We start from the raw sequence: 115,343 nt of genomic DNA, 5'->3' as shown, positions 1-115,343 counted from the left end.
TGGCCGGACTCGAACCGGCAAGCCTCTCGGCACCGCATTTTGAGTGCGGCGTGTCTGCCATTCCACCACATCGGCGACTATATATCTCATCTGACTGATGTTCTTTCCCTCAAGAAAAAGGAGAGAACTGCAGGAGAGAACTTTTCAATCCCGTTTCGAGAAATCCAGCAATACCAGGCTTTAGCGGTTAAATTCTCGACTTACGAACTCGATTTTGAGTGGAATACCACAGGGAAGTTGGGCATAGACACTGCCTAAAATATCCCCTCGTTTTTGTGTTTTACGGCAGATGCTGTGCAACGGAGTGAGGCTTGCCAGGCCGTCAGCATAGCGGTAACGCTGCTTCAAATCTTTCACGAGACCAATAACGAACAAACCCTTACGATGAATTTCTTCGATTAATGGCGCCCGGGTAAACCAGGTATCCATGAGGACGTAATCGGCCTGCATCCCCGCATCGAGTGCATGGATCGTAAAACTTATCGCTGTTTTCTAACCGAACCCGTCCACTCTGCATCCACTGGCGGCAACTCATCTCCTGTAGTCAGATAAATCCGGTCCACCCGCAGCTGCGACTTTCTGGCCAGGATGGAGAACACATACGCTCCGGCAGCAAGCTGTTCAGAATGAGCAGCAGTCTGCGCCCAGCCTCATCCCCCAGCATCGTTTGTGTAAAGACATCCGAATTCATATGTTCAATCTTCCGCACATTGGTCACCTGGGCAAAGACTTCATATAATTCAGCTTACCGCACTGTTCTCTGTTTCGGACACATAAACCCTTACTGTGGCCTCTCTCTTCAACAATTCGTGCTTCAAGTGTTTATCCTCCTGTATCTGAATCTATATTGGTGACTCGAATATACAGCAATTCATAGCAATAATCTTTTAGTATATTGAGTTATATTTTCTGGAAGACGGCTACCATCATTTCGTGGTCAATGACGCCTTGTATGACATCATGATGTATGACGTCGCCTTATTCAAGCCCAATTCCTTTCACAGAACCGTATTTTCATCTATCTGGCAGATATCCTGAACCTCTTAATCGAGAGTAAAAGATCTCCCAGAGTTGAACATGTGCCTGCGGCATACGCAAACTTTGCCCCGATCCTGTCGTACATCAATCAGAACTATAACCGGATCAACAAAATAGAAGAAATCGCCGAAGAACGGGTATATTTCGCGTAGCGAGCATAAAGTAAAAAAACATAAGAAAGCTAAAAAAAACATAAGAAAATCGAATTTCTGTCCACGACTCTTCTCCTGCAAATACAAACCCTCAAAATATTGCAAAATATGATGCCGAAAAACAGTTCCACTTTTATTTTATAATGAATGCGTAGCGCTACAAAAAAAATGCAAGCGGTTGCAATCAATTATAAAATTAATTTGAGAAGGAGATTACCATGAGGAAAAAAAGTTTAATGATGTTACCCTTTGCAATTCTACTTTCATTATTGCTGGCAGGCATCTCCAGCGCAGAGGTAACTTCGAATTATGTGAACCCGCTTATGGGAGGTGCTGATCCTACAATTGCAAGGGCTGCAGACGGCTATTACTATTCAGCTTTTTCAAGCGATAATAATATCACCTTAAAAAGGCATGAAACCATTCTCGGTGTATCCACTGCAAAAAGCAAAATCGTTTGGAAGAAACCGGATAATTTCGGATATGTGTGGGGTCCATACGTATATAGGCTGAATGGCAAATGGTATCTGTATTTCTCTTCAGGTCCGGAGGTGAGCTTCGGATATGGACATCCAAGCTCCTACGTCCTGGAGAACTCATCGCCCGATCCTTTTGAAGGAACCTGGGAGCTTAAGGGAGAATCCGCCAATGCAGACAGCGATGGACAGGTTACGGTCAAGAAAGGACTTCTGAACACGCAGAGCTATGGTTTGGCATGCGGCGTTGTATCAATTAAAGGAGAAACATACTTCACCTATACAAAATACTACTATTACCCTGACCCAAATGATCCTGCAAAGACGAAATTTGACGAGAGCCCTACGATTGTCAAAATGAAGAACCCGTGGACATTGGAAGGTGCAGAAGCTACAGTGGCAAGGCCGCAATATGACTGGGAAAAGCATGGCGACAATATTAATGAAGGCGCTGCGGTCGTTGAAAGAAACGGTAAAATCTATTTTGCCTACTCGGCAAGCAGTTTTATGAATGATAACTATTCTGTAGGCGTATCCGTAGCTGATGCAGCCTCTGATGTGATGAATGCAAAGTCATGGGTGAAATATCCTGAGCCTGTCATGAAAAGATCGGATGAAAACAGTTCATATGGGCCGGGATCGCCCTTGTTCCTTAAGTCCGAAGACGACACCGAGGATTGGATTATGTATCATGGAATACCGACTCATGGACAAGGCGGCGGAAACAGAGGAATAAGAGCGCAGCGTATCTACTGGGATGATAATGATTTCATAAATCTCGGAATTCCTTCAAATCCCGGCACTGTCCTGAACAGACCCTCCGGAGAGGAAAAAAGCGAAATTTATGAAGCCGAGGATGCAAAGCTGGCAGGCGTTTCTAAAGTCATCGGAAAAAGTGGTTATGCTTCGGGTGGCGTATATGAAAAATACAGTAGCAGCAGCGCTAATGACTATGTAGAGTTTACAGTAAACACTAACGCTAAAGGAACCTACACCCTGGATTTCAGATACAATAATAATACGGCGAATGCTGTTAACATGAAATTAGGAGTCAATGGGGAGGCTGCCCGGGAGCTTTCCTTTGCCTCTAATGCAGGATTTGATGCAAACTTCGATATTCAATCAGCTTATAATATTAAGCTTAACGCCGGAAGCAATACGATCCGCCTTTCCGGCAAGAGCAATTTGGCTCTGGATGGCATGATTATCAAAAGAAGCAGCTTGTATGAGGCAGAAAATGCCGGGCTGTCCGGAAAGGCAAAGGTAGATACAGACCATCCGGGATATAGCGGAACCGGTTTTGTTGGAGGATTATGGGCTTCAAATTCTGCGGTTACCTTCAAGGTAAATGCTGCTAATGCAGGCAGCTATTCGGTTAAGATGGGCTACAGCTTAGGATTTAATGATGACAGGACCCTGAGTATGTATGTAAACGGGCAAAAAATTAAGCAGGTAGATTTCTTTAGCTTAAAAAGCTGGAACAGCTGGGCCGACCGCTATGACAATGTTTTCCTTAAAGAAGGGGAAAATACGATCATGTATAAATATGACGCTGGCGACACCGGCAATGTCAATCTGGACTATATAACAGTTACCGAAGCAACTACCTGGCATTATGGAGCAGAAGATGCAAAAACTACGGGCTCGAATGATGCTGCGGTCGTTTACGCAAAAGACGGCAATCTGGGGACCGGTTATGTAACCGGGCTGTCCAGAGCGAACTCATCCGTGGAGTTTTCTGTAAATGTTGAGAATGCGGCGTCTTATGATATGAAGCTGAGATATGCCAAAGAAGCTGCAGGTAAAACCTTAGGTTTGTATTTGAATGGCACTAAGATTAAAAATATCACCCTCCCGGCTACTGGCGGACTTACTGTCTGGAAAGAGCAGCTTGAGACTTTAAGTCTCACTGAGGGGAAAAACACGATCACTTATACAAATGAAGCAAATAATTCAGGCATTATAAATATTGACAGTATTCATCTTAACAAGCGGACTCCCTGGAGGTATCAGGCCGAAGAAGCAACCAGAGCAGGCAGCCTGAAGATTGCCAAAGATCATTTATGGTATGAAGGCAACGGATTTGTAGGCGGATTTGAGCAAAAAGGCGATTCGATCAAGTTTGAAGTAAATGTCCCCAATACGGCTGCCTATACCTCAACACTGCGGTATTCCGGCGCACAGAGTTCCAATATAACCATGACGATGTATGTTAACGGACAGAGAATAAAGCAAGTATCCCTGCCTCCGACAGCGAATTGGGATATGTGGACCAGCAGTACGGAGTCAGTAAACTTGAACGCCGGAAAAAATGTAATTGAATTCATCCGTGAACAAGGCGATACCGGAAGATTCAATATCGACAGTCTCACGATTGATAAGACCAGCGGCGGATTTATGAGTTCAATTGCCAAGAAAATCATTCCCGAAAAGATGGTTAAAATCCAGCCAAAGCACAGCGGAAAAGCACTGGATGTGGACAAAGTTTCAAGTAATCCGCTAGCGGTAATTAACCAATGGGCCAACGGCGACGGAAATAATCAGCTGTGGAGATTCTTGGATCTCGGTACAGGATACTACCAAATTCAGTCGGTTCAAAGCGGTCTTGTAATCGACATTCTTCCCGGTTCAGCCATACAGCAGCTCTGTCAGAATACAAAAGCTTCCGGGTCCATACCCGATACTCAGCAGTGGAAACTGGAAAAAGACGGTGACTACTATAAAATAATTAACAAAAGCAACAATAAAGTAATCACTGTAGAAGGAGCATCTAAGAGTGATGGCGCTGCAGTGAGATTAGCTGATGACCAGGCGAAAGATAATCAGCGTATGAAAATTGAAATTCGCAACCTCAGCAATAGTGAAATCAGCGCATTGACCGAGCTGGGGGGGCGCTATGATATAACGTTTGACGCGAGTGGCGGAAGTCCGGCGCAGACGGTTGTTCAGGCTGTGTACGGCGAACCGTTGACTGCTCCGGCTGTAACGAAGGAAGGCTATGAGCTGGAGGGCTGGTACAACGATGCTGCGAAATGGGATTTTGCCGCCCAAACGGTGCCTGGTGCATTGAAGCTGACTGCGAAATGGACTCTTCAGGCACCTGCGGTGCAGATTGTCAGTGAAGGCTCGCTGCGGGCGGGATCAGTCGGAGTGCTCCGCGCTGCTGGTAAAGGGACAGGAACGCTGGCCTACACCTGGTACGTGGACCAGGGAGAAGGCTACGGCGAGCCGGTCGGTTCAGGCGATATGCTGACGCTTCCGGAGTTGTCGGAAGCGATGAGCGGCTACCGGTACAAGGCCGTCGTGACGGGCGAAGGCGGCTTAACCGGAGAGCAGGAATATATCCTGCAGGTGCTTCCGGCAGATGCGGAATGGACCCCTCCGGCATTCGGGACCGATCTGCCGTCACAGCTTGAGACAGTGGCAGGTGAGCCGCTAACGCTGCTGGTTGAGCCGACGGGAGACGTTGAGTCTATCGGGTGGGAAGTGAAGCGAACCGCCGGCGGTGATTGGCTGCCGATCGCGAGTGTTACCGGTGCGGTATACCGCTTCACCCCGGGAGTGGAAGATGACGGAACGCAGTACCGTGTGGTGATGACCGGCAAAGCGGAGGTGAATTCGGAACGTATCACCGGAACAGAACTGGTGCTCAAGGTATATTCGGCGCATGAAATCCCTTCGGTTCAATCGTTCACGGCAACCGCAAATCCGGTAGTGGAAGGCGATTCAGTTACCTTTACCGTTGTAGCCAACTCGGTATACGGAGAGTTGAGCTACCGCTGGCTGAAGAATGATCTTGTACTGGACGGCGCCACTGGCAGCAGTATGACTGTCGGGAAAGCTGGGGCTTCGGATGCAGGAGCATACAAGGTGGAGGTCATGAATACCCGTATCATCGGGGAGCATACTTATGTGGATGCGGTCCATACAGAGACGATTGAGCTGACCGTCAACCATCAGCAGGTAACACCAACAGTTCCGCCGGTAACGCCAACGGATCCTCCGGTGACCCCGGCGGGTCCGCCGTCAACAACGGTGAATCCAACGGCAACGCCGCTGCCAACCGCAACGCCACGGCCTTCGGCTGCCGTCATTACAGCCGCCCAGCTGAGCGGTCCGGCGGCGAACGGGGTGGTTACTGTGCAGGTGGGGCAAGCGGCTGCGGTTGAGCTTCCGGCGAATGCCTGGGAGCTGCTGGGAACCCATTCACTGCGTGTGCAGGGAGACGGAATAGAGCTGGTGCTGGCGCCGGAATTGCTGAAGCTGCTGGCCGAAACCATGCCTGCTGCCGAGAGCAGCGGCGCAAAGATCCGGCTGAAGGCAGAATTGAAGGCGCTGGAAGAAGTGAAGCTGAAGACGGAAGCCGGTGTAGCGCTGAAAGGCAAGCTGATTGATTATGATCTGAGTCTGTCCGGCGCGGATGGAACGGTTCACCGTCTTACGGATTATCCGGTTCCGGTAGGCTTCAGCTGGCCGGCCGATGGACTTGATCCGAGGCTGCTTGGCCTGTACCGTGTGGGGAGTGACGGCACACTCACCTATCTTGGCGGTGCAGCTGAAGACGGCAGGTTGAAGGCGCTACTTGACGGCAGCGGCATGTACGCGCTGCTGGAGTATTCGAAGCAATTCAGTGATGTTCCTGTCACTCACTGGGCATTTGAAGCCTTGCGTGAGCTGTCTGCGAAGCATCTGATCAAGGGAATATCGGAGCAGGCTTATCAGCCCGGCCGGAATATTACCAGAGCTGAATTCGTGCAGCTGATGGCGAACACGCTGCAGCTAAGCGGCAGCGGCACCACTTCCTTCGCCGATGTCCCGGAAGGCGCCTGGTATCAGAACGCTCTCTCCGGCATGGTCCAGGCTGGTCTGATTACCGGAAGGACTCCGGAGTCCTTCCAGCCGAATGCAGAGATCAGCCGTGAAGAGATGACTGTCATTCTGATGCGGGCGTACCGACTCCAGCATGATGCCATTCCGGCCGCTCCGGCCAGCCCTTCCCTCAAGGATGCTGACAGCATCTCCGGCTGGGCAGCGGAACAAGTGGCTGCGGCAGCTTCGCTTGGCCTCGTGAAAGGGCGGGCCGACGGAACCTTCGCTCCCAAAGCTCCCGCCACCCGTGCAGAAGCTGCGCAGATCCTGCTGAATTATTTGAGATAAGCCTAACGCAGAAACGCTTATTACTGGTTCTGCAAGGCATAAATAAGGCGCTCCCCCTGGAACAGTGTCCGGGGGGAGCGCTTCTTGTATAGCCAAACCAGCAACCGAACAATGGCTTAAGATCACCCGGTAAGGAAGCTGCTCCATCCCTGGTAGCAGGCTTGAACAAAGTAATTCAATAGCAAACCGACCGTCACTTTGGTTCCTGTATCCACGTATTCGGTTTGTCCTGTCATAATTCTGCCGTGAAGCCAACCGCTCCAACGGGCCTTCCGATTGCGCAGACGCTCTCTGGCACGGATGAACTGATCGAGAAGTGGAAAATACGAAGCTTTGTGTGGAATTTATATTCTCCTTTGTGAAAAACCCGGCAAAATTCAAATAACCAGTCGCCGGAAATCTGCCGGCAACTGGTTATTTAATTTTCACTTAAACCTGGATGGAGCCTCTGTTTCTGGCATAAGTCACTTTACTGCACTTCGGATCAAGTGCGTCAGGGTTGTAATTTCCTGCGGATCACGTGTCGCCCCCAGGATGATCCAGCCGCTGCACTGGCCACGGGGCCCGACATAGACCACTTCACCATCTATCATTTTTTGCATCATGGAATTGGGTCTGGTTTTACAAGGCTCCAGAGCATACATACAGTCCCTGGTCGCCCGTTTGGCTACCAGAGAACGGGGATAGCATTGCAGGGAACGAATCACATAGGCCGCGGCATCTTGTCCTGCGTTCACCAGCATCTCGGCCGTCAACTCCCGGCCCCCGCCTGCGGCAGCACAATAGTCGCGGACCTGCGGCAGACCAGTAAGCCCCTCCACTGGCTCAGGAACGTATTGATAACAGCGGATCGGGTCCAGCCGGGTACCGGAATCGTAGACCGCTAACGGGTCTTCCTCCGGCGGGGCAGAATCGCGGAGCAGCATTTTCCCGGGAGAGACCGGCAGGACATAACTCCCTCCGCCCGACATAAAATCCCCCGCCAGCTGGATATGGTATCCGTCATCAACCGGTTGGGCGGTATGTGTTAAATTCCGCACCGTATCCTCCCGGAACAGCACAGTTGCCCCGTAATTTGTTACTATCCGGATTGTTTTATCATACACAGGCAATGTTCCATACCCTCTCACGGGAACGTTGCCCTCCAGGCAGATCTGCCGCTCATCCCAAATTAGCCGTACCGATTCCGGCAGCGCCGGGGAATAGGACCCTGTCCCGTGGACGGTTCTTGCCTCATCCGGGGTGCCGAAAATTTCAGGCCCTATGGCAGCCACAGCTGCATAGAAGCCTGAATCCCAGCCTGAATGCTCGTTATCCGACAGATTTACATGATCCGGATGCAGCAGATACCGCTCATCACGCTCCCAGCTGATCTTCTCAGAATCCAGCCTGATTTCTCCAATGTCCATCCCCCGCTCCAGAATCACGGTAAAGACAAGTCTGCCATTGGATATGGTCAACAGGTGCATTTGCAAGCCGAAGCGGTCTGTAACAAGCTTCAGGGTGACCGAACCGCCTCCCGGCAGCACCTGCGGAATGCCCGGCTGCAGCTGCGCCAGCGTCAATTCGGTTATCCGCTCATTGTTCATCCGGGCGGCCTCCCCATCCGGTGTGACCGGTTACGCCGATATGGCCCAGCAGAAACACAGGCTCAAGCTGTTCAAAGCTGGTGATGGTAAGATGAGCACAGGCAAGCAGCCCCCTGTCTCCGATGCCGACAACGCGCATGCCCGCCGTGATCGCCCCTTCTACACCGGCGGCCGCATCTTCAAAGACAAAGCATGCGGCCGGGGCCACACCCAGCAGCCTGGCTGCTTGCAGGAACACCTCCGGGTCCGGCTTTGCCTTGACAATGCTGTTCCCATCCACCACGACGTCAAACAGCGGCCTGATGTTCACTTTCTCCAGAATCAGAGGAGCGTTCTTGCTGGCCGAGGCAATCGCTGTTTGGATTCCGCATGAACGCAATAGTTCAAGAAAGTTGGTTACACCGGGCAATACATCAGCGGGCGTAAGGGTTGCAAGATACTCCTTGTACCACTCATTTTTCCGGGAAGTCAGCGCCTCCCTCCGCTCCGGCGTTACCTCCGTGATCCCGCCGGCCTGAAGCAGAAGATCAAGCGACTCCATGCGGCTGACACCCTTCAGCTGCTCATTCTCTCTTTCGCTGAAAGCGAATCCCAGCTCACCGGCAAGACGCTTCCAGGCTTTATAGTGAAATTTTGCCGTATCGACAATGACGCCGTCCAAATCAAAGATGGCTGCCTCAAATGGCTGTGCCTGCAATAGCGTTCCCTCCCTTCAGCTTGTGTACTTCATAAGCTCCCGGATTAACGGTTATCCGGTAGCGCTCCCCCCGCCAGGCAATCCGGAAACTCAGCTCCTCCCAGCCCTCAGGCAGACGGGGCTGCAGCTGAAGGGTCTCGCTCCACATCGCACTCGTCAAACCGGCAAACCCGTATACAATCAGCTGCCAGAGGCCGCCACAATTGGCGATGTGAATCCCCTCAGCGGCACCCTTTTTCTCCAAGGAGAGATCGATAGCCATCACCCGCTGCAGGAAATCTGCCGCAGCCTCCTTCTGATTCAGCCAGGAGGCCACAATGCCGTGAACCGCCGCCGACAAAGAAGAATCATGGGTCGTAATCGGCTCATAATAGGCATAGGCCGCCTTCAGCTGCTCCCGGGTGAATTCCTGCGGGAACAGCAGCATTAATTCCAGCACATCCGCCTGCTTTAATGCCTTGGAGCGATAATTGCGCTCCTGGGAAATGAAATGGCCGAACGGCCGGGACCTGTCGGTCCAGAGACTGGCAAAATCCACATCTGCATAGGAAGCGAAATCGTCGGATTGCGGAACAATTTCGGTCTGGCTGTCGTAAGGCAGCCTCAGCTTCTCCGCCGTGTGCCGGAAGAGCTCCCGTTCACCGGGACGAATATCCAGCCGCTCTGCCGCAGCCGCATAGCCGTCCGGATTACCGCCTTCCAGGTTGTCCATACAAGCAACGGTCTGCTCCAGACTGAATTTGACCATGCGGTTGGTGAAGGCATTGTTACGGGTAAAGGGCAAATATTCGTCCGGTCCCATTACGCCGAGCAGCTCTCCCACTCCCTCCCGGTTCCAATCCACCCGGTCACACCAATAACGGGCCGTCTCCACCAGAATATCAATACCGTAGCGCTCCAGAAATTCATTATCTCCTGTAGCTCTCACATAGTGGCATAGCGCATACACTATATCCGCTGTTATATGAATTTCGTGATCAGCATACTGCCAGTTGGCACATTGCTCTTCCCCGCTTAACGAGGACTCCCAGGCATACCGTGCTCCCCGGTATCCATAATTCCGCGCGTTGCGTCTGGCTCCATCTAGCGTATTATAGCGGAACAGAAGCAGATTGCGGGCGGCCTGCGGGTTGGTATGCAGGAAGAAGGGCAGCAGGTTAATCTCCGTATCCCAGAAATACCTGCCGAAATAGGCTTCGCCGGCATAACCCTTGGCACAGATTGCCACCCGTGCATCCTGCTCCCTATTGGAGCGGATCAGATGGTAGAGCGAAGCACGGACGCTTAATTGCGCCATATCGTCTCCTTTGATACGGATATCGGCCTCCTGCCACTTGCTTTTCCAGCTGTCAGCATGCCGGTTATACAGCTGCTCCCAGCCTAAATCGCGTGCGCGGCTGAGCTGCGTACACGCCCTGCTGCGCACCGTTCCTTCCTCCATGTCACGGTCCGTTGTCACCGCAGTCAGCTTGCTGACAGTTAACCGGTCCCCGGTCTGTAAGCTGCATTCCCCGCGAAGCGCAGCCGTCGTCCGGGTATTATCTGCCTGCCAGTTCATCACTTCAGAGACTTCCAGCGCAGACAGCATGAAGATTTGATTCCCCTCCTCTGTCAGGGTCTCGAGGGACAGGCTTCCTACTGTTTCTGCCGAGGGAACTATCCGGGCAAAATGATTCATTCCATTGGTGCGCACATCAGCCCGGAGGGTGGTCTTCACCTCCAGCCTGCCTTCGCCTGCCAGCACCGCCACCTGTACCCGCTGGATGCACAGATGGGTATCCGCCATACTGATATAGCGGCTATAGGTACATTGAAGCTGCATGCCCTCTGCCGTCTCCCAGATGAATGAACGCTGGAGGCTGCCATCCCGCAGATCCAGCCAGCGTCTGTAGCCGCTGATCCGGCAGCGGTCCATATCCAGAGTCTCGCCCGCCAACCGGAATTCAAGTCCCAGCACATAAGGAAGATTGATAATCTCTTCCTTCAGCAATGGATGCTGCCCGACAATGCCCGGGATGAAGGTTCCCTGCTTGGACTTGGGGTGCCGCGGCTTCTCCAGCGTGACGTTATCGGGAAAGCGCAGATATTCCTCATCCTGGGGCGCATCGCTGCACCCCTCCTCAAAGCTTCCACGGACATGCATGTAGCCGTTTCCCTGGGTAAACAGCCCCTCATAATGCTTATGCAGTCCAGCCTGATACCCGTTTTCTTTCAGGCACCACAGGTTTTCGTCATTCATCTGCAACCCCTCAATTTCTCCGGTATCTTTCCTTTGGTTATCATCCGGTTCATCATCCCTTGACCGCTCCCGCAGCAAGTCCGGATACAACCTGCTCCTGCAGCAGAATATAGACCAGAATACTCGGGATGATAACAACCATCGTGGCCGCGAACATGACGCCATAATCACTGGCAAACTGGCTTTTAAAATAATAAAGCGCAAGCGGCAGTGTGCGGCTCTGATTGCCCGTCGTCAGAATTATAGCGAATTGAAATTCATTCCAGCAGAGCAGAAACTGCATCACCCCCGCCGTGCCGAAGCCCGGCTTCGAGATGGGCAGAATAATCCGGAAGAAGGTCTGGATGAAGCTCGCACCATCCAGGTAAGCCGATTCCTCCATTTCCTTGGGAATCGTCAGGAAATAGCTGGATAGAATATAGAGCGAGACCGGCAAGCCAAAGCCGGTATACACGATAATAAGTCCAATCAGCTTGTCATACAGCCCGAGCGCGTTCACTGTCAAATATAACGGCTGCAGCATCGCAGCGCCGGGAATCAGCAGCGAAAGGGAGAACGCTCCCATCAGCAGCTTCTTGCCGCGGAATTGAAAGCGCGCCAGAACATAGCCAGCCATTCCGAGCAGAAGCAGATTCAATACGGTCCCAAAGATCCCCACAATTACACTGTTGATGTAGAACCGGGAAATCGGCGCTATTTTGAAGGCCATCGCGTAATTGGAGAAACGGAAGCTGCTTGGCCAGCCAAGCGAATTGCTCAGAATCTCGGCATTCGTCTTAAACGAAGCCAGCAGCACCCACAGGAACGGACCCAGCGATAACAGAACAATCAGGATTACAAATCCATACTTGAGTACACCCAAACCTTTTTTCAACATTCTCACCCCATCCGCTCCATTCAGTGTTGGGAGCTGCCTATTCTGAACAGATTTCGGCACAGCAGGACAAAGATCAAGCCAAAGCCGATTAGGAAGACGCCCACTGAATTGGAATAACCGAAGTTGTTGTCCATGAGTGCGGTCTTGTAAATATAAATAGGCAGGTTCATGGTTTCATTGCCGGGTCCGCCGCCTGTCGTCATCAAAATAATATCCATCTTCTGCAGCATGCTTGTTCCGGACAGAATCACGCAGGTGCCGATAATGTTGCGCAGCATGGGAATAACGATGTACAAATTGATCTTCAAGGTGCTGGCCCCGTCGATCCGCGCCGATTCATACAGACTTTCCGGAATGGCTGCGATCTCGGCCAGAATCAGGATGGTGACAACCGCCGCATAGGGCAGCCAGGTCATCGTGACTGAGAAGAAGGCCGTGGCATAATCCATGAACCAGTTCTGGGAGAAATCCGCATTCCCGAATAAGCGGGCAATACTGTTCACCGCACCGAAATCAGGATTGAGCATGCATAGGAACAGCATACCCACAGCTGCACCCGAGATAATGTTGGGAAACATGTAGACCGTCCGTGCAAACTTCCAGTAGAATTCCTTCATACTGAGAATAATCGCGAATATGGTGCCAATGGCAACGTGGATCGTAGACTGAAGCACAACCCAGATGCCCGTATTCAGTGCGCTTTGGCGAAAGTCGGCATCGTCAGTGAATAGTTGAATATAGTTAGTGAGACCGATAAACTTCGGGCTACGTCCGGCAGACCATTCCGTAAAGGATGTGCCGAACAGAATGACAAGTGAGACGGCATAGACAAGAATAAACAATGCTACAGTCGGCAACAGAAAAAGCGTGATATACCCTCTATTTTTCCTAACCATCCATATGGTCCTCCCCAATCCTCAGCTTACTGCTTTATTTATTTTTGCCCGTAATTTCCGTCAGCTCCTTGGCAATCTCTTCTGCCGTTGCCCGGCCCGCTACCAGCTTCGGATACAGGTTCTTCCAGGCATCCGTTACGTTCGGATAGACAATGGAGTCAAGGGTCCGGTAATGAAGCTGTGTCTTTTGCGCTACCGTGATCGATTCAACAATGATCGGATATTTCTGCTTAAGCGCGTCCGAAGGCTGAATTTCATTGGATACCGGCATTACATTGCCGTATTCAAGCGCAATCTTCTGTCCTTCAAGCCCTGTCTTGAAGCGGATGAATGTCTCAGCAGCTTCGCGGGTTTCCGGCGTTTTGGCGCCGATCATATAGCCAACCTCATAGGTGGAAATCAAGCTGTTGTTCGGATACGCGGCAACCCCAACTTTTTTATCGAATCCTTCGCTGCTCTTGGTCGGATCGCTGAAGTCTCCAATCATCCAGGGACCATTGGCAATCATAGCGGCCTTGCCCTGGCTAAAAGCGTTCGCTGCATTGGCATATCCCGCTCCAAGCGCATCCTTCGTCGTATACTTCTCCAGCAGCTCCTTCATCATGTTAAGCGCCTGAATCATTTCGGGCGTATTGAAATCAGTGGGGTGCAGTGTGTTCATGAACGATTTGCCGTTGTCCCCGTTAGTGCCGATCATGGCAGCAAGAATCAGATTGCTCGTCCAGGCATTCTCCCCGGTCATCAATGCGAGCGGAACAAAGCCCGCGGCCTTCAGCTTCTCATTGCTGCTCATGAATTCATCCCAAGTCTCCGCCGGCTTGATCCCTGCCTGCTCGAACATTTCTTTATTGTAAAAGTAACCGATGTTCTGCTTCTGATCGCTGATCGACCAGATCTTGCCGTCCCGTGTATTGGAAGCGAGGGCATCTTCTCCGATGGCTGCCTTCCATTCCGGGTCCTTGTCTAAATATTCATTGAAAGGGGTTGCAAGATTGCCTTTGATCAAAACGTCATTAATTCCGTCCTTGCCCATGACGACATCCGGAACATCCCCGGAGGCTGCCAGAATCTTGATCTTGTCAACATATGCGGCATCACTTGGAATTTCTTCAACCACAACCTCCACTTCATCGCCATACTTGGCATTAAACTGCTTGATCTGTTCTTCCTCCATCTTGGCTGACGCGTGCGTGCCGACCCGGAAGGTAAGATAAGAAATTTTCACCGGCGCTTTGGCCGCAGGCGCGGTATTCCCCGAGCCGGCTGTTTCGGCCGCCCCGCTGTTCTCTGTTGAATTCTCTGATCCGCATGCCGTAATGGACATGGTCAGCATCAGCATGCCTGCTAAGGTACAGCCCGCTTTGTACAAAGACTTTCGCACAATAAATCCCCCTTTAGAATGATGGCTTAAGGCAGGGCATAACCCTGTAGCCAATTACAGTTGTTTACAGCTCTCATTGTAGAACAAAGAAAAAGGGTAATGAATTCGTTTTTCCGCATGATCTTTTATAATATCTTGAGCAAATGAGGCAAGGCAGGGGGATAGGTGAAAGGGTTTTCAGATTTCTTTAACTCTTTGTCGTTTTCTTTACCATCTGGCCGGAAATGACCCTATTTCGTTCGGCTCCGCTATTCGCCACCATGAAATGATTATATAATGGCTGTACTACAGACTCATCAACAAGGAGCAACCAGCATGTCCAACCAGCATATCCGGAGGCGGTTCAGCCTTCGTCCAATACTCGGAGGTTTCCTCCGCATTCCGGTAAGAAATAAAATGGTCATTATTATCTTTCTGCTGATTCTTCTGCCGATGACGTTCGCCGGCTGCTACTTCTATTGGAACATCTCCCAGATTCTAACCAGGAATGCCAATGATAATCTGTCCCTGCTGATCCGCCAGACCAACGACAATATTGAGAAGTCCTTTCAAATTATTGACAATACCTCCCTGCATTTCCTCTCTACTAAAATGTTAAGAAACTGGTTAATCGACGATATGTCGCTGAGCGATGACTTCTACAAGAAATTCGTCAATAAAAGTGAAATGGAAGAGGACCTGAAGTACAGCCTTATGTTCAACAATGCTTGGAATATCAGCCTGCTGTCAACGGCCTATGTATTTTTTGATACCGATAACTATATATCCGTTCTAAAGTCACCGCCAAACATTGAACAGATTAACCGAAACAATCTCGCAGTCTATCAATCGGTTAACGGCAGAATGGTTCGCGGCAAGGAAGTTCTGACGCCCAGTCCCGGCGATCCTACCCTCTATTTCACTCGGGTGATGTCCAATATCAACCTTCCCGAGCAGCGCCTTGTACTGATCTTCGGTACGAATGAAGCAGATTTAGCGGAGGAGTATTCCGGGCTGCTCGAATTCCCGGGCGCTATGGCCTACATTATTGATAACCGTGGAGTCATCTATTCCAGTGCCGGTAAGCAGGAGTTAGGTTCTGTCGTTTCTCCAGATGTGCTCGCGCTGAGAGATCATACGGAAGTAAGTGAGGTCAAGCTTAATCAGGAGACTTATCTGGCTGCTTCCCGCAGCATCGGTACCACCGGGCTTACCTTCATTGCCGGCATTCCGAGGAAGCAGGTACTCGCCAAATTATCGGGGAGCATGCACAATTACATTTGGATGATCGCGCTGATTGCTTTCGTATCGCTTGCAGCAGGCGTGCTGTTATCATTACGCTTTACCCGGATCATCCGCGATCTGCTGCGGAGTATCCGTAAGGTCAAGAAAGGGGATTACAACACCAGGATGCCGGCCTTCAAAGATGTGGAGCTCAATCAGCTCAGTACCACCTTCAACAACATGACCGACGAGATTAACTATCTGATCAAGGAAGTTTACGAGAAGCATCTGCTGGTCAAAGAGTCGGAGATCAAATTTCTGCAGGCTCAGATGAATCCGCATTTTCTGTTCAATACGTTGATTACCATTGGCTACAAAGCAAAGCTGTCCAGAGATGAGACCGTTTACAAAATGGTAACATCCCTCACCGAGCTGCTGCAGGCAAGTATTTACTCGAGCAGTCTAGCCAAGATCTCGATTCGCCAGGAGCTGGATTTCATCAGATTTTATCTTTATCTGCAGAAGGAAAGGTTTGAGGACAAAATGGAGTACACGATCCAGATCGAGGATGAGGGCATACTGGATCTGCTGCTGCCCAAGCTGAGTGTCGAACCTCTGGTGGAAAATGCCGTAGTTCACGGCGTAGAAAAAAAGCTCGGCAAAGGAAGCATCCACATCCGCATTTACCGCCGGAACGATTCGGTCTATTTCGAGATCACGGATAATGGCAGCGGATTTGAGCATGTTCCCAAGAATTGGAGTAATTTCGAGAGCGACACCATGCGCAAACAGGGCCACAACAATATTGGCCTGATCAACACGCATAAACGGGTTAAGCTGCTCTACGGCGAGCCTTATGGAATTGATGTCGAGAGCGAGCTCGGCACAGGTGCCAAAGTCACCCTACACATACCGGCAGATCAGGGGGAACTATCACATGTATAAGGTCATGATTGTAGATGATGAGCCTGTTATCAAAAAAGGGCTGCAGTGCTTTATTGACTGGAGCGTGCTCCAATGCGAGGTCATTTGTGAGGCATCCAACGGGATGGAAGCTGTCGACATGCTGGGCTATTATGATGTCGATATCGTAGTCACGGATATCCGCATGCCGGGGATGGATGGTCTTGCTTTATCGGACCATGTGCACCGGCACTTTCCGCAAACGAAGGTTATCATTCTTACTGCCTTCGCCGACTTCTCCTATGCCCAAACGGCTATTCAATATGAAGTCGTCGATTTTGTAGTCAAGACCAATCCCACAGAGCAGATACCCCGGGCTATTGAAAAAGCGACACAGCTGCTGGACAAGGAACGGGAGCAGCAGCAGAAGGTAAAACAGCTGGAAAGCAAGATCAACGATCATCTGTCCGAAATCAGCGAAAAATTCCTCAAGGAAGCCGTCTATGGCTTGATTAGCGATGAAGCTGGTTTGTTCAGCCGTTCAAGCGAGCTGGGGCTGCAGTTAGAGGACTATTTCGCCGTCTATATGGAGGTTAAGGGTATACCCGGCCTCCCTGTAAATGTTGGTGCAAAGGCGAATGACCATCACCGGTTCCTGGCCTCCATCCGCCAATTCCTTGTCCTGGCCTTCGGGGACCGGCCCTCTTATATCATGAATATGGAAAAAAACACTCTTCTGGCTATTGTCTCCATGGGCAGTGGCAATGCCGCAATCTCCACCCAAGCCCTGCTCAAGATCAGCAATGAAATTCTCGCCTTGGCGGAGAACTTCAGGCAATACCATATCAATATCGGCATCAGCTTGCTGCACCGGAATATATTGACACTGTCAACGGCTTATCTGGAGGCTAGAGACGCGCTGCAGGGCAGCTTTTATAACGATAATTATGTAGCTGTTTATATGCCTCATACGAACCAGACACTCACTCCCGGAGCTCCTCCCCATCACGCCGCAGAGCAAATTGCCGAACATCTGCAACAAGGACAATGCGATCTGGCGATTCAGCAGCTGGATCAGTTACTTGATGGTTACAAGAGCATCAAAGAGCATATCGAGAATGTAAAGGTAGCATGTCTGCTTATCGGTTCCTACTGTTTCCGTTTGCTGAGCGTTAGCCAGCCCTTCGCACCGGAGATGGATGAAGGCCAATCCGCGGTTTACAAGCAAATCCAGGAGAGCAAGAGCATTCAGCTGTTAACAGACATCCTCAAGCGCTTGATTCGAAGCTGCTCAAGGGCAATGGCACTCAATGACAAACAGCCCAATTACATCGTTATAGAATGCCAGAAATATATAAGAGAGCATTACAACCAGAACCTGAATCTGCAGATTATTGCGGACCATATCCACATCAACAGCAGCTACCTCAGCCGCCTTTACAAAAAAGTAACCGGTGAGTCCATCATCGACGTGATCAACAAGTACCGGATTGAAAAGGCGAAGAAATTACTCCGGAATCCGGCGAGTAAAGTATACGAAGTCGGGGAAGCAGTAGGTATTGAGACACCTGCTTATTTCACTCATGTGTTCTCCAAATACACAGGGATGAGTCCCAAGGAATACAAGCTGAATTATTCACAGACTGAATTGGGATAAAGCCGCCGCTGCTCATTATCCTCTGCCTGCTTTCAGTCAATCACTGGTGCACCCGGTCTTATCGGTTAATTTCGCGGCCACGTAGGCATTCATAGCGACAGGAACTCATATATTTGGCCTCCCCGTTCTTGCTTTCGAGTCCTTTCACAATCTCTTTAGCCTCTGTCGATCCTATGTCTCTTAACAATACCACGATGTTAAAACACAAAATAAAAAACCCTTCCGAAGAAGAGTTTGTTTGAAGGTATAGTGCGGTCAAGAGGACTCGAACCTCCACGATATTGCTATCACTGGCACCTGAAGCCAGCGCGTCTGCCAATTCCGCCATGACCGCATATTCTATAAATGATCGTTTGTAACGACAAGATAGATCATACCACGCCTGCGATAAGACGTCAATATTTTTGTTTGAAATCTTTTTATACAGGTTTTTATGTATATTTATTGCAATTATACACCAAACCGATGTATAATGAGAACAAAGGTTCGCATACTATAAATGAGGTGATTTATAATGGCGACTACTAAGATAACCACTCCAACTACACCACATCCACATACCCGTGAGGAAGATATTACCAAAGACGAATTGTCCCTGGTCAGAAGCTACCTGCTGCTAACATTTATTCATAAAGTATTCGAACGTGATTGCCGGGTCATCGGCAAGAGCGGCCTGTTCAAGACTCCCCAGCTCTACATGGAGCTGGTATCCACTGCCACCAAGAAGACCTCCATCATGCTTCAGGAGGTTACCCGCGAGCTGGCCTCGCACAATCTGAAGATCACCACTGTGCGTCAGGATCAGCAGGGCGTGGAAGCCCAATATTCCTGCCGCGGTTATCAAGGCGAGAGCCGCATTCTCTGGCCCAGCTTCCGCAGAGAGATGATGCTGCGCATGCGCGCCTATCTGGGCCTCGCTACAGAGCTGTCAATCGTTACCCGTGAGGAGAGCCTGGAGCAGCTGGCATTATCCATCTGATCCCGCTCCACACGGCTTCCATGTATAACGAATAAACCAGCAAGCCTCCAAGGATTGGAGCTTGCTGGTTTATTCGTTTGTATGCAGCCTAATCTTGTATCCATCAAAGAGCGGAGCCATAAGAAAAATGGCGCTGGTAATGACAATGGAAGCCGGCTGGAATGTTAATCCAATAACCTTTGAGTGCTGCCTCTAGCTCTCTCTCGGATGGCTGATGATTGAGCAGCGGCACAAAAAGAGACGTATACTATAAGCCGTGCTCCATGCGGAACACGGCTTATAGTATCGCCTCAGGCGTACAACATCACTATTGCTTATGTTTAGAAAAAATGGGGATATTGCTTAGACATACTGTGCACCCGATCCAGTAAAGTATTGGAGTGCTCCATAACAACCTTGCGCATTCCTTCCACATCCCGCTTACGGGTTGCCGCAACCATCTTTACATGTTTATCAATATCGGATTGCTGCACCCCTTCCATCTTACCGTACAGCAAGCGGATACGATTATAATGGGAGGCTACCTCTTCAATAGTAAACCAGGAAAGCTCTTCTCCAGCCGTCTCAAAAATAAGCTGATGAAAACGGTTGTCCTTAAAATAGAATTCTCTGAAATACTTTTTATCCATATATTTTTTCTGTTTGTTGATCAATTCTTGCATGGTATCCGCTACAAGTTCGCTGCACTTGCGGATAAATCCATCCACCACGGCAGATTCGAGAGAAGTTCTAATAAACCACTCCTCACGAACTCTTTGCAGATCAATTTTGGATACTACTGTTTTTCGCTGAGGATATATTTCCACCAGTCCTGACTGTTGAAGGCGGACCACTGCTTCACGTACCGGTGTTCTGCTCACGCCATAGCGTTCGGAGAGCTTCTGCACGCTGACATCCATTCCGGGCTCCAAGGTCATATTCATGATGTCTTCTCTTATTTTATTGTAAGTTACATCATTTAATGAATTACTGTTATTAATAATCTTCAACGGGTTCCCTACACCTTCCTGAACTCACTCCTAGTACATCACGATATATTTTCTCCGCACTGGAAGAATCGTAGCTATAATACAAAAGAACATCCAGAATAAACGGCGAGTAGCTCAGTCTATTCAATTCCTGTGTAAATGCCATGGCTCCGATTTCACTCAAGGTACGTATTGTAGAATAATTCTTATAGCCGAGTAGACTCCATAACAGAATCTTCTCAGTCCGCGTATATATTTCCTGTTCAAACTGGTCTTCTACAAAATGAAAAATCTCGTGGCCAAGGATAGTATTCATTATAACAGCTTGCTGAAAAAGTTCAACTATGGCCGGTTCTTCCCCCTGAATCAGCTCCGCCGCCTTGCGTACGGGCTCTTCCATAATTTCAATTTTATCCGGTGGGGTATAGCAGGCGAACAGCACACGTTTTCCCGTCATGAGTGCATCCTGAAATTCAAGCTTCAGCTTCAGCTTTTGGGCGATCATACGAACATCTGTAGATCCATATTCAAGGATGATCTTCTGTGCATATTCTTTACCGCATGCTATAGCTTTGGCAATCATCTCTGTCTTTCTTTCAGGCAGAATGCGTTGGTTCAGAATATCCCTTGAGAAGGCGTACAATCCCCAAGCTTCATCGTCTACCTGCAACAAATTATGCGTCATATCTCCTAGCTTCATCTGCACCTGCATGCTGCCTCCATTCTTCATTCCTTTATACTATGAATGACACCATAAACCACCATTAGCTCTGCTTGATATTGGCGGCTACAACGATAACCTCCGTATCAGGTTCAAACGTTGAAATTTCGATATCCATCAACAGCTCTAGCTGTTCGAAATCGGATGCGGTAAAGTCCATGACACGGGCGCCGATACACAGATAATAATCCGGTCTGGCAATGAGTTCTGTCTGATAGACTGCCATAGCCTCCCACAGCTTTTTCACTGCATTCAGATATTCGCCTGCCGCCGTCTTGATGGCCATGGCACGGCCTCTTTGAACCTTAATGAACCCTTTGGTGTCAAGTATGCGGATGGCACCGGCTTCTCCTTCTTTTTCAACCTTTTCACCAAAGATATGGACATATCTGGTCTTTTCTATGAGCTTCGTCTGATCTGTTGAAATACGCATATCTTTCGCGGCCAGCTCCTGCAGCTCCTCTTCACTGCATTCCTTTAACAGCTCAGTGGTTTTCACTTCTGTGGAACCGGTAGCTATCGCTGTGACCTTAGAGGTTTGCGGATCGATATCAATATGGATTTCGATGCTTTCCGGCGTGGCTCCACTCTGAATGGCTTTATTCATAGCTTCCATTTTAAGTGCGCTGATCACTTCTTTGGAAGGTGACGGGATAATACGCTCCACAACATCCCTTACCATGGACAGAGCAACACCAATGGAAGAAATGACCTCTGCATTCTCAGGAATGCTATACTTCAAGCCCATTTTTTCTGAGAAATACACAATGAGCGAAGCCGCTCCGCCACCCACCCCAACTAAGGAGATCTGGTCTTTCTCCAATTTATATTTTTCGGCAAGGGATAGAATGATCGGTTCAATCTTCGCATACGCCTTTTCCATGATCTGTTTGGCAATGTCTTCAACGGTTGTACCACAATAATCGGCTAAAGCTTGCATAGCTCTTCTGGCGGCTTCCACATTACCATAGGAGAAATGCTCCGGCTTCACCAGTCCAAGCACGTTGGCTGCACAGGAATTCGTTAACGTCACACGTTCCCCGTTCTCCAGACGGATGGCCACATAATCTGCAGGATCCCCCGGCTTGGGCGAGAAGAATTCGACCTTTGCTCCCTTGATTTTGTCTGGGTCTGTAAATACCGAATAATCCAATCCGCCGATATGCGCAGATCTCGGTCCGACATCAACAACTCCACCTTTGTTCGCACGGATCATAGAACCTCCAGCGACACCAAGTACCCGCACATCCAGCGAATTGACATAGGTCGGGTGACCGCCAACGATAGAATAATCAATAGCCGGGCGGCCATTTTTGATCACACCGATATTGGTAGTGGTTCCCCCGACCTCGAAATACACACCATTAGAAGCTCTTAAATACATCAAAGACCCCATAACTGAGGCTGCCGGTCCGGAAAGCATGGTAAGTACAGGACGTTTCTTCATCTCACTGATTTCCATGACCCCGCCATCGCCTCTCATGATCATCAGAGGAACGTTGACGCCAGCTTCTCTTACAGACTGTTCGGTTGAATTGGCTGTGTCCAGCATTTTGGGAAGAATACTTGCATTGATCGCTGCAGTTCTTGTTCTCCGGGTCAGCCCGTACAATTTCGTAATATCGGACGCCATCGTGGTCGGAATGCTTTTTTTCTCAGCCTCTTTATAAACGATCTCCTCAGGTCTGCCATTATCTACGCCAAAAGCCATGGAAGGCACAATGACCTGCGCCCCCTGACGCTTGAGATCATCGATTACCTGCACCACGGATTCTTCAGACATTTTCTTAATGTTAATGAAGCTGTTAAAAATTTTGATCTCTTTACTGTTTCCCAGATCAATATTTTGCAATTTGGTTTGTCTTTTGGCTAGCCAGCCTTCCAGGCCACCCTTGGCCATGCCAATGACGCCAACCTGTGCGATATCGCCTTCAATCAGCGCATTTGTTGCTTGGGTCGTGCTATGTGCAACGAATACCACATCTTCCGGTTTGATGTTATTTTCCTTCAGACAATTCTGGAAACACTTCACAACGCCGGCGGCTACACCTCTCGCATGATCATGCGTAGTCTTTACGGAAGATTTCCCAATAATCTCATGTGTTTCGTTGTCAATTGCGACAGCTTTTGTATGTGTTCCCCCCACATCAATACCCATTCTAACCATTTTGCCCATAGTTTTTCTCCGTTTCTCTTCATTGAATTGTACTGAAGTTTGAATAACCGGCTCCTGACACAAGCGCAGCAGCCGGTTCTGTTATGCAATACCCGGAACTAAACCAAATTTCCGTACATTATAAATACAATGGCACAAAGAATAATCCCGATGATCCAGCCTGTTGGTATAGACATCTTCATGTATTCCTTGGCAGGAACCTTCGTATATCCAAAGCCCCAGGCAACCCAGGACTGGGTAACGTCCAAATGCTGTGGTGCTACTGTGGTAATTGCAAATAAAGGATACAAAAATTGTACGGGCCAAGCTGCTGTTGCTACAACCACTGCCAGAATGGCTGAACCAGATCCAACCAGGTTCATCGGCCCGCGGAAGAAGCCAAGCGGTGTCAGAACAGCAAATACGATACACAGTAATAACGCTGTCTGAGGCATCGCTCCGCCAAGCAGTGTTTTGAAATAGGGCGAAGCATAAGTTGCTGCATTATTAAACATGGCCAGGGCTAGCAGAAATCCTATCATGGGTGCCACATCGATGGCCCCGTCTGAAAACTGTTTCGACAACATTCTGCAAACGCTTGCAAATCCGCCCTTTAATTTACCGCAGGTCACTAAGGCAAACAAGGCTGCAAATATAAATCCAAAAATAATAGGAAGCTTGAACACAACCACTCCAATTACCGGCAGGATGATTGAAATCCAGGAGATTGCAGGTGCATCTACCGTAGTTCCGGCATCAGGTGTTGCAGCCCAGGCACGAGATATCTTCTTGTTCATTGAAAGGTTAGCCACAATCAGGACAACGATCAGTGAAACAGCCATTGCGATTATGCCGAATTTGAAGTATGTATTATAATCGTAGCTGGCATAGCTTTCGTTCGCAGTAGCAAAAAAAGCCTGATATTGCGTAAAGTTAACAATGTTCCCGAAGATCCCGGCCATAATCGAGCCCATGAAGGAGAACAATGCAATCGGTGACGGAATACCCAGCGACAGCATGATCGGCAAGACGATTACAGCAATGGAGATTACCGGACCGATACCGGTCATGGATGTGAATATTACAGCGGTAACTATGCATAACAGTGACATGGTGATTCTTGGTTTGTCTCCCCCAAGCTCTACAACCTTGCGGATTAATGTGGCAGCAATTCCTGTGTCGATCAATACTCTTCCGAAGAATGCACCGAAGAAAATGTTAACCAGAATCGCTTTGCCGTAGTTTTCCGGCCCTGTCTGGAACACATTGGTCAGAACATCAATTACCGATTTCCCTTCCATAACCGAGGTTGGAGAAATGGAATTACCAATCAGGGCAATAGATGTCCAAAGTACCGACATGACAAAAAAGCCCACCATAAGGTTATACCCCTTGATGCAATACCACACCAATCCAAAAAATGATAAGACCATAATGAAACCGATTACAACATTAGCCACATCCACAAAATAACCTCCTGTAATAGGATAAAAGACATAACATGCTAGCATGCTATATAGCCTTACTGACATGTTAGTTATCTCGGGAAAATATTAACATGTTGGTTGCTCAGGCGTCAATATAAATCTGCACTTTGCTTCACTCCCCTTATGAAGATTACATAATGGAAACGGCTGCGCCGTCCTTAAAGAAGCATATGCTTCCGTAGCAGCGTTACTACTTACCGCTTTCAGGTATCTTTTTCAGCGAGAGATATAAGGATAATTTATAGCACCAAGCATATACATTCCTATATTTCAACGAAAAAACCAGCAAGGCTCCAAGAGTTAGGGCTTGCTGGTTTCTTTATTTGCAAGGGGAGAATACTCCCCATAGACTTAAGTTGAGAACTGTCTTGACCTTCTTGCCTTTCCTCTACAAGTCCTCCGGTTGCGGTCTTGGCTCGCTGAAGGGCTGGAACAGGTAATTCCGGTCCAGCTTGACCACCCGTTTGTTCGGACGGCGGACCATCACCTGAGTCTCATCCCAGGCCAGCACGATCCCTTTGATATCATTGCTCTCCAAGCCGTCACGCACGACGCGGATTCGCTCGCCAGAGATACGGTATTCATTCAATTGCTCATCGCTGATCATCTTTCCATCCTCCTGTCTTGCTGTAGCTTGTCTATGATTCTTCTGAAAAAAGAGACCCGGATGATCACTCATCAGGGTCCCTCATGTAAACCAAAACCAGGCTTGCCAGTCTGTTCAGGCTCCTATATCAGCGCTTCATTCTTCTCAAACCAGAAGTCAAGAACTTTAGCGGACATCACTCGTTGTTCCAGATACTCCACTTGATTCGTAGTGAAGTGTTCTCTCCATTCGAAGGAAAGTTCTTCACACAGGCTCTTAATCGTCAGGAGTTCTGACCAAGCCACATAGCGTTTGTACCAAAAGAATTGAGGATGTTCAATCATATAGGGATACAGATCATCAAATTCCGTGTGTTTGCAATCCAGCGCACGTTCGAAATGATCCTTCGCCTGGGTTAATTTATCAATGAAAAATTGCTCTGTCACTGGTTCTTTCCCCATTGTGACGCCTCCTCTCCTATGTCTAACTTTTATTATAAAGGAAAACTCATAGGGTGAAAAGCTGTTGTTTGAAAAATAGGCAGGAGTTTTATTTCCAGCCCGGACTAATCTTCAAAAACAACAGTTCCGTCATTAAGCGATTTGATACGCACCAGCGACTCCAGACGGATGCCTTGCTCCCGGATCGTCCGGGCCCCTGCCTGGAAGCTTTTTTCGACAACCACACCAAGTCCGACCAGCTCTGCCCCGGAGCGCTGGATGATCTTGATCAGCCCGCGTGCAGCATCCCCGTTGGCGATAATATCATCGATGAAGAGGACTTTGTCCTCCGGAGAAATAAATTGCCGTGAGATCATAATGTCGGTAACAATTCCTTTGGTAAAAGACGGTACCCGTTCACATAAAGCATCGGGGTCGGCGAGCAGCGTTTTTTTGCGGCGGGCAAATACAAGGGGCACCTTCAATTCATAAGCGGTGGCAAATGCCACGGCAATGCCCGAGGACTCTACGGTTACTACGCGTGTAATTCCGCTTTCGGCAAATCTCCCGGCAAACTCCCGTCCCATTTCCATCGTCAGCATCGGGTCCACCTGATGATTCAGCAGCGCATCCAGCTTCAACACCTGATCGGAAACCACTACACCTTCCTCCAAAATCCGCTGTTTCAATACTTCCATAACTTTGAACCTCCAATACCCTTTATAATCGCGAGACCTCTACCAGAATAATAACAGGCATTAAGCCCTCCTGCGGAAGTCATGTCCTTCTGTTCATCATCATAACCTGTACTATATGGACTACACAAGGACATCCTTAGGATGCACCCACTTCAAGGAGGGAGAACCATGAGATCCAAGGTCCGCACATTGCAGATTGCTTTCACTTATATAGGAACCGTGGTAGGAGCCGGATTCGCTACCGGCCAGGAGATTCTGAAGTTCTTCACCAGATACGGCCACTGGGCCGTGCTGACGATCATGCTCTCCACGGCTCTGTTCATCTGGCTTGGCACCAAAATGATGATCATCGCCCGGCGGATTGAGGCCGAATCCTATGAAGACTTCAACCGCCATCTGTTCGGCGATCAGGTTGGCAGCACAATCAGTCTGTTCACCATGGTCATTCTGATCGGTGTAAACAGCATTATGCTTGCAGGCGCAGGAGCCATCTTCGAAGAGAATCTGGGCATGCATTACCAGACTGGGCTGCTGCTGACCATTCTGGGCTCCTATTTCCTGCTGAAGCGCGGCATCTCCGGCATTCTACAGATGAACAGCATCGTGGTGCCGTTAATGCTTACGCTGTCTCTTGTGATTATTTTTAATACACTGCATGTTCCCGGAGCCGAACGGTTCCTGTTCCTGCAGACTGACCGCTCCTGGTTCGGCGCATGGATGTCACCTCTGCTCTATACCGCCTTCAACCTGGGCATGGCCCAGGCCGTGCTTGTGCCGATGGCCCGCCACACGAATGATGAGCGGGCGCTGGTGCGGGGCGGCATTCTCGGCGGGGTGGGTATTGGCTTCATGCTGCTTGCCGCACATTTTGCGATGAGCTCGCAGATGCCCCAGATCCTGCAGTTCGAAATTCCGATGGGCAGCATCGCCTTCCGGCTCGGTACTGTAGTGCAGACCATCTATCTGCTGCTGATCTTCCTGGAAATCTTCAGCACTTTCGTGGCGGATATCTATGGAGTAGAGACGCAGGTTAAGCAGCGGCTGTCCATCGCTCCAGCCTTGATCACACCGCTGCTGATGCTGATCTGCTACCTGCTGAGCCAGTTCGGCTTCAGCTCCCTGCTCTCCATCTTCTATCCGGTCTTCGGAGCCTTATCGCTAGTCTGGGCCGTCATGCTGCTGCGTGTTCCCTGGTCACCGCCGCCGCGCAGCGGTTCTTCCAACACTCCCGGCGGCACCGGCACAGGGATCACGATCATCTCCGTCAAACCGGCCACGCGAATTACACGTAAGTAGAAACGGCTTTGCCGTCCTTTTTAAGAGAGCCTACGCTTAAGAAGCAGCGATACTCCGTATCGCTTTCAGGTACCGTTTCAGAGGGACTTATCTGCAGCACCCGAAGTCAGCTTTTGGTTCCCGGATGGTACTGCAGATATGTTTTTTTGAGTTCATTGGCTACCCGGGTCAGAGAATATTGACTCTTCGCCTTGTCCCAGGCTGACCTCGACAGCTCGTAGCGGTAAGCCGGGTCGGAAATCACCTTCTCCAGGGCATCGGCAAGCGCCTGTTCATCATCTGGATTGACCAGCAGGCCGTTCACGCCGTCTTCAATCTGCTCGGGAATCCCGCCCACATTGGTGCCCACAAGCGCCAGACAGCTGAGCGCAGCCTCCGCAAATACCGAACCGAACGCCTCCGCACGCGAAGGCAGCACGAAAATATCAAAGAAAGGCATAAATTCCTCAGGATGAAGCGTGTAACCATAAAAAATGGTTTCATTATAAATGCCCAGCCCCTGAGCCAGCCCCTCCAGCTCGGCACGTGAAGGCCCATCCCCGATAATATGCAGCACATAATCATGGCCGCGCCGCTTCAGCTCCGCACAGGCCTTGAACAGGGTATCGATCCCTTTGGCCGGAACAAGCCGGGTTACCGTCACCAGCTGCGGAATATCATTGTCATGCGGGACAGGCTTAAATCTTTTCTCATCAAAACCGTTTGGAATGACATCAATCCGCGTCGGGTCGGCAATGTACGGCGTTAAATAATCAGCAAAGGCGCGCGACACCGTCATCAAGCGGTCACTAATATGTTCCAGCTCACGGTACATTGACACCAGGAACTGGTGCTCCAGTCCGCCTTCTTCGATCACCCCGTTCAGAATCAGCTCCCGCTCATAGCTGGAGTGAAGCGTTTGAATCAGTGGTGTATCGGGATAGATTTTTTTCATCGCCAGGCCGGCAATCGGATGATGGGCGTGGATCAGGTCATAGCTTTTGCTCATCCGCAGCTTGGTCCACCAAATATAATCACGGTACGTCTGAATGTATTTTTGCACAACCGCACTTTCACCATACACGGTCCAGTCAAAGGTTTCGAAGCTGATCTCTTCCCGGCCTTTGCCGCGGATGCGTTTGGGCAGCCAGAACAGATCCATCTCCCAGCGGCTGGAACGGAATCTCTCCTGAAGATAAGGGATCATGGAAGATACGCCACCGGGCTGCTCCGGCGGGAAGAAGAGCGCTTGCAGCAAGTTCATAAGGTACATCCCCTTTGCTATTGCCCTGATTACGGTAAATTCCGGCAATTATGATATAGTAGTGTGTATGTAAATTTATTGATACGTTTAATCCCGTACTTTGATTTTATCGGTATCCATCTGAAACGGCAACCAAGAACCTAACAAAAAGGAGAATGACCATGAAGGAAGAAATTTTGCCTTCCGCTTACATAAGCAGGGTAAGAGAAATGCTGGGAGAGGAGGCCGAGGCTTTTCTCAGCAGCTACTCACTTCCCAGGACGCAGGGGCTACGGATGAACAGTCTCAAAAGCAGCTCGGAATCCGGGAAGTCCGCCGCTGCGCTTGCGGTCACCCTGTTCGGTCTGGAGCCTGTCTCCTGGTGCAGGGACGGCTATTATTATGAAGAGCCTGCCCGGCCGGGCAAACACCCCTATCATCATGCCGGACTATATTATATTCAGGAACCGTCGGCAATGTCCGCTGCAGAGCTGCTGGCCCCGTTGCCCGGCGAGACTGTACTCGATCTGGCGGCGGCACCCGGGGGCAAAACCACCCATCTCGCCTCCTTAATGAAGGGGGAGGGACTGCTGGTCTCCAATGAGATCCATCCCGAACGGGCCAAGATACTGGCCGAGAACGTCGAGCGGCTTGGCTTGACGCACACGCTGGTTACCAGCGCCGCTCCGGCAGAGCTTGCGCTGCGCTTCCCGGCCATGTTTGACCGGATTATGCTGGACGCTCCCTGCTCCGGTGAGGGCATGTTCCGCAAAGACCCCGCAGCAGTCCGCGAGTGGTCGCCCGCGCATGTGGAGATGTGCGCGGCCAGACAATGGGACATCCTTCAGGAAGCCTATACGATGCTGAAGCCAGGCGGGAGCCTCGCTTACTCCACCTGCACCTTCAACCGCGAGGAGAATGAGCAGACGATAGCCAGGCTTATCGAGCACTACCCGGACCTTACGCTGATTACCACCAAGCGGCTATGGCCGCATCTGCAGAGAGGCGAAGGGCATTTCGTAGCCCTGCTGCGCAAGCAGGGGGATGCTGATCAAGCAGTGCTGCCGGTCCAAGCAGCCAAGGGGAAGAAGCGGGGAAACGGCAGCGCCGGCGGCCCGAAGCAGAGTGCCGCCTTAAATGAAGCGTTCCGCCAGTTCCAGGTCTGGGCGGAAGCCGAGCTGCCGGGATTTGGCAGCCAGGGCGTGCCGCTGCTCTTCGGCGAATCACTCTACCTGCTGCCCCTCGCCTTCGGCGTGACCCCCGGCCTGCATGCCAGAATACTGGACGGGCTGCGGGTCCCGCGCGCCGGACTGCATGTGGCCCAGCTGAAGAAGAACCGGGTGGAGCCAGCTCATGCACTGGCTATGGCCTTGCAGCGCGGACAGGCAGCCCGCTCCTATGACATACCAAAGGACGGGCCGGAGATCCGCGCTTGGCTGCGCGGAGAGAGCCTCCCTGTTCCGTCATCGCTGCATGGCTGGACGCTGGTTACTGTAGACGGCCTACCCGTGAGCTGGGGCAAGGCCAGCTCAGGCCAGTTGAAGAATCATCTGCCTAAAGGGCTGCGCAGCCTCAGCTGAATACCCAATTCCATGGACAATGGGTACTTGAACCAGTTCATCTGCTCCTCCCCGGCATAAGATATCATTATCCCCAAGCCCTGCGGCTAAAACGGCCGCGGCAGCGGGAACTAGACATGAGCTAAGGGAGGAATAACACATGGGTGGAGTTGCAGGAGGTTTCACTTCGACCGGAGCGATTTTGGTGCTTTTCATTCTGCTGGTCATCATTTCCCGTTCGCTGTTCGTTTAATTGTAGCCGCGAGTCCGGGTGCAGAGCAGCAATAAACAATTAGCGGCTGCGCCGTCCTCTCAGAGGGCGGTGCGGCCGCTTTCTGTATAGAGCTGACTGATCAGGCCCTATTTCAATCCCACATAACATCTCCAGCTCTTGTTCTGATGAATCTCCACTGCACGGAAGCCGGCATCCAGAAACAGCTGCTTCACCTGCTGATCCTCTGTGTGATTGTTCATATGATAATTAATCTTATAGATTTCAGCTGCAATCAGCAGCGTACCACCTTTGCCGAGTACACGGTAAATTTCCTTCACATCTCCAGGCAAATCCGGCCAGAAATAGTGTGTCTGTACAGCGGTCACCGTCCCGAACTTTTCTGATTCAAACGGCAGCGCAGACACCTCTCCTCTGCACACGGTCACTCTTCCCGACTGTACCTCTTCCTTGTTCCTAAGAATCGAGGTCTCCACCGCCTGCTGGGAATAATCCACACCGTAAACGTCGCTCCTTGCTGTCATCTTAGTTAATCTATGTATGTTCTCACCGCCGCCGCAGCCAATATCCAGTACAGGGGAGTTCTCGCGAATTACAATCTTGTTGAACGCCCAGGTTGTAATCGCGGAGTGCGCCCGGTTCATAATCCGAATCATTACTCTGCCCACGAACCCTCTCGGATTCTTGCCTTGGGCAATCAGCTTATCCAATAACACCACGCTGGTTCATCCTCTCTGAAATGCTGAAATCATCGTTTCATAGATTCATCACGGTAGTTGCTATTTAAAAAAAACCTTCAGCCGCTCCCCAATCAGGTTGTGCTGAAGGCCTATTAGACTATGTTTCGGTTACAGTATGTTGCTTGCTATCCGCAGCCTATGCCAAACAGTATTTCAGCAGCGCATCGCGGACACCGTGCTGATTGTTCGTTCCGGTAATGGCATCGGCCGCAGCTTTGACCTCCACCGGAGAGTTGTCCATCGCCACACCCAGGCCAGCGTAGGTCAGCATCGAGATATCATTGTAATAATTGCCGATCGACAGCACCTCGTGCCTAGGAATCTCCAACTGGTTCGCCAGATTCATCAGCGCGTTGCCTTTGGAGGAGTCCGGGTGCATCAGGTCAACGAAGAATTCACCGCTGCGCAGAATGTTGAACTGCCGGGTCCACGTGCCCCACTCCTGCTGGGCCTCATCCAGAATGTCCGGCTTCGAGAACACCGTAAATTTCACTACCGGCTCACGGAAATCCTCCCAGGCCGGCAGAGACGCAGGCATAATGCGGAAATGCTCGTACATATAATTGGCTTCCTCGGTCAGATGCTCCACATTGTCCACATACATATCAAACGCCGTATTCACATCGAAATGAATCCCCCGCTCACGGCAATAGGAAATATAAGGATCAAGCCCGCGGGCATCCATACCATATTGATGCAGCACCTTGCGGTCTTCCACACGTACAGTCGCCGCCCCATTGTGGCCCAGCACATAGCCGGATAATCCCATCTCCTGCATAAAAGGAATCGAATTCTGGGGGCTGCGCCCGGTGCATAATACGATCAGGCCGCCAAGCCGGGTCACCTCGGCTACGGCCTGCTTATTCTCTTCGCTTAACTGATGGTCATCATCCAGCAGGGTTCCATCTACATCCAAGGCTATCAGTTTGTATTTCATACTCCACCATCCTTGTCTTTCTGTTTCTCTCTATAGAACGTGAACTTAAGAATGTTACTTTTCATTCTTAAGTTCATCTTATATATGATCATATTGTACCGGAAACGGATTAACGTTGTTCCCGGTTTGGATTAAATTATTCGTCGACGCCAGCTCCCAGCAGCCGCAGTTCTGCTGCCGTCAGCTCCCGGTAAGCTCCCGGAGCCAGCTGCTCATCCAGCTTCAGCTCGCCCATGGATACCCGCTTCAGGGCAACCACCTTCTTGCCTACCGCCTGAAACATCCGTTTGACCTGATGGAACTTCCCTTCCGTAATGACCAGTGAAATATACGAAATCACCTGTCTGCCGCGTTCCCGGCTCCTAATGGTCAGCTGGGCGGGAAGCGTGACATAGCCGTCCTCCAGCTCCACGCCAGCGGCAAAAGCAGCCACATCCGCTGCATCCACCTCCCCTTCCACTGTCGCCTCATAGGTCTTCGGAACATGCTTGCGCGGGGAGAGCAGCTCATGTGCCAGCTTGCCATCATTGGTCAGCAGCAGCAGCCCAACCGTGTCCTTGTCGAGCCGGCCCACCGGGAACGGTTCGAACACGGCGTACTCCGGCTTCAGCAGATCGACCACGGTCCGGTCCCGCTTGTCCTCGGTCGCGGACAGCACTCCGGGGGGCTTGTTCATCATCAGGTAGATATACTCGCGGTAGACCCTGGCGACCCCGCCTACCTCCAGCTTGTCGTGGTACGGGTCGACGTGAAAGCCGCTGTCCTTGACGATTACACCGTTCACCGTGATCAAACCTTGTTTGGCCTGCTTGCGAATCTCACTGCGCGAGCCCGCCCCCAGATGGGACAGCACCTTGTCCAGCCGCTGCTTCTTGGCGGCTGGTTTAGTCTTATCTGCAGAACTCATAGCTTAAGTCCACCTCCAGCCTGCGGGATATTCATTCTTCAGTATGCCGTCCTGCCATTTGCCCCATCCGGCACTGAAGCCGTCGATACAGACCAGCACATAACCTTTCAGCGAACTTCCCGGCTTCATCTCAAGACGTTCCTGGGGAATCGTCAGAGTCTCTCCCTTGAGGTACGAGACGGCTTCATTGCTTAAGCTGGACAAAGAGACACTCCGGCAGCTCTCGCCAGGGTGAAGCGCGGTAGCCAGCGGATGGCCGGGGATGAAGCGGCCGCTGCGTACATGCCCCATATACCAGCCGGGCCGGACCGTCTTCAGCCCGTCCAGCCGCTCACGGGGAAGCGGGGAGAGATACAGATGGTCGCCGTACCACACAGGGTACCCCTCGGGAGCTTCACCAAGCTGTGCTTGGATGAACTCACTGTAAGCCGCCAGCGCAGCTTCTTCCCCGCCGCCTTGCGGGTGGCGCCCGCCTGAGGCAGCGGTCTTGCCGGAAGCGCGGCCACCCTTGCTCCGGCCTTGGGCCGCTTTCAGCACGGCCTGCTTGCCGGAGCCCCTGTCCGCCGAATGCGCACGCTTCTTCGGCATGGCGGCCAGCGTGTCTGCGTCCCCGTCTGCCTCCGGCTCGGCAGCAAGCGCGCTGCCGTCATGCTGCAGCACGGCCAGGAAATGGCCTTCGCCCTTCAGCTTGTGCGGCCACAATCGCGCCGTACCGTTCAGCTCCCCGTAGCCGGAGGCGAACGAGCCTGTACCGCCGACCGGCACCACCGCAAACTGCGGATGGGTGCTTAAGAATTCGCGGATAATCTCCTCATTCTCCTCCTCCGCGAAGGTGCAGGTCGAATAGACCATACGCCCGCCCGGTGACAGCGCCGTCGCTGCCGTGTCCAGAATCTCCCGCTGCATCGCAGCATATTTGGCCGGAGTTCCCGGCTCCCACTGCTTGACCATATCCTCATCCTTGCGGAACATGCCCTCTCCCGAGCAAGGCGCATCAATCAGGATTTTGTCAAAAAATCCAGGAAAAGCCCCCGCTATCCGCGCCGGACTTTCATTCAGCACAATTCCGTTGCGCACGCCGTACAGCTCCAGGTTCTTGGCAAGCGCTTTGGTGCGCTCCGCATGCAGATCATTGGTGACCAACAGCCCCTGCCCCTGCAGCTTGGCGGCAATCTGTGTGGACTTGCCTCCAGGCGCGGCACATAAATCCAGCACACGTTCGCCTGGCTGAACATCAAGCTGCTCCACCGGTGCCATCGCGCTCGGCTCCTGTATGTAATATAAGCCCGCATGATAATACGGATGTTTGCCGGGTCTTGTCCCTTCTTCCGTGTAGAACCCGGTAGGGCACCAAGCAATCGGTTCAAGTACAAACGGCGATAACTCCAGCAGGCGTTCGACGGCAACCTTCAGGGTGTTGACGCGGATGCCAGCGTAAGGCGTCTCTTGATAGGTAGCCGCAAATTGTTCATATTCCGGTCCCAGCATATCCTTCATGCGCTGCATGAAGGTGCCGGGGAGCTGTACTGCCATGATGTGTCCCCCTGCTTATGGTATAAAGATTAGACTGCTTGAATGGCATCAGGAACACCCCTGCGGGTGCCCCTGATCGGCAATGCTGTTTATTTGGATCGATGAGCTGATGGACGCTGCGGCCCGCGGCGCTGCGGCACGTTCGGTACAATGATCGAAGCAGCCTCCGCGGCTTCAACCCGCAGCTGCGGATCGACAAGCTCAATATTCAGATCATAGTAGTCAAAAGGCTGTACGTGATAGCGCTCCAGCCGACGCGTATATTCTCCGGCCTCTTCAGCCAATCTGGCCAGGTTGATGCCGAGCGTCACCGCCGGATACCCCTGCAGAACAGCGGAAGAATGCTGCAGCATCATCGTACCTCCACGCACATTATGATTGCGGAAATGATACAGGCCTACCGCAACCTGCAGCAATGCTTTGTATAGGGGATCGCGTTCCTTGGCCAGCCACAGCTCTTCCAGTACCTCATGGCATTCAAAATAATCTCTGTCACGGTTGAAATAAACCAGGTAAGCCAGGTACAGCGGTTCATAGGCCATCCGGCAGGTTGCCCTTCTTGGCTTCGGAGAGCAGACTGCGCACATGATCCAGCAGCCCCTTCATGGCATCCATATCCTGGACCTGCCATATTTCGTTGAAGCGCTCCTGAGCATCTATGGCTTCATTGACCAGATGGTAGAAATACAGCTGGTGGATCGCTTTCAGCAGTTGGGTGGTCGTGTTGGAATTCTCCTCGAACGTCTTCTGCGCCTCCAGAATCTCATCGCGGATGCTGGACATTTCGCTGTCCAGGATCGAGGCGGCTTCGGCTGCCGTCTTGAGCCGCACACGCATTTCATCCGGAAGGCTCTCCCGGTATTTATAATTCAGCGAATGCTCGATGGTTGCCCAGAAATTCATTGCCAGCGTGCGGATCTGAATCTCAGCCAGCACAATCTTCTGGCCCAGCGCCGTCTGCACCGGATATTTGATAATCATATGGAAGCTGCGGTAGCCGCTTTCCTTATAATTGGTGATATAGTCCTTCTCATACAACACTTCAAGATCCTGACGGTGGCGAATAAATTCAGCCACTCTGCGGATATCCTCCACGAACTGGCACATGATGCGAATTCCGGCGATATCCTCAATTCCTGTTTCGAGATCCTCCATCTTGACACTGAGCCGCTTGGCCTTCTCCAGAATGCTGGAGAGCCGTTTCACACGCCCGGTTACGAACTCTATCGGAGTATATTCTTCTCTTTTTTTCAATTCCGAACGCATGGTTTTGAATTTTACCTTCAGTTCCTCCACCGTTTGTTCATATGGCAGCAAAAAAGTTGCCCAGTCCCTGACGTCCATCGCCTTATCCTCCTGTCCTGTCGTCACCCTCAGTGATGATCCGCGCCCACCGCTTCAGAAATATGACGAAATCCGTCTCGCCGCAGCAGCTGCCGAAGGCCCGCATGCACCCTGCGGTTCACTTCCGGCCCTTCATAGATGAGCGCTGTATAGATTTCGACCAGGCTGGCGCCTGCCCGGATTTTGTCATAAGCATCCTGGCTCGTAAAAATCCCGCCCGAGCCAATAATCGGCAGCTTTCCGCCAGTCTGGCGGTAGATGCTGCGGATAATCTCCGTAGAACGGTCGCGCAGCGGCTTCCCGCTGAGTCCTCCGGCCTCTCCCGCCTTCTCGTGGGTAAGCCCTTCACGGTTTAACGTGGTATTGGTAGCAATAATTCCGTCCATGCCGGCTGCAGTAATGGTGTCCACCATATGCGCAAGCTCAGCGTCGCTGACATCCGGGGCAATCTTGACCAGCAGGCTTTTGGCAGCGCCGCTGCTCTTGCCCTGCAGCTCCATCTCCGCTCTGACTTCCGCCAGCAGGAACGCCAGTTCATCCCCATGCTGCAGGCTGCGCAGACCGGGAGTATTCGGAGAGCTGATGTTGATTACAAAAAAATCACCGTACGGATAAAGCGTACGGATACACTCGCGGTAATCCTCATGTGCCGCTTCATTGCTCGTAGCCTTGTTGCGGCCAATATTGACCGCTACCGGAATTCTGCGGCCCTTCAGTGCCCGCAGCCGCCTAGCCATGCTCTCGGCTCCTTCATTGTTGAAGCCCATCCGGTTAATCAGCGCTTCGTCCGATGGGAGCCTGAACAGGCGCGGGCTGTCGTTGCCCGGCTGGCCTTTGGGTGTTACTGTGCCCACTTCCATAAATCCGAAGCCAATCGAAGAGAAGCCGGCAACCGCACCGGCATTTTTATCCAGACCGGCTGCCAGCCCCACCGGAGTAGGGAAATGCACACCGAACAGATCCACTGCCATATCTGCCGTTTCAGGCACACCATACATCAGCCGAAGTGCCGCCGTGCCGCCCGGAACGGCTGAGGCTTTATCCAGACCGCCAACGACGAGATGATGCGCCTTCTCAGGGTCCATTTTGAAGAAAAAAGGTTTGCCAATATTACGATATAGCACCGTTCCCGCTCCTTCTGGGGGTTGCTCAAGGCCAAACTCATGTCTCCCCGATTCTATAGGTTTCTTTCTAATTTTAGCCGTTTCGGGGAGAAAAGAAAAGTTTTTTGCCCGGCAGTTATTTATGACCCTGAGCGGAGTGTAGTAATTTTCCGATAAAGACATTACAATGTAAGGACAAACCCTGATAATGTTGAAGAAGGAAGGTATGACTCATATGTCGACTAAACGGAAACCGCCTACATTGCAGCAGAAGAAAGAAGAAGTGAACCGTAGAGCACTGGTATGGATCGGCGCCAGTGTAACCCTGCTCGTTCTTCTGATTATCGTTCTGATCATTCTGACCGGCAATTAATTCAGCCAGTGGTAAACTTTGCGGGGGTTGGTCTGATCATGGGAAGCAGCCGGAGTATAGCGATCTTCAGGCAGCTGTAATTCATCAGGCAGAACCCCTTTCGTTATAAGCACCGAGGTGCCCATGGGCACCAGAGCAAACAGCTCCTCCACATCTGCCCGGTTCATGCGGATACAGCCTAATGATTCATCCTTGCCGATACTTTCTGGCTCATCCGTACCGTGAATGGCATAACGCGCATCCGATAGCTGCAGCCCCCGGCTGCCGAACTCCCCGTTGTCCCGCCCATTCGGATTAACCACCTTGTCCGTAATACTGTAACTGCCCTCAGGTGTCCTGTCGCCGCCAAGCCCCACCTCATAATTCCGTACAATTACATTTCCGCTGGCGATGGCTAGGCGGTGTTTTGTTTTGTCTACAATGATTCTCAGCGGCTCGGCCAGAAACGGCTTGCCTGCTGCGGCACCGGCCGCCGCAGGCTGACTGCCCGTCTTGTCAGCAGCGTTACCGCCTGCTGCTGGCGGAGCCGGGGACGCGGAGAGCAGCGGCTTAGCCGCCGCTGCTCCCGTCCCCGCAGCCTTGAAGCGGCTGAAGGCCTGCTCCATGACCTCGGTTGTGCCTCCGATCCAGTTGCCAGGGAAATCCCCTGCCAGCTGCTGCACGCTGGCCGGGGCAGTGCCCTTGCTGGCCGAATAGGCCGCCATCGCGCTCCACAGCGCGGCCAGCGATTCCTGCTCGGCCTGCCATGCCGCCGCCTGCTTCTGCAGCGGGCCTGCCTCCGGCGGTTCGCAGGCGCAGGCTGCCGCGTTGTAGGACTGGTACCGCACAGCGCCGTCCCCCGTCTTCTCCAGCACATACTCCAGCGGGAGCTTCTCCTCCCACAGCAGCCATTTGCCGGAGCGCTTCATGCCCAGCACCGCCGCCTTCGCCGGCTCTTTGCCCGGCAGCAGCTCCTTCAGCAGGCGGCCCTGGTCAGCAGCACTCCCGCTCTCCTGCGCCGTGAATGCCACCGCCGCTGCAGGGACCTTGTCATCAGCCGGGTCATCCTGCTTCCCGGCCTCTAGGGCAGCTCCTCCCGCCTGAGGGGCGTCTACGGCTGCGGTGACCTCCTCTGCCTTCCCGCCTCCGATGCCGCCAGGGGCGGGGGTGACGGCGGAAGGCAGCAGGACCAGCAGCAGCACAGCCAGTGCCAGCAGCCAGCGGCGGTTCCTTGCTCTGCGCTCATCACGCTGACGGCCTGCCTGCAGCAGGCCGTCTTCATACTCGCGCAGCATCTCTGCAGGCACCTTGCTGTGCTCGAAGGCCTCATAGACTTCTCCGGCTTGGTTAAAGCAATAATTGGCTTTTCCCTGCTGCCCGTTCTTATGATATTCCTTTCCCAGCAAGTACCATGCCATCTTGTTGTCCGGGTGCAACTGGACATAGGCTTTGAGGTGATGCGAATTTTTCATCTGGACCTCCGGATATGTGTAGTCGCTTCAATACTATTACTATCGGCTGGATCTTCCCAATCAAGTAGAAACGGCTTACCGTCCTCTGAAAAGTGTATGCTTCCGAAGCAGCGATACTACGTATCGCTTTCAGGTATCCGTTTCTGCGAGAAATAGAAGGATAAAGAATCAGGTGAAACCTTTACTTTCTTGTATTGTTACTACTTAGGTCCAGTGAAGAATTAGAGGGAAATTCTACCGCTAGTTGGTCTCAGAATGGGGATTCGATGGGACGATTTCCCCCATAGCCACCTACGTTTGGACTTAGAACGCTCCAATCTATATAGGAATGACCCGGGTCCTAAGTAGTAATCTTGTATTTAAATAAAAACATCCCCCGCTGATTATATCAGCGGGGGATGTTGCCAGCGATGGGCTGCAAGCCTGAAGCGGTTTAGCCTTCTTTATTAAAAGGCGTATCCGCGATTTTGATGGAATCGGTCGGGCATCCGTCAGCAGAATCCTGCAGGTCGTCAAACAGATCGTCAGGAATTACTGTGGTGCCATGGTTGGCGTCATTTTCATAAATGACCTCAGCCAGTCCTTCATCGTCGTAATCAAAAATATCAGGGGCCGTCGCGCCGCATGCACCACATGCGATACAGGTGTCTTTCTCGACCCAAGTGTACTTAGCCATAATTATCTCTGCCTCCCGTTAAACAATACAGCTGCTGTTGCAGCGTGTTATTTGTCTCATATTAATATAAATAGATTACAATTTCAATGAATTTTCAAGACGTTTACAATTCCGCCGTATAATTCAGCCGCAAAATTGACGTACATCCAGAGCGTGAAATCACTCTTCTTCCGGCTTCAGACGCTGCAGGTTATCCTTCTGCAGCGAAGTCCCGCGCTCCTTGTAGTTGCGCAGCCTCGCCGAATGGCTGTCGCTGAGCATCCCCGCTGTAAGCACCGCGTTCTCGCCGAATTTGTTCCTTAGCATATCCATCGTCTTATTCAGCGATTCCTTCTTCGGCTGACGCTCATAATCGAAGAGGTCCAGTTGAATGGCCGAATCCTCCTTGGCACTCAGCCCCTGCAGCGTTACACCCAGCAGACGAATCGGTTTATCACCCTTCCAGTGGCGCACATACAAGTCACAAGCCGCCTTATAAATATCCTCGGCACTTTCCGTGGGAACGTCAAACTGGCGTGAACGGGTGATGGTCTTCATGTCAGGGGTGCGAATCGTAAGATGCAGACCGGAGGCTACCAGGTCCTGGCGGCGCAGCCGCCTGGCTACCTGGTCGCTCAGATTGAGCAGAATCGGCTTCGCTTCGGCCAGGCCCAGCACATCGCGGGGCAAGGTCGTGGTATGACCGATGGATTTGCTCTGCTCCCGTTCGGGATTGACCACCCCATGGTCAATCCCGTTGCCTGCCCGCTTCAGCCAGGAGCCCATCACGCCGAAATGCTCCGTCAGCAGCTTCTCATCGGCAGCGGCCAGCTGGCCTATGCTGTAGATGCCCAGCCGCTTCAGCTTCTCCGCCGTCTTGCCGCCAATGCCGAACATCTCATCGCAGGGCTTGCTCCAGAGAACGCCGGGCACATCACGCAGCCGGAGTACCGAGATGCCATTTGGCTTCTTGAGATCGGAAGCCATCTTGGCGAGCAGCTTATTGGGAGCAATCCCAATGGAGCAAGGCAGACCAAGCTCTTCCATTATACGGCGCTGAATGGCTGCAGCGATCTCCGGCGGCGTACCGAACTGGCGGGAGCCGGTTATATCAAGGTAACATTCATCAATCGACACCGCTTCCAGCAGTGGAGTATAGCTATAGGCGATCTGCATAAATGCGTTGGAATAACGCCGGTACAGATGAAAATTAGGCTGAATCACAGTCAAATCCGGACAGATCTTAAGGGCCTTTTGCACCTGCATGCCAGTCTTAATTCCCCTGCCGCGCGCCGGGTAGGAGCACGTTACAATGATTCCCTTACGCAGCTCCACACTTCCAGCTACAGCCGTAGGTTTGCCCTTGTAGAGTTCCGGGTTCTCCGCCTCATGCACGGAACAGTAGAATGCGTTCATATCGACATGAAGAATCACCCTGCCGCTGGAGGGATAATATTCATCAACGTTGTGCACACGGTCCACCACAATATCTACCTTCTTATCCTCAGGGTTTCCATGGTTCTGATCTAGAATAACGCTCCCCTGCATGAAGGTCAATATTAGCGCTCCTCTCGCGGCAAAGTTCTCTGTTACATTACCGCTTAAAAATGCTATAATATAAAAATTATTGCCACAACTCACGTCTTCTGTTATTTCACAAGGAAGCTACGCTCACAAAACTAAGTTAATGCTTACGAAGCAAGTTTTGCACGAAGGATCACAAGGAAGCTACGCTCACAAAACTAAGTTAATGCTTACGAAGCGAGTTTTGCACGAAGGATCACAAGGAAGCTACGCTCACAAAACTTTTAGGAGGACTCTTATGTCTAAGTCCATTTCCATCTTCGATACCACTCTACGCGACGGCACCCAAGGGGAAGGCATCAGTCTGTCGGCAGATGATAAGCTGAAAATTGCCAAGAAGCTCGATGATCTGGGTGTGCACTATATTGAAGGTGGCATTCCGGGAAGCAACAACAAAGACATTGAATTTTTCCGTAGAGTCAAGGAGCTGCACCTGAATGCCAAGATCTCTGCGTTCGGCAGCACACGGCGCAAGGATTCCCTGGCCGAGCAGGACGATAACCTGCGGCGGATGATTGATGCCGGTGTTCCGGCAGCGACTCTTGTCGGTAAGTCCTGGGATTTCCACGTATACACCGCCTTGCAGACTACACTGGAAGAGAATCTCGCCATGATTGGCGACTCCATCGCCTATCTGAAACGTTGCGGGCTTGAGGTGGTTTTTGATGCGGAGCACTTTTTTGACGGCTTCAAAAATAACCCCGAATATGCCGTAGCCGTGCTTGCCAAAGCCTATGAAGCCGGCGCTGATTGGCTGGTTATGTGTGATACGAACGGCGGAACGCTGCCACATGAGATCCACGAGATTGTCAGCGCCTTGTCCCTGCGCCTGCCGGAAGCACCGCTTGGCATTCATACGCACAATGACTGCGAGCTGGCTGTCGCCAATACACTTAGTGCTATTGGAGCAGGCGTCCGCCAGGTGCAGGGCACGATGAACGGCTATGGAGAACGCTGCGGCAATGCCAATCTGTGCTCAATCATCCCTACCCTGCAGTTGAAGATGGGCTACTATTGTGTTCCGGGGGATTCACTCTCCCAGCTCACCAATACTGCGCGTTATATAAGCGAGGTCGCCAATGTGAACCTGCCGGTAAACCAGCCTTATGTCGGCAACGCGGCATTTGCCCATAAAGGCGGCATCCATGTCTCGGCTATCATGCGGGATTCGCGGACCTACGAGCATATTGCGCCTGAGCTGGTTGGCAACAAGCAGCGGGTGCTGGTCTCGGAGCTGGCAGGCCAGAGCAATGTGCTGTCCAAGGCCCAGGATATGGGCCTCAGCCTTGACCCCAGCAGCGAGCAGGCGCGCAAGGTGATCGACAAGATCAAGAATCTGGAGCATCAGGGCTATCAGTTCGAAGGCGCGGACGCTTCTCTGGAGCTGCTGCTGCGTGAAGCAACCGGCGAGATGAACGAGCTGTTCACCTTCGAATCCTTCAAGATGCTGGTTGAAAAAACCGCCGGACGTCCCGTAGTCTCCGAGGCGTTCGTCAAGCTAAAGGTAGGCGGCGAGAATCTCTACACCGCTGCTGAAGGCAACGGCCCGGTCAATGCGCTCGACAACGCGCTGCGCAAAGCGCTGCAGACGTATTTCCCGCAATTGAAGGAAATGCATCTGTCCGATTACAAGGTCCGCGTGCTGGATGAGCAGGACCAAACCGCCGCCAAAGTAAGAGTATTGATTGAATCCAAGGATTACGCAGATACCTGGAGTACAGTAGGCGTGTCCAGCAACGTTATTGAAGCCAGCTGGGAAGCACTTGTCGACAGTATGCGCTACGCCCTGCTGGGCCAGATTTCACTGGCCAATGAAATAACGGCCGACATCAATCCCAAAGGACTTGTGAATCATTAGCGTCTGTCTTAGCAAGAGCAAGCCCCCTTGGGCACAGATATTCTCTGCGCCCAAGGGGGCTTGCCGTTTTTGAAGGATGTGGTCAGGAGCCGGTAAGAGCAATTATTTTGCTCTCCAGCTCCTCCGGGCTAAGCACACCCAAGATGACTTCCTTGATAACACCGTCCTTGCCAATCAGTACATTGGTGGGAAATACCGCTCCCCTGTACTTGTCGAACACCTCGCCTTTTAGATCAAACATCACCGGGAAGCTCAATTCATATTTCTTGATAAACCGTTCGGCATTCCCTTGATAATCCTGGCTGGTGACGTTAACTCCATAGACCTCCAGCACATCTTTATACTTCAGAGACAGGGCGTTCAGATCAGGTGCCTCCTGCTTGCAGGGATCACACCAGGAAGCCCAGAAATTAACAATCAGTGCCTTATCTCTGGGACCGCCTACAGCGTAGGTTGTGCCGTCAGTACCATTCAGTGAGAATGCAGGTGCCAACTGGCCGGCCTTGAAGCCCGCCTCCAGCAACAGCTTACCGCCTTGCCCGCCCATAACAGCCACCGTTTGCGGGTGCCTATCCCTCCAGACCGCAGCGATCACCAAAGCCGCAATCAGCACAACTATCGCAATCTGAATGGTTCTCGCTGTTTTCATAAGTTTAGTTCCTTTTCTCAGTGGTGTATTCCCCTTATTGTATCCCTATCGCCACTGGTTTCAAACCGTCTGCAACAAAAAAAGAGGATTCCGTCAGAGACGAAATCCCAATGAAGAGAGAGGGTGAACAAATGGCAGCATTCCAGGGAATCATCCAGCCGATATGGCTGAAGCCTTCCGTACAGCAGGAACTGGGGAAGCACCTGCTGACCTGTTACCCGCATGAAGCATGCGGTATACTGCTGGGTGCTGCCGCAGCGGGAGGCATGTACATCGACACTTACGTGCCGATGCACAACGTTGCGCCGGACCCGCTGCATGCATTTGTTCCCGATCCGCGTGAATGGGTGAAGGCTCTGTACCGGAATCCCGCTCCAGTCGGCCTGTTTCACTCACACCCGTCTGCTGAACCCCGGCCTTCCGCCGCCGATCTAAGCGGACTGGCTTCGCTCGGCCCCTCGTTTGATGTGTATCTGATTGGTTCTCCGAACAGCTCAGAAGACAGTCCGCTGCGGCTAAACGGCTACTACATCGTCAGGGAACAGGCTGCAGCGGGCCGCGAACGCAGCAGCCTGCGTGAAGCGCCGATTTACGCTCTGCTTAAGTAAGCGTACAGGTCTCCCAGCGTCTCCACCTGTGGGCGCAGGGAGATTTCATTAAGATAAGCTACCCATAGCTTAGCTGTCATCTTGGCATCCTCCAAGGCATGATGACGGCCCTGAATGGGAATTTCATGCACGGCCAGCAGCTCATCAAGCGTATAATTGCTCCGCTGCGGCTCCAGCCAGCGCGCCAGCATCATCGTATCAAGCACCCTGTGCGTCAGTTGGACCTTGGAGGTCTTCCAGAGGGCCGCGTTGAGGAAGGATTTGTCATGAGCACTTGCATGCGCCACCAGTACACGATGGCCTACAAAGGACATGAAATTATGAAGGCCGTCGATCAGGGTGGGGGCCTGTGAAGTCATATCCTGGGAAATCCCGGTCAGCTTCGTAATATCCTCAGGAATCGCGGTCTGGCAATTCACCAAGGTATAGAAGCATTCCTCTTCCTTAATCTCTTGTCCCACTACCTTGATCGCCCCAAAAGACATGATTTCATCACCATGCTGATGGGAGAATCCAGTCGTCTCCAGATCAAAGATGACGGTCTCCAGTTCAGAGAGAGGGGTATGCAGCACCTCGGGACGCCGTTTCTCGCGCATCAGGGAGCGGATAAATGCCATTTGCTGCGCAGTTTGCTGTGCGGTCTCCCCACCCCGGATGGAGGCGATTGCCGATGGCATTCCGCCTTGTCTGAGGTTGTTCCAGAATCCCCCGCCTTTGTTCGGCTCCTTCATGATTGTCTCCTTTCCGCTGACCGGAGCTGCCGCTGCAGAGCGCGGTGCAGGCGCCTGACAAGCAGCAGACTTTCACGCAGCTCGGACATCAGCCGCTTGTTCTTCAGATCCTTCTCAGACACATAATCACTGCTGGACAGCAGTCCATCCTGCATCACATAAGGGGTATTGACTCTCAGGCGCAGTGCTGTCAGGAAAGCCCGCCTGATCTCCTCCACATGCTGATATTTATGAAGCTTATCCAGTATATCCAACCTGTTCAGGGTAGAGCTGGCTCTGATATCATGCAGCAAGCACAGATGCCTCACGATATTGACCAATGGAATGTACACCCCATATTTGACGTCGAAACCTCCAGCATAATCTCCAAACCGTTCCGTAAGTACCTGTCCCAGCAGATTCAGTGTCGCCTTATGACGGACCGTATTTCGCAGTACAGCATTCGAAAGTCCGCTGTTCTCGGCAAATCCGGCATAGAAGGCCTCCTTCCAGTGCGCAGACAAGCCTTCATCTCCTGCCACATGGCGCATATCCGAAGCAATAATCAGATAGCGGACCGGCTCCCATTCCAGCTGCTCTTTCCAGGCTGCCAGCTGAGCTGTCCATTCAGGTAGTGTCTTACGCCATAATGGCTCCGAGCACATCACCTTCCCGTCGCATTTCTCATACCCTGCTGCTTCCAGCACATCGGACAATCTTGCGCCAAAAGCTTGAAAATACCGGTTCTTGCCCTCATCCGGTTCTCCCTCTACAATCAGGCCGTTATCCTGATCACTCCAGAGTGTGGCTTCCTCTCTGCCGGCGCTGCCGAATACAATAAAGGAATAGGCGCAGGGAGGCGGGCCATAGCCCGCCTCTTTCATCTGCGCCTCACATAAGGTTACCGCCGTTTGCGCAATCCGGTCATGCATGGCATTTACACGGGGCATCCATTCCTCTATAGGGATAACGTTTAGTTGTTCCAGGAGTACCGCCTGACAGGCTGTGCGCCTGTCTTTCAGCTCCCGCGGCGAACCGGCCGTTACGATGGACTTATAACTATGATCTGTATTCCATTCTGCCTCCATCCCAGCCACACGGTCCGCCTCCCTAATTAGTAGTGACGTTATTATTTGTTAAGGGATTTGGATTCGGAGTCAGCGATCAATTTCATCTGCTCAGGGTACCCATAAGTACCATGCTCACTGATATCCAGCCCCATCAATTCTTCCTCTTCAGTAACACGCAGGCCGATAACCATCTTCATAACGTAGAGGATGATGAAGGACAATACAGCTACGAAGATAAATGTTCCAACTACACCGAGAATCTGTACACCCAACTGGTGGAAGCCACCGCCGTATAACAATCCGGCTTTACCAACGCCAACGATTTCAACAAGCTCAGGCGTTGCGAACAAACCTGTGGAAACCGCGCCCCACATACCGGCAATACCGTGTACAGAGAAGGCATAGATCGGATCATCCAGTCCAGCGCGTTCCAGCCACTGGGAAGTCATGAAGGTGAAGGCTCCGGCAATGAATCCGATCAGGATCGCAGCCCAAGGCTCTACGAATGCGCAGGCACCGGTAATGGCTACCAGAGCTGCCAGCACACCGTTCAGCATAGCCGGAATATCCGACTTGCCGAAGTACAGCCAGGAGGCGATAAGTGCCGCAAGTCCACCCGCTGCAGCTGCAATGTTGGTAGTTACTGCAACATGGCCGAAGAATCCGCCCAAAGGGGACAACGCGCTGCCGGGGTTGAATCCGAACCAGCCGAACCAGAGAATGATAACACCCAGAACCGTAAATACCTGGTTGTGTCCGGGAATAATAACCGGCTTGCCTTCTTTATTAAACTTGCCAAGACGGGGTTTCAGTAGAATCGTAGCCACTACAGCCGCTGTTGCACCTGTAAGATGGACAACTGTCGAACCCGCATAATCCTGCATACCCAGCTCAGCCAACCAGCCGCCGCCCCATACCCAGTGAGCTACGACAGGGTAGATTACAATAGAGAACAAAATTCCGAAGATGATGTAGACGCTCAGTTTGGCGCGTTCCGCCATCCCCCCGGATACGATTGCCAGGGAAACCGCTGCAAAAGCCATTTGGAACAGGAATTTAACATTCAGCGTAACACCCGAGAATGCAAGTGATTCGAAGGAAGCTGCTGCGGTGTCGCCACCATACAGGAATCCTTCAGTACCGAAGAAGTTGTTGCCGTTTCCGAAACCAAGTCCGAAACCTACGGCCCAGAAGCACAAGCTTGCAATGGCCAGTGTCAATACGGTCTTGCCGGCTACGTGGCCCGCGTTCTTCATCCGAACCGAACCAGCTTCCAGCATTGCGAAGCCTGCTTGCATAAAGAATACAAGGATAAATGCTAAGAAAGTAAATGCCGTATCCAGTCCGATCTGCAATTCAGGACTTGTTGGTCCCTCAGCGGCAAAGGCGCTGACCGGATAGGCCATCAGTGTTACCATGGCTAGCAACATCATTAACCATTTCTTTTTCATTGTTACCCCACTCCCCAGTGTTATATTTTCTAACAAAGCGTGAAACTCTTAATGTCATTATAATCAGAAGTCAGGTAAATTGACAAGAACATTTTTTGGAATGTTTTTATTTAAATTCTGAAGGCTCTTCAATTGTCCATTCCATAGAATTTTCAGGCCGTGATAGGACCTCATCCCCAGAATTCCCTTTCCCTTGTTGCCATTGATATGAGAACGTATTCATTGACAACCCTTCATTTTAGCGGCTTTATTGTATTTTTATTATAACCAACTAGTAAACATGCTGTCTTTGTAAAGATTTAGACATGACGATATAAACGGATAGCTTCCGGCTCACCCACTTAATCACCGCTATTTTTTCCACTCAATACATAACATGTTATGTAAAGTATTTGGATTGAAGCTTCACTTATTAACTTTCTTCAATAAAAACACACCACACGATGTGCACATGATCTCCTGCCGTTCGACATATACTTTATGTAAGTGTGACGTTTGACTGTACGGTTTGCGGTTTGATATCATTATATAGAGCACTTAAGTAAACACTATACGATCAACGGCAGTTCTATTAGCCACAGACTGCCGGATATCAGCTGCGAGGTGAGATGCATGGGGATATGAACCTGTACCGAATAGGCGAGCTGGCGAAGGTTGCCGGCATCAGTGAACGCACCATTGATTATTACACCAAACTGGGACTTATCGCTCCCGAATCCAGAAGCATAAAAAATTACCGGCTGTACAGCCATGAAACCTTAAGCGCATTAGAGCGTATTACCCAGTTAAAGCAAGAGAAATATTCATTGGAAGAAATCAAATCCATCATGAGCAAATGGAATGCCACTACGCCGGAAACCGACGTTTCCGACAAGCTGGTCGAGCTTGAGCTTCATATGCAGCGTCTGGAGCGCGAAGTAAAAGCTCTGGAGCCTGTAATCAGCAATCTTAAGCCCGGCCAGGCCAAGCGGGCATTATCCGCCCTGCTTCCACAGGGGATGGCATGCATGGAGGCGATTCGGATTCTTCTGCTCACGCAGGGACCGCCAATGTAACGCTTATTTACTACACAGTGGAGGAATGCACATATGATGTTCGTATTGGTAATCATCGCTTTTCTGTTCACATTATGGGCCCAGTTCCGGGTGAAGGGCACTTTCAATAAATGGGCCAAGGTCGAGAGCTCGAGCGGCATGACCGGATACGACGCCGCAAGACGTATGCTTGATGCCAACGGTCTTCATGATGTGCCCATTGAACCGGTCCGTGGCTCCCTGTCCGACCATTATGATCCGATTCACAGAGTAGTCCGTCTGTCGGAGCCTGTCTATTATGAACGTTCCATCTCGGCTATCTCTGTAGCCTGTCATGAAGTCGGCCATGCGATTCAGCACAAGGAACGTTATCCGATGCTGACGCTGCGCCACCGGATGTTCCCGGTTGTCAATTTCGCCTCCGGCGTAGCCCCGTTTATGCTGATGGCTGGTTTAATCTTCAACTATTTCAATCTTATCGGTCTGGGGATCATCTTCTTCTCCGCCGCAGTCGCTTTCCAACTGGTAACCTTGCCTGTAGAATTTAATGCAAGCAACCGTGCCCGTCAGATTATGGTGCAGCAAGGCTTTATCCACAATGAGGAGGGACGCGGAGTAGCCAAGGTTCTCAATGCCGCTGCATTAACTTATGTTGCTGCTGCACTCTACTCTCTCCTGGAGCTGCTGAGACTGGTCACCTTATTTCTCGGCAACCGCGACTAACTTCATACGATAACAGAACAATACCCCGGATTGGCTACGAGCCAACCGGGGTATTGTTCTGTTTTGCTTTGAAATAGGCAATCAGGAAGGTGCGGAACGAACGCGCCACCAGCGGCAGCTTGCCGTCTGTACGGTGGATCAGACCCACCGTCCGCGTCACCGACGGCTCGATCAGCCTGACCTGAGCTGGCTGGAGCGGATTGGTCTGAAAGAGCGCCATCTCCGGCAGCAGGCTTACGCCCATGCCTGCGGCAACCAACCCCCGGATTGTATCCGTCTCTCCGCCCTCGAAGGCAATTTGCGGCTGAAAGCCCGCCTGCAGGCAAGCCTGCCAGACAATCGGCCGCAGGGAATAACCTTGGCTGAACAGCACGAACTTCTCATCGCGAAGCTGCTCCAGCCGGATGCCCGGCTCATCCGCCAGCGGATGATTCTGCGGCAGAATCGCAAACAGATCCTCCGTCATCACAATATCCCCGGTGACCTGCTCATCATTCTCCGGAAAAGGAGAAATGAAGGCCAGATCCACCTCACCCGCAAGCACATCCTTGATCAGAGAAGGATAAGAGCCTTGCTTGAAGCGGAATTTCACATGGGGATAATGCTTGCGGAATTCTGCGACAATGGTTGGGATCAGATGCGTCCCCAGACTATGCGGGAACCCGATACGGATCTCTCCCCGCTCCGGGTCGAGGAATTCATGAACTTCGGCTACGGAGCGCTCCAGATCCTTCAGCACAGCCTCCACCCGTTTGCAGAAGAGCTGGCCCACCGGAGTGAGCTGCAGATTGCGCCCCTTTTGCATAAAAAGATCTACCCCCATCTCTTGCTCCAGCTGATGGATCTGGCGGCTGACCGCAGACTGAGCCACATGCAGCTCCTCTGCCGCTCGGGTCACATGCTCCTTCTGGGCCACCTTTACGAAATATTGCAACTGTCTCAGTTCCAAGTCTGTCAACGCCCCTGTCTTCGGCTACTTTTAAATATCCGTATAATTAACCCATAGAGGAAGAAGCCGGCAGCCAGCCCTCCCAGATGCGCAAGCCAATTCACTTTCGCTGCGGCGAAGGAGGTAATTATACCTATGACCAGCAGCCCGTAAAGCGTCTTACGCGAGCTCTCGTCCATCATTGCACGTTGCAGCAGGGCAATATACATAAACGCGCCATATACGGCGTAGATTGCGCCTGAGGCGCCAACGGATACCGTGGCAGTGTTGGGAGCCGGAGTGCCCAGAGCTATAAAGAGCACATTGGCCAGAATGCCTCCACCCAGATACAGGATCGCGTATCTCCACCAGCCCAGCAACCGCTCCAGCGGCGGCGCAAACACCAGCAGAGAAAAGCTGTTGAAGAATAAGTGATTAAATCCATTGTGAAGGAATACAGAAGCCAGATAACGCCAAGCCTCTTCTTTTTCCGGACCAACATCCACCACTGCACCATACTTTACAAGCGTGTAGAGGTTCGTAGACCCGCCATCCAGCGACACTATGATGAACATGACTATATTTGCCAGAAGCAGCAGACTGGTCACCGGATAATATCTCAGATAGCTTTTCCAATTCTCATAACGTATGAAGATCATATCATCCATCCTTTGATGTAATTTGCCCGGCTCGACATTGCACTCCTAAAACGATTATAATTTATTGTGGCAGCAACAATCCAATATTCATATCTGAGGAGGAAACAACGACATGACACAAGAACGAACTGGCGTAGCGACTTTCAAGGGCAACCCGATTACACTCGTGGGACCCAAGCTGGCCGCAGGTGATGCCGCACCGGATTTCACTCTGAACAAGAATTTGCTTGAAGAAGTGTCACTCCAGGATTATGCCGGCAAAATAAAACTGATCAGCGTTGTCCCTTCCCTCGATACCGGGGTATGCGATGCACAGACACGCAGATTCAACAGCGAAGCAGCCGGTCTGGGCGAGGAAGTTGTGATTCTCACCATCAGCATGGATTTGCCTTTTGCCCAGGCACGCTGGTGTGGCGCTGCCGGAATCGACAGTGTAATTACCCTATCCGACTATAAGAACGCCTCTTTCGGAACAGCCTACGGGGTCCTGATTAAGGAATTCCGCCTGGATATGCGTTCGATTTTTGTAGTGGACAAGCATGACAAGCTGGCCTATGTAGAATACTTAAGCGAAATGGCTGAGCATCCTGATTACGAGGCAGCCATTGCAGCAGTGAAGAACCTTCTGTAAGGTAACATGAACTTTCTTATATTTTGAAAAAAAGCGGTAGAAGGTCATCCTTCTTCCGCTTTTGTTTATGATAAATTCAACAAGGTTCTCCTGAGCTACCACATCGGAGGAAACGCATACAATCCTTAAACAGTAGCGTAAGCAATTTCTCCGGAATCAGTCTGCCTTGTATTTCCCCAGCTTCTTGTCGAGCGAATCGTATAAACGCTGAATGACGCGGTAATTAGCCCCCAAGTCACCAAGCGAACCTCTGGAAGCAGAGTACAGATCGACGGCACAGCGCACCGGCGTGGTGTTCAGCACTGAGACGGTAATGTCTAGCGTACGGCCAAAAGCCGTTCTTTTCTCCAAGGTAATCTCCCCGACCGACTGCACCTCATGCAGCACCTTGAAGCCGGGAATTTTCTTGAGTGTTGCCGATACTTCCTCCCACGCCTTGTCTCTGGAAAGATTGTAATAACGTGTCTTTAATGCCGGATCTTTTGCACGGTCGCTCGTTCCATCATGACTGCGAAATAAGCCAACCAAGGTTCTTTTCAACGACAAAATTCTTCCCCCTCTACAAATCCCAAGTTCATTATTCTAAGTGTAACACTCTTACCCGCGGAACAAAAGAGTATAGCTCACTAAATCTGTCCCTTTCAGCAATGAAAAAGGCATCTTGTTCCCGAATTCACGGAGAACAGAATGCCTCGAGTTGAAGAATGGAAAACCCGCCTATGCCGTCCGGCTGCAGTGTCTTCTGAACCTGCTAGAGCAGGTGGGTGACCGCAGGTTACGTTTTTGAATTCCCCAAGTCGTATAGACAGGGCTGTTCAGCCGCGCTCCATATAGATCTCCCGAGACAATGTCATTGGTTCAAAACAACGAGCAGTCGTAACGTACATCGCAGGATTTGTTATTATTATATTGCGTTTTAACGAAAAAGTAAACCTGTATGCGCTTTAATTTTACACTGAGTTAATTTTCCGTCGTCTCTTGGCTAAATCCGTTTCATATCCTGTTCATCGGTGTCGTCCTCTAAACCGTCTTCCTTCTGAAGCGCAGCTTCTTCAGCCGCCTGCTCTTCCTGCAGACGTTTCTTCTCTACTTGCAGCTGCAGCTTATTGTAAGTCGCATAGAAATTAAAGAAGGCAAGCATCGCTATCAGTGTAGGGATGCAAATGAAATACAATGCCGGATATCTGAGGCCAATATAGGCCAGCAGGCCTGCCCCAAGCAGTGAAGAAAATACACGAATCGGGCGCGCTATGGTCAGCAGAATGGAATTCGTCACCACTTCTTTGAAGGTCATCTGATAGTGAACGATGATGGAGAAGAAATTAAACATCGACACAAACAAAATAATCATCAGCACCAGCATCAGAATACCTACAATTCTGAAATTGGCCATTTGAGTCATGTAGACCGTCACATCGACGTACATAACGACAAACAGCAGCGTGTAGATCACTCCACCCAGCATGCTTTTGAGATAATTCTCTTTATACCCCTGAAAAAAAGTGCGGAACGTGCTTAAATCGGTATTGCCCATCACCCATTTGCGCACAACCGTAAACAACGCGGCTGTAGCCGGAAAAACGGTAAACGGTGCCAGAATGCCCATTGCCCAGTTCAACGTAATCTGCTCATTGGGGCCCCCCTGGTTTGAAGCCACCATAATGATCTTCATCACTGCCATAAACAAAAACGGAACCGAACAAAGCGCCCACAAAATATTGCTGAAAGCGATCCTTGAAATCCACTCCGTGATGCGGTATAAACCGCCCATTGCTCCCTTAAACTCCAATTCCCTTCCTCCTGTCTGTCTCGCGCATACTGCGTATCTTAACTATACTTTATTGACCCGTTCTTTTCCAGCGCCCAAGTTTGAGAGTTTTGGGTCATTGTCTATGCAGACTTCTCCGTTTAACCATATATTAGCTACGTAACCACTTCAATCACCATTTCAAAGGAGGTTATCCTATGTCCGCACCTGTTTACTGCAACGTCTGGACTTCCACCGGGACCATTCTTGTGCTCTTTATTCTGCTCGTGATCATTACACGTACTTTCGTCTAATCCAACCCTTCTGCAACCACATAGCACGTAAAAAGACGAGATTCCGATTGACGGAATCTCGTCTTCTTTGATTGCAAGGCCCCTCAGCGAAGGGCCATGCCCTACATTCTAGATATCGTAGTCTTCACGTTTAGCTGGACGTGTGCTGGTGCTGCTGCTTGGACGTGCAGCGGGCTTGCGGTCAGCACTGCCACCGGTAGATGCGCTATCACGGTTGCCTTTGTAGCCACCGCCATAGCCGCCACTTCCGCTCCCACCGCCGTAATTCGAGCTGTAGCCGCCACGGCTTCCGCCGCCGGTGCTGCTGTCACGATTGCCTTTGTAGCCGCCGCCAGTGCTGCTATCGCGGTTGCCCTTGTAGCCGCCGGAGCTGCCGGAACCACTGCGATTGGCGCCATAGCTGCCGCTAGGCTTGCGTCCGCTGCGAATATCGTTCTTGCCGCCGCGGCGCTTTGCACGGATTGGATCTTCCGGAGTCAATTCGATCTGGGAATCTTTCTTGTCGCCGGTAAGCAACTTCATCGCTGCGGAGAGCAGCTGCACGGAGTCGTATTGCTCCAGCAATTGAATAGCCATACCTTTGTATTCGTTCAATTCATCACTTTCAACCATGCCAAGCACACGTTCTGCAGTGATGCGTTGCTTGCCTTCAATAGCTTCCGCCATGGTTGGCAGCGGTTTGCGGGTAATCTTGGAACGGGTAACCCGTTCAATCAGGTGCATATGATCGATTTCGCGCGGAGTCACGAAAGACCAGGCTGTACCTTCCTTGCCAGCGCGGCCGGTACGGCCGATACGGTGAACATAACTCTCTGGATCCTGCGGAAGGTCAAAGTTGATTACATGGGTGACACCCGAAACGTCCAAACCACGTGCTGCAACGTCAGTGGCAACCAGCACATCAATGCTGCCATCGCGGAACTTGCGCATAACCGCATCACGCTGATTCTGGGACAGGTCACCATGCAGGCCATCAGCTGAATAGCCGCGCTTCTGCAGAGCTTCAGCCAATTCATCTACCCGGCGCTTGGTGCGGCCAAAGACGATCGCCAGATCAGGGGACTCCATATCAATCAGACGGCTGAGCGCTTCAAACTTCTGACGTTCAGGAACTTCCACATAAGCCTGATCGATCAACGGTGCACTGATTTGCTTAGGAATAACCGATACATGCTGAGGGTTCTTCAGGAATTGCTGTGCCAGACGCTGAATGTTCGAAGGCATGGTTGCCGAGAACAGCATGGTTTGACGTTCTTCCGGAACCAGCTTCAGGATGGAAGTGATATCTTCCATGAAGCCCATGTCCAGCATTTCATCCGCTTCATCCAGAACAACGGTCTGTACATCATCCAGACGGATGGTCTTGCGGTTGATGTGGTCAAGCAGACGTCCAGGGGTACCAATGATAATCTGCGGTTTCTTCTTCAAACCGCGGATCTGGCGGCCAATATCCTGTCCACCGTAGATAGCGAGTGAACGAAGGCCTTTGAAGCGGGCCAGCTTGCCGATTTCTTCAGCTACCTGAATAGCAAGCTCACGGGTTGGGGTCATGATTAGTGCAAGGATCTTCTCGTCCTCACGGTCAATCTTGGAGATGAGGGGAATACCAAAAGCGGCAGTTTTGCCTGTACCTGTCTGTGCCTGGCCAATAAGGTCCGATCCGGCCAGTGCGAAAGGCAAGGATTGCTCCTGGATGGGTGTTGCTTCCTCAAATCCCAGTTCTAAAATCGCCTGCAACACCTTAGGCTCCAAACCAAATTCTGCGAATGTTTTCAAATTATTCGTGCTCCTTTTATACAGTGGACTTTCCACATGCTTGTCTGTATTCTTAAGTAGCGGTAAACACATTTATAGGCTGTCCAATCATTCAGGATTCTCTGCATGGTTTAGCGCGTATTTGGACCGGTAAAATGTCCTATTCTCAGGCACGTTCAACTGTGCCCAAGCAATTGTAGCTTTACATTCCAAAGCAATGCAAAAGTACCATTGTAACGATCTACTCAAGAATATCCTATACATTATATCACAAACCTAAAGAGGAATACCAGTGTATTCCTTTCTTTCATTACTTACATTAAACATCTAACATTACAACCCAGGGGTGAATTTGCTTGTTCAGACAATTTTGGAAATATCTCGTGGTCATTTTGGGTTCAGTAATGATTGCGAGCGGCTTTAATCTTTTTCTCATCCCGCATCGGCTGCTTAGCGGCGGGGTATCGGGGGTGTCCATGTTAGTGGGCTACTTCACCCCCCTTAGTATTAGTTTGCTCTACCTGCTGTTCAACATTCCGCTGCTTGTGGCAGGATGGTTCCAGCTAGGACGGAGATTCATTATTTTGAGCATGCTGTCCGTTGCAGCCACAACGTGGATGATGACGCTGGTCCCTGTGCCGGCGGTGTCCACGGATATGCTGCTGGCAGCGGTATTCGGCGGCGTGCTGGTTGGAATTGGCAGCGGCATATCCTTCCGGGTTGGCGGATCCTCGGGCGGCTTCGATATTATCGGCTCCATTATCACACGATACCGCGATTTCCCGGTCGGCACAGTGCTCGTTGCCCTAAACGGGCTCGTTATCCTTGCGGCCGCTTATTTCGACGACAACTGGAATCTGGCGCTAGCCTCCATGATTTCCATTTATGTGAGCGGCAAGGTAGTCGATATGATCCATATCAGCCACATTAAGGTTACTGTATATATTGTAACTAACCAAACCGACATCCTTTTGGAGAAGTTGCTAGGCCTTCAGCGTGGAATCACAAAAATAAAAACCGAAGGCGCTTATTCTCATGTTGAAAGGGACATGTTAATGACAGTAACCACCCGCTACGAGCTTGCCGAGCTGAGGCGGATCATCAAAACAAGCGATCCGCAAGCGTTTGTTAATATAGTGGAAACGGTCGGTGTGATGGGATCTTTCCGCAAAAGATGATTCATGAAAAAATGCACTTGCCTAAAAATTATGATATATTAGAATCACGCAGACCCTTAACAATTTCATAAAGATTAGCATTACCCCTCTTTTTTCCAGGATATTTCGCTTTCTGATGATCTCTGAATTCTATTCAGCACATTTGAAAAAGGAAAGGGTGATTTTTGTGGAAATGGAAACGGTAAAACTGTCAGCAATCGTCATGAGGTGGTATCCTGATATGATGCCGTTTCTCAAGCAGGACGAACTGAATTTTGTAATCGTTCTGCGTGACGGGTTAAGTATTCTGGAACCGGCGGATGCGATGGATATCATCCATTACAGCATTTGCGAGCATCAGGATTCTGCGTATCTTCAATAAGCAAGTTGCCAGGTGCAAGACTTCAATAGTTGCCGCCAAGGATTCGGTCATACGCCGAATCCGGGCGGCATTTACTTTTTCATAATCCGTTTTAAATCCATGCATCCCGTTTATAAACAACAAGAGCGGTTTTTTATGCGGCCCATTTTAAGGCGAGATTATTACAGATCTGTCTTTTATGGAAGCAGCCGTCCCTGTATAATTTAAGGGAATGTACATAAAGGGAGAGAATAAAAAATGAACATCACCTGGGCACTACTAATGATGACCTTGGGGGGCGTCGGCGTACAGCCAAACCATCATGATGCGGATATGAACACAGCCATTCAATCCGCACTCAAACCACCCGTCATTGCACAACACAGCAACAATTCGGGAGGCAACGGCGCCTCAGCATCACCTGTTCCGGGCGCGACTGCGGCTCCGGGAACAGCAGCACCTGACAGCGCCATCCACACGGACCCACAACCGGATGCGCCCAAGGTTAAGGGTATTTATGTCACTGCCTACAGTGCGGGCGGCGCACGGATGGAACAGCTGCTTGACCTGCTGGACAAGTCGGAGCTCAACTCGATGGTTATTGACATCAAAGACGACACCGGCTACATCACCTATAAGACGGAGAATACCGAACTACAGAAGCTCGGCAAACCTCAACCGTTCATCGGAGACATCAACAAGCTGATGGAGCGGCTCAAGAAACATGAGGTATATCCAATTGCACGCATTGTAGTGTTCAAGGATTCCATTCTTGCCCAAAAAAATCCCGAAATGTCCTTTGTGAACAAGGACGGCTCAGTTTGGGCCAACAAGGGCGGAGACAGCTTCGTGAATCCATATAATGAAGACGTCTGGAAATACAACGTCGCTATTGCCAAGGAAGCGGCCAGGCTGGGCTTCAAGGAAATCCAGTTCGACTATGTCCGTTTCCCTGAAGGGTTTGAGAAACGTGCGGAAACCCTGAAATACACCAAAAGTGACAGACCAAGGGTCGAAATTATCGCCGACTTCGTCAAATATGCCAAAGCAGAGCTTGAACCTCTCGGTGTGCGCATCTCCGTTGATATCTTCGGCTATGCCGCTTCCGTTCCTGCGGCTGAAGGCATCGGACAGGATTTCGTGAAGATCTCCAAGAACGTCGACGTTATTAGTCCAATGGTTTATCCGAGTCATTACTCCACTGGCTGGTTTGATGTGAAGGAGCCGGATCTTGATCCTTATGCCACAATCAAAGGCTCCATGGTCGATACGCACAAGAAGCTTGGCCCGCTCGGCAGTTATAAACCGGTTATCCGCCCTTGGATTCAGGACTTCACAGCCAGTTGGCTGGGCAGTGGCCATTATATCAAATACGGCAAGAAGCAGGTTGAAGAACAGATCCGTGCACTGAAGGATCAGAATGTGGATGAATACCTGCTCTGGAACGCCAACAACCGTTATACCTCCGGTGTGGATTACGAGAAGTAAGGTCTCTAGCCCTTATCCTTTATAAAGCAAGCCTGACGTAAGCATCAAGGCCCGGCTGACTGCCGGGTCTTTTGCTGAGTCGGAGTCTCAACTATACATAATTAGAATTCCATAGATAAGAGGGACATTTACATGATTCAGACATTTACCTTCAAGCAAAAAATGATTCAATTTCTGCAGATTCTTTTTCCGATTCTGGTGACTCAAATCTCCTTGTCCGCCATCACCTTCTTCGATACCAACATGTCCGGCAAATTCGGCACAGCCGATCTGGCCGGAGTAGCCATTGGCACCAGCCTCTGGATTCCGGTACAGACGGGACTCAGCGGTATACTGATGGGGATTACTCCTATCGTCTCACAGCTGCTGGGCAGCAAAAAAAACAAGGAGGTCGCCTACCAGGTCACTCAAGGGATATGGCTCTCTCTGCTGGTGTCACTGCTGGTGCTGCTGGCCGGCTTCGCCGCCCTTAAACCGATCCTTAACTTTATGGACCTGGAGCCTGCGGTCAGAGACATCGCCTTCCGTTTTCTGTGCGCCATCGCTTTCGGCATTGTGCCGCTCTTCGGGTATACTGTACTTCGCAGCTGTATTGACGCGCTCGGCCAGACCCGAATCTCCATGCTGATCACCCTGATGGCTCTACCTGTGAACGTTGGGCTGAACTACCTGCTGATCTTCGGAAACTTCGGGTTCCCTCGTATGGGAGGTGTTGGCGCAGGTATAGCTTCGGCAATCACCTATTGGGTAATCTTTGCTATTGCCCTCGTGTTTGTCTACCGCGCCGAGCCGTTCAAAGGACTGCAGCTATTCCGCAACTATTATGCCATTTCGCTGCGCAGCTTCAAGGAGCTGCTGACTATCGGTCTGCCGATCGGATTCTCGATCTTCTTCGAAAGGCCGTCTTCTCAGCCGTCACGCTGCTGATGAGCAGCTTCGATACAATGACCATCGCGGCGCACCAGGCTGCGCTCAACTTCGCCTCAACACTGTATATGATTCCGCTCAGCATCTGCATAAGTCTGACTATTCTGGTAGGCTACGAAACCGGATCAGGCCGGCAAAAGGATGCACGAACCTACGGCATCATGGGAATCGGGCTGGCTGCCATTCTCTCGCTGGCCACTGCACTTGTGCTGCTGTTCGCCGGCAATCATGTGGCCGGATTGTATTCGGAAGAACCGGAAGTAATCGCACTGATTCAGCATTTCCTGATTTATGCTATCTTCTTCCAGATCTCCGATGCTATCGCCACCCCTACGCAAGGTGTGCTGCGCGGCTACAAGGACGTGAATCCGGCCTTTATTATCTGTTTTATAGCTTTCTGGGTTATAGGGCTGCCTACAGGTTATGTCCTGGCTACTTATACAGACCTGGGTGCATACGGGTACTGGATTGGCCTGATTACCGGCCTTGCCATTGGAGCCGTGCTGCTGATGGCCCGACTGATCAAGGTTCAGCGCAAATTCGCTGCCGCCGCACAAGCTCTACGGGAAGCATAGACATGGATAGTAATTTCAATTTATGAAAAAAGAGCAGCTGCGGGTGTACTTCGCAGCTGCTCTTTGGGTTATGGCTTAACGGCTCTTGACGAGCAGTTCTACCGCTTCACTGATCACCTGATGCGGAGAATTACCTTTCTCCATCTCCTCCTCTATGCAGTGTTCGAGATTGGCTCCGATGACAGTTCCCACCGTGCGGTCCACGGCAGTGCGGATGGCTGTGAGCTGAGTAACAATCTCGCGGCAATCCTTGCCCTCCTCAAGCATAGCCAGTACCCCTCGTACCTGCCCTTCAATCCGTTTCAGTCTGTTTTTGATCCCTTTGTCATACTCCACTTTTGTTCACCACCCTTTAGATAAACAGATTGACACCGGCATCTTCAGCAGCCCCCATATAACTGGCCACTCCGCCAAAATTGACTCCAGCTCTCAGCTCTTCCGCCTTAATGCCCATAATATCCATACTCATGGTGCAAGCAATCATCGTGACACCAGCCTGCTGTGCCGCAGACATCAGTTGCTCCAGTGACTCTACATTTTTGCGCTGCATCACGCGGCGGATCATCTTCGGCCCGATACCAGCCATATTCAGTTTGGAGAGCGGCAGCTGTTTCGTGCTGCGCGGCAGCATCAGGCCGAACATCCGGTCGATCCCTCTTTTCTTAATGCGAGGCCCCTCATCCTTGCGCAGAAGGTTAAGCCCCCAGAAGGTGAAGAACATGGTCACCTGCTTGCCCATCGCCGCCGCGCCGGAGGCGAGGATAAAAGAAGCAATGGCCTTGTCCAGATCTCCGCTGAACACAATAAGAGTCGCCCCCTCTTTAACAGCAGACGGATGCGTGGAAATGGCTTGATCCCCACCTCCCTTACTGAGCACAGCCTGTACCTTGCCACCGGTGACATCCAGCGATTCCAGAACATTCCCAGTTTTCAGGCACCACTGTTCAATATCCATAGCGAAACCAAAATCGGTTGCGGAGATTTGAAGCCTGTCCCCCGTATCCATGCCTTGAACCGCTTCATATACTTTGAGTATAGGTCCCGGACACTGCAATCCGCAAGCATCCAGCACGATAAGACTGTGATCTGCCGATGGGACTGGTGAAGTCTCGACTGTATCCGGCGGCTGTTGTGATGATGCTGGCTGCTCTGGATGCAGACTCATTCTCCCGTTGCCGCCATTCTCTCGCTTCATTACTGCGTAGGTCTTGTAGCCTCCATCCAGATTCTTCACCTCATACCCTTTCTGAGTCAGCATACGGGCGGCGATATACCCTCTTAATCCGACCTGGCAGGATACTGCGATCTCATGCTGCTGTGGAATTTCACTCAGCCGAGTTCTCAGCTCGGCAAGCGGAATATGGAGCGAACCGGGGATGAAGCCGGCCTGCCGCTCGATTGCGTCTCTGACATCAATCAGAACGCCGCCATTCTCCACGAATGCATCCACCTCATGCCACTGTATGGTGCGTACGCTGCCGTCTATTACATTAGAGGCTACATACCCTGCCATATTAACCGGGTCCTTGGCAGAGGAATAGGGAGGTGCATAGGCCAATTCCAGATCAGCAAGCTCCTGAACGCTCAGACCAGCCCGAATGGCGGTTGCGAGTACGTCAATTCTTTTGTCCACTCCATCGGGTCCAACAGCCTGAGCCCCATAAATGGTGCCGTTCTGCGGATGAAACAACAGCTTGATCGAGATCGGCGCACCTCCAGGATAATAACCCGCATGTGAATTGGGATGAATATGAATGACTTCATAGGGAACTCCCAGCCGGACCAGCGTCTTCTCATTGTTGCCTGTGGCGGCCGAAGTCAGCCCGAACGTCTTAATGATCGCTGTCCCGAGCGCTCCATCATAACTAACCTCCCTGCCATTGATGTGATCGGCTGCCAGCCGCCCCTGACGGTTAGCCCCCCAGGCCAGGGATACCATCGTGGCGAAACCCTGAATCCGGTCCTTCACCTCAATGGCGTCTCCCACCGCATAAATGCTGGGATCACTGGTCTGCAGGGCTTCGTTCACCCGGATCGCTCCCCGGAAGCCCAGTTCAAGTCCGCTGTCGCGGGCTAGTTCATTCTCAGGAATGACACCTATAGCCATGATAATCAGGTCTGTTCTAATCGTTTCGCCAGATGATAAATCGAGCAGCTTCCCCTTGCCTCTGCATGCCTTCACATCTTCATTTAGTCTAATCTTCACGCCATGCTGCTTCATATGCTGCTCCACGGGCTTAGCCATTTCCGGGTCCAGCGGACCCAGCAGCTGTGAACCGCGGTCAATGATCGTGACAGCCATTCCGCGCTCGCGCAGATTCTCAGCCATCTCAAGCCCAATGAAACCTGCACCTATAACCGTCGCATGTTCTGGATTTTGATCATCCACGTAAGCCTTGATCTTATCGGTATCGGGAATATTCCTTAATGTAAACAGGTTGTCCGCTTCTGCAAGACCCCGTATATCGGGCATAACAGGTCTGGCACCGGGAGACAGGATCAGAATATCGTATGACTGCCGGCCTTCTTCCCCGTTTAATGTATTACGGAACTTGACCTGCTTAAGCTCGCGATTGATCTCTGTAACCTCCATAAATACTCTCACATCAATATTGAATCGATCCCTTATCCCCTTCGGGGTCTGTACAAACAGCTTCTCCCTAGAATCAATGGCTCCGCCAATATAATATGGCAAACCACAGTTGGCAAAAGACACATGCTCCCCGCGCTCAAACATAATAATCTCATCATCTTCATTCAGTCTGCGCAATCTTGCGGCGGCGGAAGCCCCTCCGGCTACACCGCCAATTATAACCACTTTCCTGCTTTTTCTGCTCATATTAACTCCTCCTTATACCCCATAGGGTATATAATATACGGGTGGGGGTATATTGTCAATGCAGTTTTCCCCCTGGAGCCATAGACTGCACCGTCTCTGCAAGAAATAGAAGGATCTTTTATAGCGTGCATCCTGCAATACTTATATTTCAACCAAAAACAAGCCCCTGCTGCTGCTGCAGGGGCTTGTTAGAAGTAAATATTAGAATTTCTATAGAAGAAATATGATCTGTGCTCTATTGTGACAAGCGGGAAGCCAGCTCGTACAGATTCAGATCAAAATCCTTCTTGGTCTTCACAACGATATCAATATCGGTCAAGGTCAGCTCACCCTTGATGATTCCACAGGCTTTGTCCGATTCGCCTTCGATCAGCTTGCGGACTGCGAAGTCACCCAACCGGCTGGCCAGGTTGCGGTCGCCCGGAGTCGGTGTTCCACCGCGCTGAATATGTCCAAGCACTGTTACCCGCGCATCCAGGGAAGCATGGCGGTCTTTGAGTGCCTGTGCCACATCTTCGCCCTTGCCTACGCCTTCAGCAACAATTACAATACTGTGGCGTTTGCCTCTGGCAAAATTATCGCGCATGCGGTCAGCCACTTCATTCAGATCATAAGGCATTTCCGGTACCAGAATGGTCTCCGCACCGGAAGCCAGTCCAGCATGCAGAGCGATATCGCCGCAGTGACGTCCCATAACTTCCACGATGGAAGAACGTTCATGGGAAGACATAGTGTCACGCAGCTTGTTGATTGCGTCAACCACCACGCCCACTGCCGTATCGAAGCCAATGGTGTAGTCGGTGAAGGAAATATCGTTGTCGATGGTTCCAGGCAGTGCCATCGTATTGATACCCAGTTTGCTGAGTTTATTGGCACCTTTATAGGATCCGTCTCCACCGATAACCACAAGACCGTCGATACCCATCTCGTTCAGAATGTCCGCACCCTTTTGCTGACCTTCGGGCTTCAGGAACTCCAGACAGCGCGCGGACTGCAGAATGGTGCCTCCGCGCTGAATGATATCGCCTACACTGCGCAGATCCATCGGGAAGATGTCGCGGTTCAGCAGACCCTGATATCCGCGTTGAATTCCATAGACCTCAATGCCGTAGAAAAGCGCGCTGCGAACAACTGCCCGAACGGCAGCGTTCATCCCCTGCGAGTCTCCTCCACTTGTCAATACTGCGATTTTTTTAACTTTTGTCATACGGCTTGTTCCTCCTTAAGATTGTGCGAAAGCTTCACCCTCATTCAGTATGAAGCTTCACAGCATTGCTAGTACAAATGCTTGCGTATCCAGCGGCTGTTGGCGAAGAAGAACAGTCTGGTAAGCGGACTTCCCCTCATTAAGCGTTTAGATACGGAGCGAACCTCCCGCTGTTCGCTGACTTTCGGATCGGATAAATAAAGTGCCAGCAGGCCTTCAATGACCATTACGTGCATCGAATTCTCAGGTAGCTTCCTGACATCTGCACGCGCTCCCTCAACGATGGAAGCTATCCGGTTCAGCATAATTTCAGTGCTGTCATAATAATTGCAGAAATTGAGATCTCCACCGGCCCGGTCCTCGTCCTGATCAATCAGGTAATCCAGCATGATGTGCAGCCCGCATACATTCGGGAAATAGGCAGCACGAATCGAAGCTGCAGAAGCTTCGCTCAGCCCGGGATCGCAGGAAGACAGGAACAGCATAAACACACCCAGCGTAGAGCCGGTGGCCGCTGCGAATTCATTCCAGAGCAGCTGTGGAGCACGATGTCCTTCTTGCTCCCACCATTCCTTCAGAGTAGATTCCCTGAGTTCGGGGCGGATATGCTTGTACACCTGCAAGTCTGTGTACAGCACAGCGAGCTGATGGATCTCGGGTGCAGCGGCCGCATATCCAGGCAGCTGTCTAATCATCTCCTGGCATGTGCGGACCAGCTTGTTCAAATATCCGCCGTCATTCTGCTCACTGCGAAGCGCATAATAATTAACAGGCTCGGCATCCGGATGAATGGCATCCAGCATGGATTGATGCAGCAGCCGGAAATCGGCGGGATCAAGCGAGGTGCTGCGGTCACACAGGTTGTCGAGATAATCACTGATCGTCTGGTAAGCAACAATAAGCGGAATAAGTATATGTCTCATCGATAGATTGCCAGCAGCATAAATACCGCCGCCTTCGCAGTGAAACTGTTTCGTTTCAATGCTGGCAAGCGCTTGCTTCCGGAGCTCGGGATCGGGAATCCCTTGTGCATCTTGGCGCCAGAGGTTAAGCGATGACCTAACTTCGGGCAGCACGTACTTGTAGACCCTGCTCATCAGTCCAATCGGACCGCGCGGGCTTAGGTTACGGCCTTGCTCTAATTCACTCAATGACGGTGCCTCCACATTGTTGTCTCCTTATCCAAATCATCATTATTATAATATGATCGGCGTATTTGTACAAACAACAAAATCACTTTCGCAAAATCATGAAAGATTCTGAAATCCGTTCGCGTCACAGCCCACAGGCCTGTTTTTATGATATACTGACCGTATTTGAAATTTGGAGGAGTGCAATGTAATGCTTTCACAGCGGACCGGCGGCCTGTACAGTGATCAGAACTGGCTGCGTTCCTTTATGTTCACCATCTACGGCACCAGTGTGCTGGTAGTCTCTTATTTCCCTTTATTCTACACTCATCTGGGCTTCAGCAGCTCACAGGTGGGCTATTTGTATTCCCTGGGGCCGCTTATCTCCATACTGTCCAATCTGTTCTGGAGCATGATCAGCGACAGGCTGGGCACCATCCGTAAGATTATGGTCATTCTGCTGGCAGGTGAGCTGGTAACGGCCTTGCTGCTGGCCAGGGCCACTGAATTTTCCACAGTTATGCTTATCTTGTCCTTATTCTATTTCTTCTATTATCCGGTATTTCCGCTGGCAGATACGATGGCCATCAAAATAGCCGAACGTCATGGGCGCAACTTCATCGCCATTCGTGTATTTGGTTCACTGGGTTATGCATTTTTTGCGTTGACTGTTGGGTATGCCCTGCGGGCATTGGGTCCTTCATGGAGTATGACTGTATGTATCATTATCGTCATCGCTGCGCTGGTAATAACCCTAGGTCTGAAGGATGTCAAGAGAACCCCGGTTGAACCAGAGAACGCTGACTCCCCGCCGGCCCCTAAGATCAGTCTGAAGTCCATCCTGCTGCAAAAAGAGGTGCTCTGGTTCTTCAGCTGCGTGTTTGTGCTGGCGCTTGGCCACCGGATGAATGAAGCTTTTCTCACCATCAGCCTGAAGCAGCTGGGTGCTGGCGAGGAAGTGATCGGCTGGGCTCTGCTTGCTTCTGCAATAAGCGAGATTCCGGTGCTGTTTGCGCTCAGCAAGTATGGAGAACGGTTCAAGGAGCTTCCGCTGCTGGCTTTTGCCAGCCTGATGTATGCCGTCCGTTTCCTGCTGATGTCCACTGCCGATCACCCGGGTTCGGTTATTGCCATCCAGGCGTTGCACAGTCTTTCATTTGGAGTGTATTTCGTAACGGCTGTCCGTTACATCACACGGATTATACCGGATCAGCTGCGGGCGACCGGGCTTGCCATCTTCACCGTGGTATGGTCCAGTGCTGCCGGACTGCTAAGCGGAACCTTCGGCGGCATGCTTTATCAGGATGCAGGGCGTTTCGTCTTTTATATAGTAGCAATGGCTTTTTCGTTGCTGGCCTTCGCCGGTTTCCTTGGCAAACATCTGAACGATCTGAGAAACAGCGCTATGCTCGGGACGATCCCGGCTTCTCTGGACAAATAAGATGAAGAGTGTTTTGGAAAAAGAGGTCCGTTCCCCGCTGTTGCGGCAAGTAACGGGCCTCTTCTTTCGTTGCTGCTTCACGCAGCATTTACAGAAAAACTAAAAAACACAGTCCCCGAAGGAACTGTGTGTGCTTGTGTATCCCTATAATAAGTGCGGATAAAATATATATATAGTGGACAAATCAGCTGTCTAGCTGATGCTTATAATTTAACTACGTTAGCTGCCTGGGGTCCACGGTTACCTTCAGTCACATCAAATTCTACGGCCTGGCCTTCATCCAAAGTCTTGAATCCTTCACCTTGAATTGCTGAGAAGTGTACAAATACATCCTCGCCGCCTTCAACCTGAAGAAAACCGTAGCCTTTCTCTGCATTAAACCATTTCACTGTACCTTTCAAATGAACAACCTCCTAAAATAGCGCCATATATGGCGTATGCTTACATTATACTCCAAATGGCTTGTCCAGGCAATCCATCTCTTGCTTCATTATATGATAAAATTTGCTTTTCACTTCCCGCCTGCGTTATCATTGAGCCAAAAGCCAAAAATCGCCAGGGTGGTAATCAAAATGATCAAAAAACATGAGATATACAAAACAGACAAATGGAACATGATGACAGTAGAAGTTCAGGGGCGTTATATCGTGCTCCGGGAAATTTCCGACCAGTGGGGAGAAGAAACACATACCTTCCTCAGCCGTCCAGCCATGATGCAGTGGGTAAATAACCGTTTCAACAAAGAATCCTATAAAGACAATGAAGATGAGTACCGTAATATTATTGCTGCCTTCAAGCAGGTATAGCCGGATATGGATAACGGAAACCTCACGCTGTATGTGGTTCTTGTCCTTTGCCTGGGCGCAGTTCTGATTATGGCCAGAGAACGGGTTCCCCAGCAGCTAAGACGGGGAATGGCTCTGACCGCAGTTATTATGATTATGCTTGCCTTTGTATTTATTATTTACAGCCTGCTCTCCTAACAGGGCGGCACGTCCATTCGAATATTGATAATCAACCTTGAAAACGGGCAGACTAAGCCGACTCTGACTTTACATAGGAGGCGGCTGCCTTGCCTTTAGCTATCAAATCTCTTACACTGCTGCTGGCCTTAAGCCTGTTGCCAGGCGATTATTCGCTGTCGGCATCGCCGCAGAATAATATACCAACTTCATCCCATTTCTCAAGGAGGATTTCCATGGAACAATTGTTGAAGAGAAGCGATGTGCCTGCCGAGAACCGCTGGAAGCTCGAAGATATGTTTGCGTCCCAGAAGGAATGGGACGACGCTTACGCAGAAGCTAAATCGCTGGTCGCCAAAGCGGCGAGCTATCAAGGCAAGCTGGACTCTCCGGCTGCTCTCAAAGCCTGCTTCAGCCTCGATGACGAGCTTGGACAGCTGACAGAACGCCTGTATGTATACGCGCATATGCGCCAGGATGAAGACACCGCTGATTCTGTCTATCAGGGACTCTCCTCCAAAGCCAAGCAGTTTGGCGTGGAGGCCGGCGAGGCGCTTTCCTTCGTGACACCGGAGATTCTGGCTTTGCCTGATGAGACGCTTGACCAATTCATCGCCGATCCTGACTTGTCAGATTATACTTTTACACTCACTGAGATGAAACGCCAGAAGGCCCATATCCTCTCCAAAGCAGAGGAAGCCCTGCTTGCCCAAGTCGGGAACCTGTCACAGGCTCCGCAGAATATCTTCGGTATGCTGAACAATGCTGACCTCAAGTTCCCCAAGATCAAGGATGAGAACGGCAAGGAAGTGGAGCTGACACATGGCAGTTACATCAAGTTCCTGGAAAGCCCGGACCGTGAGGTCCGCAAGAATGCTTTTACTGCGGTCTATGAGACTTATGGCAAGCAAAAGAACACAATCGCAGCTACGCTGAGCGCCAATGTGAACAAGAATGTTTTCTATTCGAAGGTCCGTAAATACCCGTCGGTTCTGGAAATGTCGCTCTTCGGCGATAACATCTCCAAAGAGGTCTATACCAACCTGATCGACACCATTCACGAAAGCCTGCCGCTGATGCACCGTTACATGAAGCTGCGCCAGAAGCTGATGGGTGTAGACGAACTGCATATGTATGACCTGTTCGCGCCGCTGGTGGATGAATACAAGCTTGATATTACCTTTGAAGAAGCCAAGCAGATCACGAAGGAAGGTCTTAAGCCGCTCGGCGAGGACTACCTGAAAGTGCTGCAGGAAGGCTATGACAATGGCTGGATCGACGTTTACGAGAATGAGAACAAACGCACCGGCGCCTACAGCTGGGGTGCTTACGGCACCCACCCTTTTGTGCTGCTGAACCATAATGACAATCTCAATAGCATGTTCACACTGGCACACGAGATGGGCCATGCGCTGCACTCCTACTACTCGGACAACGCCTTGAAGTACCGGGATGCGCAATATACGATTTTCCTGGCAGAGGTCGCCTCTACCACCAATGAAGCACTGCTGATGGACTATCTGCTGAACAAGTCCACTGACCCCAAAGAAAAAATGTATCTGCTCACCTATTATGCCGACCAGTTCCGCACCACCGTATTCCGGCAGACGATGTTTGCTGAATTCGAAATGCTGATTCACAAGCGGGCGGAAGATGGAGAATCGCTCACTTCGAAGGATCTTTCGGCGATCTACTACGATCTGAATGTAAAATACTATGGCAAGGACATGGCTGTGGATAAGGATATCGAGATGGAGTGGGCACGGATTCCGCATTTCTACAACAGCTTCTATGTCTACAAATATGCGACCGGCTTCTCGGCAGCTACCAGCTTCGCCAAACAGATTCTAGAAGAAGGCCAGCCGGCCGTCGATCGCTACCTTGGCTTCCTGAAGAGCGGGGGCAGTGATTACTCTATCAACATCCTCACGAAAGCCGGAGTAGACATGTCTTCTCCTGAACCGATTCGTGAAGCGATGAGTGTGTTCGAGAGTGTAATTGCCCAAATGGAGCAGTTGACGAAGTAAACCATAAAGCCTAGTATTGAATAGTCCCTTGCCCTTTTGGGTAAGGGATTTATACTGTCATATAATCCGAGGGGGAATTTCAATGAGATTACAATGGTCGCTGATTGCAGGTCTAATCTTTGCATTGCTGATAGCCATATTCGCAGTAATTAACGTAGACCCCGTTCAGGTTAACTTCGGATTCGACGTGGTCAGCATTCCGCTGATTCTGGTCATCGTCAGCTGCGCGCTGATTGGCGGCGTAATTGTGGGTTCTTTCGGTATTTTCCGTCAATACAAGCTGCAGAAACAGATTAAAGTGCTGAACGCGGAGCTTGCCAAACTGAAAGAAGCCAACAATAATCACGACAATCTAAAATTTAATCATGATGAAGAACTGCCAGTCGAGAACGGCAGCCCGATCTAGAACAGGAGGCCCAACCTTGTTAAACATTCAACCTAATGAAAAGTATATTCTTAGTATTCTGCAGAGGCTGCTGGAAACACCCAGTCCCTCTGGTTATACCGCCCAGGTGATGAATCTGGTGGCCGAAGAAGCAGCGGCGCTGGGTGTTCCGCTCAGCTGGAATGAGAAAGGCGGGCTTATTCTTACCGTGGAAGGCCTTGAGCCCTCGCGTACGATCGGACTCAGCGCCCACGTAGACACGCTAGGTGCCATGGTCCGCTCCATCAAACCTAACGGCACGCTGCGGTTGACCTCCGTAGGCGGTTTCGCCATGAGCAGCATTGAGAATGAATATTGCAAGATTCATACCCGCAGCGGATTAACCTATACAGGCACCATTCTGACCAGCCACCCGTCGGTGCATGTGTACCCCGATGCCCGTGACTTCAAGCGCCAGGAAGAGAATATGGAGGTCCGGATCGACGAACTGGTGTCAGGCAAGGATGATGTGCTGAAGCTGGGTATCTCTGTCGGCGACTTCATCTCCTTCGAAGCCCGGCCGGTGATTACGCCAAGCGGCTACGTCAAATCACGCCATCTCGATGACAAGGCCAGTGTAGCGGCACTGCTCGGACTGCTGGAGAGCATGAAGCGGGAAGGCTGGAAGCCACTGCACAACCTCTCCCTCTTGATCTCCAACTATGAGGAGGTAGGACACGGCACGGCCTGGATTCCGGGAGAGATTCACGAGATGATCGCCGTCGATATGGGCGCTATGGGCGATGACCTCAGCTGCAAGGAGACCGACGTCTCTATCTGTGCCAAGGACTCCTCCGGGCCCTATGATTACAAGATGACCGGCCGGCTTATTGAACTGGCCAACGCGCTGGCGATCCCTTTTGCGGTTGATATTTATCCGATGTACGGCTCGGATGCTTCTGCTGCATTGAGAGGCGGGAATAATATCCGCGCCGCATTGATTGGTCCAGGCGTTCATGCCTCGCACTCCATGGAGCGTACCCATAAGCAGGCCATTCTTAACACAACCAAGCTGCTGGCCGCTTATGTCGGAGAGAACTAGACAGCTCAGCCACAGTCTCCGCGAGTTATGGAGACACCCTAAGCGCTGGGGGATCGCCTTACTGCTTATTGTTGCCATAGCCGCAGGCAGTGCTGTTTATTTGTTTAGTGAGACGCAGAACAGGGAAGTTTTTGACGGACTGCCTCACTCGTATACCTATCTTGAAGCAGAAGCTTCGGACGGAGTCCGGCTGCATATGATGGCGGTGATTCCGCAGGATCTGGTGCTGAGGGCTGATCAGCTCCCCTTGCGCCAGATCGCCGCTTACGGAATTAACGGAGGATTCTTCTATGGCCAGGATCTGCTGTCGGTCGCCATTATGAATGACGTACCCGTGAATGGCGACCGCCTGGCCTACGGCTCAGGCTGGTTTAATGCCAAATATGCCCGTGGCACGCTGGTCTGGGATGCGGCGAGCCGTCAGCTGTCGGTTCAGGTCGTCTCCTCCGGCAGTGAGCTCAACGTTACGGACCGCAACCGTTATTGGGCGCAGGGCGGTATTAGCATGAACCTGCAGCAGGAAGCTATGTGGGAACCCGCTGCAGCTGCAGAGCATCTGCCTTATGCGGATGAGCAGCGGCTGCGCTCGGGGCTGGTGTATGACCGGGAGGATAAGCTGTGGCTGATCGTCAGCTCCACCCGCTGCACGGCGGCTGCCTTCCGTTCAGCCATTCTAGAGTCCGTGCCCGGCGAAGGCCGGGAAGGCATCTTCCTGGACGGTGACGGCTCCTCCCAGATGAATGCCGATGAAGCAGTTCTGACCGGGGACGATCGGGCGGTTGTCCAGATGATTGCTGTGTCTGGGAGATAATTGTTTTTTGGTTACTACTTAGGTCCCCGCTAGGATTTAGTACATTACTCCGAACTCCTGTCAGTGAGCGCGTATATACAACTATTTCTGAGTAAATCGATTCTTTCTTTAGGATGTAGAGGATGTGACTGCTACTCTGGAACCTTGGGAGAAATTAGATGCGAAACTGCAACTAATTTCAGCCGTAACGCCCATGATCAGACAAATAAGTGCGAATCTGCAACTATTTTGAGGAAATTTTACTCTGTAGCCTCTGTAGCGCTTAAAACTCGAAATTAGATGCGTTTTCGCACTTATTTGCTCCAAAACGGAAAAATCCGGTGAATTAGATGCGTTTTCGCACTTAAATCGGTGGCTGGACTAAGGTGGCGATCAAGAAACCCAGTCTGGGATGCTTTTATCTTATGGAGGCCTAAGCAGTGACGATTTTTCGACGAAAGAGATAACCTGTGATTAAAGAAGGCCGTAAAACAACAACGCAGCGATCTCCAGTAACGGGAGAATCGCTATTTGTGTTTTTGGTCACCTGAATTGATCCCAATGCTTACAGAATCGAATGATATTGAAAATATGAGTACATGGCTAAATAGTATCTATCAACCTTCCACACCATGGTCTCCCAGTATTCATTCACTTTTTCTAATACAGGTGAGCTATAGACCTAATGATCTACTGGAAAGAAAACAAATTGCCTATGCTCTTAAAGACCTACTCCAAAATTTCGGATGGAACGATTGGCATATAACGGAGCCAGTATCTTTTATGGAACCATCAATTAACTAGCCGAAAGGTAATGGTTTCACCTAAACAATTCCAACTGAAAGACCGATATATATATAGTGTTATAAACTAACGGCAGAGGAATAATATTACTAATTAGTTTATGTACATAGGTCATTGGAATTATAATTCACTTCGCAGGAGGCAATTACGTGAACATTACCAAAAAAGCATTTATCTCATCCCTTCTGGCCACCGGATTATTAACCGGCGCTGTAGGCGTCTATGCCGCAGACGGTGTATCCCTGGTCAAAGCCTATCTCAACAGTACGATTAAATTTACAGTAGACGGTACAGCTTGGACGCCTAAAGACGCCAGCGGCAAGAAGCTGTCTCCGCTCGTCTACAACGGCTCTACCTATCTCCCAGCCAAAGCCGTAGGCGAAGCGTTGAGCGCCGAGGTTCTCTGGAACGGCAACACCAAAACCGTGGAGATCAAAACTACCAGCGATGCCAATGCAGGAATCCCTTATAACGATGCCGCCACAACTGCACCGGTAAACAATACGCCAGTGGCCACCAACGCTCCTGTGGCGACTGCGCCGCCTGCTTCCAGTGCACCCACTCCGTCAACGGCCCCAGCAGCTTCTGCAGGCAGAGTTCCTACCTTGCCTGCGAAATATGATGAGAACGCGGCTGGCAGCCAATTGAAGCCCATCGCTCTGGAGTTTACACATGCCTATAGCAAAGCCTTGTCATCGGGAGGCTCTACAGCTGCCCTAAATGCGCTGATTGATAAGTATATGACCGCAGGCAAAGACAGTAATGCCCAATACTGCAAAGAACGGATTGCGGAAGAAATTGCTGAGGAAATCAGCGGCCAGAGCAGTTCCGTTTCCGCAGAGGATGCCGCCTACTTAGCCAAGGCTAACCTGAATGATATCAAATTCGAGAAGGATTCTTACAAAAATAATGAGAGTTCCTCTGCGAATATTTATTTCACGCTAGGCAAACCACTCTACAGTGATCCATCGATTATTATCTCCCAGCTGGATATTAAATTTGTCTTCAACAAGCTAGATAGCGGTTCCTATATACTGGACTCGATCGTGATTTGGTCCTAAGCTTTCAATAGATGCATAGAAGCCAAAAAAACAAGCTGCCGCCGGAAACTCCGGTGTCAGCTTGTTTTTTGAGTTTATTTCAAGCCTTATCCCTCAGCTTGGAGACTTCCGCCTCTTCAATCAGCCAGGGTTACTGCTTGTCACAATCAGGTCTTGGCGGCGATTCTTTCCGCCAGCTCGTTAAGATAGGTCCAGCGCTCCATTAGACGCTCCAGTTCAGCTTCCGCCTGGGCCTGCTGGCCGGTCAGCTCCTGAAGCTTCGCGGAATCGGCGAAGGCTGCCTCCATCTCTGTGTTGATCTGTACCAGCAGGGCCTCAGCCTCTTCAATCGCCTGGTCGATGCCTTCAAACTCCCGCTGCTCCTTGAAGCTGAATTTGAGCTTCTCATTGCCAGAGCCTACCTGTGACGCCGTAGCCGGAGCTTGGACTTCTGCTGCCGCTACAGGCTCCACAGCGGCTTCTTTGGGTTTGCTGGCAGCCGCTCCGCGATCAGGCACATTAGCCGCCATCCATTCCTCATATTCGGTATAATCACCGACATGAATCCGGATCTGGCCGTCCTCGAAGGCAATCAGCTTATCCATCGTGCGGTCCAGGAAATAGCGGTCATGGGAAACCGTGAACACTACACCCGGGAAATCATCCAAATAATCTTCCAGGACTGCCAGCGTCCCGATATCCAAGTCATTGGTAGGCTCATCCAGCAGCAGCACATTGGGCGCTCCCATCAGCACACGCAGCAGATACAGACGCCGTTTCTCTCCTCCGGACAGCTTGGCAATCGGCGTCCACTGAACGGCAGGCGTGAACAGGAACCGTTCCATCATCTGCCCTGCGGTAATCAGACTGCCGTCTGCTGTCTTGATTACCTCGGCTTCTTCCTTCACGTATTCAATCGCACGCAGGCTCTCATCCATATCCTGATGCTCCTGCGTGAAGTAACCCAGCTTTACTGTGGTACCCAGTTGAACTTCGCCGCTGTCCGGCTGGATGCGTCCGGCAATCATGTTCAGCAGGGTCGATTTGCCGCTGCCGTTCTTGCCGATAATACCTACACGGTCCTGCGGTACGGCGATATAGCTCAAACCCTCTATCAACTGGCGCCCGTTCAGCTTTTTGGCCAAATCATGAATCTCGATAATCTTGCGTCCCAGGCGTGTAGAACCCACAGAGATATCCAGCGATCCGTTGGTACTGGTGCCGCCAGACTCCTTAAGCTTCTCGTAGCGGTCGATTCTCGCTTTCTGCTTGGTGGATCGGGCTTTGGCTCCACGCCGAATCCAGGCCAGCTCGGTCCGCAGCAGATTCTTGCGCTTCTGCTCAGCAGAGGCTTCGCGCTCTTCGCGGTCGGCCTTCAGCTCCAGGAACCGGGAATAGTTCGCTTCATAACGGAACAGACGGCCTCCGTCCAGCTCCAGCATCACTCCGGCTACGCGGTCCAGGAAATAGCGGTCATGCGTAACCATCAGCAATGCGCCGCGCCGTCTCTTCAGGTACTGCTCCAGCCACGCAACAGAGTCGGTATCAATATGGTTCGTCGGCTCATCCAGAATCAACAGCTCGGAAGGGGTAATCAGCGCAGCCGCCAGGGCCACACGCTTGCGTTGGCCGCCAGAGAGAGCCTCCATCCGGTCATCGAAACTGGTGATGCCGAGCTTGGTCAGCACGCTTTTGGCTTCACTCTCAAGATGCCAGATGTCCGCAGTTCCGATGTCATTCCCAATCCGCACCAGCTTATCTTCCAGTCCGGCGTTGCCCGGCTCCATCTCCAGAAGAGCAATCGTCTCCATATATTCACGCATCAGCGCAAGCTCCGGCTCATCTCCGGCAAACACCTGCTGCAGTACGGTATTGTCAGGATCATAAGGCGGATTCTGAGCCAAGGTCTGTACTCTGACACTGTTGCCGATTGCCACATTTCCTTCATCCGCAGTTTCCAGTCCGGCGATAATGCGCAGCAAGGTCGATTTCCCTGTCCCGTTAACCCCGATCACACCAATCTTGTCCTGATCCTCCATCCCGAAGGATGCATCACGGAACAGTACTTTTTCTCCATAGGTTTTGGACAGATGCTCCACGGTCATAATATTCATTCGTTATCCTACTTTGCTATATATTTTCTATATCATCCTTCAGACGGATGCAGGTTGTCCATGGCTCCACTGATAAACAGCCGTCCGGCAAAATGAGCCCGTTTCAGCGCATCGGCAGCCGTAAATGAAGCATCAAACAGGATATCCATCTTCAGGCGGTCCAGCATGCCAATATAGGACTGGGCCATCAGCTCAGGCTCTGTCGCGCCGCCTTCCAGCAGTACCTTCACCACCGCCTGCATATATTGTTCCATAAAAAGCGCCATGTACGCCACCAGCTCCGGGTTGTTGTTGGGCGCCCGGAAGAACAGCTTCGTATGCTGCTTGCGTTCATAGTAATAGAACAGATGATGTTCGGCAATTACAGCCAGCTTATCTGTCAACGAGTGCCGGGCCTGAAGCTTGCCGTCCAGTTGCTGCAGGAACCCTTCGCAATCCCGGCGGGTCACTGCCATAAACAGCTCTTCCTTGCTTTTAAAATATAAATACACGGTGCCTTTGGCGATTCCCGCCTGCTCTGCCACCTGCGACATCTTCGTTTCGTAGAAACCGCCTGAACCGAAGAGCGTATATGCGGCATCCAGAATTGCCGAATGTTTGTCATTGGATACGCCGCTCATCGGGTTCCCCCTTACGTGCCATCCTGTGGCTTAGTTGTTGTTCCATGTGTATACTCCAACTCAGCACGTCCGCCTGCCGGTCACCAGAGGAGACTCAGCAGCCAGGCGGCAAGTCCGCCGATCAGTGAGCTGATCATGTTCACACGGTCATTGCTCATCCACTTCCAGCCGCGGGCATGCTCCGTCTTTACTCCGCAGTGCTGCAAGCTCTCCACCTCACGCCCGCATACGAGGCAGCGGTTCATCTGCTGCACAGTAGCGCCAAGGATTGAGTCGGCAAAAGCACCAGCTAACCCGCCCAGCAGTCCACAGAGCGCAAGCAGCAGGAACGGCTGCTCCGGCATGCCGGACATCGTCCGCAGCAGCCAGGAGGACACGCCAATCAGCACGCCTCCGGCCGCTGCCGCCATCGTCCCAAGCAGCGACACTCCGCCGGATGCGCCGGCCTTCATCACCCTGCCGGTCAGCACGGAGCGGGGAGGTTTCCTGCTGAGCGTACCGATCTCCGTAGCCCAGGTGTCCGAGGTTACAGTAGCCATCACGCCAATAAACAGGAAGCTCCACAGCTCCAGCGGGTAGATCGCATACAGCAGCACCAGCAGCATGCCCATCCCGCCGTTGGCGAACACCTGGCCGGCATCCCGCCGTCCGGTTTTGGCATAGGTCTCTTCCAGGTCCGCCTTATTGTCATGCCGTAGCCTGGACAACAGGCTGGAGCTGATGAAGAAGAGTAGCAGGATGCCGAACCAGAACAGATTGCCCGCGCCAAAATAAACCGTCCCCATCACCAATGCAGCCAGCATGCCGGAGAAGCTCAGTGATTGCTTCCAGTAAGCCGCTCCGGCGACGACCAGGGCGCCGATGGCGCCTATTATCCATTGCACGGCTTCAGCCAATCAGACACGTCCCCATCAGCTGCTCGCCCCAATAGAGCTCGAAGGAGTCACCGGAAACCGCAGGCCCCACACCGGCTGGTGTGCCTGTGAAGATCACATCATCCTTACCCAGCCCGTAGCGGGCGGCGATAAAGTCTACAATCGTCTGCAGCGAAAAAATCATGTTCTGCACATTGCCGCGCTGTACCTCGACCCCATTCTTCAGCACGGTGAAATCAGTGGCCTCCAGCTCCTCCTTGCCTGGGAAAGCAATATAGGGCGTCAGCGGCGCAGCATTCTTGAAGCCCTTGGCTGCCGTCCAGGGCAGCCCCTTCTTCTGCAAGTCGTTATGGATATCGCGCAGAGTGAAGTCGAGACCCAGAGCCATAACATCGACCAGATCCTCTACACTGATGCCGGGAACATAATCACGGGCAATCCGCAGCACCAGCTCGCCTTCATAATGAATCTGTCCGGCATTCTGCGGCAGATGGAGAATGGCCTTGTCTAAGGGAACTGCAGCATGGGAAGGCTTCATAAAAATAAGCGGCTCGGCGGGAATCTTATTGCCCAGCTCTTCGGCATGTAATTTATAGTTGCGTCCTACACAGTACAGGTTGTTAACGGCTGCGCACATTAAGATCAGCTCTCTTTCCGGTTTAGGAGTGATTAGACTTCAAGAAACGTGTCGCCCCAAATGTCGGGACGGTTCGTACAGATCATTATATCAGAATGCATGGCCGCCAGGCGGCGCATTTCCTTGGCCTTGTTGACAGTCCAGGCCATAATCTTCACTTCGCGCTGCGCAAGCAGCGCCGCGAGAGTCGGATTTAGGCGATCGAAGCTGATTGAGAGGAAGGAGCAGTCCAGCTCCTGCAGCTTGCGGGCCGGGTCTCCCCGTCTGGAATCAAAGATCAGTCCGGTACGAATCCGCGGATCGATCTCCTTGACTCTCTCCAGCGAAGTTGTATCAAACGAGGTGAGCACCACCTCATCCCTCATGCCTTTGGAGTTGACCAGCTCAATAACAGCCTGCTCCAGACCAGGGTAGAGGTCGCCCCACGTCTTCAGCTCAATATTAAGCCGCAGCCTGCCTGAAGCCAGGGACAGCACTTCATCCAGCGAAGGCACCCGCTCGCCGCGGAAGGCACGGCCTTTCCAGCTGCCGGCATCCAGCCGCCGGATCTGCTCCCAATCCATATTCTTCACCTTACCGTGCCCATTCGTGGTACGGTCCAGACTGAAATCATGGATCACCACCGGCACGCCGTCCCTGGACAGCTGGACATCGATCTCCATCCAGCGGACATACGGCAAGGCGATCGCCATCCGTACGGCGGCCAGTGTGTTCTCCGGTGCTTTGCCGGAGAAACCCCGATGGGCCACACACATATTCTTCATCCTAAGGCCCCCCGCTGAAATTGGTGTTTGCCATTATTTCTGCCTGAGCACTTACCGGGTGACCTGGGAGACCATGCCATCATTATTGATCTTTACCCGGCCTCCCGAGATCGATTCCACCCGTTTGAGCAGCAGCTGTCCAGCCGGGTCATTCATCGGTATCGGCTGGGCCAGCTCCGCGGTCATCGGCAACAGCTTCATGGAGCACTGGCCTTGGGCGCTGCACTCTGCCTGGAACACAGCCGTCTCCCAGGTTGCAGCGACAGAGCCGCGCGTGAAGATAAAGTTCCCCGTGCTGTAAGCAATCCACTTGCCCTTGTAAGGCTCGATGCCCTGCAGCACATGCGGATGCCCGCCGATCACAAGATCGGCACCGGCATCGATGAAGCTGTGCCCAAGACCCTGCTGGATGCTGTCATACTGATCCATCCGTTCTCTGCCCCAGTGAACCATCACTACTACAAGGTCTGCCTGCTTTCTGGCTTCGGCGATGGCCTTCAGCCCTTCGGCACTGTCATATACAGAGGCCAGCCCCGGCTGATTCTCCTCGGCCTTCCATTCAATCAATGGCATCACCCGTGTGAAGCCAAGCAGGGCAACTCGAATACCGTTGCGCTCAAAATACTGCGCTGAATAAGCCTCCTTACTGTCCAGTCCGGCACCGACATAAGGAATATTCCGCTTGGACAGGTGCGTTAACGTATCACGCAACCCTTCTTCCCCTTGATCGAGGGTATGGTTGTTGGCCAGATTGACCGCATCCACACCGGCTGCCTTCAGCGCATCCAGCGCCTCCGGCGGACCCTTGAAGACGAACTGTTTATTGGGCGCACCCACACCACGGGTAGTTACCGGAGTCTCCAGATTAACGACGCTTAAGTCATCCTGTTTAAAAAGCCCATCCAGCGCCGCATAAGAATAATCATAGCCCTTCTGCATCAGCAGATCGCCCGCCTTGCCGGAGAAGATAATATCTCCGGCGAAATTCAGTTTCACCGTCTTGCCGTTCTTCGCCTCCGGCGGAAGCCCCGCGACCGCGGAGGTGCCGCTGTCCGGCGCGGCACTGCCGGCAGGTTCGGAGCCTGGGTCAGGCGATGCACTGGCAGCAGGCGCCGTGGCCGGAGCAGGAGACGCGCTGACTACCGGCACTGGCGTCTCCTCTGCGGAGGCGTCCGTTTCGTTGTCGGCAGACGGCGACGGTATGGATATGGCCTCCGTCGTGGCAGACGGCGAAGCAGATGCAGCTACTTCACTTACCTCCGGTGACGGTGCAGGCGATTGCTCCGCTACAGGGAGTTGCGATAGCGGTGCAGATGATGGATCGCCCCCATCCCCCAGATGGCCGAATAAATAAGTTAACATTACGGTTATCAATAATAGCATACTTACATTAATCCATCTCCAGGCCGTTCTGCGGCGGCGCTTACTGGTTCGTTTGTGTTTTCCTCTCGACTGTGACCGCGGCTGAAACATGAATGCTGTGATCTCCTTTACCCTTAAATTGCTTCTATTATATCATAACATGGGCTTGTCCCTCCAAATGGGAGAGTTATATCAGGAACACCAGGAAGAAACGGCTTCGCCATCTTCTGAGAGATGCCATTTACGTATGATGAGAACATTGAAGACTCAGGACTTTGGTGGTTTCGTAGTAATTACTCAAAATTAGATGCAGTTCCGCACTTATTTTCCATAAAAAACGGTGAAGCGTCAATACAACGCTCCACCGTTCTTCCTATCAATATATTCCCCGCGAAAGTTCTAGCGACCCAACGCCGCCGCAGCGGTCTCGGCGGTCAGCTTCGCGTGCTTGATGCAGTCCGGCATCCCGATGCCGTCATAACCCGCACCGAAGGCATAGACCCCTGGCAGCGCCGTGCCAAGCTCATTGCGCAGCCGGGCTATGGCATCCGGGTGTCCTACCGGATACTGCGGCATGGAATGGGTCAGCCGTGTGATCTCTGTGAACAGAGGCGTTGCTGTGATCCCCATAAGCTCCCGCAGATCCTTGCGCACCAGCTCGGTCAGCGCCTCGTCTGGTAACCCGACGTTCTGCTCGTCACCAGAGCGGCCTACATAACAGCGCAACAGCACCTTGTCGTCGGGGCTGGTGTGCAGCCATTTGGTTGAAGTCCAGGTGCAGGCCGTGATGTTGCGGCCCTCCTTGCGCGGTACAAGGAACCCGGAGCCGTCGTATTCACTGACAATCTCACTCTTCGGAAATGCCAGCACTACATTGGCAACTGAAACATAGTTGACCGCCTCAAGCGCAGCAACATCCACGTGGGGGCGGAGTAGATCAGCGGCGGCGAAGTTAGGCGCAGTGACGTAAATATCGTCAGCCTGCAGCCGCTCCCCCTGGTCAAGCACCACTTCATAGCGGCAGGAGTCTCCCGCGTCGTTCGGAACGTCCTGGTTCCCCTTCTGCTGCAGCTTCGTGATGGACAACACGGCGGTCCCTGTCCGCAGCTCTACATCCTGCAGCTCATGAATCAGCCCGTGCACCAGACTTTGCAGGCCCTGGCGGAAGGTTAGGAAGGCGCTTTTCTTAGTACCCGTATGTGTCTCTACCGGCTTGCGGCCTGTGGTCATTCCCCGAATGAGACTGCCGTATTTCCGCTCTACCTCTCCAAACTGCGGGAAGGTGGCCTGCAGGCTGATCTTGCGCATGTCTCCGGCGTAGATACCGGCCAGCAGCGGCTCGGTCATGTTCTCCAGCACCTCGGTGCCCAGACGGCGTTCGATCAGGTCACCGAGCGACTCATCGTCTGTACTGCGGCGGGGCGGAAGAACATAATCCAGCATGGCACGCATTTTACCGCCGAAGGAGACCAGCCCGCTTGCAAGAAAAGGCTTAAGCTCCGTTGGGATACCAAGCACAAGCCCCGCCGGCATCGGGTGAAGCTTATCCCGCTGAACTATGTAGGTTTTCTTAGCCTCAGGGTTCGTTGTTACCAGTTCATGATCCAGCTCCAGCTCCCTGGCCAAGTCGCTCATCGCCGTCTTGCGCGCCAGAAAGGAATCCGGTCCCTTCTCAATCACGAATCCATCCTTGTGCAGCGTTTCTATCTTGCCGCCAAGACTCTTGCTGCGCTCCACCAGCACGATTTCGGGCTTAATGCCCGCTTCTTTATAATACTTGCGCACATAAAAAGCGGCGCTGAGGCCGCTGAGGCCTCCGCCGATGATAACTACCTTCCTTGAATTGCCGGTCATGACTCCGTTACCTTCATCTGCGCTGCTTGGGTGCGCACTACATCGCTAAGCACAGCCATATAAGCAGGGTCGCTGTTCAAGGATTCAATCCGCATCAGCCGCATATCCAGCTCTGCCGCTACCGCCTGAGCCTCAATGTCAAGGTCGTAGAGCACCTCCAGGTGGTCGGATACGAACCCGACCGGAGCTACCAGCACGTACTCCACTTGTTCTTTGCTAAGTTCACGCAGCGTGTCGAGCACATCCGGACCGAGCCAAGGCTCTGCCGTGCGGCCTGCGCTCTGCCAGGTGAACTGCCAGGAGGTGACACCCGCCTTGTCGGCAACCGCCTGCGAGGTCTCCAGCAGCTGCTCCCGGTACGGATCACCGATGGAGAGAATCCGCTCCGGAAGACTGTGGGCGCTGAAGAGTACCCGGATGTCATCCTTGCCTGCGCCTGCTTCTGCGAACAGTTCCAGCTTGGCTGATACTCTGCGACCCAGCACCTCAATCAGCTGCGGATGCAGATGGTAGCTCTCAACGAAATTGATATTCACTCCACAGGTCTCCGCCTTCTCCTTGGCACGCTTGATATAGGTCCCCACGCTCATGGTGGAGTAATGGGGAGCGAGCACGATGCCTACAGCTTCCGTAATCCCGTCCTTGGCCATGGCTTCCACTCCGTCCTCAATAAACGGACGGGCATGCTTAAGTCCCTGGTAGCAGACATATTCAATTTCCTTATCCAACTCATCCCCGCTCAGGGCCGACTGCAGTGATGCCACCTGTCGGTCCGTATTCTCGCGCAGCGGAAACACACCGCCGACAATCGCTTCGTAGCGGTCCTTCAGCTCCTTCAGCTGCTCTGCGCTCGGGGCATTCCCACGGCGGATGTGGGTGTAATAGGCCTCTACGTCCTCCAGGCTTTCGGGAGTACCGTAAGACATAACGAGCACACCAATTTTCGTTGTCATGGATTCCTTCTCCTCTCCTTTCATTTCATCAGGAATGCGGCTGTGCCGCTTTCTGCATCACCTTACGTGAATATTCGTGGATAAATTCAGTCAATCCCCTCAGTTTATCCAGTGAAGCTTCCGGAAACAGCCCATGGCCCAGATTAAAAATATAGCCAGGCTCCAAGATGCCTTCGTCGATCAAATCCTTGGCACGCTCCTTCAGCAGCTCCATCGGTGCGGTCAGCAGAAGCGGATCAAGATTTCCCTGTACGGCGAAACCTCCTCCAGTTCTGCGTCGTCCCTCAGTTATACTTACCCGCCAATCGATACCGATAACATCCGCCTGAAGCTTGCGCAGGCTAGGCAGCAGCTCTCCGGAGCTGACTCCGGGGAAATAAATCTTCGGTACATCAAGCTCGGACAATTCGGCAAAAATACGGGTAATCGTTGGCAGCACATAGATTTCGAAATCACGCGGCGCAAGCGCACCAACCCAGCTGTCGAACAGCTGGAAGGCCTTGCCGCCGCTCTTCACATGACTGCGCAGATAGGCAATGACCATATCACCCAGTTTGTCCATCAGCTTCTCCCACACTTGGGGCTGGCTGTACATCAGCTCTTTGGTGCGTATGTAGTTCTTGGACGGACGTCCTTCGATCAGATAGCTGGCAATCGTGAATGGCGCGCCGGCGAACGTAATCAGCGGCACCTCGAGCTGCTTGTCGAGTATCCTGATCGTCTCCAGAATGTGGCCCAGATCGCCTTCCACATCAATCGGCTTCAGACGGTCCACATCCGCTGCCGTGCGTATAGGATTCTCAATTACTGGCCCTATATTCTTGACGATATCGAAATCGACTCCAAGCGAAGCCACAGGATTCATTATGTCGGAATAGAGAATGGCTGCATCCACCCCCAGCTTCTTTACGGGCATCAGGGTCACTTCAGCGGCCAGCTCGGGCTGGCGGCAGATTTCGAGCAGCGAGAACTTCTCTTTGATTACGCGGTAATCAGGATCATAACGTCCTGCTTGCCGCATGTACCATACGGGAACGTGGTCCGTCGGCTGCTTGCGGCAGGCGCGGATAAAACTGTCATTGTAGGTCATGATAAGATCTCCACTTCGATTTCATAGAATTTGGTTTGAATACACTTATCACTTATTATGCCCTTTTTAAAAGTTAGTAACAACCGCCGCGAACTGTCGGTCATGACAATCCCATGACATTACTATGACAAGTGTTGCACCGGAACCCGCTAAAAATATGATATACTGATAGAATGTCAATTTTTCGTGAATTCTTTTGATCAAATTCTTTGAAAGGAAGTGAAAGCACTTTGAAGAAGTGGGAGACCTGGAAGGTCAACCTCATGGTGCTTTGGTTCGGCCAATTTCTGGTCAATGCCGGGATGACCATGATCACCCCGTTCCTGTCGCTTTATCTCGCCAAGGACCTCGGGGTTCATGGAGATGCCATCGGGCTGTGGGCAGGATTGATTTTTGCCGCTAATTTCTTGACCTCTTTCCTGTTTCAACCGCTGTGGGGCAAGCTCGCCGACAAATACGGCCGCAAAATCATGCTGCTGCGCTCCAGCTTCGGCATGGCGGTGGTTATTGTGCTGATGGGTTTCGCGCAGACACCGCTCCAGCTATTGCTGCTGCGCCTGCTGAATGGTACGATTGCCGGTTTCAATCCGGCCTCGATCGCACTGGTCTCAGGCACAACGCCCAAGAAGAACATGGGGTTCGCCATGGGCCTGATGCAATCCGGCTCCGTGGCCGGAACGATACTCGGTCCGCTGATCGGTGGTGGGTTGGCCGATTATATCGGCTTCCGCCCGATTTTTTATGTTGTGGGCGCACTGTTGTTTGTGGCCTCCCTGCTCGCGCTGTTTCTGGTCAAAGAGAAATTCAACCGCGCCGAAGCGGCACAAGAACCTCAGGTTTCCGTTATGGCAGGACTCAAGGAGCTGATCCGGATTCCGCAGCTGCCCGCGCTGTTCGGCGTGACCTTCCTGCTGCAGTTCGCCATGATCAGCCCGATGACCTTGCTGCCTCTATATGTAGAGAAGCTTCAGGGCAACGCCGTGAATATCGCCTTTCTGGCCGGCATGGTCAGCGCCGTCACAGGAATCTCGAACATGATTGCTTCTCCCATACTCGGCAAGCTCAGCGACAAGGTGGGCGCCCACCGCATTCTTACCTTCGCGCTGATCGGAGCAGCGCTGTTCCTGATCCCGCAGGCGTTCGTGACTACCGTCTGGCAGTTGATTGCCGTCCGCTTCCTGATGGGCGTGTTCATGGGCGGCCTGCTCCCGAGCGTCAACGCCTTGATCCGTTCTTATACCCCTGACGGCAAGGAGAGCCGCGCGTTTGGCTTCAACAGCAGCACGCTGGCTCTCGGCAATATGCTTGGTGCCGTCATTGGCGGCTTCCTGTCCCGTTACATTGGAATTGAAGGGCTGTTCCTGCTCTCAGGCGGCTTCCTGCTGCTGAATATGGTATGGGTGCGGCTGAAGCTCTACTCGCGAACCGAACCACGCCTGTTTCGCTAGCTATTTCACCACGGCCAGGGCCAATCCGTCATAGGCAGGCAGCAAAGTGCTGATCAGGCGCTGATCGCTGGCAATCTGCTCATTGAAATGGCGCATGGCCTGGATAGCCGGTCCGTTTCTGTCGGTATTCAACGTGCGTCCGCGCAGAAATATATTGTCACCGGCAATAACGGCTCCCGGATTGGCCAATTTGATCGCATATTCCAGATAATTCGGATAGTTCTCCTTGTCCGCGTCAATGAAGAAGAAGTCGAACCGTTCTCCTGCAGTCTCCAGTGCAGCCAGGCTGTCGATGGCCGGACCGATGCGGTAGTCTACCGCAGAGCCATAACCGGCCAGTTCAAGGTTTCGGCGGGCCAGCGCGGCATACTCTGCTTTCAGCTCCAGTGAAACCAGCTTGCCGCCAGGCTGCTCCATACCCCGGCACAGGCAGATGCCACTGTAGCCGCCCAGCGCGCCGATCTCCAGCACGCGGGAGGCGCCGGATAGTTTCACCAGCATCGTCAGCAGCCGTCCATAGCCCGGCTCCACGGATACCTGGGGCATGCCCTCTGCGGTCACAGCCGCCTTGACCTGCAGCAGAAGTTCATCTTCGGTATACAGCAGTTCGCTGTATTCTTCCTGGTTAAGCATATCTATTCTCCTTTGAGTATCGCCGCTGCTTCATTCCAAGTAGCAGCGGCGGTTTGATCTGGGGCCGCGGGCATTGTGAAGTCCCGCGCATTCCCCTATACTTGAATAACATGAGGGACAAGCTCATCCGCCTGTTCAGGATTTCCTGATTCCATGCGGCATGACTGTCGTCCTTCCTATTGTAATGGTTAATAGTATTTATCTACAAGTTAAACGGAGTTGAGCACAGTTGAGCAAATTACAATTAATCGCTACCGCCCCGATGGGACTTGAGGCAGTTGTAGCGCGCGAACTAAACGAGCTGGGTTATGAGACCACGGTCGAGAACGGAAGAGTATTGTTCAGCGGAGACTATATCGATATCTGCCGCTGCAACCTTTGGCTGCGCACCTCGGACCGGGTGCTTGTCAAGATGGGCCAGTTCCCGGCCAAGACCTTTGATGAGCTGTTCGAAGGCGTCAAGGCAATCGCCTGGGAGGACTGGATTCCGGAGCACGGTGAATTCCCGGTAGAGGGACGCTCGCACAAATCGCAGCTGACCAGCGTACCCGCTTGCCAAGGCATCGTCAAAAAAGCGGTCGTAGAGAAGCTGAAGCAATCCTACCGTACGGAATGGTTCCAGGAGGACGGGCCGCGTTATGTCATTGAGGTTATTCTCCTGAATGATATCGCCCTGATCACGCTGGATACCACAGGCCCCGCACTCCACAAACGCGGGTATCGCAGAGTAGCCACCGAAGCGCCGCTGAAGGAAACGATGGCCGCCGCATTGATCCAGCTAAGCCGCTGGAACGGGCACCGGCCGCTGTATGACCCTTGCTGCGGCTCTGGCACACTGCTGATCGAGGCGGCGATGATCGCCTGGAACATCGCGCCAGGACTGCGCCGCTCCTTCCCATCCGAGCATTGGCCGGTGATTCCCCCGCGTCTTTGGGATGAAGCACGCGAGGAAGCCTTCGACGCGGTGCGCGATGATTATCCGCTGCAGCTGACCGGCAGCGATATTGATCCGCTCGCCATTGAATATGCCGAAGCCGCCGCCAAGAGCGCAGGCTTCGCCGGTGAGATCACCTTCAAAGTCAGCGCTGCTGCCAAGGCAAGACCCGAAGGCGAATACGGCTGCATTATTACCAACCCGCCATACGGCGAGCGGATCAGCAATGATAAGGAAGTGGAGAAGCTGACCCGCCAGTTTGGCGAGATGATGCTGTATCTGCCAACCTGGTCCTTTTTTGCAATCAGCCCCTACAAGGAATTCGAACAGTATTACGGCCGCAAGGCAACTAAACGCCGCAAGCTGTATAATGGACGGATTGAATGCCAGTATTACCAGTATCTCGGCCCGTTGCCGCCCAGAAGTCAATAGTTTGTACCCACACCCTACAGCCCATCAATCAGACATCTGTCCTGAAGCGGCAGATGTCTTTTTTCACATTCATGTTTCAAAATATATTTATTGGGTAATTGGAATATATTCACTCACATACATTTCAAAAAACAGGAGGATTTACAATTGAACAGAATTATTCGTAGAAGTTTCATCCTAACCTTAATCATGGCACTTTTCGCAGTACCTTCTGCTTTTGCAGCAGGCAAAGACCTGAGTTCGGTTATAAACGTCACGGGTTACTCAACCGAGCTGAGTATTGGAGAACAAACCGATCTGTTTGTAAACATCACTGATTATAATGTCGAAGGCATAGGCGGAGTCGAATTCACCCCAGTTTCATCGGATACCTCAGTATTGCAAGTGAAATATGTCGGATCTACATATTCGGAGCTCACCGCCGTAGGTGAGGGAGCGGCTACTATTACATACAATATCGGCGAAGGTTATAATCCTTATACGATTAATTTCACAGTCGGAAAGGCCTCCCAGAATAGTACTCCTAACGAAGATGCACCAGACAGTTCCTATAACCAGGCCATCGAAGATTTAAACATTTACATTGAGCAGCTTGAGAAGATTGAGAAATATGAGTCGCTCGCTTTTGATAGCTATAATAAGAATACATTCGTCACAAACAATACCCGCAAGAAAGTACTGAGCGCCTTTGATCAAACCATACTCCCCAACTACAGCAAATTTGTCTACCATTTGAAGACGCTGACTGCTCCGAACGCCGAGCTTCAGAAGATTCACAACACCTATGTGAAGGGTGCGAAGCTGCAACTGGAAGGGATGACACTAATGCGCAAGTCGCTTTATAAGTCCAAAGTCGATTTCAAAACCTTTGATGCCGCCAACATCAAGATCAAATCCGGCCTGAAATCCCTGACTGCCGCTATGCAAGCCTTGGAAGATTACGCCGAGCTGCATTTGGAATAGAATAAAAACCGCAAGTCTCCAACATGGAGGCTTGCGGTTTTTTGCTAAAACAGTAATTTGTCGGGGTCACTGCCAATCCGTTCTCCGGCATCCAGCCCGCTGATTGCCTGCACCTCTGCATCCGTCAGCTCGAAATCGAAGATTTCACTGTTCTCCTTAATGCGGGAGGCTGTAACCGATTTCGGGATAATTACGATTTGATTCTGCAGTTCCCAGCGCAGAATGACCTGGGAGACGCTTTTGCCATATTGAGCGGCAATGCCTTGCAGCAATTCATTATCCTGCAGACGGCCCTTCATCAGCGGTGCCCAGGCTTCAATCTGAATCTGGTGTGCAGTACAGAAATCATGCAGCTCTTTCTGGATGAAACGCGGGTGCAGCTCCACCTGGTTCACGGCAGGCGCGGTGCTGCTGTCCTTCAGCAGCTCCTGCAGATGATGGATCTGGAAGTTGCTGACGCCTATGGCGCGCACACGGCCTTCTTCCTTCAAGCGCTCCAGGGCACGCCAGGTGTCTTTATACTTGTCCACTCCTGGCCAATGGATCAGATACAGATCGATCATATCCAGACCCAGCTTCTTGCTGCTCGTCTCAAAAGCGCGCAGTGTGGAGTCATAGCCCTGGTCGTTGTTCCAGACCTTGGTCGTTACGAACAGATCGCTGCGTGCCACTCCGCTGGAGGCAATAGATTCGCCTACCTCCTGCTCATTGCCATATACGGCTGCTGTATCAATACTGCGGTATCCCAGCTCCAGCGCGGTGGAGACAGCGTCAGCCACCTCCCGGCCTTCCGCCTTATAGGTGCCGATTCCAAACCAGGGCATTGCCACTCCGTTATTCAGAATTACTGAATCCGTAATATGCTTCATATGATTACGTCCCCTCGTATGTATATAGTTTATTTTTGATTAGTCTCTCTATTATATCATAGCGTTCGTTGCCTCCCAAACCGCAGCAGGATTAGTACCAAGAACGCCACACGCAAGAAGAAACGGCTTAGCCGTCCTCTGCAAAGCGTATGCTTCCGAAGCAGCGATACTACGTATCGCTTTCAGGTATCCGTTTCTGCGAGAAATAGAAGGATAATTTATGGCGTGGAACATATAAATTCTGGCGTAATATTTCAAAAAAAGCTGCCCTTAAATGCAGAATAATCTGCTTAAGGGACAGCCTCAATGATATGGCTTATTCAAGCCATTCTTATTCCTGAACCTGGACAGCCGGCCGCTTCACAAAAGCTTCCACTTTCTTCAGCACCTCGTCCTCGGTCGGAGCACTGACGTAACGTCCGTTGATGTAGACAAACGCGCGTTTGCCGCAAGGGCCGCAATAGGACTTACAGCCGATCTTGATCTCGGCATCCGGTGCCATCTTACGCAGCTTCGGCAGAATACTCTTCATGCGGGTAAAGTTACATTGATCACACACTTGTATATCGTTAGCCATGGAGCAACCCTTCTTTATGTCCGAAAGTTTCGGGCGAATATTTAGTGATCGCCATGATTTCCTTTAGACGGATTAGTGATAACAAAACCTTCTTCAGGCAGATAGAAATAATCAATGCGCACACCGTCCAGCAGCGGCTGGGTCGGGTCAAGGATCACATCAATCTCCTTGTCGGTGGAGACTACGATGTCGTTCTCTCCGGGCGTGTCCAAATCCAGGCCGTAGTGGGCATGATCCCCATGGGCATGGGTAATAGCTACGCGCAGCTTCAGTTCTGGGTTACCTTCAAGCTCCATTTGCTTCTTTATCTCTTTAGCCGCATTGCGGGTAATTTTGACATTCATTCCTCATTCATCTCCCAAGCCACTGTAGTTTAAATACTCAATAATTTATTTTAAAGGAAAATAGCTTGTAAAAGCAACCATTTACACGAAATAGACAGGTTTATGGAAGTAAAAGGTTCTTTAAACATTCACCTTCTGGGCCTGAAGTCCCGGGTATTTACGCTCCATCCTGGAGACGAACCAGCCCATCAGCAGCATGGTTACACCGATATCATCTATCGGCAAGAGCGGCATAAGATCCGGCAGCACCCAATACAGCAGTACCGGAATCGTAAACAGCAGCTTGTCCGCCATAGCAACCTGCGAGGAGACCACATAACGCCAGGTGCTGCGGAGAATACCGGACCATTGCTTCAGCGAGAGCAGCTTTCTGAATTTCATGATGTACCTCCCGTAAGAACATAGTTAAAGGGCACAGCCGCGGATAACGTGTAGAGACGACAGCGGCCATACCCTATGTCCTATATTACGCAAGTTTGCTGCAAATGTTTCATAATTATTTCATCATTGCATGTCAGACAGGATAGCTGCCAGAATCAAACCCGTCTCCAGTGCCATATCGTCAAAATCGGACAGCGGCAGCGGATTCTTGCCGATTCCCAGCTCCACGGTAAAGCCGGGCCGGCCAAAGGTCTGGATGAACCAGTCCTTGTATCCGGCATCGCTGCCGCTCAGCATGGCGGCCCGGTAGCCGCTGGCCGCAGCCAGCTTCACAGCCAGCGCCTGGCTCTCCGGCGGCTCCAGGCCGCGGTAGTTCCAATAAATCTCTGCGCCCTGGCTATGCAGAGATACAGCGGCTTCGCCGGGATGGGCCAGCGCAAGCTCGGCCAGCGCAGCCGCCTCGGGTTCGCTCAGCGGGGCAATGCCGCCATAGTCGCGTGGCGCAGGACCCTTTACCCCTCTGCGTGCCTGCTCCTCCTCCCAGAAGGCCGGGAACTGGTCGCCCAGATCCACCCCGCGGATGTTGGCCTTCCAGTGCCTGAAGTTGCGGCGGCTGCTGTTCCACTGCATAAGGTCATCATACGACGGTTCGCCGGGCATGACCCCCTCCTGCACCAGCTCCACTCCGTCCGGGTTCGCCATCGGCACCGCCCAAAGTGTCCAGCGGTTATACCACTCCTCGGCAGCATGCCCGTTCCAGCCCGTTCCCCCGGCATAGGCTGCCGCATATTCCTCTATGAAAGACATCAGGCAGGGCGAGGTCAGCCATTCGTTGGCATGCAGCGCTGCATTGACATGCAGATGACGGGGGCCATTGCCGATCCGTAGCAGATGAAGTGGCTTGCCCAGCACACTGCTGCCGATCGTGGTGTGGGCGATGAACGGATAACGGGATGTCAAGCTGCCGATATCCTGCTCCAGCTCGGCCGGACCGTATTCACCTCGCAGGTATACGCTCCGGCGTGGTGACGCCGACGGAATAACCAGAATCTTGCCGGGACTGCAATAACGTGCGGTATGAACACCGGGGTTCAGCAGCTCCAGCTCCTCTGTGCTCACCCCAAATAAGCCGGCAATCCGCCCGGCATCGTCGCCCTCCTGCACAGCATAACGTTTGCGCGGCGCAGAAGGCAGGTACAGCATTTGTCCGGGATATAAATAAGGCTGCCTGCTTGCCCAGGGGTTCCCTTGCACCACATGCTCCGGTGTCAAGCCATGCCTGGCGGCGATCCGGCTCACGGTATCTCCTTTAGCTGTAATATATTGCTGCATGATGTCTCATCCTCTCGGCCTGAAATGACCGGGCGCCTGCCGCTCCGCCGGATCAGCCTTACTTGGCAGAGGATTGATGCGCGGCCTTTGATTTATTGTATGCGCGCACATCCGGGGTTAGCAGGCTCCCCTTGCCAGCAGTCAAATTATACAGGCTATGGGGACGATAGTGCAGGCAGACCCTCATGAAGATGCTCCCGGCAGACCTGAAGCAGGGCAAGGTAGCTGTCGTTGAACTCAAGCTGTCTAAGCATCTCCAAATAGCTGACTAATTTCGTCGTATCCTTGCTCTGCTTCAAGCAGATCACCGTAATTTCGTAATACACAGAGGTGACGATCTTGTCGTACAGCAGATGGGTTTGATCCGCCAAAGGCAGAGCTTTTTTCAAGAAAAAAAGACTCTTCTCATAGTTATGCTCCGCCAGGCAGATCGTGGCGATATTCTGCAGCAGATGCTGCGGAATCGTTCTACTCTCGGCAAAGGAATGATATTTGTCGAACTCCTGCACCGCCCGTAAGCCAAAAAAAATCGCATCCGCGCTGTTCAGCGTGAACAGAAAGTTATTCAGCAGCTTGAATTCGTATAAGTACCATTTGTCTACACTAAGCAAATACGGCTTGATGTAGTCAGCAATCTCACCCACCCGCTTCATTTGATCCTCCCGGCCATGCTTGATCAGCACCCCTTGCCCAAGCAGATACAGGTGATAAAAGGCTACCGTTCGGGTTGACTCGTAAAGCGCCAGGCATTCATAGCTGATCGCTTTCACCTGCTCAAATTCATAACGGTTCCCCGCTTCAACCAGCTTCAGATGCAATGAACGTTTGATTGGCTGGGCATGTTCATAGTGCAGAAATAATAGCTCCTCCAGAGACATTTCCAGCTTGTCGAGGATCGAAATCAGCTTGTCATAGCCGGGAAAATATTCCCCTCCCTCAAACCGCGACAGATTGGAGCGGCTCATAATGCCCCCTGCCAGGTCCGATTGATTCAACCCCTTCGATCTACGAATCTGTTTGATCGTATGGCCCAGAACCATGTCCACCCTCCTTTTGTGAGTATCCAGCACAAATTTCCAGCTTTTTTTCCATTGTATGCTACATTCACGCTAATAGAAAATACATATGTCAGTAAAGGATGGTACTTTCAATGTTAATGAACCAGAAGCTGGGCAGGATGATATGGAATATCCTGATCGGAACTCTTTTCACGCGAACAGCACTATTTATGAGCACTCCATTTTTAGCTATTTTTCTAACGAATCAGAAAGAAATCTCGATTATCCACACTGGTTATATCCTTGGCATCAATCCGTTGATCAATGTGCTGTTCGGCGGGCTGGGGGGAGGGCTTGCTGACAGGTTTTCGCTCAAAAAAATCATTGGCTACGTTCCGATCGCTTGGGGCGGCGTGTTCATTCTGTTTTATTATGCCGACAGCTTCTGGCAATTCCTGCTGCTCAGCGGGCTGAACGGGTTATGTTATTCAATCTTTGAGCCGGCCAGCAAAAAGGTGCTGTCCTCTCAATCCAACCAGACTAACCGGCTGCTGGTCTTCAATCTGCGGTATACCGCAATTAACCTGGGGGCTTTTGCCGGACCGCTCTTAAGTCTGCTGTTCAATATGAGAATGACGCTGTTCCCTTATGTAATCCTCGGAGTGCTCTATATTTTGTACGGAATGTCCACTCAGCTGTTTTTCGCGGAAAGTTCTGGCGCAGTCTCTCCCGTATCTGCCACACCTCTCGTCTCACCTACGCCTCATAAACCCCAGCAGCGCCTGTATGCGTTCCATGTGCTGCTGAAGAACCCTGTCTATCTGCTGCTGCTTGCTGGCGTAAGCTTCTCCTTCTTCGGCTATTCGCAATTGAACTCGACGGTCTCGCAGTATATGGCGAACAGCAACACCTTTGCAGATGGTATCCGGCTCTACTCCACGCTTTTATCCGCCAATGCCGTAATCATTCTGGCGGCCCAGTTTATATTGCTCCGCTGGATCTCCGGCTGGAACCCTTTCAACGTCATTCTGACAAGTAATCTGCTGATCAGTCTCAGCTTCTTGTGCTTCGTCTTCCCCTCTTCTTACCTAATGCTGCTTGTATTTATTGTGCTGTTCAGTGTAGGGGAAATGCTGATCGGCGCCCGCTTCGATGCGCTTGTGGACGAGTTGGCACCGGAAGAGGCCAAGGGGCTGTATTTCGGCAGCTCCGAATGGGTCCGCACCGGAACGATTGGCGGTCCCATTATCGGAACCCTTCTGCTGGATCAATTCGGTTTCCACTCGGGGCTCCCCGTATTCGGGCTGTTAAGCGTCCTAACGATTGCCGGGGCAGGGCTGATTCATATGGCCAAGTTCAATTATCGGAGAGGAAACTATTGAGTTAGTTTTCCCCATATGCAAAAGCAACTGAACCTTAGCCATAGGATTAACAGTAGTTTTTCCCCATAGCCACCTACGCGTTACTCCTTAGAAAGCTAAAAGCTCTATCAGAAGGCAAGGGGCCTTACGTAGTAACCTATACTCATCAAATAAGCCTCTCTTCCTAATAGCGGAAGAAAATCTTATTCTCACATTTCTTTACTGCTTAGGCTCCAGCTAGGATTTAGAGTGTTGCCCTGGAACCTTCGGAGTAATTAGATGCGAAACTGCAACTAATTTCAGCCGAAACACCCATTATCAGGATAATAAGTGCATATCTGCAACTAAATTCGAGTAAAGCAAGCTTATTATGCTCAAAATCCTAAATTAGGTGCGTTTTCGCACTTATTTCCTCCAACACAGAAAAAAACAACTAAATAGATGCAGTTTCGCAACTAATTCTTTGGACTGGACACATGAGACTATATAAGATGAACTTTAGAATGAAACGGTGGAGTTGTCAGAATGCCTGGTGCATAGGGCTACCCGGACCACTCGAATATAACATTCTTAAGTTCACGTTCTATATCATGGAACTGAATCTGAAGTGTTCTTATCATATGGAGTCCTAAGTAGTAACACAATTTCAACCTATACTTAGGTTACCATCAGGAAATCGGGCTTTAACAGCGATCGTAAGAACCCTCCGAACCCGTAGCGAACTTCATTCACAAATGGGCAACCGCTGCTTCTGGTTTTGAGAAAAAAACGCCCTTTTCATAAAATGGAAGTTCCACCGGGAGAACCTTGCGTTCATGTGGCTGGCTCGTCGGTTACGTCCCAACTTCCTCAGCATCAATCAAAGCTGCAAGAAAAGGTACATGGGCTATTGGCCGACATTGAAGCCGCAGAGAAACAAGAAGAACACGAGTACCAAGCGCTTCTCGGCGACCGGACAGCTTCAGCAAGACGGACCCGGACGCGACCTTCATGCGCATGAAAGAAGACCACAGGCGAAATAGTCAGCTCAAACCCGGATATCATGTACAGCTCGGAACCGAAAATCAATTTATTCTGGCGTACCAGTGTACACCAAAGATCGACGGATTCCCGCTGCTTTGCTGGCTTTTTGTGGTTTTTAGAATGAAGAGGAACTGTATATGTCGTAGAAACTACTTTTGGGACAGACTGGAATGATTGTCGGTACAATAGGAGGTTGTCCCTATTCATCTCACACCGGTTATCGGTTTACAGGGTAGAAACCTGCCAAACCACAGGCGTCCGCTTAATCTGCTCTCCCAGCCAGTCACGGGCAATCCGCTGGAACATCTCGGCGTCTCCGCTGCAGAAGAACTGGTGGATCGGAATTTCGTCTCCGCTGGACAGCTTGCCCTTGTCGTACAGAATCGTGCTGATCTCGCGTGCCGTCTCATCCGCAGAGCTGATCAGCTTCACTCCAGGACCCATAACCCCGCCGATCAGGTCAATCAGAAACGGATAATGGGTACAGCCCAGAATCAGGGTATCAATCGGCTCATATTTCATTCCGTTGAGGGAATCGGCAACTGCCTTGTGGCTCTCCTCTGAGCGGAACATTCCCTGCTCCACCAGCGGGACAAGCGTCGGACAGGCCTGGCTAACCACCTGGACGAACGGAGACAGCTGCTTCAGCGCAGCCGTATAGGCCCCGCTGCCAATCGTGCCGATGGTGCCAATCACGCCTACCTGACCGCTTTTGGTCGCACTGATGGCGGCGCGTGCTCCGGGATGAATCACTCCGATTACCGGGATGTTTACTTTGGCTGAAATATAGTCAAGAGCCGCAGCTGTTGCCGTATTGCAGGCGATCACAATCATTTTGGGATTAAATTGAATTAAATAGTCCACAATCTGTTCGGTAAACAACGTTACTTCCTCAGTCGAACGGGGTCCGTACGGAGCTCGGGCCGTATCTCCGAAGTAAATGATCTTCTCCCTCGGCAGTTGTCTCATCACTTCCTTGACAACCGTAAGCCCTCCCACACCAGAGTCTAATATTGCTATAGCTTGCTGCACGAACACACCGCTTTCTTCTACTTGTTTTGTGTAGCTTATGTAAGGCAGAAAGAAAAGGTACCTGTCTTTCAGCCCCAATTGCAGATATTACTCCATTTGCGGTTCCAGTTCAAGACATATGTTGCTGATCGATTCCTCCCAAACCCTCCCTTCCAAGGGAGGGCCCCAAAGGGCTGCACCCTCTGGACTCCCGCAAACTTGGCGAAGGAGTCTGGCGGCACTGTGATTAGGGGGCTGGGTGCTTGGATCGCTTATCCCTGCGGGACCGCTTGGACGCCGCATGGGCTGGCCCGCTATCCCTGACGGGATGCACGCCGGGGGCTAAGGTCAAAGGCCGGCTGTTCCTTCGGATTGCGCAAGATCTTAACGGCAAAAACGTTACTACTCAGGTTCTATCCAGGATTTAGAGTCTGCCCTCTTCTCAATAATTAGATGCAAAACTGCAACTAAATTCGGCCAAAACGTCCATTAGCAGGAAAATAAGTGCAAATCTGCAACTAATTCCGATTAAATCACTCCTGGAACACTCTAAAGTCTAAAATAGATGCGGATTCGCACTTATTTCCTCCAAAACGGCAAAAATCGGTTAAATAGATGCAGTTTCGCAACTAATTGTTCGGCTCCCTAAAGATGAAACAGAATCTGCATAATTCTTTTTATAAGGAGTACAAGCAGCAACACAAAAGCACGCTGTTCCTGCGGAATGCGCAAGACCTTTATGGCAAAAGCCGCTTTCCGCCAGATGCGGCAAGCGGCTTCTTATCGTTAATTGCCGCAACCCGGCAGATCCTTCTACAGGTTCGGACTGTTGTCTCCATGATCCGTTCCGTCCTCTTCCGTACCTGCTTCTGCTTCATCGGCCGCCACTTCTTCCGCAGCTTCGTCGATCCCGCTGACGGCAAGCTTCACTTCCTCATCTGTGTCAATTGTACATTTGTTGGTCCATTCCTTGACCTCGCTTACTACCAGCAGCGCCGTATCTTTGGCTTTATCGTAGATTTCCACGCCTTTGTCGCTGGCCTGGGCCGCAAGCTCCTGTACCTTCTCCACGCCTGCTGCTGTGCCTTCGGCAATATCCTGGCGCAGCGCCTTGCCCGGCTTGGGCGCGAACAGCAGCGCGGTCACCGAACCCAGTATACCTCCTGCCAGCAGTCCCCACAGCAATCCTTTAGAATCCTTCTTCATGGTTACATCTCTCCTTATTAATTGATTGTATGCTTCGAATGACGGCGACCGGGCTAATGCCCAGTTCTGATCTGCTATATCATAAGCAAAGAGAGTCTGTCCTGTGACTTATTTGGAAGTGCCAGCAGAAATATCTCCTTCTCTTACCGGCGTGATCTCGTAGCGGCAGCATTGGCCGCCTTCGGCCATGCATTCACTGCGCTTCACCTTGGCATCCAGCAGCTCCTCGAACAGGTTGTGCTCACATTGACAGGCTTTGCGGTATTGGGTAGCCACCTGACGGATGGGACAATTGTATTCACGCATCTCGAAGCTGCCATCCTCCGTGCGGCTCCACTCTGCCATATAACCTCCGGCATTCTGAATCGAGGACAGCTCCGCTACCCGCTCTTCCAGATTCCGCTGCTCCATCATTGGAGCATACTCTGCCAGCATCCGGCGGCGGCGGCCTTCAAACAGTACATTCACAGCTTCCACACCGCTCCCGTGATCCAGCTCGCGCAGCAGTTCAAGCGCCAGATTGTGATAGCTTTTGGGGAAATAATCTTCCGAACGCTCGGTCAGGGAGTAGACATGGAGCGGCCTTCCCATCGCCTGACGGACTACCTTGGTCTTCGCCAGCCCATCCTGCTCCAGCTGCAGTACATGGCGGCGCACCCCCATCTCAGTAATTCCCAGTTCTTCTGCCAGCGCGCCGATGGTCAGTGGTCCTTTTGTCTTCAGGAGCGTCATAATCAAACGCCTGGTTGATCCGCTTTCCTGCCCCTTTTGTATCATCAAAGGAACCCCTCTCTTTCCCGGCTGTCGCCTGTAGTGGTATTACATTAAGCAATAACCCGAATTCGCTTCCGTGCCTGCTCTATGCCTCAGCCCGGCTGCCCAGCTCCTGGTCCAGATAACCTCTGACCTCGGAAGCAAATTGCTCCAGAAGCCCGGGAATCACCAGACTGAGCGGATGAAGACTGCTGCGGTCCCAGAGATAATAATCCTGCACCAGCGGTTTGCGCAAGGCCACCAGTTCGATTAGCTGTGCATACATCTCCTTATCCGCAAACACCCGCTCCTCGTGAATAATCGAGATAATATCCTCATAGCTGCCCGCGTCACGCATAATGAATCCGTCAATCAGACAGCTGCCCGTATCGGTTACCACTTCAATTGCCAGATGAAGGCAGCGCTCCTGCACCAGCCCGAGCATTAAGCTGCCGTCCCAGGAACCCACTGCCGAGCGGAGCCCATTTGCCAAATCAGGAATTTGCTCCAGGATCAATTCAATTTGCTGCCGGTTGACATAATACAATCACATGACCTCCAGATCGATAATAGTGTGGAGATAGGCTCTGCAGGCTGCCCAACAGGCTACTTGCCCCGTCTGCCGCGGCGTTTCAGCCAGAACAGCATGATGAAGGAAGCCGCTAGAAACACTATCAGGTAAGTTAACGCTTCCATCGGGTATTCAAGCTCGCGCATTCCGCTCACTGCTCCCGTCCTAGGATAGTCCGGCTTGGGCCGGCTGCTACACTTCGTAATCTACAACGATCGACAATTCCTTCACTTCGTTGATATGGGCAATGACTTCCTTATGCGCCGGGTGAACCTGATAAGCCTGCAGATCCTCAAGCGTTGCAACCACGGTCACAAGTGCCAGATCAAAGGAACGTTCGGAATGAAGGATGTCCGTCCCCACCTCAATGGAGATCAGCTGCGGAATTCGACCCTCCATATTGCGCAGCACCTGTGCTGTGACTTCCACCTGCTCAGCTGAGCGGTCTTTTAACTTAAAGAACACGATATGTTTAATCACTTGGATAAACCCCTTTGCGTCAATATTGTAAAATGGTTACTAAAAATATATCATAAGACTAACCGTTCTGAAAGGAACTTAGGCAGCGTCAAGCCAGGTAACAGGATTATCCATTGCTGCATCCCCTCAAAGTATTGTAGTATAAACCAAATGGAATAGATGACATGGAGTACATAAATTCATAAATCTTAACCAAGTTCGGAGGAAGTATGTCCAATAATCAGCCAGAACCTCATAAGATTCAGGCATGGTCCCTGATCAACCGCAAATACCTAGGGCAGGGTGTCCGTGTCAAACGTTTCCGCCGTCCCACCCGCAGTCAAATCCGCAACCGGGTTCTGCTTGCCGTCCTGATGGCGAAGGACATGAAGCTGTCCCGTCTGGCGGAGGAGCTCTCTGTCTCCTCGCGCAGCGTAAGCGCCTGGGTGTATGAGGGCAGAATTCCCTCCAGCAACAACAGGGACAAGGCCTGCCGTCTGCTGGGCTACCCGGCTCATGTCCTGTTCAACGAAGCACTGGTGCGCCAGAGTCCAATCGTCTGCCAGCCTACGCCGTCACGGTTTATGAGAAGAAACCTGTCCGGAGCGCCGCACAGCAATATCATTCTGACCGGCCTCTGCATGGTGTATGACTTCTCTGTCACCGATGTCAGCATCTGGATCGGAGTACATCCCGGCACGTTCCGCAAATGGCTGCATTACAGCCTGATGCCCTCCCAGACCCTGCAGGAGAAAGCTGAGGATTTCTTCCGCATTCCGCGCCATATCCTGTTTGCGGATTGTGAGACTCTATAGTCTCAAGGCTGCATAGCGGGGTTTGCGCGCAGTGATCGACCGCAGGAGGTACTCGTGGCTGTCTCCCAGCACTCCCTGCAGCACCTCTCTGTGCAGCTCCGTGCCCAGAATATCAGTATCTGCAAATTGCGCCCTCAGATCAGCATCACTGAAGAAATGGGCGTATTTGTGCTGCTTATATTCATATGTTCCCGGCTCCAGCTGCCGGCCGCAGCCGTTATTCGGGTCCTCGGCCGCAAAGCTGGCAAAATAGAGCAGTCCACCAGGCTTCAGTTGCTGCAGACAGCTCTCCACCAGTCTCCGGCGGTCCTCCTCGAGGAATAAATGCAGCACACCATAGCAATAGACCGCGTCCACCGGCTCTATCAGGTCCGCATCCAATGCCGACCCCAGAATAAAATGGCTAAGCGGGTCCCATTCCCGGGCAAGGGTCAGCGCAGCTTCACTCAGCTCGACCCCCCAGGTCCCAAACGCTGCGGAGAACACTTTCGTATTCCGCCCGTAGCCCGCTCCCGGGACCAGCACCGATTGTACACCTTCACTGCTGAACCAGTCCCTTGCAACAAGCGCCGTAGGACTCGGCTCACTGCCCCAGATCATTCCCTCACGCGCAAACCGCCCGCTCCAATATTCATTCACACTGTTGTCAGTTGTCATGTATTATCCCACACTCTGTACCAATAGTTATAAATCTCCTTGAAGCCCAGCTTGTCATAGAGCGCCGAGGCTCCGCTGTTGTTCTTCAGTACTTGCAAAAAAGCGCCAGAAGCGCCCCGCTCCATTCCCCACTGCAGCAGCCCCTTAATCAGCCCCACTGCCAGCCCCGTCCTCCGATAGGCAGGCGCTGTAACAATATCGTACAATCCGAGATATCCCCGCTGCAGAATACCGAGGCCACAGGCCGCCGGTATGCCCTCCACAGCAACCACAGCATATCCCTGCTTCAACGACGAAGCGCTGAGCATTCTACGAAGGGTGTCCCTGTTAGACGCAGTCAGTTCAGCCAGTTCGGAGAAGACAGACAGCCATTCTTCATTCAGGTGATCCTCTATATGTACGGTTAGAGAAGAGCCGGTGATGGAGGGCACCTGCTTGAGATCCAGTACCCGCACTGAGGACGGCTCAACCTTGCGGTAGCCGCGAAGCTCAAGCATGCCGTCTAGTGCTTCGGGCTGGATGAACGGTGTGATTTTGAATACCGGCACCAGACCTGCCGCCTGATAATAGGCCTCTGCATATTTAAACTGCTCATCGGCTCCCATCCCGGAGCGCTCAGGAGCATATAGCGGATTCACAGAGTTGGCCCGCTTCGTGTACCCGGATGACGTCCGCAGCACCCAGCCGTTCAGCAGCACGCTCTGCTCGGCAGGCCAGGTGTTCAGAGTGATTTCTTCGATCCATTTATTCATTACTTGTGCTCCTTCCTAATTAGTACCTATATCTAAATATCATAAACTACTGGTTCTTGAACGCAAAATATTAATTATGATATAGTTACCGACGATCCAGCTTATCTGGTAGATCTACTAAAAGGAGGAAAAGCCTATGAGCGACGTACGAGTGCTGATTGCCGAGGATGATCGGGAAATCCGCGAGCTGCTGAGAGCTTACCTGGAACGTGAGCTGTATCAGGTCGATACCGCGGCGGATGGTGAAGAAGCGCTCCGGCTATTCGGCCAGAGAAGCTACAGTCTGGTGATTCTGGATATCATGATGCCTGGTGTAGACGGAATTGAGGTCTGCCGCAGAGTGCGCAACAGCTCAAACGTGCCCATCCTGATGCTGACCGCCAAAGATCATGAAGTGGAGAAAATCCTCGGCCTCAGTATGGGCGCTGACGATTACATGATCAAGCCCTTCAGCATCAATGAGGTTGTCGCCAAAGTCAAGGCGCTCCTGCGGCGGTTCATGGTGCTGGGCAACGAGCAGAACCAGCCGGAATCCCCACAGCTGGTGTTCAAAGGGCTGACGATTGACTCCAGGTCCTATTCGGTCCATAAAAATGGCGCAGAAATAGCCCTGACGGCCAAGGAATTCGAGCTGCTGAAATTCATGGCCTCCCGGCCAGAGCAGGTATTCACCAAAACCCAGCTCTTCCGCAGTATCTGGGACAGCAGCTATATCAAAGACGACAATACGGTCATGGTCCATATCCGCAAGCTGCGCAAAAAAATTGAAGACGATCCGTCCGATCCGCATTTTATTCAAACGGTTTGGGGCATTGGCTACAGATTCTCGGGTGAACCGGAATGAATCTTTCCAGGACGTTATCCTTGCTGATTGTACAGGTTGCTCTGATTGCCCTGTATGCCGGTCTGATGATTACAGGCAACGCCTCGCCGCTGGCGGGGTATGTGCTGCTGTCGATGCTTGCCGCGCTTGGCTGCCTGCTAATTATGAATACGCTGCGCACCCGCAGTAACCTGAAGCAGCTGAAGGCCGGGCTGGCTCGCGCCGCCGAAGGCCCTATCAAGCTGCGCTTCTTCGCCACGGAAGACAGACTGTGGAATGAAATCATCTACGATATCAACGAGCTGCTGCGGCGGCTGGAACGAATGGAGCAGGAGGCCGTCCGCTCGCAGGCTTCACGCAAAAGTCTGCTCTCCGCCATCTCCCATGACATTCGTACACCGCTGACTTCGATTATCGGCTATATCGATGCCATGAAAGATGAGGTGTTCGCCTCTGTGCAGGACAAGCAGGCTTATCTGGAGATCCTTGCCGCCAAATCAAATGCGCTCAAGCTGCTGGTGGAGGATCTGTTCACCCTGGCGAAGCTGGATGCCGACGAAATGCCGCAGCAGCCGGAGCTGCTGGATTATGCCGAGTTGGCCAGGGAAGCGCTGATTGAGCTGCTGCCGGAGCTGCGCCGCCGCGGGCTGGAACTGACGGTCCAGCTGCCGGAGGAACCCTGCCTGATCCGGGCAGACCAGCTTAGCCTGCTGAGAGTATTACGCAATGTGCTGGACAATGCGGCGCTGTATGGCAGTGCAGGCAAGGTGCTGGGCGTACACCTCGTAGAAGCCGGCCACTGCTGGAGACTGGTCATCTGGGACCAGGGACCCGGGATTGCGGAGGCAGAGCTGCTGCATATTTTTGAGCGGAGCTACCGTAGCCAGTCCGCAAGAGAATCGGCTGAAGCGGGCAGCGGGCTGGGCCTGGCGATCGCCAAAGCGCTGGTGGAGCAGAACGGCGGCAGCATTGAGGCTGACAGCAGACCGTGGGACCGCACAGCGTTTGCGATTTCTTTTCCCCGGCATGAAGCAAGCTAGAAGTGTTAAATCGAAGGAAAAAGGATCAGATGAAACTTAGACTTTCTTATATTTTAAGAAACAGTTAAGAAATAGATAAGCCCCAGTTCAATCCGCTTCTTTAGAATGGGTATCAGACCCGAAGGAAGAAGGTGTGCAAGTGAATATCATGATCCGTACTGTCGGTCTTAGCAAAATCTACGGCCAACAAAAATCGGTAGATAACTTGAATATGACGGTTCGCCAGGGAGAAATCTACGCTTTCCTCGGCCGCAACGGCGCCGGCAAAACCACGACCATCCGCATGCTGCTTGGCCTGATAAGGCCTACCGCCGGTCAAGTGGAGCTGTTTGGGGAGCCGCTCACCGTCCGTCATAAACAGAATCTGTCGCGCATAGGCTCCATGGTCGAGATTCCGGGCTTTTATGAGAATCTTACCGCCCGTGAGAACCTGCTGATCAACACCAGAATTATGGGTACGGTCAGAAAAAATGCTATAGATGAAGCCCTGGAGCTGCTAGATCTCCATCAGCAGACACGCAAGCTGGTTGGCAACTATTCGCTCGGAATGAAGCAGCGGCTAGGCATTGCCCGAGCGCTTCTGCATGACCCCGAGCTGCTGATTCTCGATGAGCCGACCAATGGCCTTGACCCGATCGGAATCCGCGAAATGAGGCGGCTGATCCGGCAGCTGGCCCATGAGCGGAAGATTACGATTCTGATCTCCAGCCATATTCTGTCCGAGATAGAGCAGCTTGCGGATAGGATCGGCATTATTCATGAAGGCCGGCTACTGGAGGAAATGGACACCGCACAGATCCGTTCACTGAGCCGCCGATATCTGGAGTTCCAGGTGTCGGACGACAACAAGGCAGCCCTGCTGCTGGAGCAGCATTGCGGGATTATGGACTACGAGGTCCATCCGCAAGGGATCATCCGCATCTACAGCGCACTTGATCAGCAGGCGCAGCTGAACCGGCTGTTTGTTGAGCAGGAGCTGGATGTGTACAAGCTTGTTATGAAGGAAGAACGGCTGGAGGACTATTTTACGAAGCTGGTTGGAGGTGGCACCATTGGTTAATCTGCTCGCCGCCGAACTGCTGAAGCTGAAACGCTCCAGAATGCTGCTGCTCAGTCTGCTCGGTGCAGCTATTGCCCCTATTATGGTCGTGTTGGCCTTCTACATTAACAAACATTCAGAAATCCACAACGAACCGGCTGATCTGGCCGTGCTGTTCTACAACACCAGTATGTATACGGTGCTGTTAATCGGAGTGCCGCTCTATACCGTAGTTACAGCCTACCTGTTCAACCGTGAATATGTGGAGAACACCCTGGAGAATCTGCTCACCCTTCCGGTAGGCCGCACTACATTGATGCTTAGCAAAATGCTGATGCTGATGCTCTGGATTCTGCTCCTGTCACTTGTCGCCTGGGTGCTCACGCTGCTGCTCGGGCTGCTTGGCGGGTTTGGAGGCCTCAGCGGTTCGCTGATCCTGCACTCGCTAAGCGCGTTTGTGCTGGCCGGGCTGTTTCTGTTTGCGCTGTCCACCCCTGTGATTCTGATTACGGTCATGATGAAAAACTATGTGCCGCCGATTATCTTCGCCCTGTCGATTACACTGATCAATGTACTGGCCTATAATTCGGAGCACCGCGGACTTGTCCCCTGGACCGCTGCCTTTGATATTGCCCAAGGCACTCTATTGCCCACATATCCGGCTGCCGTCTCCTATGGGATCATTGCCGCAATGTCGGTTGGTGGATGTATCGCCACCCTGCTCTATTTCAGAAAGGTGGATGTGAATTAATGTACGAATATATCTGTGCTGTGCTGCTGGGTATTGTGGAGGGGCTGGCCGAGTTTCTGCCGATCTCCTCCACCGGGCATCTGATCCTGGCCGGCGATCTGCTAAACTTCGAGGGCGAGTCGGCGGTCACCTTCATGATTGTCATTCAACTGGGGGCTGTTCTGGCCGTACTTGTCCTCTATTGGAATAGATACATGTCTCTGCTGCGAGGATTGCTGTCCCTGGATTTCAACACTAAGAACCGGCTGAACGCGCTTCATCTGGGAATTGCGATGGTTCCGGCGCTGGTGATGTACCTCAGCTTCAAAGAGCTGATCAAGAGCAGGTTGTTCGGCTCGGCGCCTGTGCTGATCGGGCTGATTGCCGGCGGGGTGCTGATGATTATCGCGGCCCGTGCGAAACGGAAAACAACTTCAGATAACACCGACGATATTACTTATAGACAAGCTTTTGGGATTGGCTTGTTTCAATGCTTCTCCCTATGGCCGGGCTTCTCCCGCTCTGGCTCAACCATTTCAGGAGGGATGCTGCTCGGCACCAGCCAGAAGGCGGCTGCGGATTTCACCTTCCTGATTTCGGTTCCGGTGATGCTCGGAGCTACAAGTCTGGATCTGTATGACAGCCGAAGCCTGTTGACCTCTGATGATCTTATCCTAATGCTGGTCGGCTTCGTGGTGGCCTTCGTGGTGGCCATGATTGCCGTCGTAACGTTCCTGAAGCTGATCAAGCGTCTGCGGCTGGAATGGTTCGCGATCTACCGGTTTGTGATTGCGGGGGTGTTTTATTGGTTTGTTCTGAGGTGATTCGATCCCTCCCAAACCCTCCCTTCCAAGGGAGGGCCCCAAAGGGTTGCACCCTCTGGACACCGGCAAGTTTGGCGAATGAGCCTGGCGGTACGGTGATTAGGCGGCTGGGGCGGAAGAGCGCTTATCCCTGCGGGACCGCTTGGACGCCGCATGGGCGAGCCCGCTATCCCTTACGGGATGCGCACCGGGGAGTAAGGCAAAAGCGGGCTGTTCCTTCGGAATGCGCAAGACCTTTTGCGCTAAAGCGGGCTGTTCCTGCGGAATGCGCGAGATCTTAACAACAAAAACGTTAACTACTTAGGTTGCAGCCAGGATTTAGAGTCTGCCCTACAGCCTTCCGAGTAATTAAATGCGGAACTGCAACTTAATTCGGCCGAAACGACCATTAGAAGGAAAATAAGCGCAACTCCGGTTACTGCTGGGGCCTCCGAAAGATAGAAGCATCAAAGAGTAAGCTTCTTGATCGCCACACAAATCTGCAGCCACCGATTTAAGTGCGAATACGCATCTAATTCATCGGTTTTTTCCGTTTTAGAGCAAATAAGTGCGAAAACGCATCTAATTTGGGATTTGGAGCGCTCAAGAAGCAATTTTCTCGAAAATAGTTGCAGATTCGCACTTATTTGTCCGATAACCACAGTTTCATCTGAAATTAGATGCAGTTTTGCATCTAATTTCTCTGAAGGCTCCAGAGCAGCACTCTACATTCCCAGTGGGACCAGAGTATAGGGAATCCCTACGGCTAATTAATCTCAAATTGCGGATTCAAGGTGGTTATAGGGAATTTCTACCACTAACCACGCACCATCTGCTCTACAATAGGCTCCACGGACGATTTAGCGGCAACTTGTCCCTGTCCCCATATACGATAGCAACGGAACGTTAGCCGAGGATTAGCGGTAGTTTATCCCCATAGCCACCTACGGGTTACTCCTTAGCAAATTGAAACGTATATCGGAGGGCATGGGTTCTAAGCAGTAACCAAATCTGCAACTAATTCCGAGTATATTACTCCTAGAACGACTGATCCACCAGGTTGTTAGGGATCCCCCACCCCTAACAACCTCTCCACCCATAAACTTGACCTGAGAAGATACCTTTACTCTTTTACACAAACTTCTTGATGCTACCCACTCGGAGAGCGTTAAGAAGTTACTTAACGGTAGCAATTCTCCCATATCCTCACCACATCCCCATTTTGGAAGCAATTAGCATTCAAATTCTCAATATACTCCTATACAACAACAAGGCCTGCGGGAATCAGATGATTCCCGCAGGCCTTGTATGTGAAGAGGTCACCAGCTTGACTTGGTGATCCCCGGAATCAAGCCCTGATGGGCCAATTCACGGAAGACAATCCGTGAAACCTTGAACTTGCCAAGGTATCCCCGCGCTCTGCCGGTTACCTGGCATCTGTTCATCAGCCGGGTGGCCGAGGAATCACGCGGCAGCTTCTACAGCGCCAGGTAATCTCCGGCGGCCTTCAGCGCCCCTCTTCTCAACGCATACTTAGCTACCTGTTGCTGTCTCTGCAGCTGTTTGGCCAGCTTGGATTGTTTAGCCATCGTTGAGTCTCCTTCAATAGTTATTATCAGCGTTTCTATTCGGCTATTCCATTACTTCTGCCCGCAGCTGCTCTGACGGCCAGGGAAGCGGATTCTCATAGGCAGTCCAGTCCTCGGTCATTTCCTCTGAGGTCAACAAACAGCGGTCCAGCCGCGCCTCAATCTCCTCCTGATTCATCCCTACACCGATATAGACAAGCTCGTTCATCCGGTCGCCCCATGTCTTGTCCCATCTGGCTCTTACTTCCGGCTCGCTGTCCAGCACTTCCTGCTGCTCCTCTAGTGGCAGTGTCGCCAGCCAGTAGCCCGCAGCCCCGAACTGGATCGAAGGTCCGGCCTGGCTCAGCGTGGCTGCCAGATCCCCGTCTGCGGCCAGCCAGACCAGCCCCTTGGCCCGTACGACCTCCTCAGGCCAGTCGCGTAAGAATTGGTCCAGCCGCTGCGGGTGGAACGGTATTCTACGCCGGTACACAAAAGAACCGATGCCATATTCCTCAGTTTCAGGAATATGCTCTTCCTTGTTCAGCTCGGCGATCCAGCCCGGGGACATGCTGGTCCGCTCGAAATCGAAGCGGCCGGTATTCAGCAGCTCTGCGGGAGAGATGCTGCCGTTGACGGTGCGGATGATCTTGGCTGCAGGCTGCAGCTTGCGCAGCACAGCTTCCAGCTTGTTTAACTCCTGCTCCTCCACCAGATCGCATTTGTTCAGCAGCAGCACATCGCAGGTTTCGATCTGATCGATCAGCAGGTCGACAATATCGCGGAAATCGGCTTCTCCGGCCGTCTGGCCCCGCTCAAGCAGACTGTCGCCTGAAGCGAAATCATGCCAGAAACGATTGGCGTCAACGACGGTGACAAGGGTATCCAGCCGCGCCAGTTCAGTCAGGTCAATGTCCAGCTCTGGGTTGGCATAGGTAAAGGTCTGGGCAACCGGAGCAGGCTCGCTGATCCCCGACGACTCAATCAGGATATAATCAAACCGGTCTTCGGCAGCCAGCTTCTGCACTTCAACAATCAAGTCATCGCGCAGGGTACAGCAGATGCAGCCGTTGGACATCTCCACCAGCTTCTCTTCGGTTCTGGAGAGCGTATTTCCTGACTTTACGAGATTGGCATCTACATTCACTTCACTCATATCATTGACAATTACAGCCACTCGCAGGCCTTCCTTGTTGTGCAGAATGTGATTCAGCACTGTTGTTTTGCCGGAGCCCAGGTAACCGCTGAGCACAGTAACGGGAATTCTGTTCATTTCTTTTCTCCTCCTTAGGGCGGCTTAACGGGTTTCTCGGTGCAGGGTCACTCTTCTCAGGCGGGGGCAATATTTCTTCAGCTCCAGCCTTTCCGGATGATTTCTCTTATTCTTGGTTGTTGTATAGTTGCGGTCGCCCGTCTCGGTGCAGGCCAAGGTAACGATAACTCTCATGTCAGGACACAACTCCTCTGTGTTTAATTCGTAATTATTACGATTAACACATTCTACTCTTTAGCCCCTCACTTTGTCAACCTTGCCTTTGCAGACTAACTTTCTGGTCTTTCGAGCGGACAACCTACGTATAGATGAGATTATATCAACAGGAGCAGGCCGGATAAGCGAATCGGACAGGAGTGGAGAACATGAGAATACCGGTAATTATCATCAGCGGATTTCTGGGGAGCGGCAAGACCACGCTGCTGCTCTCCCTGTTGAAGGAAAGTGCGAAGCGGGGGCTCACCCCGGGAGTGGTGATGAATGAGCTGGGGCAGCGGGATGTGGACGGCTATATCGTTCAGGAGCATACCGGCACCGCTGTACAAAAGCTGCTGGACGGCTGCATCTGCTGCAGCCGCAAGGAGGAGTTGGAGCAGGCGCTCGTTGTACTGGTGAGACGGCGGCCGGATGTGATCTATATTGAGTTGACCGGAGTTGCCGATCCGGCAGAAATCACCGGCACGCTGCTGCAGCCCTCCCTCCGGGACTGGATGGCGCACCGGGCAACGGTGACCGTGGTGGATGCCTACCATGCCCTGGAGTATAATAGCCGACTGTCTGCCGACAAACAGCTGGTTCGGACGCTCCGCAGCCAATTGGCGACCGGAGACGTAATCATTGTCAACAAAAGCGATCTTGTCGAGCAGGAGGTGCTATGGGGCATCGAAAAGATGATCCGCAAATATAATCCACGGTCTGATATCGTGTTTACCCACTACAGCACGATTAATCTGGCTCCCCTGCTGACTGGGATTATTCCCAAGGCAAGGGTCGGTTCTCCGGTGCAGCGTGCGCCGCAGACCTTCACCAGTGCTGTGCCGGCCCCTGTCGCCACAGCCCGTGCGGCAACTGCAGTCAGCCCTTCCGAGGAGAGACATGATCCCTCTTTCTCGCAGGTTGCGGCTGTAACCTTAACTTTTCCGGCGGGAGATGCCCAGTTGGACAGCCATCGCCTGGAAGCCTTCTTCGACCAATGCGGCAGCAGTCTGCTTCGCGCCAAAGGACATGTCCGGATTGAAGGCCGGGAGGCTGTCCAACTGGTGCAGTACGCAGGTGAACGCACCCACTGGGAGGATTCCAGTTACCCTGGAGCACCTTATGTGGTCTGTATCGGCATGAACCTGAATGAAGCGCAGCTGGACGTGCGCTGGAAAGCGTTGTTCGGATAGTGCACGCTGCAGAAAGGAGTCCATGCTGTGATCTCTTTGGTCAGGAATAAGTTCTTCCCGCTGCTGCTGCCCGCCACACTGCTGCTTGTACTGGTGGTTATCCACGGCGTCCCCTTAGCTTCAGGCGCCGCCAGGCTGCTGAACAACGATTATGCCGTCATGTTCAAAACGGCGTTGATCGGCATCCTGCTGGAAGCTCTGCCGTTTGTGCTGGCGGGAGCACTACTCTCTTCGCTGTTGCGTGTATTCGTGCCCGATGCCTGGATCTCGCGCTGGATTCCGCGGCAGCCGCTGCTTGCCATTCTGTTCGCATGTCTGCTTGGCATCCTGCTGCCGGTATGCGAATGCGGGATGATTCCGCTTGTACGCCGTTTGATCCACAAGGGCATGCCCGTGTATGTGGCGATTGTGTTTATTCTGTCCGGTCCGATCCTCAATCCGGTGGTATTCGGGGCAACCCTAACCGCGCTGCGCGGCCACCCCGAGCTGGCCTATGCCCGGATGGGGCTCGCCTTTACCGTCGCGTTTATTACAGGGCTAATCATTTATGTCACCGTCCGCAAATCACCGCTTCGCCTGACCATGCAGCAGCAGGGAGGCGAGGGCCATCCGCTGAGCGCGAGGGGCGGGAAGCTGGCCGCAGTGCTGGTGCATACGTCGGACGAGTTTTTTGAAATGGGCAAATATTTGCTGATCGGCTGCCTGCTGACCTCGGGAATCCAGACATTTATGACACACAGCAGCTTGACCGCCATCGGGGCAAAGCCCCTCGGCTCTTATCTGTTCATGATGGGACTTGCCTTTGTGTTATCCCTCTGCTCGACTTCGGATGCCTTCGTGGCTTCCACCTTTCTGCATCAATTTCCGGCAGGATCCCTACTGTCATTCATGGTGCTGGGGCCGATGCTTGATTTCAAAAATTCGCTGATGCTGCTGTCCCTGTTCAAAACCAAGTTTGCGCTCTACCTGTTTTTCCTTATCTTCAGCGGTGTATTTATCGGCTCCGTGCTATTGTCCGCATGGCTGTGAGCAGCCGCTCCCAGGAGGTTCTGTTCATGAACAACTCCCGCAGCATCCGGGTTCATTATCTGTTCAGGTCGGTCCTGCTGCTGGCCTTGGCCCTGTATATCGCCCAGCTTGCCGAACATAACGCGCTGCTCTATTATGTAACACCGAAGCTCGCGCGCTGGGTGAAGCTCTGCCCGGTCCTGCTGGTGCCCATGGCACTCAGCCTGGCCTTGCAGGCCGTCTCTGGACGGAGCAGCGCGCTGTGCGACTGTGAACAGCGTCTCCCCCGTTCTGTATGGAGAAGCGCCGCGTTATATGCGCTATTTCTCATCCCGCTGCTGCTGGGCTACCTGTTGCCTGACCGTACTCTTCTAAGCACAGCCGCCGCCTCTAAAGGCCTCACGCTCCTTCCTGCGGATGAGCAGCTGCTGGCAGGCCGGGAGGTTACCTTTACCGGCTTCCTGTATCCTCATGAGCCTAGGGACGCGGACAACACCTTCACCGCCGCCCGTTTCCTGGTACATTGCTGTACAGCAGACGCGGCCCCGCTGGGCATTCTGGTTGATCCGGGACAGCAAAAAAGCCTGCCCGCCGACACCTGGATTGAGGTTCGGGGCAAGCTTCAGATTGTACAATATGAAGGCCGGGAGATGCTGCAGATTAGCGCGGCTAAGATTCTGCCGATTCCGGAGCCGGCAGTTCCCTATCTCTACACTGAACCCGACTCCGCCGCCAGCCTGGAGCAGCTGCTCCAGCCGTAATCATCTCCGGATGCGGCCCGACCATTCCTTCAGCACCCGGTCCAGCTCACTGATCCGGATCGGTTTGGAGATGAAGTCCTGCATGCCGGCCTTCAAGCACATCTCCTTATCTTCTTTTCTGGCAAACGCCGTGGCAGCGATAATGACCGGATACAATCCCAACTGCTCACGGATAATTCCCGTAGCCTCTATCCCATCCATCACCGGCATCTGAACATCCATAAACACGAGATCGTACGAGCGGGACAATACGGCTTGCACCGCTTCTTCTCCGTTCAGGGCCAAATCGGCGGTATATCCCCGTTTCTTCAGGAAAGCCCGCAGCAGCTGCTGATTCACCGGATGATCCTCGGCAATCAGAATGCTGAGCGGCCCATAGACGCCCTGGTCCGAGGATTCGTCTGGTTGCTTATTGCCTGGGGCTGTCGCTTCCTGCTTGCTGGCAGCCTCAGGAAGCCGGTCCTCTCCGGGCAGCGCAACCTGCACGGTGAAATAGAACTCCGCACCTTCCCCTTCACGGCTGAACACGCCAATGCTCCCGCCAAGCAGCTCAGCCAGCTTCTTGCTGATCGCCAGCCCGAGGCCGGTTCCGCCGTATTTGCGGTTAATGGATGGATGCAGTTGGGAGAAGGATTGGAAGAGCAGCCCCTGACTCGCCAGCGGGATGCCGATTCCGGTATCCTTGACCGTAAATTTGATGACCGTCTCAGCCGCACCAGGGGGCGTTTCCAGCGTCACAGACAGGCTGATTTCCCCCTGATCGGTGAACTTAACGGCATTGCCCAGCAGATTGACCAGGATCTGGCGCAGCCTGGCTTCATCGGTCAGCACCAGCGCCGGCAACGCCGGGTCCAGCTCGCTGATTAGGGTGATCCCTTTCTCATCCAGCTTCGGCAAGAACAGCTCTACTACACTCTGCATCACCAGACCCGGGTCCACCAGCTGCTGCTCCACGGTCATCATCCCGGCTTCAATCTTGCTGAAATCGAGCACCTCATTCAGAATATGCAGCAGCGCTTCACCACTCTTGGTGATGATCTGGGTATAATACTGCTGCTCTTCATTCAGCTCCGTGCCTGACAGCAGATCAGTCATGCCGATGATTCCGTTCATGGGCGTACGCAGCTCATGGCTCATAATGGCCAGGAACTCCGACTTGGCCCGGTCCGCCTGCTCCGCTGACTCCTTGGCCCGCACAATATCCTTCTCTTCCGTAATATCACGGAAGACCACCACCGTGCCCTTGCGCACCCCGTTGTCAAACAGCGGCGTCAGCCGGTATTTGACCAGGAAGCTGGAGCCGTCCTGCCTCCAGAACACTCCCTCCCGCTCTTCAAACGAATGATTGTCCGGCAGGGCGTCCATCAGGGTCTTCTGGATTCCCGTATACTTGTCATGGTCCAGCCAGGTCTGATGGATAGTCTGCAGCTGGCGGCTCACTGACCATTCGCCGGGATCGAATCCAAGCATGCTGGCGGCAGCCGGGTTGATGAACATCGTGGCCCCTTCCAGATTCATCCCGAAGATTCCTTCGGACACCGAGTTTAGAATCAGGGCATGCTCGTTGCTAAGCTCTTCAATCTGCTGAAGATGGCGCTTGTGTTCTGTAATGTCGCTGATAATGCCGAATACGCCGGTCACCAGATGGTTTACCATTATCGGCACATAAATAAGACTTACCTCCACCGCATGCCCCTGCCGGTGGATCAGTGTGCTCTCAAAGGTCTGTGCTTTCCCAGCTGCAGCAAGCCGGAACCGCTCATTCACGGTCTCCAGCTCTTTCGGGTCCATAATTTCGTGGTAGTCGGAATACAGCAGACTCTCACGGGAATAGCCGGTCAGCTGCAGCAGGCTGGCATTGACCGAGAGTGTAATACCGGCAAGATTCATTGCGCTGATCGCTGATGGATTATATTCAAATAAAGACTTATAGCGGTTCTCACTCTCGCGCAGCTGGTCTTCCATGCGGTGGCGTTCCGTCACGTCGCGGGCAATCGTCATCACCTGCTCCACCTCGCCATTCTCTCCGCGCAGCACCTGGAAGGAGCTTTCGATCCACAGATAATGTCCGTCCTTATGGCGAACTCGGCGCGTAAACACTTCATTATCAGCGTATAAATTGCCCTCCTCCACCATTTCGGGCACATCTTCTTCATGGTAATATACCAGGCGTTTGGTTCCGATCATCTCATCGGGTGAATAGCCCAGCAACCGTTCTACGGATGGAGAGACGTAATGCAGTGTCCCGTCTGCCTCACCGAAGAAGATCATATCAGGGGTGTTCTCCGTAATCAGATTGTACAGGTGCTGATTATCGTGCAGTTTCTTCTCGGCCAGCTTGCGGCCCGTTATGTCGGACATTTCCACAATCATATGCAGCGGCTCGCAGGTGCCCTCCTTAAACATCAGGAAGACATGCACAGCCGCCCAGATGACACTTCCGTCCTTGCACACGAAACGTTTCTCTTTGTCCACGGATGCTCCGGGCTCCTGCTGCAAATATTTCATTATCAAATCATGATCAGCCGTATGCTTCCCTTCCGGGTCGGCAACATGCAGATAACGAAGCTCCTGAAGCTCCGCCTCCGAGTAGCCAAACATCCTGCAAAGTGCAGGATTGGCATGAACCATGGACCCATCATGGATGGAAACCACCGCAAAGCCGATGGAAGAAAACCGATACAAATGCTCATAAATAAATTCAGACACTAGTGGCGCCTCCTCCGAAAAATGGGGACTAAAACTATAAACAGTATACCTTTATTTCGGAAAAAGCGCCTCAGAATTGAAGATAAGCCTGCAAGGGGCTAATCAGACTGCATACGTACAAGCCGCCAGCAGGACAATATAAGTACGGTGGCTGCAATCGCCAGCAGCGCCGTCACCGCACTGCCGGCATGGCCATTCTGCTGCAGCAGCCCGAACCCCCAGCTCGCCGGAAGAAGCCAGCCTGCACCTTGCAGCACATCAGGCAGTAGCCGGGCAGGGAACATAATCCCGGAGAGCATAATCGAAGGGAGAAACAACAGCTGTGATGCCATGGTCAGCCTGGAAGCACTGTGAAAGCACAAGCCGAGAAGTGTACCCAGCGTCAGGCTGATCAGAATAAAAAAAGCCAGCTGCGCTATAAACCATAGCGGATGGTCAGGAAGCACAGCGCCAAATACCAGCCCGGCCAGCAGGACAATCACCATACTCATCAGCAGCAGATGGATACACGCAGAGATGAGATTCGTGGCCGCAGCTACCCACAAGGGGATACCGCCGACTTTATAGGCTCTGCTGACCCCGCTGCCATAGACCTCCACCAGCGGCACTGGTGCGCCCAGCAACGCCCCCATAGTGATCCCAAACACAAGCATAGACGGAATCAGCGTATCCCTGGCCTGGGGATTGATCGTAGTGAATATCCCGCCCATGAAGCCAAAAAAAATAAGTGGAACCACATAATAAGTGAGCAGCACGTTTCTGTTCCTCAGATCAAGTTTCCACTGCAGCAGTGTCCCATAAACAAAGGCGTTCAATGCTCCCCCTCC

The 115,343-nt window shown here is 52.0% G+C and carries 107 protein-coding genes, 2 tRNA genes, 1 other RNA gene and 2 pseudogenes (2 of these 112 cut by a window edge); 40 read left to right on the top strand and 72 right to left on the bottom strand.

The genetic code is table 11. From position 1 onward, the window contains the following. The 3 genes from B9T62_RS07640 to B9T62_RS39910 form a co-directional block, all read right to left on the bottom strand. Positions 1 to 75, bottom strand: a tRNA-Leu gene (locus B9T62_RS07640); it reaches 6 nt to the left of the window's first position. Between the two features lie 105 nt (positions 76 to 180). Then, positions 181 to 429 carry a hypothetical protein gene (locus B9T62_RS38800; protein WP_157685501.1) on the bottom strand — a complete coding sequence of 83 codons (249 nt, stop codon included), beginning with the start codon at positions 427 to 429 and terminating at the stop codon, positions 181 to 183. Between the two features lie 115 nt (positions 430 to 544). After that, positions 545 to 709 carry a hypothetical protein gene (locus B9T62_RS39910; RefSeq protein WP_169834348.1) on the bottom strand — a complete coding sequence of 55 codons (165 nt, stop codon included), beginning with the start codon at positions 707 to 709 and terminating at the stop codon, positions 545 to 547. A gap of 699 nt (positions 710 to 1,408) precedes the next feature. Here B9T62_RS39910 and B9T62_RS07635 point away from each other — a divergent pair. After that, positions 1,409 to 6,823, top strand: a complete 5,415-nt coding sequence (locus tag B9T62_RS07635; RefSeq protein ID WP_087914710.1) for a CBM35 domain-containing protein — start codon at positions 1,409 to 1,411, stop codon at positions 6,821 to 6,823. A 464-nt stretch (positions 6,824 to 7,287) separates the two neighbouring features. Here B9T62_RS07635 and B9T62_RS07630 read toward each other — a convergent pair whose 3' ends face one another. Genes B9T62_RS07630 through B9T62_RS07605 form a run of 6 tightly spaced genes read right to left on the bottom strand, consistent with a single transcriptional unit; the run spans position 7,288 to position 14,502 of the window. Then, entirely contained in the window at positions 7,288 to 8,412 is a 1,125-nt protein-coding gene (locus B9T62_RS07630) for a DUF4432 family protein (RefSeq protein ID WP_087914709.1), read from the bottom strand. Beyond that, positions 8,402 to 9,109, bottom strand: coding sequence for a beta-phosphoglucomutase (pgmB, locus tag B9T62_RS07625; protein WP_087914708.1), 708 nt, complete (start codon positions 9,107 to 9,109; stop codon positions 8,402 to 8,404). The genes B9T62_RS07630 and pgmB overlap by 11 nt, the downstream gene beginning before the upstream one ends. Then, positions 9,090 to 11,348 carry a glycoside hydrolase family 65 protein gene (locus B9T62_RS07620; protein WP_087920181.1) on the bottom strand — a complete coding sequence of 753 codons (2,259 nt, stop codon included), beginning with the start codon at positions 11,346 to 11,348 and terminating at the stop codon, positions 9,090 to 9,092. The genes pgmB and B9T62_RS07620 overlap by 20 nt, the downstream gene beginning before the upstream one ends. Before the next feature lie 52 nt (positions 11,349 to 11,400). Beyond that, positions 11,401 to 12,225: a carbohydrate ABC transporter permease gene (locus B9T62_RS07615; protein WP_087914707.1), complete on the bottom strand. Its 825-nt coding sequence runs from the start codon at positions 12,223 to 12,225 to the stop codon at positions 11,401 to 11,403. A gap of 20 nt (positions 12,226 to 12,245) precedes the next feature. Then, positions 12,246 to 13,121, bottom strand: coding sequence for a carbohydrate ABC transporter permease (locus B9T62_RS07610; protein ID WP_087914706.1), 876 nt, complete (start codon positions 13,119 to 13,121; stop codon positions 12,246 to 12,248). Between the two features lie 34 nt (positions 13,122 to 13,155). Then, complete coding sequence (locus B9T62_RS07605; RefSeq protein ID WP_211296425.1) at positions 13,156 to 14,502, bottom strand: ABC transporter substrate-binding protein; 1,347 nt, start codon at positions 14,500 to 14,502, stop codon at positions 13,156 to 13,158. 315 nt (positions 14,503 to 14,817) lie between these two features. Here B9T62_RS07605 and B9T62_RS07600 point away from each other — a divergent pair, with 315 nt between their 5' ends. Together B9T62_RS07600 and B9T62_RS07595 are read left to right on the top strand one after the other, a co-directional pair. Next, positions 14,818 to 16,650, top strand: a complete 1,833-nt coding sequence (locus B9T62_RS07600) for a cache domain-containing sensor histidine kinase (RefSeq protein WP_087914705.1) — start codon at positions 14,818 to 14,820, stop codon at positions 16,648 to 16,650. Then, positions 16,643 to 18,265 carry a response regulator gene (locus B9T62_RS07595; RefSeq protein WP_087914704.1) on the top strand — a complete coding sequence of 541 codons (1,623 nt, stop codon included), beginning with the start codon at positions 16,643 to 16,645 and terminating at the stop codon, positions 18,263 to 18,265. The genes B9T62_RS07600 and B9T62_RS07595 overlap by 8 nt, the downstream gene beginning before the upstream one ends. Before the next feature lie 250 nt (positions 18,266 to 18,515). Here B9T62_RS07595 and B9T62_RS07590 read toward each other — a convergent pair. Then, positions 18,516 to 18,599 (bottom strand) — tRNA-Leu (locus tag B9T62_RS07590). 180 nt (positions 18,600 to 18,779) lie between these two features. On the opposite strand from B9T62_RS07590, the gene B9T62_RS07585 reads away from it, so the two are divergent. Next, complete coding sequence (locus B9T62_RS07585; RefSeq protein ID WP_087914703.1) at positions 18,780 to 19,244, top strand: YhjD family protein; 465 nt, start codon at positions 18,780 to 18,782, stop codon at positions 19,242 to 19,244. A 320-nt stretch (positions 19,245 to 19,564) separates the two neighbouring features. Here B9T62_RS07585 and B9T62_RS07580 read toward each other — a convergent pair whose 3' ends face one another. The 7 genes from B9T62_RS07580 to B9T62_RS07550 form a co-directional block, all read right to left on the bottom strand. Next, on the bottom strand, positions 19,565 to 20,233 hold the full coding sequence (locus tag B9T62_RS07580; protein WP_245864379.1) for a GntR family transcriptional regulator: 669 nt from the start codon (positions 20,231 to 20,233) through the stop codon (positions 19,565 to 19,567). Next, complete coding sequence (locus B9T62_RS07575) at positions 20,220 to 20,924, bottom strand: hypothetical protein (protein ID WP_087914702.1); 705 nt, start codon at positions 20,922 to 20,924, stop codon at positions 20,220 to 20,222. Before B9T62_RS07575 ends, B9T62_RS07580 begins: the two co-directional genes overlap by 14 nt. 52 nt (positions 20,925 to 20,976) lie before the next feature. Further along, entirely contained in the window at positions 20,977 to 23,109 is a 2,133-nt protein-coding gene (locus tag B9T62_RS07570; protein WP_087914701.1) for a hydantoinase/oxoprolinase family protein, read from the bottom strand. Positions 23,110 to 23,207: 98 nt separating this feature from the next. After that, positions 23,208 to 24,554 (bottom strand): citrate transporter, encoded by a 1,347-nt coding sequence (locus B9T62_RS07565; RefSeq protein ID WP_087914700.1) that lies wholly within the window; start codon positions 24,552 to 24,554, stop codon positions 23,208 to 23,210. A 409-nt stretch (positions 24,555 to 24,963) separates the two neighbouring features. Then, positions 24,964 to 25,182: a hypothetical protein gene (locus B9T62_RS07560; RefSeq protein WP_087914699.1), complete on the bottom strand. Its 219-nt coding sequence runs from the start codon at positions 25,180 to 25,182 to the stop codon at positions 24,964 to 24,966. A gap of 122 nt (positions 25,183 to 25,304) precedes the next feature. Then, the gene (locus B9T62_RS07555) at positions 25,305 to 25,622 is read right to left on the bottom strand and encodes a hypothetical protein (protein WP_087914698.1); all 318 of its coding nucleotides are present in this window, start codon (positions 25,620 to 25,622) and stop codon (positions 25,305 to 25,307) included. 104 nt (positions 25,623 to 25,726) lie between these two features. Then, positions 25,727 to 26,299, bottom strand: a complete 573-nt coding sequence (locus tag B9T62_RS07550; RefSeq protein ID WP_087914697.1) for a xanthine phosphoribosyltransferase — start codon at positions 26,297 to 26,299, stop codon at positions 25,727 to 25,729. Between the two features lie 168 nt (positions 26,300 to 26,467). Here B9T62_RS07550 and B9T62_RS07545 point away from each other — a divergent pair, with 168 nt between their 5' ends. Beyond that, the gene (locus B9T62_RS07545) at positions 26,468 to 27,595 is read left to right on the top strand and encodes a YkvI family membrane protein (RefSeq protein ID WP_087914696.1); all 1,128 of its coding nucleotides are present in this window, start codon (positions 26,468 to 26,470) and stop codon (positions 27,593 to 27,595) included. Positions 27,596 to 27,701: 106 nt separating this feature from the next. On the opposite strand, the gene B9T62_RS07540 is transcribed toward B9T62_RS07545, so the two are convergent. Beyond that, the gene (locus B9T62_RS07540) at positions 27,702 to 28,838 is read right to left on the bottom strand and encodes a glycosyltransferase family 4 protein (protein ID WP_087914695.1); all 1,137 of its coding nucleotides are present in this window, start codon (positions 28,836 to 28,838) and stop codon (positions 27,702 to 27,704) included. 161 nt (positions 28,839 to 28,999) lie between these two features. Here B9T62_RS07540 and B9T62_RS07535 point away from each other — a divergent pair, with 161 nt between their 5' ends. Together B9T62_RS07535 and B9T62_RS40185 are read left to right on the top strand one after the other, a co-directional pair. Beyond that, a complete protein-coding gene (locus B9T62_RS07535) occupies positions 29,000 to 30,397 on the top strand; it encodes an RsmB/NOP family class I SAM-dependent RNA methyltransferase (RefSeq protein WP_087914694.1) in 1,398 nt (465 codons plus the stop codon). Positions 30,398 to 30,536: 139 nt separating this feature from the next. Further along, entirely contained in the window at positions 30,537 to 30,629 is a 93-nt protein-coding gene (locus B9T62_RS40185) for a YjcZ family sporulation protein (RefSeq protein ID WP_211296424.1), read from the top strand. A 107-nt stretch (positions 30,630 to 30,736) separates the two neighbouring features. Here B9T62_RS40185 and B9T62_RS07530 read toward each other — a convergent pair whose 3' ends face one another. The 7 genes from B9T62_RS07530 to B9T62_RS07500 all read right to left on the bottom strand — a co-directional run bounded on the left by B9T62_RS07530 (position 30,737) and on the right by B9T62_RS07500 (position 37,193). Continuing rightward, positions 30,737 to 31,327 carry a class I SAM-dependent methyltransferase gene (locus B9T62_RS07530; RefSeq protein ID WP_087914693.1) on the bottom strand — a complete coding sequence of 197 codons (591 nt, stop codon included), beginning with the start codon at positions 31,325 to 31,327 and terminating at the stop codon, positions 30,737 to 30,739. Between the two features lie 157 nt (positions 31,328 to 31,484). Beyond that, a complete protein-coding gene (locus B9T62_RS07525) occupies positions 31,485 to 32,285 on the bottom strand; it encodes a Cof-type HAD-IIB family hydrolase (RefSeq protein ID WP_087914692.1) in 801 nt (266 codons plus the stop codon). Positions 32,286 to 32,421: 136 nt separating this feature from the next. Continuing rightward, positions 32,422 to 33,192, bottom strand: coding sequence for a pseudouridine synthase (locus B9T62_RS07520; RefSeq protein WP_087914691.1), 771 nt, complete (start codon positions 33,190 to 33,192; stop codon positions 32,422 to 32,424). A 3-nt stretch (positions 33,193 to 33,195) separates the two neighbouring features. After that, complete coding sequence (locus tag B9T62_RS07515; RefSeq protein ID WP_087914690.1) at positions 33,196 to 34,725, bottom strand: RsmB/NOP family class I SAM-dependent RNA methyltransferase; 1,530 nt, start codon at positions 34,723 to 34,725, stop codon at positions 33,196 to 33,198. Positions 34,726 to 34,814: 89 nt separating this feature from the next. Further along, complete coding sequence (locus tag B9T62_RS07510; protein WP_087914689.1) at positions 34,815 to 35,267, bottom strand: DUF309 domain-containing protein; 453 nt, start codon at positions 35,265 to 35,267, stop codon at positions 34,815 to 34,817. Continuing rightward, complete coding sequence (gene yjbM, locus B9T62_RS07505; protein ID WP_087914688.1) at positions 35,257 to 36,069, bottom strand: GTP diphosphokinase; 813 nt, start codon at positions 36,067 to 36,069, stop codon at positions 35,257 to 35,259. Before yjbM ends, B9T62_RS07510 begins: the two co-directional genes overlap by 11 nt. A 29-nt stretch (positions 36,070 to 36,098) precedes the next feature. Then, positions 36,099 to 37,193, bottom strand: coding sequence for a quinone-dependent dihydroorotate dehydrogenase (locus B9T62_RS07500; protein ID WP_087914687.1), 1,095 nt, complete (start codon positions 37,191 to 37,193; stop codon positions 36,099 to 36,101). A gap of 214 nt (positions 37,194 to 37,407) precedes the next feature. On the opposite strand from B9T62_RS07500, the gene B9T62_RS39905 reads away from it, so the two are divergent. Next, positions 37,408 to 37,545, top strand: coding sequence for a hypothetical protein (locus B9T62_RS39905; protein WP_169834346.1), 138 nt, complete (start codon positions 37,408 to 37,410; stop codon positions 37,543 to 37,545). On the opposite strand, the gene B9T62_RS07495 is transcribed toward B9T62_RS39905, so the two are convergent. The 3 genes from B9T62_RS07495 to B9T62_RS07485 form a co-directional block, all read right to left on the bottom strand. Next, positions 37,542 to 38,996 carry a L,D-transpeptidase gene (locus B9T62_RS07495; RefSeq protein ID WP_087914686.1) on the bottom strand — a complete coding sequence of 485 codons (1,455 nt, stop codon included), beginning with the start codon at positions 38,994 to 38,996 and terminating at the stop codon, positions 37,542 to 37,544. The genes B9T62_RS39905 and B9T62_RS07495 overlap by 4 nt on opposite strands. Positions 38,997 to 39,429: 433 nt before the next feature. Then, positions 39,430 to 39,672, bottom strand: a complete 243-nt coding sequence (locus B9T62_RS07490) for a ferredoxin (protein WP_087914685.1) — start codon at positions 39,670 to 39,672, stop codon at positions 39,430 to 39,432. A 159-nt stretch (positions 39,673 to 39,831) separates the two neighbouring features. Next, on the bottom strand, positions 39,832 to 41,199 hold the full coding sequence (locus B9T62_RS07485; protein ID WP_425436680.1) for a DNA polymerase IV: 1,368 nt from the start codon (positions 41,197 to 41,199) through the stop codon (positions 39,832 to 39,834). 274 nt (positions 41,200 to 41,473) lie between these two features. Here B9T62_RS07485 and cimA point away from each other — a divergent pair, with 274 nt between their 5' ends. Beyond that, positions 41,474 to 43,093, top strand: coding sequence for a citramalate synthase (gene cimA / locus B9T62_RS07480; protein ID WP_087914684.1), 1,620 nt, complete (start codon positions 41,474 to 41,476; stop codon positions 43,091 to 43,093). 82 nt (positions 43,094 to 43,175) lie between these two features. Here cimA and B9T62_RS07475 read toward each other — a convergent pair whose 3' ends face one another. After that, positions 43,176 to 43,742, bottom strand: coding sequence for a TlpA family protein disulfide reductase (locus tag B9T62_RS07475; protein ID WP_087914683.1), 567 nt, complete (start codon positions 43,740 to 43,742; stop codon positions 43,176 to 43,178). 131 nt (positions 43,743 to 43,873) lie between these two features. Between B9T62_RS07475 and B9T62_RS07470 the strand changes: the two genes are divergently transcribed. After that, positions 43,874 to 44,350 carry a M67 family metallopeptidase gene (locus B9T62_RS07470; protein WP_169834345.1) on the top strand — a complete coding sequence of 159 codons (477 nt, stop codon included), beginning with the start codon at positions 43,874 to 43,876 and terminating at the stop codon, positions 44,348 to 44,350. Here B9T62_RS07470 and B9T62_RS07465 read toward each other — a convergent pair. The 3 genes from B9T62_RS07465 to B9T62_RS07455 are packed head-to-tail and all read right to left on the bottom strand — an operon-like array spanning position 44,332 to position 47,581. After that, positions 44,332 to 45,081 carry an exonuclease domain-containing protein gene (locus B9T62_RS07465; protein ID WP_087914681.1) on the bottom strand — a complete coding sequence of 250 codons (750 nt, stop codon included), beginning with the start codon at positions 45,079 to 45,081 and terminating at the stop codon, positions 44,332 to 44,334. The genes B9T62_RS07470 and B9T62_RS07465 overlap by 19 nt on opposite strands. Further along, complete coding sequence (locus tag B9T62_RS07460; RefSeq protein ID WP_087920177.1) at positions 45,078 to 46,148, bottom strand: DUF294 nucleotidyltransferase-like domain-containing protein; 1,071 nt, start codon at positions 46,146 to 46,148, stop codon at positions 45,078 to 45,080. Before B9T62_RS07460 ends, B9T62_RS07465 begins: the two co-directional genes overlap by 4 nt. A gap of 41 nt (positions 46,149 to 46,189) precedes the next feature. Next, positions 46,190 to 47,581, bottom strand: coding sequence for an ammonium transporter (locus B9T62_RS07455; protein ID WP_087914680.1), 1,392 nt, complete (start codon positions 47,579 to 47,581; stop codon positions 46,190 to 46,192). A gap of 620 nt (positions 47,582 to 48,201) precedes the next feature. Here B9T62_RS07455 and B9T62_RS07450 point away from each other — a divergent pair. Both B9T62_RS07450 and B9T62_RS07445 read left to right on the top strand, forming a co-directional pair. After that, on the top strand, positions 48,202 to 48,636 hold the full coding sequence (locus tag B9T62_RS07450; RefSeq protein ID WP_087914679.1) for a MerR family transcriptional regulator: 435 nt from the start codon (positions 48,202 to 48,204) through the stop codon (positions 48,634 to 48,636). 33 nt (positions 48,637 to 48,669) lie between these two features. Further along, a complete protein-coding gene (locus tag B9T62_RS07445) occupies positions 48,670 to 49,338 on the top strand; it encodes a zinc metallopeptidase (protein ID WP_087914678.1) in 669 nt (222 codons plus the stop codon). Positions 49,339 to 49,372: 34 nt separating this feature from the next. Here the strand turns inward: B9T62_RS07445 and gltC are convergent, their stop codons facing one another. Both gltC and B9T62_RS07435 read right to left on the bottom strand, forming a co-directional pair. Then, positions 49,373 to 50,287, bottom strand: coding sequence for a glutamate biosynthesis transcriptional regulator GltC (gltC, locus tag B9T62_RS07440; RefSeq protein ID WP_087914677.1), 915 nt, complete (start codon positions 50,285 to 50,287; stop codon positions 49,373 to 49,375). A gap of 5 nt (positions 50,288 to 50,292) precedes the next feature. After that, on the bottom strand, positions 50,293 to 50,925 hold the full coding sequence (locus B9T62_RS07435) for a rhomboid family intramembrane serine protease (RefSeq protein WP_087920176.1): 633 nt from the start codon (positions 50,923 to 50,925) through the stop codon (positions 50,293 to 50,295). 112 nt (positions 50,926 to 51,037) lie between these two features. Here B9T62_RS07435 and tpx point away from each other — a divergent pair, with 112 nt between their 5' ends. Next, positions 51,038 to 51,556, top strand: coding sequence for a thiol peroxidase (gene tpx / locus B9T62_RS07430; RefSeq protein ID WP_087914676.1), 519 nt, complete (start codon positions 51,038 to 51,040; stop codon positions 51,554 to 51,556). A 156-nt stretch (positions 51,557 to 51,712) separates the two neighbouring features. Here the strand turns inward: tpx and B9T62_RS07425 are convergent, their stop codons facing one another. From B9T62_RS07425 to B9T62_RS07415, 3 genes are all read right to left on the bottom strand, one after another. Next, positions 51,713 to 52,102 (bottom strand): DUF1499 domain-containing protein, encoded by a 390-nt coding sequence (locus B9T62_RS07425; protein WP_087914675.1) that lies wholly within the window; start codon positions 52,100 to 52,102, stop codon positions 51,713 to 51,715. A 160-nt stretch (positions 52,103 to 52,262) separates the two neighbouring features. Then, positions 52,263 to 52,454: non-coding RNA, 6S RNA (gene ssrS / locus B9T62_RS07420), on the bottom strand. A gap of 84 nt (positions 52,455 to 52,538) precedes the next feature. After that, complete coding sequence (locus B9T62_RS07415) at positions 52,539 to 53,345, bottom strand: YesL family protein (RefSeq protein WP_087914674.1); 807 nt, start codon at positions 53,343 to 53,345, stop codon at positions 52,539 to 52,541. Positions 53,346 to 53,521: 176 nt separating this feature from the next. Between B9T62_RS07415 and B9T62_RS07410 the strand changes: the two genes are divergently transcribed. Further along, positions 53,522 to 53,617 carry a dihydroorotate dehydrogenase gene (locus B9T62_RS07410; protein WP_087914673.1) on the top strand — a complete coding sequence of 32 codons (96 nt, stop codon included), beginning with the start codon at positions 53,522 to 53,524 and terminating at the stop codon, positions 53,615 to 53,617. A 108-nt stretch (positions 53,618 to 53,725) separates the two neighbouring features. On the opposite strand, the gene cshA is transcribed toward B9T62_RS07410, so the two are convergent. Beyond that, a complete protein-coding gene (cshA, locus tag B9T62_RS07405) occupies positions 53,726 to 55,393 on the bottom strand; it encodes a degradosome RNA helicase CshA (RefSeq protein WP_087914672.1) in 1,668 nt (555 codons plus the stop codon). A gap of 335 nt (positions 55,394 to 55,728) precedes the next feature. Here cshA and B9T62_RS07400 point away from each other — a divergent pair, with 335 nt between their 5' ends. The 4 genes and pseudogenes from B9T62_RS07400 to B9T62_RS07385 all read left to right on the top strand — a co-directional run bounded on the left by B9T62_RS07400 (position 55,729) and on the right by B9T62_RS07385 (position 59,880). After that, the gene (locus tag B9T62_RS07400; RefSeq protein ID WP_087914671.1) at positions 55,729 to 56,550 is read left to right on the top strand and encodes a YitT family protein; all 822 of its coding nucleotides are present in this window, start codon (positions 55,729 to 55,731) and stop codon (positions 56,548 to 56,550) included. Between the two features lie 172 nt (positions 56,551 to 56,722). Continuing rightward, positions 56,723 to 56,911: a hypothetical protein gene (locus B9T62_RS07395; RefSeq protein WP_087920175.1), complete on the top strand. Its 189-nt coding sequence runs from the start codon at positions 56,723 to 56,725 to the stop codon at positions 56,909 to 56,911. A 237-nt stretch (positions 56,912 to 57,148) separates the two neighbouring features. After that, positions 57,149 to 58,378, top strand: a complete 1,230-nt coding sequence (locus B9T62_RS07390; RefSeq protein WP_087914670.1) for a putative glycoside hydrolase — start codon at positions 57,149 to 57,151, stop codon at positions 58,376 to 58,378. A 132-nt stretch (positions 58,379 to 58,510) separates the two neighbouring features. Continuing rightward, a pseudogene (locus B9T62_RS07385) lies at positions 58,511 to 59,880 on the top strand (MATE family efflux transporter). 75 nt (positions 59,881 to 59,955) lie between these two features. Here B9T62_RS07385 and B9T62_RS07380 read toward each other — a convergent pair. The 4 genes from B9T62_RS07380 to B9T62_RS07365 all read right to left on the bottom strand — a co-directional run bounded on the left by B9T62_RS07380 (position 59,956) and on the right by B9T62_RS07365 (position 65,077). Beyond that, the gene (locus B9T62_RS07380; protein WP_087914669.1) at positions 59,956 to 60,216 is read right to left on the bottom strand and encodes a metal-sensitive transcriptional regulator; all 261 of its coding nucleotides are present in this window, start codon (positions 60,214 to 60,216) and stop codon (positions 59,956 to 59,958) included. A 16-nt stretch (positions 60,217 to 60,232) separates the two neighbouring features. Then, positions 60,233 to 62,719, bottom strand: a complete 2,487-nt coding sequence (locus tag B9T62_RS07375; RefSeq protein WP_087914668.1) for a CoA-disulfide reductase — start codon at positions 62,717 to 62,719, stop codon at positions 60,233 to 60,235. A 235-nt stretch (positions 62,720 to 62,954) separates the two neighbouring features. Continuing rightward, entirely contained in the window at positions 62,955 to 63,926 is a 972-nt protein-coding gene (pfkA, locus tag B9T62_RS07370) for a 6-phosphofructokinase (protein ID WP_087914667.1), read from the bottom strand. A gap of 68 nt (positions 63,927 to 63,994) precedes the next feature. After that, positions 63,995 to 65,077 (bottom strand): tetraprenyl-beta-curcumene synthase family protein, encoded by a 1,083-nt coding sequence (locus B9T62_RS07365; RefSeq protein ID WP_087914666.1) that lies wholly within the window; start codon positions 65,075 to 65,077, stop codon positions 63,995 to 63,997. Between the two features lie 190 nt (positions 65,078 to 65,267). Here B9T62_RS07365 and B9T62_RS07360 point away from each other — a divergent pair, with 190 nt between their 5' ends. Further along, positions 65,268 to 66,497, top strand: coding sequence for an MFS transporter (locus tag B9T62_RS07360; RefSeq protein ID WP_087914665.1), 1,230 nt, complete (start codon positions 65,268 to 65,270; stop codon positions 66,495 to 66,497). A 203-nt stretch (positions 66,498 to 66,700) separates the two neighbouring features. Here B9T62_RS07360 and B9T62_RS07355 read toward each other — a convergent pair whose 3' ends face one another. Further along, positions 66,701 to 66,898: a cold shock domain-containing protein gene (locus tag B9T62_RS07355; RefSeq protein ID WP_087914664.1), complete on the bottom strand. Its 198-nt coding sequence runs from the start codon at positions 66,896 to 66,898 to the stop codon at positions 66,701 to 66,703. 171 nt (positions 66,899 to 67,069) lie between these two features. On the opposite strand from B9T62_RS07355, the gene B9T62_RS07350 reads away from it, so the two are divergent. From B9T62_RS07350 to B9T62_RS07325, 7 genes are all read left to right on the top strand, one after another. After that, the gene (locus B9T62_RS07350; RefSeq protein ID WP_087914663.1) at positions 67,070 to 67,303 is read left to right on the top strand and encodes a hypothetical protein; all 234 of its coding nucleotides are present in this window, start codon (positions 67,070 to 67,072) and stop codon (positions 67,301 to 67,303) included. Between the two features lie 6 nt (positions 67,304 to 67,309). Continuing rightward, positions 67,310 to 67,480 carry a hypothetical protein gene (locus B9T62_RS39900; RefSeq protein ID WP_169834344.1) on the top strand — a complete coding sequence of 57 codons (171 nt, stop codon included), beginning with the start codon at positions 67,310 to 67,312 and terminating at the stop codon, positions 67,478 to 67,480. Between the two features lie 215 nt (positions 67,481 to 67,695). Then, entirely contained in the window at positions 67,696 to 69,486 is a 1,791-nt protein-coding gene (pepF, locus tag B9T62_RS07345) for an oligoendopeptidase F (RefSeq protein ID WP_087914662.1), read from the top strand. Between the two features lie 82 nt (positions 69,487 to 69,568). After that, a complete protein-coding gene (locus B9T62_RS07340) occupies positions 69,569 to 69,892 on the top strand; it encodes a LapA family protein (protein WP_087914661.1) in 324 nt (107 codons plus the stop codon). A gap of 16 nt (positions 69,893 to 69,908) precedes the next feature. Further along, on the top strand, positions 69,909 to 70,952 hold the full coding sequence (locus B9T62_RS07335) for a M42 family metallopeptidase (protein ID WP_245864378.1): 1,044 nt from the start codon (positions 69,909 to 69,911) through the stop codon (positions 70,950 to 70,952). Further along, positions 70,936 to 71,763 (top strand): hypothetical protein, encoded by an 828-nt coding sequence (locus tag B9T62_RS07330; RefSeq protein WP_087914660.1) that lies wholly within the window; start codon positions 70,936 to 70,938, stop codon positions 71,761 to 71,763. The genes B9T62_RS07335 and B9T62_RS07330 overlap by 17 nt, the downstream gene beginning before the upstream one ends. Before the next feature lie 932 nt (positions 71,764 to 72,695). Then, positions 72,696 to 73,607, top strand: coding sequence for a stalk domain-containing protein (locus tag B9T62_RS07325; protein ID WP_157685500.1), 912 nt, complete (start codon positions 72,696 to 72,698; stop codon positions 73,605 to 73,607). 146 nt (positions 73,608 to 73,753) lie between these two features. On the opposite strand, the gene B9T62_RS07320 is transcribed toward B9T62_RS07325, so the two are convergent. The 9 genes from B9T62_RS07320 to hemE all read right to left on the bottom strand — a co-directional run bounded on the left by B9T62_RS07320 (position 73,754) and on the right by hemE (position 83,855). After that, positions 73,754 to 75,700, bottom strand: a complete 1,947-nt coding sequence (locus B9T62_RS07320; RefSeq protein ID WP_087914658.1) for an ABC-F family ATP-binding cassette domain-containing protein — start codon at positions 75,698 to 75,700, stop codon at positions 73,754 to 73,756. A gap of 32 nt (positions 75,701 to 75,732) precedes the next feature. Further along, on the bottom strand, positions 75,733 to 76,320 hold the full coding sequence (locus B9T62_RS07315) for a TetR/AcrR family transcriptional regulator (RefSeq protein WP_087914657.1): 588 nt from the start codon (positions 76,318 to 76,320) through the stop codon (positions 75,733 to 75,735). Positions 76,321 to 76,400: 80 nt separating this feature from the next. Next, positions 76,401 to 77,204: a DUF92 domain-containing protein gene (locus B9T62_RS07310; protein WP_087920173.1), complete on the bottom strand. Its 804-nt coding sequence runs from the start codon at positions 77,202 to 77,204 to the stop codon at positions 76,401 to 76,403. A gap of 4 nt (positions 77,205 to 77,208) precedes the next feature. Continuing rightward, entirely contained in the window at positions 77,209 to 77,832 is a 624-nt protein-coding gene (locus tag B9T62_RS07305; protein WP_087914656.1) for a fumarylacetoacetate hydrolase family protein, read from the bottom strand. 32 nt (positions 77,833 to 77,864) lie between these two features. Further along, the gene (locus B9T62_RS07300; RefSeq protein ID WP_087914655.1) at positions 77,865 to 78,596 is read right to left on the bottom strand and encodes a glycerophosphodiester phosphodiesterase; all 732 of its coding nucleotides are present in this window, start codon (positions 78,594 to 78,596) and stop codon (positions 77,865 to 77,867) included. Positions 78,597 to 78,647: 51 nt separating this feature from the next. Continuing rightward, positions 78,648 to 80,069: a CapA family protein gene (locus B9T62_RS07295; RefSeq protein ID WP_087914654.1), complete on the bottom strand. Its 1,422-nt coding sequence runs from the start codon at positions 80,067 to 80,069 to the stop codon at positions 78,648 to 78,650. 288 nt (positions 80,070 to 80,357) lie between these two features. Beyond that, positions 80,358 to 81,812: a protoporphyrinogen oxidase gene (hemG, locus tag B9T62_RS07290; protein ID WP_087914653.1), complete on the bottom strand. Its 1,455-nt coding sequence runs from the start codon at positions 81,810 to 81,812 to the stop codon at positions 80,358 to 80,360. Further along, the gene (hemH, locus tag B9T62_RS07285; RefSeq protein ID WP_087914652.1) at positions 81,809 to 82,765 is read right to left on the bottom strand and encodes a ferrochelatase; all 957 of its coding nucleotides are present in this window, start codon (positions 82,763 to 82,765) and stop codon (positions 81,809 to 81,811) included. The genes hemG and hemH overlap by 4 nt, the downstream gene beginning before the upstream one ends. 28 nt (positions 82,766 to 82,793) lie before the next feature. Further along, positions 82,794 to 83,855 carry a uroporphyrinogen decarboxylase gene (hemE, locus tag B9T62_RS07280; protein WP_087914651.1) on the bottom strand — a complete coding sequence of 354 codons (1,062 nt, stop codon included), beginning with the start codon at positions 83,853 to 83,855 and terminating at the stop codon, positions 82,794 to 82,796. A 230-nt stretch (positions 83,856 to 84,085) separates the two neighbouring features. Here hemE and B9T62_RS07275 point away from each other — a divergent pair, with 230 nt between their 5' ends. Next, positions 84,086 to 85,303, top strand: coding sequence for an MFS transporter (locus B9T62_RS07275; RefSeq protein WP_169834343.1), 1,218 nt, complete (start codon positions 84,086 to 84,088; stop codon positions 85,301 to 85,303). Here the strand turns inward: B9T62_RS07275 and B9T62_RS07270 are convergent, their stop codons facing one another. Beyond that, complete coding sequence (locus tag B9T62_RS07270) at positions 85,304 to 85,936, bottom strand: O-methyltransferase (RefSeq protein WP_087914650.1); 633 nt, start codon at positions 85,934 to 85,936, stop codon at positions 85,304 to 85,306. It lies immediately after the preceding gene. Between the two features lie 229 nt (positions 85,937 to 86,165). Here B9T62_RS07270 and B9T62_RS07265 point away from each other — a divergent pair, with 229 nt between their 5' ends. Together B9T62_RS07265 and B9T62_RS07260 are read left to right on the top strand one after the other, a co-directional pair. Continuing rightward, a complete protein-coding gene (locus tag B9T62_RS07265) occupies positions 86,166 to 87,302 on the top strand; it encodes a THUMP domain-containing class I SAM-dependent RNA methyltransferase (protein WP_087914649.1) in 1,137 nt (378 codons plus the stop codon). 147 nt (positions 87,303 to 87,449) lie between these two features. Further along, positions 87,450 to 88,265: a hypothetical protein gene (locus tag B9T62_RS07260; RefSeq protein WP_087914648.1), complete on the top strand. Its 816-nt coding sequence runs from the start codon at positions 87,450 to 87,452 to the stop codon at positions 88,263 to 88,265. Between the two features lie 44 nt (positions 88,266 to 88,309). On the opposite strand, the gene B9T62_RS07255 is transcribed toward B9T62_RS07260, so the two are convergent. From B9T62_RS07255 to B9T62_RS07230, 6 genes are all read right to left on the bottom strand, one after another. Continuing rightward, a complete protein-coding gene (locus B9T62_RS07255) occupies positions 88,310 to 89,134 on the bottom strand; it encodes an aldo/keto reductase (RefSeq protein ID WP_087914647.1) in 825 nt (274 codons plus the stop codon). A gap of 331 nt (positions 89,135 to 89,465) precedes the next feature. After that, positions 89,466 to 89,711: a YuzB family protein gene (locus B9T62_RS07250; protein ID WP_087914646.1), complete on the bottom strand. Its 246-nt coding sequence runs from the start codon at positions 89,709 to 89,711 to the stop codon at positions 89,466 to 89,468. 41 nt (positions 89,712 to 89,752) lie between these two features. Beyond that, positions 89,753 to 90,055: a HesB/IscA family protein gene (locus tag B9T62_RS07245; RefSeq protein ID WP_087914645.1), complete on the bottom strand. Its 303-nt coding sequence runs from the start codon at positions 90,053 to 90,055 to the stop codon at positions 89,753 to 89,755. A 120-nt stretch (positions 90,056 to 90,175) separates the two neighbouring features. Then, a complete protein-coding gene (locus tag B9T62_RS07240; protein WP_087914644.1) occupies positions 90,176 to 90,436 on the bottom strand; it encodes a hypothetical protein in 261 nt (86 codons plus the stop codon). Positions 90,437 to 90,559: 123 nt separating this feature from the next. Continuing rightward, the gene (locus B9T62_RS07235) at positions 90,560 to 91,768 is read right to left on the bottom strand and encodes a M14 family metallopeptidase (RefSeq protein WP_087914643.1); all 1,209 of its coding nucleotides are present in this window, start codon (positions 91,766 to 91,768) and stop codon (positions 90,560 to 90,562) included. A gap of 155 nt (positions 91,769 to 91,923) precedes the next feature. Continuing rightward, the gene (locus tag B9T62_RS07230; protein WP_087914642.1) at positions 91,924 to 92,808 is read right to left on the bottom strand and encodes a helix-turn-helix domain-containing protein; all 885 of its coding nucleotides are present in this window, start codon (positions 92,806 to 92,808) and stop codon (positions 91,924 to 91,926) included. A gap of 110 nt (positions 92,809 to 92,918) precedes the next feature. On the opposite strand from B9T62_RS07230, the gene B9T62_RS07225 reads away from it, so the two are divergent. Then, positions 92,919 to 94,148 (top strand): MFS transporter, encoded by a 1,230-nt coding sequence (locus B9T62_RS07225; protein WP_157685498.1) that lies wholly within the window; start codon positions 92,919 to 92,921, stop codon positions 94,146 to 94,148. Between the two features lie 1,227 nt (positions 94,149 to 95,375). Here B9T62_RS07225 and racE read toward each other — a convergent pair. Continuing rightward, on the bottom strand, positions 95,376 to 96,182 hold the full coding sequence (racE, locus tag B9T62_RS07215; RefSeq protein ID WP_087920171.1) for a glutamate racemase: 807 nt from the start codon (positions 96,180 to 96,182) through the stop codon (positions 95,376 to 95,378). Between the two features lie 242 nt (positions 96,183 to 96,424). Here racE and B9T62_RS38795 point away from each other — a divergent pair, with 242 nt between their 5' ends. Continuing rightward, positions 96,425 to 96,589: a hypothetical protein gene (locus B9T62_RS38795; RefSeq protein ID WP_157685497.1), complete on the top strand. Its 165-nt coding sequence runs from the start codon at positions 96,425 to 96,427 to the stop codon at positions 96,587 to 96,589. A 385-nt stretch (positions 96,590 to 96,974) separates the two neighbouring features. Here the strand turns inward: B9T62_RS38795 and B9T62_RS07210 are convergent, their stop codons facing one another. The 4 genes from B9T62_RS07210 to B9T62_RS07195 all read right to left on the bottom strand — a co-directional run bounded on the left by B9T62_RS07210 (position 96,975) and on the right by B9T62_RS07195 (position 99,171). Further along, entirely contained in the window at positions 96,975 to 97,367 is a 393-nt protein-coding gene (locus B9T62_RS07210; RefSeq protein ID WP_087914639.1) for a YtxH domain-containing protein, read from the bottom strand. A 108-nt stretch (positions 97,368 to 97,475) separates the two neighbouring features. Further along, positions 97,476 to 98,144, bottom strand: coding sequence for a helix-turn-helix transcriptional regulator (locus tag B9T62_RS07205; protein ID WP_087914638.1), 669 nt, complete (start codon positions 98,142 to 98,144; stop codon positions 97,476 to 97,478). Between the two features lie 82 nt (positions 98,145 to 98,226). Beyond that, positions 98,227 to 98,667, bottom strand: a complete 441-nt coding sequence (locus B9T62_RS07200; protein WP_087914637.1) for a DUF86 domain-containing protein — start codon at positions 98,665 to 98,667, stop codon at positions 98,227 to 98,229. A gap of 216 nt (positions 98,668 to 98,883) precedes the next feature. Then, positions 98,884 to 99,171, bottom strand: coding sequence for a Dabb family protein (locus tag B9T62_RS07195; RefSeq protein WP_087914636.1), 288 nt, complete (start codon positions 99,169 to 99,171; stop codon positions 98,884 to 98,886). Between the two features lie 209 nt (positions 99,172 to 99,380). Between B9T62_RS07195 and B9T62_RS07190 the strand changes: the two genes are divergently transcribed. Further along, the gene (locus B9T62_RS07190; RefSeq protein WP_087914635.1) at positions 99,381 to 99,965 is read left to right on the top strand and encodes a helix-turn-helix domain-containing protein; all 585 of its coding nucleotides are present in this window, start codon (positions 99,381 to 99,383) and stop codon (positions 99,963 to 99,965) included. Here B9T62_RS07190 and B9T62_RS07185 read toward each other — a convergent pair. Both B9T62_RS07185 and B9T62_RS07180 read right to left on the bottom strand, forming a co-directional pair. Next, positions 99,960 to 100,622: a class I SAM-dependent methyltransferase gene (locus tag B9T62_RS07185; RefSeq protein ID WP_245864377.1), complete on the bottom strand. Its 663-nt coding sequence runs from the start codon at positions 100,620 to 100,622 to the stop codon at positions 99,960 to 99,962. The genes B9T62_RS07190 and B9T62_RS07185 overlap by 6 nt on opposite strands. Beyond that, entirely contained in the window at positions 100,619 to 101,374 is a 756-nt protein-coding gene (locus tag B9T62_RS07180) for a GNAT family N-acetyltransferase (RefSeq protein WP_087914634.1), read from the bottom strand. Before B9T62_RS07180 ends, B9T62_RS07185 begins: the two co-directional genes overlap by 4 nt. A 136-nt stretch (positions 101,375 to 101,510) precedes the next feature. On the opposite strand from B9T62_RS07180, the gene B9T62_RS07175 reads away from it, so the two are divergent. The 5 genes from B9T62_RS07175 to B9T62_RS07155 all read left to right on the top strand — a co-directional run bounded on the left by B9T62_RS07175 (position 101,511) and on the right by B9T62_RS07155 (position 105,830). Beyond that, positions 101,511 to 102,218, top strand: a complete 708-nt coding sequence (locus B9T62_RS07175) for a response regulator transcription factor (protein ID WP_087914633.1) — start codon at positions 101,511 to 101,513, stop codon at positions 102,216 to 102,218. Further along, positions 102,215 to 103,237, top strand: a complete 1,023-nt coding sequence (locus B9T62_RS07170) for a sensor histidine kinase (protein ID WP_087914632.1) — start codon at positions 102,215 to 102,217, stop codon at positions 103,235 to 103,237. The genes B9T62_RS07175 and B9T62_RS07170 overlap by 4 nt, the downstream gene beginning before the upstream one ends. A 148-nt stretch (positions 103,238 to 103,385) precedes the next feature. Next, positions 103,386 to 104,297 carry an ABC transporter ATP-binding protein gene (locus tag B9T62_RS07165; protein ID WP_087920169.1) on the top strand — a complete coding sequence of 304 codons (912 nt, stop codon included), beginning with the start codon at positions 103,386 to 103,388 and terminating at the stop codon, positions 104,295 to 104,297. Then, positions 104,290 to 105,027, top strand: a complete 738-nt coding sequence (locus B9T62_RS07160) for an ABC transporter permease (protein WP_087914631.1) — start codon at positions 104,290 to 104,292, stop codon at positions 105,025 to 105,027. The genes B9T62_RS07165 and B9T62_RS07160 overlap by 8 nt, the downstream gene beginning before the upstream one ends. Next, complete coding sequence (locus B9T62_RS07155; protein ID WP_087914630.1) at positions 105,027 to 105,830, top strand: undecaprenyl-diphosphate phosphatase; 804 nt, start codon at positions 105,027 to 105,029, stop codon at positions 105,828 to 105,830. The genes B9T62_RS07160 and B9T62_RS07155 overlap by 1 nt, the downstream gene beginning before the upstream one ends. 1,298 nt (positions 105,831 to 107,128) lie before the next feature. Here the strand turns inward: B9T62_RS07155 and rpsN are convergent. From rpsN to rpmG, 3 genes and pseudogenes are all read right to left on the bottom strand, one after another. Then, positions 107,129 to 107,398: pseudogene (rpsN, locus tag B9T62_RS07150) on the bottom strand (30S ribosomal protein S14). Positions 107,399 to 107,441: 43 nt separating this feature from the next. Further along, complete coding sequence (locus tag B9T62_RS07145) at positions 107,442 to 108,650, bottom strand: GTP-binding protein (protein ID WP_087914629.1); 1,209 nt, start codon at positions 108,648 to 108,650, stop codon at positions 107,442 to 107,444. Between the two features lie 24 nt (positions 108,651 to 108,674). Next, positions 108,675 to 108,824, bottom strand: coding sequence for a 50S ribosomal protein L33 (rpmG, locus tag B9T62_RS07140; RefSeq protein ID WP_087914628.1), 150 nt, complete (start codon positions 108,822 to 108,824; stop codon positions 108,675 to 108,677). A gap of 191 nt (positions 108,825 to 109,015) precedes the next feature. Here rpmG and B9T62_RS07135 point away from each other — a divergent pair, with 191 nt between their 5' ends. Genes B9T62_RS07135 through B9T62_RS07125 form a run of 3 tightly spaced genes read left to right on the top strand, consistent with a single transcriptional unit; the run spans position 109,016 to position 111,807 of the window. Then, on the top strand, positions 109,016 to 110,038 hold the full coding sequence (locus B9T62_RS07135) for a CobW family GTP-binding protein (protein WP_087914627.1): 1,023 nt from the start codon (positions 109,016 to 109,018) through the stop codon (positions 110,036 to 110,038). Between the two features lie 27 nt (positions 110,039 to 110,065). After that, the gene (locus B9T62_RS07130) at positions 110,066 to 111,067 is read left to right on the top strand and encodes a permease (protein WP_245864376.1); all 1,002 of its coding nucleotides are present in this window, start codon (positions 110,066 to 110,068) and stop codon (positions 111,065 to 111,067) included. Positions 111,068 to 111,093: 26 nt separating this feature from the next. Then, a complete protein-coding gene (locus B9T62_RS07125; protein ID WP_157685496.1) occupies positions 111,094 to 111,807 on the top strand; it encodes a TIGR03943 family putative permease subunit in 714 nt (237 codons plus the stop codon). On the opposite strand, the gene B9T62_RS07120 is transcribed toward B9T62_RS07125, so the two are convergent. The 3 genes from B9T62_RS07120 to B9T62_RS07110 all read right to left on the bottom strand — a co-directional run. After that, entirely contained in the window at positions 111,808 to 114,516 is a 2,709-nt protein-coding gene (locus B9T62_RS07120) for a PAS domain-containing hybrid sensor histidine kinase/response regulator (protein ID WP_245864375.1), read from the bottom strand. It lies immediately after the preceding gene. A 98-nt stretch (positions 114,517 to 114,614) separates the two neighbouring features. After that, entirely contained in the window at positions 114,615 to 115,331 is a 717-nt protein-coding gene (locus tag B9T62_RS07115; protein WP_087914625.1) for an ABC transporter permease, read from the bottom strand. Beyond that, positions 115,328 to 115,343: the 3' portion of an ABC transporter ATP-binding protein gene (locus tag B9T62_RS07110; RefSeq protein WP_087914624.1), read on the bottom strand. It continues 863 nt past the right edge of the window; 16 of the gene's 879 nt are visible here — the last part of the coding sequence; the start codon falls outside the window, past its right edge — the gene reads right to left on this strand; its stop codon occupies positions 115,328 to 115,330. The genes B9T62_RS07115 and B9T62_RS07110 overlap by 4 nt, the downstream gene beginning before the upstream one ends.

The organism is Paenibacillus donghaensis, assembly GCF_002192415.1.
Lineage (GTDB): Bacteria > Bacillota > Bacilli > Paenibacillales > Paenibacillaceae > Paenibacillus_AQ > Paenibacillus_AQ donghaensis.
Note: the sequence above shows the minus strand (reverse complement) of the source record. Positions and strands in the feature narration are given on the sequence as shown.

Coding starts and splice junctions, on each gene's coding strand:
- B9T62_RS07300 (WP_087914655.1), bottom strand. CDS start 78,596: ATGAAGAATATGTGTGTGGCCCATCGGGGTTTCTCCGGCAAAGCACCG.
- B9T62_RS07450 (WP_087914679.1), top strand. CDS start 48,202: ATGAACCTGTACCGAATAGGCGAGCTGGCGAAGGTTGCCGGCATCAGT.
- B9T62_RS07225 (WP_157685498.1), top strand. CDS start 92,919: ATGTTAATGAACCAGAAGCTGGGCAGGATGATATGGAATATCCTGATC.
- B9T62_RS07125 (WP_157685496.1), top strand. CDS start 111,094: ATGAACAACTCCCGCAGCATCCGGGTTCATTATCTGTTCAGGTCGGTC.
- hemG (WP_087914653.1), bottom strand. CDS start 81,812: ATGACCGGCAATTCAAGGAAGGTAGTTATCATCGGCGGAGGCCTCAGC.
- B9T62_RS07250 (WP_087914646.1), bottom strand. CDS start 89,711: ATGGCTAACGATATACAAGTGTGTGATCAATGTAACTTTACCCGCATG.
- B9T62_RS07470 (WP_169834345.1), top strand. CDS start 43,874: ATGGCAGCATTCCAGGGAATCATCCAGCCGATATGGCTGAAGCCTTCC.
- B9T62_RS07435 (WP_087920176.1), bottom strand. CDS start 50,925: ATGATCTTCATACGTTATGAGAATTGGAAAAGCTATCTGAGATATTAT.
- B9T62_RS07235 (WP_087914643.1), bottom strand. CDS start 91,768: ATGCAGCAATATATTACAGCTAAAGGAGATACCGTGAGCCGGATCGCC.
- B9T62_RS07165 (WP_087920169.1), top strand. CDS start 103,386: ATGATCCGTACTGTCGGTCTTAGCAAAATCTACGGCCAACAAAAATCG.
- B9T62_RS07205 (WP_087914638.1), bottom strand. CDS start 98,144: ATGATACAAAAGGGGCAGGAAAGCGGATCAACCAGGCGTTTGATTATG.
- B9T62_RS07240 (WP_087914644.1), bottom strand. CDS start 90,436: ATGAAATTCAGAAAGCTGCTCTCGCTGAAGCAATGGTCCGGTATTCTC.
- pepF (WP_087914662.1), top strand. CDS start 67,696: ATGGAACAATTGTTGAAGAGAAGCGATGTGCCTGCCGAGAACCGCTGG.
- pfkA (WP_087914667.1), bottom strand. CDS start 63,926: ATGACAAAAGTTAAAAAAATCGCAGTATTGACAAGTGGAGGAGACTCG.
- B9T62_RS07170 (WP_087914632.1), top strand. CDS start 102,215: ATGAATCTTTCCAGGACGTTATCCTTGCTGATTGTACAGGTTGCTCTG.
- B9T62_RS07475 (WP_087914683.1), bottom strand. CDS start 43,742: ATGAAAACAGCGAGAACCATTCAGATTGCGATAGTTGTGCTGATTGCG.
- cimA (WP_087914684.1), top strand. CDS start 41,474: ATGTCTAAGTCCATTTCCATCTTCGATACCACTCTACGCGACGGCACC.
- hemH (WP_087914652.1), bottom strand. CDS start 82,765: ATGACAACGAAAATTGGTGTGCTCGTTATGTCTTACGGTACTCCCGAA.
- B9T62_RS07445 (WP_087914678.1), top strand. CDS start 48,670: ATGATGTTCGTATTGGTAATCATCGCTTTTCTGTTCACATTATGGGCC.
- B9T62_RS07610 (WP_087914706.1), bottom strand. CDS start 13,121: ATGGTTAGGAAAAATAGAGGGTATATCACGCTTTTTCTGTTGCCGACT.
- B9T62_RS07180 (WP_087914634.1), bottom strand. CDS start 101,374: ATGAATAAATGGATCGAAGAAATCACTCTGAACACCTGGCCTGCCGAG.
- B9T62_RS07575 (WP_087914702.1), bottom strand. CDS start 20,924: ATGCAGGTGCAGATGAAGCTAGGAGATATGACGCATAATTTGTTGCAG.
- B9T62_RS07410 (WP_087914673.1), top strand. CDS start 53,522: ATGTCCGCACCTGTTTACTGCAACGTCTGGACTTCCACCGGGACCATT.
- B9T62_RS07485 (WP_425436680.1), bottom strand. CDS start 41,199: ATGCAGGGGAGCGTTATTCTAGATCAGAACCATGGAAACCCTGAGGAT.
- B9T62_RS07390 (WP_087914670.1), top strand. CDS start 57,149: ATGAACATCACCTGGGCACTACTAATGATGACCTTGGGGGGCGTCGGC.
- B9T62_RS07600 (WP_087914705.1), top strand. CDS start 14,818: ATGTCCAACCAGCATATCCGGAGGCGGTTCAGCCTTCGTCCAATACTC.
- B9T62_RS07190 (WP_087914635.1), top strand. CDS start 99,381: ATGTCCAATAATCAGCCAGAACCTCATAAGATTCAGGCATGGTCCCTG.
- B9T62_RS07555 (WP_087914698.1), bottom strand. CDS start 25,622: ATGGGGAAAGAACCAGTGACAGAGCAATTTTTCATTGATAAATTAACC.
- B9T62_RS07620 (WP_087920181.1), bottom strand. CDS start 11,348: ATGAATGACGAAAACCTGTGGTGCCTGAAAGAAAACGGGTATCAGGCT.
- B9T62_RS07455 (WP_087914680.1), bottom strand. CDS start 47,581: ATGAAAAAGAAATGGTTAATGATGTTGCTAGCCATGGTAACACTGATG.
- B9T62_RS07540 (WP_087914695.1), bottom strand. CDS start 28,838: ATGAACTTGCTGCAAGCGCTCTTCTTCCCGCCGGAGCAGCCCGGTGGC.
- B9T62_RS07175 (WP_087914633.1), top strand. CDS start 101,511: ATGAGCGACGTACGAGTGCTGATTGCCGAGGATGATCGGGAAATCCGC.
- B9T62_RS07465 (WP_087914681.1), bottom strand. CDS start 45,081: ATGAAGGAGCCGAACAAAGGCGGGGGATTCTGGAACAACCTCAGACAA.
- B9T62_RS07255 (WP_087914647.1), bottom strand. CDS start 89,134: ATGAAGCATATTACGGATTCAGTAATTCTGAATAACGGAGTGGCAATG.
- B9T62_RS07630 (WP_087914709.1), bottom strand. CDS start 8,412: ATGAACAATGAGCGGATAACCGAATTGACGCTGGCGCAGCTGCAGCCG.
- B9T62_RS07395 (WP_087920175.1), top strand. CDS start 56,723: ATGGAAACGGTAAAACTGTCAGCAATCGTCATGAGGTGGTATCCTGAT.
- B9T62_RS07185 (WP_245864377.1), bottom strand. CDS start 100,622: ATGACAACTGACAACAGTGTGAATGAATATTGGAGCGGGCGGTTTGCG.
- B9T62_RS07350 (WP_087914663.1), top strand. CDS start 67,070: ATGATCAAAAAACATGAGATATACAAAACAGACAAATGGAACATGATG.
- B9T62_RS07135 (WP_087914627.1), top strand. CDS start 109,016: ATGAGAATACCGGTAATTATCATCAGCGGATTTCTGGGGAGCGGCAAG.
- B9T62_RS38800 (WP_157685501.1), bottom strand. CDS start 429: ATGGATACCTGGTTTACCCGGGCGCCATTAATCGAAGAAATTCATCGT.
- B9T62_RS07330 (WP_087914660.1), top strand. CDS start 70,936: ATGTCGGAGAGAACTAGACAGCTCAGCCACAGTCTCCGCGAGTTATGG.
- B9T62_RS07210 (WP_087914639.1), bottom strand. CDS start 97,367: ATGAAGAAGGATTCTAAAGGATTGCTGTGGGGACTGCTGGCAGGAGGT.
- B9T62_RS07545 (WP_087914696.1), top strand. CDS start 26,468: ATGAGATCCAAGGTCCGCACATTGCAGATTGCTTTCACTTATATAGGA.
- B9T62_RS07145 (WP_087914629.1), bottom strand. CDS start 108,650: ATGAACAGAATTCCCGTTACTGTGCTCAGCGGTTACCTGGGCTCCGGC.
- B9T62_RS39905 (WP_169834346.1), top strand. CDS start 37,408: ATGTCGACTAAACGGAAACCGCCTACATTGCAGCAGAAGAAAGAAGAA.
- B9T62_RS07585 (WP_087914703.1), top strand. CDS start 18,780: ATGGCGACTACTAAGATAACCACTCCAACTACACCACATCCACATACC.
- B9T62_RS07550 (WP_087914697.1), bottom strand. CDS start 26,299: ATGGAAGTATTGAAACAGCGGATTTTGGAGGAAGGTGTAGTGGTTTCC.
- B9T62_RS07490 (WP_087914685.1), bottom strand. CDS start 39,672: ATGGCTAAGTACACTTGGGTCGAGAAAGACACCTGTATCGCATGTGGT.
- B9T62_RS07155 (WP_087914630.1), top strand. CDS start 105,027: ATGTACGAATATATCTGTGCTGTGCTGCTGGGTATTGTGGAGGGGCTG.
- B9T62_RS07460 (WP_087920177.1), bottom strand. CDS start 46,148: ATGGAGGCAGAATGGAATACAGATCATAGTTATAAGTCCATCGTAACG.
- B9T62_RS07375 (WP_087914668.1), bottom strand. CDS start 62,719: ATGAGCAGAAAAAGCAGGAAAGTGGTTATAATTGGCGGTGTAGCCGGA.
- B9T62_RS07270 (WP_087914650.1), bottom strand. CDS start 85,936: ATGCTTAACCAGGAAGAATACAGCGAACTGCTGTATACCGAAGATGAA.
- tpx (WP_087914676.1), top strand. CDS start 51,038: ATGACACAAGAACGAACTGGCGTAGCGACTTTCAAGGGCAACCCGATT.
- B9T62_RS40185 (WP_211296424.1), top strand. CDS start 30,537: ATGGGTGGAGTTGCAGGAGGTTTCACTTCGACCGGAGCGATTTTGGTG.
- B9T62_RS07570 (WP_087914701.1), bottom strand. CDS start 23,109: ATGGGCAAAATGGTTAGAATGGGTATTGATGTGGGGGGAACACATACA.
- B9T62_RS07340 (WP_087914661.1), top strand. CDS start 69,569: ATGAGATTACAATGGTCGCTGATTGCAGGTCTAATCTTTGCATTGCTG.
- B9T62_RS07515 (WP_087914690.1), bottom strand. CDS start 34,725: ATGGCAGTACAGCTCCCCGGCACCTTCATGCAGCGCATGAAGGATATG.
- yjbM (WP_087914688.1), bottom strand. CDS start 36,069: ATGGACGTCAGGGACTGGGCAACTTTTTTGCTGCCATATGAACAAACG.
- B9T62_RS07535 (WP_087914694.1), top strand. CDS start 29,000: ATGAAGGAAGAAATTTTGCCTTCCGCTTACATAAGCAGGGTAAGAGAA.
- B9T62_RS07320 (WP_087914658.1), bottom strand. CDS start 75,700: ATGAATATTATGACCGTGGAGCATCTGTCCAAAACCTATGGAGAAAAA.
- B9T62_RS07525 (WP_087914692.1), bottom strand. CDS start 32,285: ATGAAATACAAACTGATAGCCTTGGATGTAGATGGAACCCTGCTGGAT.
- B9T62_RS07560 (WP_087914699.1), bottom strand. CDS start 25,182: ATGATCAGCGATGAGCAATTGAATGAATACCGTATCTCTGGCGAGCGA.
- rpmG (WP_087914628.1), bottom strand. CDS start 108,824: ATGAGAGTTATCGTTACCTTGGCCTGCACCGAGACGGGCGACCGCAAC.
- B9T62_RS07595 (WP_087914704.1), top strand. CDS start 16,643: ATGTATAAGGTCATGATTGTAGATGATGAGCCTGTTATCAAAAAAGGG.
- B9T62_RS07360 (WP_087914665.1), top strand. CDS start 65,268: ATGCTTTCACAGCGGACCGGCGGCCTGTACAGTGATCAGAACTGGCTG.
- hemE (WP_087914651.1), bottom strand. CDS start 83,855: ATGACCTACAATGACAGTTTTATCCGCGCCTGCCGCAAGCAGCCGACG.
- B9T62_RS07295 (WP_087914654.1), bottom strand. CDS start 80,069: ATGTTTCAGCCGCGGTCACAGTCGAGAGGAAAACACAAACGAACCAGT.
- B9T62_RS07615 (WP_087914707.1), bottom strand. CDS start 12,225: ATGTTGAAAAAAGGTTTGGGTGTACTCAAGTATGGATTTGTAATCCTG.
- B9T62_RS39900 (WP_169834344.1), top strand. CDS start 67,310: ATGGATAACGGAAACCTCACGCTGTATGTGGTTCTTGTCCTTTGCCTG.
- B9T62_RS07230 (WP_087914642.1), bottom strand. CDS start 92,808: ATGGTTCTGGGCCATACGATCAAACAGATTCGTAGATCGAAGGGGTTG.
- B9T62_RS07495 (WP_087914686.1), bottom strand. CDS start 38,996: ATGAAAAATTCGCATCACCTCAAAGCCTATGTCCAGTTGCACCCGGAC.
- B9T62_RS07520 (WP_087914691.1), bottom strand. CDS start 33,192: ATGAGTTCTGCAGATAAGACTAAACCAGCCGCCAAGAAGCAGCGGCTG.
- B9T62_RS07305 (WP_087914656.1), bottom strand. CDS start 77,832: ATGTGCGCAGCCGTTAACAACCTGTACTGTGTAGGACGCAACTATAAA.
- B9T62_RS07245 (WP_087914645.1), bottom strand. CDS start 90,055: ATGAATGTCAAAATTACCCGCAATGCGGCTAAAGAGATAAAGAAGCAA.
- B9T62_RS07315 (WP_087914657.1), bottom strand. CDS start 76,320: ATGAGCGGCGTATCCAATGACAAACATTCGGCAATTCTGGATGCCGCA.
- B9T62_RS07510 (WP_087914689.1), bottom strand. CDS start 35,267: ATGGCCTATGAACCGCTGTACCTGGCTTACCTGGTTTATTTCAACCGT.
- B9T62_RS07635 (WP_087914710.1), top strand. CDS start 1,409: ATGAGGAAAAAAAGTTTAATGATGTTACCCTTTGCAATTCTACTTTCA.